The organism is Pseudomonas sp. F(2018) (assembly GCF_005508865.1).
Taxonomy (GTDB): Bacteria; Pseudomonadota; Gammaproteobacteria; order Pseudomonadales; family Pseudomonadaceae; genus Aquipseudomonas.
Window position 1 is genome coordinate 337486 of record NZ_SCOM01000003.1, and the last position, 114464, is coordinate 451949.

At 65.7% G+C, this 114464-nt stretch carries 94 protein-coding genes, 1 tRNA gene and 1 pseudogene (2 of these 96 only partly in view); 48 read left to right on the forward strand and 48 right to left on the reverse strand.

What is annotated here, in order from left to right; translation table 11 throughout:
• From ptsP to FFS62_RS15515, 5 genes are all read left to right on the forward strand, one after another.
• Nucleotides 1-595, forward strand: the 3' end of a protein-coding gene (ptsP, locus tag FFS62_RS15495) for a phosphoenolpyruvate--protein phosphotransferase (RefSeq protein ID WP_137973731.1). Its footprint begins 1685 nt before the window's first position; 595 of the gene's 2280 nt are visible here — the last part of the coding sequence; its start codon lies off the left edge, out of view; it ends in the stop codon at nucleotides 593-595.
• 28 nt (nucleotides 596-623) lie between these two features.
• Entirely contained in the window at nucleotides 624-2015 is a 1392-nt protein-coding gene (locus tag FFS62_RS15500) for an FAD-binding oxidoreductase (RefSeq protein ID WP_137973732.1), read from the forward strand.
• Nucleotides 2016-2235: 220 nt separating this feature from the next.
• Nucleotides 2236-2904 (forward strand): CsgG/HfaB family protein, encoded by a 669-nt coding sequence (locus tag FFS62_RS15505; RefSeq protein ID WP_171016352.1) that lies wholly within the window; start codon nucleotides 2236-2238, stop codon nucleotides 2902-2904.
• A 12-nt stretch (nucleotides 2905-2916) separates the two neighbouring features.
• Entirely contained in the window at nucleotides 2917-3267 is a 351-nt protein-coding gene (locus FFS62_RS15510) for a DUF4810 domain-containing protein (RefSeq protein WP_137973733.1), read from the forward strand.
• Between the two features lie 9 nt (nucleotides 3268-3276).
• Nucleotides 3277-3951, forward strand: coding sequence for a DUF799 domain-containing protein (locus FFS62_RS15515; protein ID WP_137974014.1), 675 nt, complete (start codon nucleotides 3277-3279; stop codon nucleotides 3949-3951).
• 43 nt (nucleotides 3952-3994) lie between these two features.
• Here FFS62_RS15515 and FFS62_RS15520 read toward each other — a convergent pair whose 3' ends face one another.
• Nucleotides 3995-5041: an AraC family transcriptional regulator gene (locus tag FFS62_RS15520; protein WP_137973734.1), complete on the reverse strand. Its 1047-nt coding sequence runs from the start codon at nucleotides 5039-5041 to the stop codon at nucleotides 3995-3997.
• A 104-nt stretch (nucleotides 5042-5145) separates the two neighbouring features.
• Between FFS62_RS15520 and FFS62_RS15525 the strand changes: the two genes are divergently transcribed.
• Complete coding sequence (locus FFS62_RS15525) at nucleotides 5146-7545, forward strand: penicillin acylase family protein (RefSeq protein ID WP_137973735.1); 2400 nt, start codon at nucleotides 5146-5148, stop codon at nucleotides 7543-7545.
• A gap of 223 nt (nucleotides 7546-7768) precedes the next feature.
• On the opposite strand, the gene FFS62_RS15530 is transcribed toward FFS62_RS15525, so the two are convergent.
• The 11 genes from FFS62_RS15530 to FFS62_RS15580 form a co-directional block, all read right to left on the reverse strand.
• Nucleotides 7769-8017, reverse strand: a complete 249-nt coding sequence (locus FFS62_RS15530) for a MafI family immunity protein (protein WP_137973736.1) — start codon at nucleotides 8015-8017, stop codon at nucleotides 7769-7771.
• An 8-nt stretch (nucleotides 8018-8025) separates the two neighbouring features.
• Nucleotides 8026-16263 (reverse strand): DUF637 domain-containing protein, encoded by an 8238-nt coding sequence (locus FFS62_RS15535; protein ID WP_171016353.1) that lies wholly within the window; start codon nucleotides 16261-16263, stop codon nucleotides 8026-8028.
• Between the two features lie 83 nt (nucleotides 16264-16346).
• Entirely contained in the window at nucleotides 16347-18038 is a 1692-nt protein-coding gene (locus tag FFS62_RS15540; RefSeq protein WP_137973738.1) for a ShlB/FhaC/HecB family hemolysin secretion/activation protein, read from the reverse strand.
• A gap of 180 nt (nucleotides 18039-18218) precedes the next feature.
• Complete coding sequence (locus FFS62_RS15545) at nucleotides 18219-19097, reverse strand: ABC transporter permease subunit (RefSeq protein WP_137973739.1); 879 nt, start codon at nucleotides 19095-19097, stop codon at nucleotides 18219-18221.
• Nucleotides 19094-19975 carry an ABC transporter permease subunit gene (locus tag FFS62_RS15550; RefSeq protein WP_171016363.1) on the reverse strand — a complete coding sequence of 294 codons (882 nt, stop codon included), beginning with the start codon at nucleotides 19973-19975 and terminating at the stop codon, nucleotides 19094-19096. The genes FFS62_RS15545 and FFS62_RS15550 overlap by 4 nt, the downstream gene beginning before the upstream one ends.
• Before the next feature lie 23 nt (nucleotides 19976-19998).
• Nucleotides 19999-21153, reverse strand: coding sequence for a polyamine ABC transporter ATP-binding protein (potA, locus tag FFS62_RS15555; RefSeq protein WP_137973741.1), 1155 nt, complete (start codon nucleotides 21151-21153; stop codon nucleotides 19999-20001).
• A gap of 115 nt (nucleotides 21154-21268) precedes the next feature.
• A complete protein-coding gene (locus FFS62_RS15560) occupies nucleotides 21269-22357 on the reverse strand; it encodes a polyamine ABC transporter substrate-binding protein (RefSeq protein WP_371920146.1) in 1089 nt (362 codons plus the stop codon).
• Nucleotides 22358-22579: 222 nt separating this feature from the next.
• Entirely contained in the window at nucleotides 22580-23680 is a 1101-nt protein-coding gene (locus tag FFS62_RS15565; protein ID WP_137973743.1) for a polyamine ABC transporter substrate-binding protein, read from the reverse strand.
• A 121-nt stretch (nucleotides 23681-23801) separates the two neighbouring features.
• Entirely contained in the window at nucleotides 23802-25175 is a 1374-nt protein-coding gene (locus FFS62_RS15570; RefSeq protein WP_137973744.1) for an aspartate aminotransferase family protein, read from the reverse strand.
• A gap of 62 nt (nucleotides 25176-25237) precedes the next feature.
• Complete coding sequence (locus FFS62_RS15575; protein WP_137973745.1) at nucleotides 25238-26596, reverse strand: glutamine synthetase family protein; 1359 nt, start codon at nucleotides 26594-26596, stop codon at nucleotides 25238-25240.
• Between the two features lie 87 nt (nucleotides 26597-26683).
• The gene (locus tag FFS62_RS15580; protein ID WP_137973746.1) at nucleotides 26684-27436 is read right to left on the reverse strand and encodes a gamma-glutamyl-gamma-aminobutyrate hydrolase family protein; all 753 of its coding nucleotides are present in this window, start codon (nucleotides 27434-27436) and stop codon (nucleotides 26684-26686) included.
• A gap of 278 nt (nucleotides 27437-27714) precedes the next feature.
• Here FFS62_RS15580 and FFS62_RS15585 point away from each other — a divergent pair, with 278 nt between their 5' ends.
• The 5 genes from FFS62_RS15585 (at nucleotide 27715) to aguA (ending at nucleotide 33376) form a co-directional block, all read left to right on the forward strand.
• Nucleotides 27715-29094: a glutamine synthetase family protein gene (locus tag FFS62_RS15585; protein WP_137973747.1), complete on the forward strand. Its 1380-nt coding sequence runs from the start codon at nucleotides 27715-27717 to the stop codon at nucleotides 29092-29094.
• 119 nt (nucleotides 29095-29213) lie between these two features.
• Complete coding sequence (locus tag FFS62_RS15590) at nucleotides 29214-30269, forward strand: extracellular solute-binding protein (RefSeq protein WP_137973748.1); 1056 nt, start codon at nucleotides 29214-29216, stop codon at nucleotides 30267-30269.
• 94 nt (nucleotides 30270-30363) lie between these two features.
• Nucleotides 30364-31005 (forward strand): TetR/AcrR family transcriptional regulator, encoded by a 642-nt coding sequence (locus tag FFS62_RS15595; RefSeq protein WP_137973749.1) that lies wholly within the window; start codon nucleotides 30364-30366, stop codon nucleotides 31003-31005.
• Nucleotides 31006-31276: 271 nt separating this feature from the next.
• Nucleotides 31277-32155, forward strand: coding sequence for an N-carbamoylputrescine amidase (gene aguB, locus FFS62_RS15600; RefSeq protein ID WP_137973750.1), 879 nt, complete (start codon nucleotides 31277-31279; stop codon nucleotides 32153-32155).
• A 114-nt stretch (nucleotides 32156-32269) separates the two neighbouring features.
• Nucleotides 32270-33376, forward strand: a complete 1107-nt coding sequence (gene aguA / locus FFS62_RS15605; RefSeq protein ID WP_137973751.1) for an agmatine deiminase — start codon at nucleotides 32270-32272, stop codon at nucleotides 33374-33376.
• 59 nt (nucleotides 33377-33435) lie between these two features.
• On the opposite strand, the gene FFS62_RS23710 is transcribed toward aguA, so the two are convergent.
• The 3 genes and pseudogenes from FFS62_RS23710 to desA all read right to left on the reverse strand — a co-directional run bounded on the left by FFS62_RS23710 (nucleotide 33436) and on the right by desA (nucleotide 35923).
• Nucleotides 33436-33876: a methyl-accepting chemotaxis protein gene (locus FFS62_RS23710; protein WP_371920147.1), complete on the reverse strand. Its 441-nt coding sequence runs from the start codon at nucleotides 33874-33876 to the stop codon at nucleotides 33436-33438.
• A 90-nt stretch (nucleotides 33877-33966) separates the two neighbouring features.
• A pseudogene (locus tag FFS62_RS23715) lies at nucleotides 33967-34557 on the reverse strand (PAS domain-containing protein); the annotation flags it as partial.
• A gap of 181 nt (nucleotides 34558-34738) precedes the next feature.
• Nucleotides 34739-35923 (reverse strand): delta-9 fatty acid desaturase DesA, encoded by a 1185-nt coding sequence (desA, locus tag FFS62_RS15615; RefSeq protein ID WP_137973753.1) that lies wholly within the window; start codon nucleotides 35921-35923, stop codon nucleotides 34739-34741.
• 168 nt (nucleotides 35924-36091) lie between these two features.
• On the opposite strand from desA, the gene FFS62_RS15620 reads away from it, so the two are divergent.
• Nucleotides 36092-38344: a bifunctional diguanylate cyclase/phosphodiesterase gene (locus FFS62_RS15620; protein ID WP_137973754.1), complete on the forward strand. Its 2253-nt coding sequence runs from the start codon at nucleotides 36092-36094 to the stop codon at nucleotides 38342-38344.
• A gap of 72 nt (nucleotides 38345-38416) precedes the next feature.
• Here FFS62_RS15620 and FFS62_RS15625 read toward each other — a convergent pair whose 3' ends face one another.
• The 7 genes from FFS62_RS15625 to FFS62_RS15655 all read right to left on the reverse strand — a co-directional run bounded on the left by FFS62_RS15625 (nucleotide 38417) and on the right by FFS62_RS15655 (nucleotide 43887).
• On the reverse strand, nucleotides 38417-38632 hold the full coding sequence (locus tag FFS62_RS15625) for a molybdopterin-binding protein (RefSeq protein ID WP_043312198.1): 216 nt from the start codon (nucleotides 38630-38632) through the stop codon (nucleotides 38417-38419).
• 21 nt (nucleotides 38633-38653) lie between these two features.
• Nucleotides 38654-39454 carry an aliphatic sulfonates ABC transporter ATP-binding protein gene (gene ssuB / locus FFS62_RS15630; protein WP_137973755.1) on the reverse strand — a complete coding sequence of 267 codons (801 nt, stop codon included), beginning with the start codon at nucleotides 39452-39454 and terminating at the stop codon, nucleotides 38654-38656.
• The gene (gene ssuC, locus FFS62_RS15635) at nucleotides 39451-40245 is read right to left on the reverse strand and encodes an aliphatic sulfonate ABC transporter permease SsuC (RefSeq protein WP_137973756.1); all 795 of its coding nucleotides are present in this window, start codon (nucleotides 40243-40245) and stop codon (nucleotides 39451-39453) included. The genes ssuB and ssuC overlap by 4 nt, the downstream gene beginning before the upstream one ends.
• Nucleotides 40246-40305: 60 nt before the next feature.
• Nucleotides 40306-41454: an FMNH2-dependent alkanesulfonate monooxygenase gene (gene ssuD, locus FFS62_RS15640; RefSeq protein ID WP_137973757.1), complete on the reverse strand. Its 1149-nt coding sequence runs from the start codon at nucleotides 41452-41454 to the stop codon at nucleotides 40306-40308.
• 139 nt (nucleotides 41455-41593) lie between these two features.
• Complete coding sequence (locus tag FFS62_RS15645; RefSeq protein WP_137973758.1) at nucleotides 41594-42562, reverse strand: sulfonate ABC transporter substrate-binding protein; 969 nt, start codon at nucleotides 42560-42562, stop codon at nucleotides 41594-41596.
• An 83-nt stretch (nucleotides 42563-42645) separates the two neighbouring features.
• Nucleotides 42646-43239, reverse strand: coding sequence for an NADPH-dependent FMN reductase (gene ssuE / locus FFS62_RS15650; RefSeq protein WP_137973759.1), 594 nt, complete (start codon nucleotides 43237-43239; stop codon nucleotides 42646-42648).
• Between the two features lie 9 nt (nucleotides 43240-43248).
• Nucleotides 43249-43887: a peroxiredoxin gene (locus FFS62_RS15655; RefSeq protein ID WP_137973760.1), complete on the reverse strand. Its 639-nt coding sequence runs from the start codon at nucleotides 43885-43887 to the stop codon at nucleotides 43249-43251.
• A gap of 206 nt (nucleotides 43888-44093) precedes the next feature.
• On the opposite strand from FFS62_RS15655, the gene FFS62_RS15660 reads away from it, so the two are divergent.
• Together FFS62_RS15660 and FFS62_RS15665 are read left to right on the forward strand one after the other, a co-directional pair.
• Entirely contained in the window at nucleotides 44094-45089 is a 996-nt protein-coding gene (locus FFS62_RS15660) for a sulfate ABC transporter substrate-binding protein (RefSeq protein ID WP_137973761.1), read from the forward strand.
• A gap of 95 nt (nucleotides 45090-45184) precedes the next feature.
• Entirely contained in the window at nucleotides 45185-46018 is an 834-nt protein-coding gene (locus tag FFS62_RS15665) for a hypothetical protein (RefSeq protein WP_137973762.1), read from the forward strand.
• Between the two features lie 4 nt (nucleotides 46019-46022).
• Here FFS62_RS15665 and FFS62_RS15670 read toward each other — a convergent pair whose 3' ends face one another.
• A complete protein-coding gene (locus FFS62_RS15670; protein ID WP_137973763.1) occupies nucleotides 46023-46424 on the reverse strand; it encodes a hypothetical protein in 402 nt (133 codons plus the stop codon).
• 125 nt (nucleotides 46425-46549) lie between these two features.
• Between FFS62_RS15670 and FFS62_RS15675 the strand changes: the two genes are divergently transcribed.
• Together FFS62_RS15675 and FFS62_RS15680 are read left to right on the forward strand one after the other, a co-directional pair.
• On the forward strand, nucleotides 46550-47335 hold the full coding sequence (locus tag FFS62_RS15675; RefSeq protein ID WP_137973764.1) for a helix-turn-helix domain-containing protein: 786 nt from the start codon (nucleotides 46550-46552) through the stop codon (nucleotides 47333-47335).
• A 61-nt stretch (nucleotides 47336-47396) separates the two neighbouring features.
• Complete coding sequence (locus FFS62_RS15680) at nucleotides 47397-48017, forward strand: LysE family transporter (protein ID WP_137973765.1); 621 nt, start codon at nucleotides 47397-47399, stop codon at nucleotides 48015-48017.
• A 49-nt stretch (nucleotides 48018-48066) separates the two neighbouring features.
• Here FFS62_RS15680 and FFS62_RS15685 read toward each other — a convergent pair whose 3' ends face one another.
• From FFS62_RS15685 to FFS62_RS15700, 4 genes are all read right to left on the reverse strand, one after another.
• Entirely contained in the window at nucleotides 48067-48789 is a 723-nt protein-coding gene (locus FFS62_RS15685) for an ABC transporter ATP-binding protein (RefSeq protein WP_137973766.1), read from the reverse strand.
• A 2-nt stretch (nucleotides 48790-48791) separates the two neighbouring features.
• A complete protein-coding gene (locus FFS62_RS15690; protein WP_371920148.1) occupies nucleotides 48792-49613 on the reverse strand; it encodes an ABC transporter permease in 822 nt (273 codons plus the stop codon).
• Between the two features lie 27 nt (nucleotides 49614-49640).
• On the reverse strand, nucleotides 49641-50633 hold the full coding sequence (locus FFS62_RS15695) for an aliphatic sulfonate ABC transporter substrate-binding protein (protein ID WP_137973767.1): 993 nt from the start codon (nucleotides 50631-50633) through the stop codon (nucleotides 49641-49643).
• Nucleotides 50634-50723: 90 nt separating this feature from the next.
• A complete protein-coding gene (locus FFS62_RS15700; protein WP_137973768.1) occupies nucleotides 50724-52058 on the reverse strand; it encodes an OprD family porin in 1335 nt (444 codons plus the stop codon).
• 344 nt (nucleotides 52059-52402) lie between these two features.
• On the opposite strand from FFS62_RS15700, the gene FFS62_RS15705 reads away from it, so the two are divergent.
• The 4 genes from FFS62_RS15705 (at nucleotide 52403) to FFS62_RS15720 (ending at nucleotide 56009) form a co-directional block, all read left to right on the forward strand.
• Complete coding sequence (locus FFS62_RS15705; protein WP_137973769.1) at nucleotides 52403-53383, forward strand: aliphatic sulfonate ABC transporter substrate-binding protein; 981 nt, start codon at nucleotides 52403-52405, stop codon at nucleotides 53381-53383.
• Nucleotides 53373-54599, forward strand: coding sequence for an acyl-CoA dehydrogenase family protein (locus tag FFS62_RS15710; protein ID WP_137973770.1), 1227 nt, complete (start codon nucleotides 53373-53375; stop codon nucleotides 54597-54599). The genes FFS62_RS15705 and FFS62_RS15710 overlap by 11 nt, the downstream gene beginning before the upstream one ends.
• Before the next feature lie 119 nt (nucleotides 54600-54718).
• A complete protein-coding gene (locus FFS62_RS15715; RefSeq protein ID WP_137973771.1) occupies nucleotides 54719-55219 on the forward strand; it encodes a hypothetical protein in 501 nt (166 codons plus the stop codon).
• Between the two features lie 160 nt (nucleotides 55220-55379).
• A complete protein-coding gene (locus FFS62_RS15720) occupies nucleotides 55380-56009 on the forward strand; it encodes a glutathione S-transferase family protein (protein ID WP_137973772.1) in 630 nt (209 codons plus the stop codon).
• Here the strand turns inward: FFS62_RS15720 and FFS62_RS15725 are convergent.
• Nucleotides 56006-56911 (reverse strand): sigma 54-interacting transcriptional regulator, encoded by a 906-nt coding sequence (locus FFS62_RS15725; RefSeq protein ID WP_137973773.1) that lies wholly within the window; start codon nucleotides 56909-56911, stop codon nucleotides 56006-56008. The two genes, FFS62_RS15720 and FFS62_RS15725, sit on opposite strands and share 4 nt — an antisense overlap.
• A gap of 107 nt (nucleotides 56912-57018) precedes the next feature.
• Complete coding sequence (locus tag FFS62_RS15730; protein ID WP_137973774.1) at nucleotides 57019-57600, reverse strand: alpha/beta hydrolase; 582 nt, start codon at nucleotides 57598-57600, stop codon at nucleotides 57019-57021.
• Between the two features lie 247 nt (nucleotides 57601-57847).
• Between FFS62_RS15730 and FFS62_RS15735 the strand changes: the two genes are divergently transcribed.
• The gene (locus tag FFS62_RS15735) at nucleotides 57848-59530 is read left to right on the forward strand and encodes a hypothetical protein (protein ID WP_137973775.1); all 1683 of its coding nucleotides are present in this window, start codon (nucleotides 57848-57850) and stop codon (nucleotides 59528-59530) included.
• Nucleotides 59531-59537: 7 nt separating this feature from the next.
• Here the strand turns inward: FFS62_RS15735 and FFS62_RS15740 are convergent, their stop codons facing one another.
• Complete coding sequence (locus FFS62_RS15740; RefSeq protein WP_137973776.1) at nucleotides 59538-60506, reverse strand: sensor domain-containing diguanylate cyclase; 969 nt, start codon at nucleotides 60504-60506, stop codon at nucleotides 59538-59540.
• Nucleotides 60507-60774: 268 nt separating this feature from the next.
• On the opposite strand from FFS62_RS15740, the gene oscA reads away from it, so the two are divergent.
• From oscA to FFS62_RS15770, 6 genes are all read left to right on the forward strand, one after another.
• A complete protein-coding gene (gene oscA / locus FFS62_RS15745) occupies nucleotides 60775-60957 on the forward strand; it encodes a sulfur starvation response protein OscA (RefSeq protein ID WP_137973777.1) in 183 nt (60 codons plus the stop codon).
• A gap of 182 nt (nucleotides 60958-61139) precedes the next feature.
• Nucleotides 61140-62138 carry a sulfate ABC transporter substrate-binding protein gene (locus FFS62_RS15750; protein WP_137973778.1) on the forward strand — a complete coding sequence of 333 codons (999 nt, stop codon included), beginning with the start codon at nucleotides 61140-61142 and terminating at the stop codon, nucleotides 62136-62138.
• A gap of 143 nt (nucleotides 62139-62281) precedes the next feature.
• Entirely contained in the window at nucleotides 62282-63100 is an 819-nt protein-coding gene (gene cysT / locus FFS62_RS15755) for a sulfate ABC transporter permease subunit CysT (protein WP_137973779.1), read from the forward strand.
• A 10-nt stretch (nucleotides 63101-63110) separates the two neighbouring features.
• A complete protein-coding gene (gene cysW / locus FFS62_RS15760; RefSeq protein WP_137973780.1) occupies nucleotides 63111-63983 on the forward strand; it encodes a sulfate ABC transporter permease subunit CysW in 873 nt (290 codons plus the stop codon).
• A gap of 3 nt (nucleotides 63984-63986) precedes the next feature.
• A complete protein-coding gene (locus FFS62_RS15765) occupies nucleotides 63987-64976 on the forward strand; it encodes a sulfate/molybdate ABC transporter ATP-binding protein (RefSeq protein WP_137973781.1) in 990 nt (329 codons plus the stop codon).
• Between the two features lie 175 nt (nucleotides 64977-65151).
• Nucleotides 65152-65916 (forward strand): hypothetical protein, encoded by a 765-nt coding sequence (locus FFS62_RS15770; RefSeq protein ID WP_137973782.1) that lies wholly within the window; start codon nucleotides 65152-65154, stop codon nucleotides 65914-65916.
• A 66-nt stretch (nucleotides 65917-65982) separates the two neighbouring features.
• Here FFS62_RS15770 and FFS62_RS15775 read toward each other — a convergent pair whose 3' ends face one another.
• Nucleotides 65983-66882, reverse strand: a complete 900-nt coding sequence (locus tag FFS62_RS15775) for a LysR family transcriptional regulator (RefSeq protein WP_137973783.1) — start codon at nucleotides 66880-66882, stop codon at nucleotides 65983-65985.
• Between the two features lie 177 nt (nucleotides 66883-67059).
• Between FFS62_RS15775 and FFS62_RS15780 the strand changes: the two genes are divergently transcribed.
• Nucleotides 67060-68241 (forward strand): acyl-CoA dehydrogenase, encoded by a 1182-nt coding sequence (locus FFS62_RS15780; RefSeq protein ID WP_137973784.1) that lies wholly within the window; start codon nucleotides 67060-67062, stop codon nucleotides 68239-68241.
• 130 nt (nucleotides 68242-68371) lie between these two features.
• The gene (locus FFS62_RS15785) at nucleotides 68372-69595 is read left to right on the forward strand and encodes a CaiB/BaiF CoA-transferase family protein (protein ID WP_137973785.1); all 1224 of its coding nucleotides are present in this window, start codon (nucleotides 68372-68374) and stop codon (nucleotides 69593-69595) included.
• Between the two features lie 31 nt (nucleotides 69596-69626).
• On the opposite strand, the gene FFS62_RS15790 is transcribed toward FFS62_RS15785, so the two are convergent.
• A complete protein-coding gene (locus FFS62_RS15790; protein WP_137973786.1) occupies nucleotides 69627-71099 on the reverse strand; it encodes a FadR/GntR family transcriptional regulator in 1473 nt (490 codons plus the stop codon).
• A gap of 219 nt (nucleotides 71100-71318) precedes the next feature.
• Between FFS62_RS15790 and FFS62_RS15795 the strand changes: the two genes are divergently transcribed.
• The 4 genes from FFS62_RS15795 (at nucleotide 71319) to FFS62_RS15810 (ending at nucleotide 78773) form a co-directional block, all read left to right on the forward strand.
• On the forward strand, nucleotides 71319-72650 hold the full coding sequence (locus FFS62_RS15795; protein ID WP_137973787.1) for an MFS transporter: 1332 nt from the start codon (nucleotides 71319-71321) through the stop codon (nucleotides 72648-72650).
• Between the two features lie 230 nt (nucleotides 72651-72880).
• Nucleotides 72881-74656: a DUF1302 domain-containing protein gene (locus tag FFS62_RS15800; RefSeq protein WP_137973788.1), complete on the forward strand. Its 1776-nt coding sequence runs from the start codon at nucleotides 72881-72883 to the stop codon at nucleotides 74654-74656.
• A gap of 14 nt (nucleotides 74657-74670) precedes the next feature.
• Entirely contained in the window at nucleotides 74671-76038 is a 1368-nt protein-coding gene (locus tag FFS62_RS15805; protein ID WP_137973789.1) for a DUF1329 domain-containing protein, read from the forward strand.
• A gap of 140 nt (nucleotides 76039-76178) precedes the next feature.
• Nucleotides 76179-78773, forward strand: coding sequence for a LuxR C-terminal-related transcriptional regulator (locus tag FFS62_RS15810; protein WP_137973790.1), 2595 nt, complete (start codon nucleotides 76179-76181; stop codon nucleotides 78771-78773).
• Between the two features lie 6 nt (nucleotides 78774-78779).
• Here FFS62_RS15810 and FFS62_RS15815 read toward each other — a convergent pair whose 3' ends face one another.
• The 6 genes from FFS62_RS15815 to FFS62_RS15840 form a co-directional block, all read right to left on the reverse strand.
• Complete coding sequence (locus tag FFS62_RS15815; RefSeq protein ID WP_137973791.1) at nucleotides 78780-79547, reverse strand: hypothetical protein; 768 nt, start codon at nucleotides 79545-79547, stop codon at nucleotides 78780-78782.
• Between the two features lie 204 nt (nucleotides 79548-79751).
• Complete coding sequence (locus tag FFS62_RS15820) at nucleotides 79752-79937, reverse strand: hypothetical protein (protein WP_171016354.1); 186 nt, start codon at nucleotides 79935-79937, stop codon at nucleotides 79752-79754.
• A gap of 233 nt (nucleotides 79938-80170) precedes the next feature.
• Nucleotides 80171-80247: transfer RNA gene (locus FFS62_RS15825), tRNA-Arg, on the reverse strand.
• A 55-nt stretch (nucleotides 80248-80302) separates the two neighbouring features.
• Complete coding sequence (locus tag FFS62_RS15830; protein WP_137973793.1) at nucleotides 80303-80467, reverse strand: rubredoxin; 165 nt, start codon at nucleotides 80465-80467, stop codon at nucleotides 80303-80305.
• On the reverse strand, nucleotides 80464-81183 hold the full coding sequence (locus tag FFS62_RS15835; RefSeq protein ID WP_137973794.1) for an NAD(P)H-dependent oxidoreductase: 720 nt from the start codon (nucleotides 81181-81183) through the stop codon (nucleotides 80464-80466). The genes FFS62_RS15830 and FFS62_RS15835 overlap by 4 nt, the downstream gene beginning before the upstream one ends.
• A gap of 72 nt (nucleotides 81184-81255) precedes the next feature.
• Nucleotides 81256-82311, reverse strand: a complete 1056-nt coding sequence (locus FFS62_RS15840; RefSeq protein WP_137973795.1) for a fatty acid desaturase — start codon at nucleotides 82309-82311, stop codon at nucleotides 81256-81258.
• Nucleotides 82312-82447: 136 nt separating this feature from the next.
• Between FFS62_RS15840 and FFS62_RS15845 the strand changes: the two genes are divergently transcribed.
• The gene (locus tag FFS62_RS15845; RefSeq protein WP_137973796.1) at nucleotides 82448-83455 is read left to right on the forward strand and encodes an AraC family transcriptional regulator; all 1008 of its coding nucleotides are present in this window, start codon (nucleotides 82448-82450) and stop codon (nucleotides 83453-83455) included.
• Here FFS62_RS15845 and FFS62_RS15850 read toward each other — a convergent pair.
• A complete protein-coding gene (locus FFS62_RS15850; RefSeq protein ID WP_137973797.1) occupies nucleotides 83444-83656 on the reverse strand; it encodes a hypothetical protein in 213 nt (70 codons plus the stop codon). The two genes, FFS62_RS15845 and FFS62_RS15850, sit on opposite strands and share 12 nt — an antisense overlap.
• 127 nt (nucleotides 83657-83783) lie before the next feature.
• Here FFS62_RS15850 and gabD point away from each other — a divergent pair, with 127 nt between their 5' ends.
• The 3 genes from gabD (at nucleotide 83784) to FFS62_RS15865 (ending at nucleotide 88136) form a co-directional block, all read left to right on the forward strand.
• Entirely contained in the window at nucleotides 83784-85235 is a 1452-nt protein-coding gene (gabD, locus tag FFS62_RS15855; RefSeq protein ID WP_137973798.1) for an NADP-dependent succinate-semialdehyde dehydrogenase, read from the forward strand.
• A 203-nt stretch (nucleotides 85236-85438) separates the two neighbouring features.
• Nucleotides 85439-86716, forward strand: coding sequence for a 4-aminobutyrate--2-oxoglutarate transaminase (gene gabT / locus FFS62_RS15860; protein WP_137973799.1), 1278 nt, complete (start codon nucleotides 85439-85441; stop codon nucleotides 86714-86716).
• A 202-nt stretch (nucleotides 86717-86918) separates the two neighbouring features.
• Nucleotides 86919-88136, forward strand: a complete 1218-nt coding sequence (locus tag FFS62_RS15865) for an HDOD domain-containing protein (RefSeq protein ID WP_137973800.1) — start codon at nucleotides 86919-86921, stop codon at nucleotides 88134-88136.
• Nucleotide 88137: 1 nt separating this feature from the next.
• Here FFS62_RS15865 and FFS62_RS15870 read toward each other — a convergent pair whose 3' ends face one another.
• A complete protein-coding gene (locus tag FFS62_RS15870; RefSeq protein ID WP_137973801.1) occupies nucleotides 88138-88731 on the reverse strand; it encodes a 2-hydroxychromene-2-carboxylate isomerase in 594 nt (197 codons plus the stop codon).
• A 160-nt stretch (nucleotides 88732-88891) separates the two neighbouring features.
• The gene (locus tag FFS62_RS15875) at nucleotides 88892-89632 is read right to left on the reverse strand and encodes an SDR family oxidoreductase (RefSeq protein ID WP_137973802.1); all 741 of its coding nucleotides are present in this window, start codon (nucleotides 89630-89632) and stop codon (nucleotides 88892-88894) included.
• An 83-nt stretch (nucleotides 89633-89715) separates the two neighbouring features.
• On the opposite strand from FFS62_RS15875, the gene FFS62_RS15880 reads away from it, so the two are divergent.
• Nucleotides 89716-90267, forward strand: a complete 552-nt coding sequence (locus FFS62_RS15880) for a TetR/AcrR family transcriptional regulator (protein ID WP_137973803.1) — start codon at nucleotides 89716-89718, stop codon at nucleotides 90265-90267.
• 138 nt (nucleotides 90268-90405) lie between these two features.
• On the opposite strand, the gene FFS62_RS15885 is transcribed toward FFS62_RS15880, so the two are convergent.
• A complete protein-coding gene (locus tag FFS62_RS15885) occupies nucleotides 90406-93276 on the reverse strand; it encodes an EAL domain-containing protein (protein WP_137973804.1) in 2871 nt (956 codons plus the stop codon).
• Between the two features lie 65 nt (nucleotides 93277-93341).
• Nucleotides 93342-94034: a Crp/Fnr family transcriptional regulator gene (locus FFS62_RS15890; protein WP_137973805.1), complete on the reverse strand. Its 693-nt coding sequence runs from the start codon at nucleotides 94032-94034 to the stop codon at nucleotides 93342-93344.
• 79 nt (nucleotides 94035-94113) lie between these two features.
• Here FFS62_RS15890 and FFS62_RS15895 point away from each other — a divergent pair, with 79 nt between their 5' ends.
• From FFS62_RS15895 to FFS62_RS15920, 6 genes are all read left to right on the forward strand, one after another.
• Entirely contained in the window at nucleotides 94114-94638 is a 525-nt protein-coding gene (locus FFS62_RS15895) for a DUF962 domain-containing protein (RefSeq protein WP_137973806.1), read from the forward strand.
• A 418-nt stretch (nucleotides 94639-95056) separates the two neighbouring features.
• Nucleotides 95057-96178, forward strand: coding sequence for a Re/Si-specific NAD(P)(+) transhydrogenase subunit alpha (locus FFS62_RS15900; RefSeq protein ID WP_137973807.1), 1122 nt, complete (start codon nucleotides 95057-95059; stop codon nucleotides 96176-96178).
• Nucleotides 96179-96189: 11 nt separating this feature from the next.
• Nucleotides 96190-96504: an NAD(P) transhydrogenase subunit alpha gene (locus FFS62_RS15905; RefSeq protein ID WP_137973808.1), complete on the forward strand. Its 315-nt coding sequence runs from the start codon at nucleotides 96190-96192 to the stop codon at nucleotides 96502-96504.
• A complete protein-coding gene (locus FFS62_RS15910; protein ID WP_137973809.1) occupies nucleotides 96504-97952 on the forward strand; it encodes an NAD(P)(+) transhydrogenase (Re/Si-specific) subunit beta in 1449 nt (482 codons plus the stop codon). Before FFS62_RS15905 ends, FFS62_RS15910 begins: the two co-directional genes overlap by 1 nt.
• A gap of 169 nt (nucleotides 97953-98121) precedes the next feature.
• Complete coding sequence (locus FFS62_RS15915) at nucleotides 98122-98442, forward strand: DUF2388 domain-containing protein (protein WP_137973810.1); 321 nt, start codon at nucleotides 98122-98124, stop codon at nucleotides 98440-98442.
• On the forward strand, nucleotides 98442-100403 hold the full coding sequence (locus tag FFS62_RS15920) for a DUF4105 domain-containing protein (protein WP_137974016.1): 1962 nt from the start codon (nucleotides 98442-98444) through the stop codon (nucleotides 100401-100403). Before FFS62_RS15915 ends, FFS62_RS15920 begins: the two co-directional genes overlap by 1 nt.
• Nucleotides 100404-100412: 9 nt before the next feature.
• On the opposite strand, the gene FFS62_RS15925 is transcribed toward FFS62_RS15920, so the two are convergent.
• On the reverse strand, nucleotides 100413-100814 hold the full coding sequence (locus tag FFS62_RS15925; protein ID WP_137973811.1) for a GFA family protein: 402 nt from the start codon (nucleotides 100812-100814) through the stop codon (nucleotides 100413-100415).
• Nucleotides 100815-101009: 195 nt separating this feature from the next.
• Between FFS62_RS15925 and FFS62_RS15930 the strand changes: the two genes are divergently transcribed.
• Both FFS62_RS15930 and FFS62_RS15935 read left to right on the forward strand, forming a co-directional pair.
• Nucleotides 101010-102314, forward strand: coding sequence for a CitMHS family transporter (locus FFS62_RS15930; protein ID WP_137973812.1), 1305 nt, complete (start codon nucleotides 101010-101012; stop codon nucleotides 102312-102314).
• Between the two features lie 89 nt (nucleotides 102315-102403).
• Nucleotides 102404-103162, forward strand: coding sequence for a TerC family protein (locus FFS62_RS15935; protein WP_137973813.1), 759 nt, complete (start codon nucleotides 102404-102406; stop codon nucleotides 103160-103162).
• A 54-nt stretch (nucleotides 103163-103216) separates the two neighbouring features.
• Here the strand turns inward: FFS62_RS15935 and FFS62_RS15940 are convergent, their stop codons facing one another.
• From FFS62_RS15940 to recC, 4 genes are all read right to left on the reverse strand, one after another.
• Nucleotides 103217-103666, reverse strand: coding sequence for a hypothetical protein (locus tag FFS62_RS15940; protein WP_137973814.1), 450 nt, complete (start codon nucleotides 103664-103666; stop codon nucleotides 103217-103219).
• 8 nt (nucleotides 103667-103674) lie between these two features.
• Nucleotides 103675-105516 (reverse strand): exodeoxyribonuclease V subunit alpha, encoded by a 1842-nt coding sequence (gene recD, locus FFS62_RS15945; RefSeq protein WP_137973815.1) that lies wholly within the window; start codon nucleotides 105514-105516, stop codon nucleotides 103675-103677.
• Between the two features lie 136 nt (nucleotides 105517-105652).
• Entirely contained in the window at nucleotides 105653-109321 is a 3669-nt protein-coding gene (locus FFS62_RS15950; RefSeq protein ID WP_137973816.1) for a UvrD-helicase domain-containing protein, read from the reverse strand.
• Complete coding sequence (gene recC, locus FFS62_RS15955) at nucleotides 109318-112656, reverse strand: exodeoxyribonuclease V subunit gamma (protein WP_137973817.1); 3339 nt, start codon at nucleotides 112654-112656, stop codon at nucleotides 109318-109320. The genes FFS62_RS15950 and recC overlap by 4 nt, the downstream gene beginning before the upstream one ends.
• Nucleotides 112657-112764: 108 nt before the next feature.
• Between recC and FFS62_RS15960 the strand changes: the two genes are divergently transcribed.
• Together FFS62_RS15960 and FFS62_RS15965 are read left to right on the forward strand one after the other, a co-directional pair.
• Entirely contained in the window at nucleotides 112765-113502 is a 738-nt protein-coding gene (locus tag FFS62_RS15960) for a Bax inhibitor-1/YccA family protein (protein ID WP_137973818.1), read from the forward strand.
• 177 nt (nucleotides 113503-113679) lie between these two features.
• Nucleotides 113680-114464, forward strand: partial view of a Na/Pi cotransporter family protein gene (locus FFS62_RS15965; protein WP_137973819.1) — the beginning only. 898 nt of this gene lie beyond the right edge of the window; only the first 785 of its 1683 coding nucleotides appear in the window; its start codon is at nucleotides 113680-113682; the stop codon falls past the right edge of the window.

Here is a 114464-nt window from a genome sequence, read left to right on the forward strand (position 1 = left end):
CCTACTGCCGATGATTTCCGGCATGCAGGAGATGGAAGAGGCGCTGCACCTGATCCACCGCGCCTGGGGCGAGGTGCGCGACGAGGGTGTGGACATCCCCATGCCGCCGGTGGGCGTGATGATCGAGATTCCCGCCGCCGTCTACCAGGTACGCGACCTGGCGCGCCAGGTCGACTTCCTCTCGGTCGGCTCGAATGACCTGACCCAGTACCTGCTGGCGGTGGACCGCAACAACCCGCGGGTCGCCGACCTCTATGACTTCCTCCACCCGGCCGTGCTGCACGCGCTGAAGCTGGTGGTCGACGGCGCCCACGCCGAAGGCAAGCCGGTAAGCATCTGCGGCGAGATGGCCGGCGACCCGGCGGCCGCCGTGCTGCTGCTGGCCATGGGCTTCGACAGCCTGTCGATGAACGCCACCAACCTGCCCAAGGTGAAGTGGCTGCTGCGCCAGATCAGCTCGACCCGCGCCAAGGAGCTACTCGGCCACCTGATGGCCATCGACAACCCGCAGGTGATCCACAGCACCCTGCACCTGGCCCTGCGCAACCTCGGCCTGGGCCGCGTGATCAACCCGGCGGCGACCATCCAGAGCTGATCCGCCGCGCCGCGAACAAGGAAAGTTCATGCGCGCCCTCTTTCTTCTGCTGATTTTTCTCGGCCTGCCAGCACTGGCTGGCGAAACGGTCAACGACGTCACCGGCCTCAATCCGATCCAGGTTGCGCAAGTCATCGCCCCTACCGAGCTGGAGCAGATAGTCGCGGCGGTGAAGCAGCATTCCGGCCCCATCAGCATCGGCGGCGGACGCTTCAGCATGGGCGGCCAGACCGCCACCGCCGGCGCCCTGCAGATCGACATGCGCGACTTCGACCGAGTGCTGGAGTTCTCCGCCGAGCGCCGCGAGATCCGCGTGCAAACCGGCATCACCTGGCGCGAGATACTCGAATACATCGACCCGCACGGCCTGTCGCCGCAGATCATGCAGTCCTACGCCAACTTCACGGTCGGCGGCTCGCTGTCGGTCAATGTGCATGGCCGCTACGTCGGCGAGGGCCCGCTGATCGGCTCGGTGCGCAGCATCCGCCTGGTGCTGGCCGACGGCAGCCTGGTGGACGCCAGCCCGAGCCAGAACAGCGAGCTGTTCCATGGCGCCATCGGCGGCTATGGCGGCCTGGGCGTGATAGTCGAGGCCACGCTCGGCCTGGCCGAGAACAGCCGCATCGCCCGCGAGTCCAAGGTCATGCCGCTCACCGAGTACCGCGCCTGGTTCGACCAGGAGGTACGCGGCCGGACCGATCTGGTCCTGCACAACGCCATTCTCTATCCGGGCTCCTTCGACAAGGTCCGCGCCGTGTCCTATCGCCGCACCGATGCGGCCCTGACCGAACTGCAGCGCCTGACCCCGGCCGACCGCAGCTATTACCTGCAGCATGCCGGCATTCGCCTGACCAGCTCGTCCCATACCGGCCGCGCCCTGCGCGAGGCGGCGGTGGACCCGCTGCTGTTTCGCGGCGAGCTGGTGCAATGGCGCAACCACGAGGCCAGCCTGGACGTGCGCGAGCTGGAACCCATCTCCGGGCCGGACTTCAGCTTCGTGCTGCAGGAATACTTCGTCCCGCCACACCAGCTGGAACGCTTCGTCGGCGAGCTGGCACGCCTGACCCGACAACACGACGCCAACCTGATCAACGTCTCGATCCGCCACGCCAAGGCCGATCCCGGCACCCTGCCGGCCTGGGCCCCGGAAGAAGTGTTCGCCCTGGTGCTCTACTATCGCCAGGGCAGCTCCGCGGCCGAACGCACGCGCGCCGCGGCCTGGACCCGCGACCTGATCGACGCCGCGCTGGCCTGCGGTGGACGCTATTACCTGCCCTACCAGATCCACGCCAGCCGCGAGCAGTTCCTCGCCGCCTACCCACGCGCCCCGGAATTCTTCGCCCTCAAGCAGCGCCTGGACCCTGGCTACAAGCTCCGCAATCGGCTGTGGGATACCTACTATCCACGCCGGTCGGACTGACGATCCTGGCCACTGGCCATGCCGCATCGATCTTTGTAGACTCGCGCCACCGAGCGCTGGCAATGACTGCCTCGCTTGCCCCAGCAGTATTCGCCGCAGATTGCGCGATTTGGAGACTCACCTGGTCATGGAAGCACCACCGGCCATCGCGCCCCTTTCCCCCACGCTCTTGCCCATGGGCAGCCGGCGCTTGTTCCGGTCGCCAACCTCGAGGAACATCATGAAGAACGTCCTAGCCGCGAGCGGTCTGCTCGTACTCGGCCTGCTGTCCGGCTGCGCCACCGAACAATCCCGCCCCCTCGAAGTCGCCAAAGTGCAGAGCTACCAGAGCAGCTACAGCGGGCCGCGCCAGCCAATCTCGGTCGGCAAGTTCGATAACCGCTCCAGCTACATGCGCGGGCTGTTCTCCGACGGCGTGGACCGCCTGGGCGGACAGGCCAAGACCATTCTCATCACCCATCTGCAGCAGTCCAACCGCTTCAACGTGCTGGACCGCGACAACATGCAGGAGATCCAGCAGGAAAGCGCCATCGCCCAGAAGGCGCAGCAGCTGCGCGGCGCCGACTTCGTGGTGACCGGCGACGTCACCGAGTTCGGCCGCAAGGAAGTTGGCGACCACCAGCTGTTCGGCATTCTCGGCCGCGGTAAGACCCAGGTCGCCTATGCCAAGGTCAACCTCAACATCGTCAATGTGCGCACTTCCGAGGTCGTGTACTCGTCGCAGGGCGCCGGCGAGTACAGCCTGTCCAATCGCGAGGTCATCGGCTTCGGTGGCACCGCCAGCTACGACTCCACGCTGAACGGCAAGGTCCTCGACCTGGCGATCCGCGAGGCGGTCAACAACCTGGTCGGCGGTATCGACAGCGGCGCCTGGCGCCCGCAGCAGTAAGGAAGGGAAACCATGCACAAGCTTGCACTCGCCGGCCTGTTGAGCGCCGGCGCGCTGCTGACCGGCTGCGTCAACCAGCCGCAACCGCTCTACTACTGGAACGGCTACCAGGACCAGGTCTATGCCCACTTCAAGGGCGACACCAGCAGCCCGCAGGAGCAGGTAGCGGCTCTAGAGGCCAGCCTGCAGCAGGCGCGAGCCCAGGATCGCGCGCTGCCGCCCGGCTTCCACGCGCACCTGGGCATGCTCTACGCCGAGCTGGGCAAGCCGGATCAAGTGCGCCAGCAGTTCGAGACCGAGAAGACCCTGTTCCCGGAATCGGCCCCCTACATGGACCTGTTGCTACGCAACGCCGAGAAGTAAGAGATGAAGATGCCAACCCTGTTCAAGACCCTGGGCCTCGGCATGCTGCTCGCCCTGCTCGGCGGCTGCGTCACCCAGAAGCCCTACGACTACACGGCGTTCAAGCAGAGCAAGCCGCGCTCCATTCTGGTTATGCCGCCGGTAAACACCTCGCCGGACATTCAGGCGGGCTACAGCATGCTGTCGCACGTCACCCTGCCGCTGTCCGAGGCAGGCTATTACGTGCTGCCGGTTGCCGTGGTGGACGAGACCTTCAAGCAGAACGGCGTCATGAGTGCGGAGGAGGCCCAGGCCATTCCCACCGCCAAGCTGCATGAGATCTTCGGCGCCGACGCCGCGCTGTATCTGGAGATCACCGAGTACGGCACGAGCTACCGGCTGATCGCCAGCGAAGTGGCCGTCACTGCCAAGGCCAAGCTGGTGGACCTGCGCGACGGTCGTCTGCTGTGGGACGGCTCCGCCCGTGCCAGCTCGGCGGAGAACCAGAACAACAATGGCGGTGGCGGCCTGATCGGCCTGCTGGTCACTGCGGCCGTCGAGCAAATCATGAACTCGCTGACCGACCGCAGTCATGAGATCGCCGGCATCACCAGCGCCCGCCTGCTCACCGCCGGAACGCATAACGGCATCCTGCGCGGCCCACGCTCCCCGCAGTACGCGGAGAACGACAAGCCCGTCCAGTAAGCGCCGGCGCAGTTTGAAGGGCCCTACGGGGCCCTTCTTCGTTTCAGGGGCTCGAGGCTGTATCCGCTAACAACAGCTTGGCCCGATAGGCATCCGGCGCGATGCCGTACCAGCGGCGGAACGCCCGATAGAACGGCGACAGCTCGGCAAAGCCGCAGGCGCGCGCCACCTCGCGGATTGCCAGGCCTTCCTGCAACAACGCATGGGCCCGCGCCTGCTGGATCGCCTCGCGCACCTGGCGCAGATGGCTGCCCTGAGCGGCCAGGCCGCGTTGCAGGGCGGCGGTGGGCATGCCCAGTTCGGCCGCGCAGGCCTGTAACGAACAGCCGGCGCGTCCTAGGCGCACGCCGATCAGGTAGCTCAGGCGATTGAGCAGGTCATTTTCCACCAGGGCGGCCAGCTCCACCTCGGCATGCTGCCAGAGCATGCGGTGCAGGCTCGGGTTGGCGGTGCGCGACGGGCGCTTGAGCAGCGCGGCGGGGAACCACAGGGCGTCATGTTCGCAGGCGAAGTTCGGCAGCAGGCCGAACAGCCGGCGATGCTCACTCACCCGTTTTGGCCGTGCATGACGGAAGTCGAGAGCGTCGAAACGAAACTCGTCGTCGGTGACCAGCCGCAGCAGCTTGATGAACAGCAGCGCCAGGCATTCCATCTGCTGACGCAGCGGGCCGAAGCCACGGTAGTTGAGGTCCAGCACCAGGCAGGCGCGGTCCCCCTCGATGCGCAGCTGGGCGACGAAGCCGCCGGCGAGGATGTGCTGGAAGCGCAGGAAACTGTCCACGGCCTGCTGCAGATCGCGGCTGGCCAGCTGCAGGTAGCCGACCACGTCGAGCAGGCGCGGCTTCATCACCTCGCCCAGGTGCAGGCCGATATCGGCGTCGCCGGTCAATGCGTCGGCGGCCAGCCAGAACAGCGGCGCCTCGTCGTGGCTCAGGCGCCCTTCGCTCGGTGGCGGCACCAGGCGGCGATGCTGGTTGGTGCGCCGGTAGATGGTCGCCGGATCGTGACCCAGCTCGGCCAGGGCCTCATAGAGCAGGCGCCGCAGGGTGGCGGAATGGGTCAGCGGCGCGGCGCGGGCGAGCGAATTCATGGCAGTTCCTTGTTTGACCAGAGAATTCCAGCCACAGGCTCCACGGTCAATGCCGCTGGCCGAAGCGCTGCGCAGAATGGCCGCACAACAACAAGGAGCGCGTCATGAAACGCAGTCTGACCTTCCTCGCCGTGGCCATTGCCGCGGCCGCCGCCGGTGCCACCTGGTATACGCAGAGCAAGCTTCCCGTGCGCGACGGCGCCCTGCCCCTTGCCGGCCTGCAGGCTCCGGTCGCGGTGCGCTACGACGAACGCGGCGTGCCGCATATCCAGGCGCAGAACGAAACCGACCTGTACCGCGCCCTGGGCTTCGTGCATGCCCAGGACCGCCTGTTCCAGATGGAGATGCTACGCCGCCTGGCACGCGGCGAGCTGGCCGAAGTGCTCGGACCCAAGCTGGTCGACACCGACCGCCTGTTCCGCACCCTGGGTATCCGCCAGCATGCCGATCGCTACGCCCAGACCCTCGACCGCAACAGCCCGGCGGTCATGGCGCTGCAGGCCTACCTGGAGGGCATCAACCAGTTCCAGGACAGCCGCCCGGCGCCGGTGGAATTCGACCTGCTGGGCATAGACCCGCGCCCGTTCACGCTGGAAGACACGGTGTCCGTGGCCGGCTACATGGCCTACAGTTTCGCCGCCGCCTTCCGCACGGAACCAGTGCTGACCTATGTACGCGACCAGCTGGGCGGCGACTACCTGAAGGTGTTCGACCTCGCCTGGCATCCCGGTGGCGCTGTCGCCCAGAGCCTCAGCAGTGACGACTGGCAGGGCCTCAACAGCCTCGCCCACCTCAGCCAGCAGGCGCTGGTGGAAGCCGGCCTGCCACAGTTCGAGGGCAGCAACGCCTGGGCCGTGGCCGGCAGCCGCACCGCCAGCGGCAAGCCGCTGCTGGCCGGCGACCCGCATATCCGCTTCGCCGCGCCGGCGGTGTGGTACGAGGCGCAGCTGAGCTACCCGGGCTTCGAGCTGTACGGCCACCACCAGGCGCTCAACCCCTATGCCTCGCTCGGCCACAACCGGCAGTTCGCCTGGAGCCTGACCATGTTCCAGAACGACGACCTCGACCTGATCGCCGAGAAGGTCAATCCGGACAACGCCAACCAGGTGCAGATCAATGGCCGGTGGGTCGATCTGCAGAGCCGCGAGGAGACCATCCAGGTCAAGGGGGGCGAACCGATCACGCTGACCCTGCGGCGCTCCCCCCACGGCCCGATCATCAACGACGCCCTCGGCGCCAACGCCGGCAAGACACCGATCGCCATGTGGTGGGCCTTCCTCGAGACCGAGAACCCGATCCTCGAGGCCTTCTACCAGCTCAACCGCGCCGACAGCCTGGACAAGGCCCGCGCCGCCACCGCGAAGATCCATTCGCCAGGCCTCAACGTGGTGTACGCCAACGCCGGCGGCGACATCGGCTGGTGGGCCGCAGCCAAGCTGCCGCAGCGCCCGGCCGGGGTGAACCCGAGCTTTATCCTCGATGGCGCCAGCAACGAGGCGGACAAGCCCGGCTACCTGCCGTTCAGCGCCAACCCGCAGGAGGAGAATCCGTCGCGCGGCTATATCGTCTCCGCCAACTACCAGCCGGCTTCGCCGACCGGGGTGAGCATCCCCGGTTACTACAACCTCGCCGACCGTGGCGAGCGCCTGAACCAGCGCCTGGCCCAGCCGGACGTGAAGTGGGATACCCAGAACAGCCAGGCCCTGCAGCTGGACGACGGCACCGGCTACGGCCCGCGCCTGTTGGCACCGATCCTCAATGACCTGCGCGCCGCTGCAGCGGACGCTGGCGAACTCGCCCTCGTCGAACAGCTAGCCACCTGGGACGGTAGCCATCCGCTGCAATCGGTCGCCGCCACCCTGTTCAACCAGCTGACCTTCGAACTGGCCAAGCAGGCCATGCGCGACGAGCTGGGCGATGCCTTCTTCGACAGCCTGCTGCAGACCCGCGTGCTCGACGTGGCCCTGCCGCGCCTGACCGCCGATGCCGCTTCCGCCTGGTGGGACAAACGTGGCACTGCCGCCGTGGAGAGCCGCGCCGACACGATCAAGGCAGCCTGGCAGGCCAGCCTCGCCCATCTGCGCCAAAGCTTCGGCGCGGATAGCAGTCAGTGGGCCTGGGGCAAGGGCCACACGCTGACCCACGAACACCCGCTGGGCGCGCAGAAGCCACTCAATCTGCTATTCAACGTCGGCCCCCTCGCCGCGCCAGGCGGCCACGAAGTGCCGAACAACCTGTCGCACCGCGTCGGCCCGGCGCCCTGGTCGGTGGTCTACGGCCCCTCAACCCGCCGCCTGATCGACATGGCCGACGCCAGCAAGGGCCTGGGCATCAACCCGGTGGGCCAGAGTGGCGTACCGTTCGACCAGAACTACGCCGACCAGGCCGAGGCCTATATCGGTGGGCAGTATGTGCCGATGCACTTCACCGAGCAGGACGTGCAGGGTAATAATCGCGGAACTTTGCAGCTGCAGGTCAGCAAACTGAAGACGCCACAAGAATAGGAACATCGGGGATGGGGGACAAACAACGGTTTAACCCAGGAAAAATGCGGTCTGCCCACTGTTTACTTGCCTTGTTTCTTGCTCGCAGTCTCACTACCGCAGTCGAGTTGATACAGAGAACAATAAGAAACAAGTGCAATGAGAGCCTGAACAGAAAGCAAAAGATAACTTAATCGCGATCTATTGCTAATCATTCTAACGACATATTTTGCGCCAAGGAAAATTACAGAACTCTTATTTCCCGCAACTCCTCAATATCCATCCCCATGTTCCTTGCACTTTCCGCGAGCAAATCCTTCACACCTTGGGAAACAGAAATATCAAATTCCACCAACTGAGAGCATAAGATCTCCAGTGCCACTCCCGGCTCCCCGGACGAAAGAAGCTCTCTAACATTTTCTGCCGTATCATCATCGAAGCACCCTGAAACTTCATCCAAAGCCGCCCGCATTAATTTTTCTGCCCCACACATAAACCACCTTACTTAGGATAAGCAGTAATAATCCCTTCCCCTTGGGGCTCAACTATTACGCGAATATTTATACCATCTCGCACCCCTTCCACCGCCCAGCGAACAGGTTTTCCTTTTAAAGTAAACTGAGCTCCAGGCTTACCCGATATCTGCGTCCACGAAGCTTTTGGATCAGTGGCCAGATCAGAAACATGATGCATTACCTTATCACCATCCCATGAAGCGGGAAAAGCCGTTTTTCCTGGGGCCCCAGGCCACAAGTGCCCTCCACCGGTAGCATCTCCCAGCAGAATATGCTGCGTTCGCTGAGCACTTGCCAAGTTGATAAAGTCATCGGGACTTGGAGTTCCCCTTGCCCCCACTCTTCCTAACAGCCACTTAGCGATATTCTCGGTGGCCTCAGCACTAAGCCGTCCTCCCTGAACCAGAGATAAAGCGATATCAACATCCCATGTCACCCGCAGGACATCACCACCTGCGATAGTTGCCAATCGTTCTAGCGCCCCATCGAAAGCCTCCGGACTGGTGGCAGCGGCTTGAGATATTTCTCGCAAATAACGATTAGCATCAGCAACACCAAACTGGTCTTTCCATGCCTCAGGAACTAATCCTGTAAAAGAGGAGTGATAGCTAGTCGACTGCTGACCGCTCAAGTTAGTATTGAACAAGCTAGAATCAAAGAATTGATCTTGGGTTGACTGAAACGCATATACCGGTTTTCCATAGGCGGTGATTACCGCACCGTCACTCCATGTCAGAGGTGTATTTCGACTTGCCAACATTTCAATAACGCTATTGGCGCGCTTTAAGTCGTCGATTAAGGTGTCATACTCCGGATTTCCCTCGCCGTAGAAATCCATGACAGCCTGAAGCCTAGCCTCTTCTGTTGCATCCAACTCCGCACCGGATGCCAAAAGTAGCAAGTCCTCCCACGGCAGTCCTGTTTCGGAGACACCAAGCTCCTCTTGCAGCCTCTTTGCCTCTTTCTCCAGCTGCTTCAGCTCGTAGCTGTGCAATTGCCGGTTATATGCTGTTGCATTCCTTGTCAGCTCAGCTGCTTTCGCCGGATCGCCACCGGTTGCGGTTGCCACAGCGATGCCCACCAACTGCGACACAAGAAGCTCCAACCCTTGGTCGCCGTTGATCAGCCCCGACATCCGCTCAATCAGCGCCTCGTTCGCCCCAGCCGCCAAAGCACCTGTCCGGAAATCTCCGCCTGTAGCTTCGCTTAGCATCCCCCCAATTACGGCATGGAGGGCAATCTTTTCTGGGCTCCCATCCTCCCATTTGACTCCCGCCAACCATTCACCGTTGGCGAAATCTCCCACTGCGTTAAAGACACTTGCTTGCAGTAAATGCTGAACTTGGCCTGTTAGTATCGTTTCCAAGTTATCACCAAGACCGCCTCCCTGAATGGCCGTCTGAGCTACTGCCTGTACCGCTCCTTGGGCCCCTAGATAGGCGCCGAACTGAGCAATGCCACCGGGCTTACTTAGGTCAAAACCCTTGGTGATTTTGTTGACATTATCTCCAGTGACCCCAAACGCGCTATCCAGAATGCCGGAAGTGAAGCCAGCAGTAAGAGCAGAGGTTAAATAGCCTTGAAGATTGTCTCCACTAAAGGTGTCTTCTAATGCCGCCCCTATATTGCCTCTGTTATTGATAGTGCTAATCGCGGCCGTACTAGCCGCCGAAGTAGCAACGGCGGTAAGAGCTGCGTTGGCCCAGCCAGCGGCTACAGTGGAGCCCGCAGTTGCGCCACCAGCCACAGCAGAGGCAGAGGCCGTACCTCCCGCCGCCATAGCACTACCTGAGCCAGCAGTTGCACCTGCAGTACTACCAATAAACGAGCTAGCCGCCCCTGCCGTGAAGTACGTAACGATAATGGCGATAACCATTGTCGCCACACCACCCAATCCCGAGTGGCTGTCTTTGTAAGCATCGTGAACTTCTTTCACTTGCCGCCAATCCACATCGCCGCGCTGCTCAGCCTCCTTCAACCAAGCTAATTCGGGGTCGGCTGCGACCATAGCATCGATAGCCTGGCTGATTGTTTGTTGGTTGACGTGCTTAATATCGATTTGCAGGCCATCCACGGCCTTGATCGCGATGTCTCCCTTAGCCTTCAGCACGCTTTGCATCAGCGCCTCATCGGTCTTACCTTCACTTACCGACGAGTTCCAAAGCGCACCAGTATCACTGTCCTGATGGCTCTCCTGATGTAGATCCTTAACCCCCTCAAAGGTAATACGCCCGCCACTATCGAGCAGCAAATCCCCACCACTCTCCACCCGGGCCGCCTGGTAGTGCTGATCATCACCGCTAATCAGCGTGATATCGCTACCGGCCTTAATAGAACTTCCAACATGACGCACATCCGTCACCTCGTCGCGCTGGATGTCCTTACCTCCCCAGGCACCGTCATCTTCGTCCTCAAACAAGCTGTAATCGCTGTTCTGAGCGGCAAGCATTGAGAGCTTCCCTTCCGCTACTAGATAAGCTTCGCCCCCTGCCTCGGCATTGCTGGCTACAAAGGTAATATCGCGATCTGCCGCAACATAAAGATCACCGCCAGCCTTCAGATTACTGCTCTGCTGACTAACATGATCCTCCTGTTGAATCGTGTCTTTGTGTTTTGAATAGAAGTGATCTTCATTAGTCGCAGAAGATACGATGACATCACGACCACCGACGATGGCGACATCTCGCTTGGCCTCTACATCGCTAGCGATGATGGCGACATCTCTCCCCGCATCGATCATCACATCTCTACCAGCGCTAACTTCTGCCTCTAGTTGGGTCAACTGACCTGCCGTATAACTGCGGCTACCCTTGGAATCCAGGCGCGTCTCAGCGGCAGCGATAATCACATCGCGACCAGCGCTCAACTCAATATCGCCACCACTCGTCAGCGCACCACCGATGTTGGCGATATCGCCTCCTGCTGAAATGGTGAGATTGTCGCTAGCCTCTATGCGCGCAGCACTATCGGCAAAGTCTCTCGACCATGAGCTGTAACCAAACTTGTTGCTGGAGTCATTGTAGGTGGTCAGGGTGCGCTCGTTACTCACATCACCGAGCAGTGCGATAGCACTCACATCGCGCCCAGTAATAATGCCGCCTTGGGCATTGCGAATACTGTCGGTAGCCAGCAGATCGAGACGCTTACCGGCTTCCATGAGACCGCCGGCATTGACGATGTTGAGCCCCGTAATATTGAGATTTTCTGTGGCTCGCAGAGTGCCCTGATTAGCCAAGCCAACACCGCCGATCAGGCTAACGTCTTGCCCCTGAATCAAAGCGCCATTTGATGCTAGTCGGCCTTCGGCCTGGGCCAGATAGAGCACCGGCACCAAGACTTTCTCGCCATTCACCATGTGCTCTTCCATCCAGACGATGTCATGGGTCAGCGCGGCAACTTGCTCAGCCGTTAGGCTGACGCCCAAGGACAAGTTGAGTGATTGCTTACTGGCAACAGCATTGTCCATCAGGTACTTGAAGATGGCCTCGTCGCTGGTCAGCCCCGCGAGGAAGCGCTCTCCCGTGCGAGCCACAATGGCTTCTCGCATCAAGCGCTGCTCAAACAAGCCATCACCAAGTCGCTTATTGACCTGGTCCAGGTCATAGCCAAGCTTGCCCAACAGATAGTCGGAGCTCATGAAAGACTTGAGGTTGGTCAGCTCCGGATTGGTCTCAATTAAATAGCGGTGAGAACCTGGCTGACGACCACTAGATGACGCTACAGAAGCCCCAGTTACCGTCTGGCTTTGCGCACCGCTGGTAGCACTCAGACGGAACAGGCCATTCTCACCCTGGGGAATACTGAAACCCGGAAGGGTAATAGGGTTAATGTGCTGTTGCTGCAGATCTGGGGACAGTTGTTTATTGAGCACGAAAATCATTTGGGACTCTTGACTTACCCCCGTGCCGGCAACTTTTGAGTTAGAAGTCGGAATAGTGACACCCGCTCTTTCTACTCCATTTGAGATGCGATCAGTCGCCGAGATGCTGATGTTTCTGCCAGCCTGAACAACAGCTGGTGCGTTTACTCCACCAGCCTCAGTTAAAATTAGCTCAGAGAAAGGCGTGGCATTCTTTATTGCAGCAGGGGCATCAACCCTACTTCCCGAGACATATCGAGACGGAGGCATATCAATTGCTCGATCGTGGGAATACTCTATAGAGTCAAGTCCTAAATTTATGCGCAACGTGCCAAAATACTGGAATAACTCTCTATCGTAGGGTTTCCCTCCACTAACCCAGAGAAAGGGTTCGGCGCGAGTCTTTTGCCCGCCTGCATTCCAAAAACTTATGTCTTGACTGTATGCAGGATCATTATAAGAGTTGTAATTCACAATCTCCCAGAAGAAGTCCAGATCTATATCCAGATCATCAGAAGTATCTGCCAAGTACCTCTGCACCGTATAGGAATTCAAAGACAAGGCTGTATTCTGGAAATTGTTCGCCTCTATTTTAACATCCCGTCCCGCCGCGACAGCAGACAGACTATTTATGAAATCGCCACCATTAAATTTGAAATCTCTGCCGGCCGTAATACTTGCACTGCCAGAATCAGCCAGAACCTGCACATCAAAATTTTGCACCCAAACAAAATGGGATCTATCTGTGTGACCTAAACCTGGAGCGGCGCACTCAAAACATCTAACTCCGATTTCAGCGGAAGTCAGACCCGACTTAGTCTCGAATACTTCTCTCGTATTAATAAAAGACTCAGACTTAACAACGAAGTCATTCAGCGACTCTATACTGCCGGATAGATTCTGAACTTTATGTGCAAAAGCCCCCGCATCGCTTTTTGCTATATCGATGTCCTGAAGGCTATAAATATCGGCGCGGCGATTTGTTAGGGTATTAACCCGCATCACCATGTTGCCGCCGCTAAAGATAAGCCCCTGTGAATTGATTATGTCAGGAACCACTATCCGCAAATCTTTAGCGCTTCCCAGCGTGCCAAGGTTGCTCAAAGTAGCGGCCGTCACAGTCAAATCGCCGGCTGAAGTAAATTTCCCGCTGTTTATCAAACCGCCGGTCGAAGTCAGCGTTGTGGTACCCCCACCTGCAATGCGCCCCGCCCCCCCCAAGTTTAGGGAGCCCAAATTGATGCCCATGTCACCGACACTACTGAGCGTGCCGCTACCCGTATACGCGCCAGTTAACGAAAGGTTTAGCGTGCCATCGCTTGCGATTAAGCCGTTATTGCTCCAGCTGCCACCAGTGGCCGTCAACGACTCCTTGGCCAACAACTGACCGCTGCCGGTCTGACTAAACTGGTTGACGTTGAGCACCAAGCGCGCGGCCTGCAGGATGCCGCTGTTAACCCAGCTCTGCGTGCTGATATTCAGTTCGCCGTTGGTAGAAAGAGTGCCGCCAGCTGCAATGGCTTGCGATGAACCAAGGATGAGGTCGCCGCTGCCAGCGTGATTGATCTGGCCACCACTGTTCTTCAGATCATCGACCTGTAGGCGCAGCGTGTTGTTGCCTACTTCTATCAGCCCGGAGCGGTTGTCCAGAAGATCGACATCGATCCGCGACTCATCGGAGGCGCCAAGGGAGCGCAGCTTGCCCTGGCTGTTGACTAGGCTCGCGGCATTGACAGCCAGAGTGGTGCTGCTTTCGATCAGGCCATAGTGGTTGTTCAGTGCACCACTCAGGCTGAAGTCGATTCGATTCGCCGCCACCTTGCCGAGCTGATTATCTGCAGCACCGCTGCCCTGATTACTGAAGCTACTGGCGATCAGCTTGAGCAGCCCCTTGGCATAAAGCTCGCCCTTGCCGTTCTCGACAGCGGCTGCGGTGATCGTGGCATCGCCAGTAGTAGCGGATATGAACCCACCATCGTTGCGTAGGTCGCCGCTGGCGATCTGCAGGTCTTCGCCCTGCGTAATACCGCCGCGGTTGTCGAACAGGCCATCGAGCTGCAGACGCACCCAACCGGTCAGGCTGCTGAGTAGCCCTTCTTCACGGTTATCCAGGCTAGCGGCTTCTACCTGCAGATCGCCTTCCTTGCTCTGCAGCTTGCCTTGCTGATTGCTTAGCGCCCCATCGACTGTCAGCGTGAGCAGGCCTTTGCTGGTGATGGCACCGCCATTGTTGCTGAGGCTAACGGCGGTGATATCGACATCGCCCAGCTCGCTAGCGATCAGGCCACCCTGGCCGTTATTCAGTAGACCGCTGGCGGAGATCTGCAGCTTGCCATTGGCGGCCAGCTTGCCACCCGCCGAATTATCCAGAGCGCCAGTTAGCAGCTCCACCAGACCCTGGCTGACCAGCTTGCCGCCACGGTTGTCCAGGGAGCCGCTGTTCAGCAGCAGAGGACCAGTGCTGGCCAGTTGGCCGCCATTGGTATTCTTCAGCAGGCCAACCAGCTCCAGGGTGAAGCTGCCGCTGCTGATCAGCTTGCCGGCTGAGTTGTCCAGGCTGTCGCCGCGCAGCAAGAGGTTGCCACCACTACCAATCTCGCCGCCGCGGTTATCGACCGCGCCTGCGTCGACCTGCAGATCACCCTGGCTGTTGATCAGCCCCTCCAGCTGATTGTCCAGCTTGCCAGTAACAGCCAGGTCGACCTTTGCCTCGCCGGAGACAATGCCGCCGCGGTTGTCGAGACTGGCTGCCTCGACTTGCAGATCGCCTTTGCTCACCAGAGCACCCTGGTCACTGTTATTCAGCTCGCCTTGCAGGGTGACATCCAGCTTGCCGCTCTTGCTCGACAAGGTACCGGTACCGGAGTTGTCTAGAGTGCCGCCCTTGATCTCCAGACCCTGCCAGCCGGATACCAGGCCGCCACGGTTATCCAGCGTTCCGGCCTCCACGCTCAGCTCGGTCTCGCTTATCAGGCTGCCCTGGCGGTTATCAACAACATCCGCCTTGATCTCTGCCTTGCCCTGGCTGGCAACCTGGCCGGTACGGTTGTCGAGTGTGTCAGCCCGTACCAGCACGCTCTGCTTGCCATACACCACGCCATTGGCGCTGTTATCCAGCGTGCCGGCATCTACCTCTAGCTCACCCTGCGAAAGCACCCGGCCGCCACGGTTGTCGATGCTGCCGCTTTGCACCTTGGCCGTAGTGCTGGCATGCAGAGTGCCTCCCTGATTGTCCAGCGCCTGAGTGGTAGTTACCTGCAGCTCATCGCTGGCGCTGAGAGTCCCGTTGGCGTTGTCCAGTTCGCGGGCAGCGACGCTGAGTTGGCCAGCGGTATTACGGCTACCATCAGCATTGATGCCGGCCTCGATCACGCCACGGTTGACCAGTTTGTCCGCCTTCAGCGCGACGGCAGCGCCCGCAGCCATGCTCTGCCCGTTGTGCAATTCTCCTGCGACCTGCGCCTCGATATTGCTGCCGGCATAGACCGGACCATTCAGTTCAAGGCTATCGGCAGCGACCTGCACGCTGCCCGAGGCTGAGGTCTGCGCCATGCTCAGCTGGCCATTGGCATCGATCTGGATATCACCCGCACTGGCAGCCATATTGCCGGCCAGCTTCACACCCACGCCGCTTTCGGTGCCGACCAGGCGGATTGCCCCTGCGTACATCCCACCCAGCGCCGAGCTGTCTACCGCCAGCTGAGGTTGCGTTGCCGGATTCGCGGCGCGCTGACTGACAGCCAGATCCTCGACCTTGACGTCGTTGGCACCGGCAACGACGTTGAGCTTGTTGGCATGCAGCTCGGCGTTGAGCTTCACGCTGCGCGTGATCAGATCGAACTGATCGATATTGCTGGCGTTGAGCCCCTGGCCCTCGATGTTGATAGCACCGCCATCCACCTGCAGGCGATCCAGGCGACCGCCCTCGACGATAGGCTTGCCAGTAGTGAGCGTGGCGCGCGGGGTGTTGATGAAGCCGCAGCCGTTGCAGGTGATGCCGTTGGGGTTGGCCACCACCACATGGGCTTGCTGGCCAGCTACCTCGGTGTAACCGCGCAGCTGACTCGGGCTGCCACCCGTGACTTCGTTGAGAATGAGGCTGGCAGCCCGGCCGTTGAGGTTGGCGTTACCCAGGATGATGCCGCCGAGCTGGGTACTCTGCGTCTTGCCGGTGGCGTTGTTGAGGATCAGCCCCTGCTGTCCGACGTTGTAGTCGGTGAACTTGTTGTGCGACAGCCCGTTGCTATTCGGCGTGGCGATATTCACCACCGGCACGCCGTTACCCGCCTGAGTCACGCCGGTATTGCCATCAGCGGCGGCCAGCGTGGCCTCGGCCGCTGCGACCATGATCGGGTTGAGGAACATGATGCCGGCCAGCGCGGCAGCAATGTTCTGGAAAAACGGGCTACGGACGTCCATGTTTTGGGGCTCCTGCCAACAGCAAAGAATCAGAAGAAAAGATCGGCTCGGAAGTACAGCGGATGCTCGCGGTTCTCGATGGCATCCGGCCGCTCAAGCGAACGGGAGAAGGTCACGCTGGCGGCGAGATGCCGTCCACGCGCACTGAGCTCGATGGCATTGCCAGATAGGCGCCCTTTCAGCTCTGGGTTGTAACGGTCGCCGTGGATGACACCCACGTCGTAGGCGAAGGCAACGCCGTACTCCTGCAAATAGGGCTGCAGCGGTGCCCAGGAGATCGGCCGACTCCAACGCAGTTGATTGCGCCAGTAGCCACCGCTGTCGCCGGACAGGGATTGCTCCTTAAAGCCACGTACCGAGGCCAGGCCACCGACGCTGATGCGTTGCGGGCTATACAGCACATCCTCGCTCCACTGGCCGTTGGCCAGGCTGTCGAAGCTGAAGGACTCGCCCCACATCTGGAACGGCTGCAAGTAGCTAAGCGTCAGGCTGTACTTGTTGTAGCGAGCCACTGGCTCTCCGGGTCGGGGATCGCCTTCGCTCTGCGCATCCAGGGCGCCAATGCCGTGCTGCCAGCCGAGATCGGCGTTGATGAAAGCGTTGCCGATACGCCGGCCGTGGTTGAAGCCCAGCTGACTTTCCGACAGGCGCTGGCTCGATACATCGATCAGCGCGTTATCGATGTAGTTGCGTGTACGCAGGTGACTGATGCCGGCATTGATGCTGGTCTTGCTCAGAGAGTCTCGATGCAACAGGCGTTCGGCACGCAGGCTGTGCGTACGACTTTCGCCGTCCATCTCGAAGACGAAGCCGGCACCTTCAGTCTGGTTGCGATAGTAGCTCTGACTGTAGCTGTAGCTGAAGGTCCACCAACCGTAAGGCAGGCTGTAATACAAGCTCTGATTATCGGAATGACGAAACTCGTCGCTAACAGCATCCAGGCCGCCGCGCAGGCTCAACTGATCAGCCAGTCCGAGTGGGCTGTCCCAATCCAGCCCCAAGCCCCACTGCTGCTCGCCAGTGCTGACGTCGCCATCGTTATGTCGACTCAGCGTCGCGCGCCAAGGTTTGCTCGGCTCACCCTTGAGCTGTACGCGGCTGCCGCCAACTTTCTGTCCCGGCAACAGTTCCAGTTGCGCAGGGCGCGAGGGCAGTCGATTCAGTTGATCAACTAGCTGTTCCAGCTCGCGCAGGTTGAGCGACTCACCGAGATCACCAGGGAAACTCATGGCCAGCTCGCGGTCACTGGCTATGGCCGAGCTATCGAGCCCTTCGAGCTGCCCCTCGACAACCAGCACGTCCAGCTCGCCGTCGCTCAGGTCCTGCTGTGGCAGGTAGGCGCGCGACGTCACGTAACCGCGATCGATGTAACTCTGAGTGATGGCCTTGAGTAGCTCGTTGAGCTGGCCAGTGCCAAGACAGCGATTGGTGAAGGGGGTCAGCAGTTCGCGCTGATCCTTCTCTGACAGCAGGCTAACGCCTTGCAAGCGAATGGTCTTGATTTCGAAGCAGCGCTCGTCCTGAGCAGGAGCTTGCTGCTGTTCTGCCTCGCGCCCCGGAAGCTGCTGCAATTCATCGATACGCTTGCGCTGCTCTTCCAACAAGCGCTGCTGGCGATCTCGAATGAGATCTCGGTCGCCCGGCAGTAGCTGCTGCGCAACGGCAAACGAGCAAAATAGGGAAAAGCAGGCAATAACGGGGGCAAACAGCTGCCGATGCATAAGACCGATCCTTGGCCAATTACTGGCATTCCGACATCAAAACGGACGCGCATTTTTTATACAACACCGTGCTCGGGCAAGAAAATTTCCCATCTGGCCCGATGAACGGTGATTTCTATCACATTTGTCCGGACACAAAAAAGGCCACCAAAAGGTGGCCTTTTTCTTGAGCGGGAACGGTCAGGCAGCCTGAGCCGGTTTCCAGTTGGAGCTGGTGACCTCCTCGGCCATCGACTCCATCGCCTGCTGGATCGCACGCTTGCGGCGCTCTTCGGCGCGGCGGGCGAAGAACCAGGCGAAGAAGGTGAAGATCGACACGGTCAGCAGGATCAGGCTGGCGATCGCATTGATCTCCGGCTTCACGCCCAGACGCACGGCGGAGAACACCTCCATCGGCAGGGTGGTCGAGCCCGGACCGGACACGAAGCTGGCCAGCACCAGGTCGTCCAGCGACAGGGCGAAGGACATCATGCCGCCGGCCGCCAGGGACGGCGCGATCATCGGGATGGTGATCAGGAAGAACACCTTCCACGGCTTGGCGCCCAGGTCCATGGCCGCCTCCTCGATGGACAGGTCCAGCTCGCGCAGGCGCGCCGACACCACTACCGCCACGTAGGCCGAGCAGAAGGTGGTGTGGGCGATCCAGATGGTCATGATGCCGCGCTCGGCAGGCCAGCCGATCAGCTGAGCCATGGCCACGAACAGCAGCAGCAGCGAGAGACCGGTGATCACTTCCGGCATCACCAGCGGCGCGGTGACCAGACCACCGAACAGGGTGCGGCCCTTGAAGCGGGTCACCCGGGTCAGCACGAAGGCGGCCAGGGTACCCAGCGCCACGGCGGCGACCGCGGTGTACAGGGCGATCTCCAGGGAGCGCAGCACCGAACCCATCAGCTGGCTGTTGTCGAGCAGGCCGGCATACCACTTCACCGACCAGCCACCCCAGACGGTGACCAGCTTGGAGGCGTTGAACGAGTAGATGACCATGATGACCATGGGCAGGTAGATGAAGGTCAGTCCCAGCCACAGCATGACGGTGGAGAAATTCAGCTTTTTCATGCGCGGCCCTCCATTTCCTTCGCTTGGTTACGGTTGAACCAGATGATCGGGCCCATGAGGATCAGCAGCATGATCACCGCCAGGGCGGACGCCACCGGCCAGTCGCGGTTGTTGAAGAACTCCTGCCACAGCACCTTGCCGATCATCAGGGTCTCCGGGCCGCCGAGCAGTTCCGGAATCACGAACTCGCCCACCACCGGGATGAACACCAGCATGCTACCGGCGATGATGCCGTTCTTGGACAGCGGCACGGTGATCTTCCAGAAGTTGTTGAAGTTGCTCGAACCCAGGTCCGATGCCGCCTCCAGCAGGCTCATGTCGTGCTTCACCAGGTTGGCGTAGAGCGGCAGGATCATGAACGGCAGGTACGAATAGACGATGCCGATGTACACCGCCAGGTTGGTGTTGAGGATCTGCAGCGGCTCGCTGATCACCCCGATCGACAGCAGGAAGCCATTGAGCAGGCCGTTGTTGCTGAGGATGCCCATCCAGGCGTAGACGCGGATCAGGATCGCGGTCCAGGTCGGCATCATGATCAGCAGCAGCAGAGTGGTCTGCATTTCCTTGCTGGCGCGGGCGATGGCGTAGGCCATCGGGTAGCCGATGAGGATGCACAGCAGGGTGCTGACGAAGGCCATCTTCAGCGAGCCGAGATAGGCCGCCAGGTACAGCTCATCCTCGCTGAGGAAGATGTAGTTGCCCAGGTTGAGCACGATCGACAGCTGATTGTCGGCCCAGCTGTAGATCTCGGTGTAGGGCGGAATCGCCACGTCGGCTTCGGCGAAGCTGATCTTCAGCACGATGAAGAACGGCAGCAGGAAGAATAGGAACAGCCAGAAGAAGGGCACACCGATCACGGCATGCCGCCCGCTGGGCAGATAGCGTTTCAGTTTGCCGATTTTCATGATTGCAGTACCACGCCGCTATCGTCTTCCCAGTACACCACCACGGCGTCGTCCCAGGTCGGACGCTTGCCGCGACGTTCGGCGTTGGCGATGAAGCACTGCACGATCTGCCCGGAGGTGAGCTTGACGTGGTACACCGAGTGGCCGCCGAGGTAGGCGATGTCGTGCACGGTGCCGTTGCACCAGTTGTACTCGGGGTGCTCATGATCGGCCGGCAGGGCGGTGGCCATCAGCAGCTTTTCCGGGCGCAGGGCGTAGCTGACCGCCTTGCTCTCGGCACGGGTGGAAACGCCGTGGCCGATGTAGATCGGCTTGTCCAGCTGCGGGCAGCTGATGATGGCGTGGTCGGTCTCGTCGGTGGTGATCTGGCCGTCGAACAGGTTGACGCTACCGATGAACTCGCAGACCAGGCGGCTGGCCGGGGTCTCGTAGATGTCCACCGGGCTGCCGGTCTGGGCGATCCAGCCCAGGTGCATGATGGCGATGCGCTGGGCCATGGTCATGGCCTCTTCCTGGTCGTGGGTCACCATCACGCAGGTCACGCCGACGCGCTCGATGATCTCCACCAGCTCCAGCTGCATCTGCGAGCGCAGCTTCTTGTCCAGGGCGCCCATGGGTTCGTCGAGCAGCAGCAGCTTGGGACGCTTGGCCAGCGAGCGGGCCAGGGCCACGCGCTGACGCTGGCCACCGGACAGCTGGTGCGGCTTGCGGCGTGCGTACTGGGTCATGTGCACCAGCTTGAGCATCTCGGCCACGCGCTCGTCGATCTCGGCCTGGGGCAGCTTGTCCTGCTTGAGGCCGAAGGCGATGTTCTGCGCCACGGTCATGTGCGGGAACAGCGCGTAGGACTGGAACATCATGTTGATCGGCCGCTCGTAGGGCGGCATGTCGGTGATGTCGACACCATCGAGCAGGATGCGCCCTTCGGTGGGACGCTCGAACCCGGCCAGCATGCGCAGCAGGGTCGATTTGCCGGATCCGGAACCACCGAGCAGGGCGAAGATCTCGCCCTTGTTGATGGTCAGCGAGACGTCATCGACGGCGATGGTCTCGTCGAATTTCTTGGTCACGCGATCGATCTTGACCAGCACCTCTTTGGGTTGCTGGTTGCCCTCTAGGGCTTTCTTGTAGGCGCTGGAGGCAACAGCCATTTCCAAAACTCCCGGGAAAATAAGGTCAGAGACCCGAACGATAATCTGCCGCGCTATGCGCAGCGGTCCCGTACGGTCAGGCCCGGCCCGCCGTACGGTGTATTGCTGATGCTGCTTACTTGCCCGACTTGACCTTGGCCCAGCTGCGGGTGACCAGCCGCTGAATCTTCGGCGGCAGTTCGGTGGAAATGTAAAGTTTGTCCAATACGGCCTGCGATGGATAGACCGAAGGATCGTTGCGCACTTCCTGGTCCATCAATTCGCCGGCCTTGGGGTTGGGGTTGGCGTAGCCGACGTAGTCGCTGACCTTGGCGATGACCGCCGGGTCGAGCAGGTAGTTGATGAAGGCGTGGGCTTCCTTGACGTTCTTCGCGTCGGCCGGGATGGCCAGCATGTCGAACCACAGGTTGGCGCCTTCCTTGGGAATGCTGTAGGCGATCTCGATGCCCTTGCCGGCCTCTTCGGCACGGGAAGCGGCCTGGAACACGTCGCCGGAGTAGCCGAAGGCCACGCAGATGTCGCCGTTGGCCAGGTCGCCGATGTACTTGGAGCTGTGGAAGTAGGTGACGTACGGACGCAGCGCCAGCAGCTTCTCTTCAGCCTTCTTGTAGTCGTCCGGGTTGGTGCTGCGCGGGTCGAGGCCCAGGTAGTTGAGCACCGAGGGGAACATCTCGTCCGGCGAATCCATGAAGGCCACGCCACAGGCGCTGAGCTTCTTCAGGTTCTCCGGCTCGAACAGCACGGCCCACGAGTCGACCTTGTCGATGCCCAGCACCGCCTTGACCTTCTCGACGTTGTAGCCGATGCCGTTGGTGCCCCACAGGTAGGGCACGGAATACTGGTTGCCCGGGTCATTGGCCTCGAGCTGCTTGAGCAGCGCCGGGTCGAGGTTCTGCCAGTTGGGCAGCAGGGCGCGGTCGAGTTTCTGGAACGCGCCGGCCTTGATCTGCTTGCCGAGGAAATGGTTGGACGGCACCACGATGTCGTAGCCGGAACGGCCCGCCAGCAGTTTGCCTTCCAGGGTTTCGTTGGAGTCGAACACGTCGTAGACCGGCTTGATGCCGCTGGCCTTCTCGAAATCGGCCAGGGTGGTCTCGCCGATGTAGTCGCTCCAGTTGTAGATGTGCAGGGTCGACTCGGCCTGGGCAACGCCACTCAGGCCCAGCGCCACGGCGGCGGCGGTCAGGGTTCTGCGGAAGGAAATTCGCACACGTCAGTCCTCTTTCTTGTTGATCTTGCAGGCCGCGATGCGTCCTGGGGGTGGTGGAAAATCTGGCTGTCCTATCCCTGACGCCCATGCCGTTCGCCCAGCCGCCCGCGCACGGAGCTGTGTGGGGCTCGTGTGTGACGGTAGTCGAGGTGGGTCATGGGACCTCCTGGCGGTGGCTCCGGCGGGAGCACCCGCCGGAGGGTGTCGCTGTTTGGCTTACTTGCCGGACTTGATGGTGGTCCAGCTGCGAGTCATGGTGCGCTGCACTTTCGCCGGCAGATCCGGGAAGGTGTAGATCTTGGCCATGGTCGCGGCGTCCGGGTAGATGCCCGGGTCGTTGCGGATCGCCTCGTCAACCAGCGGGGTGGCCGCCGCGTTGCCGTTGGGGAACTGCACGAAGTTGGTGATCTCGGCCATGACTTCCGGCTTCATCAGGAAGTTCAGGAAGGCATGGGCACCCTCGACGTTCTTCGCGTCGGCCGGTACGGCCAGCATGTCGAAGAAGCTGCCGGCACCTTCTTTCGGGATGCTGTACAGGATGTTCACGCCGTTCTTGGCTTCTTCGGCGCGGGACTTGGACTGGTACAGGTCGCCCGAGTAGCCGATGGCCACGCAGATGTTGCCGTTGGCCAGGTCGCCGATGTACTTCGAGCTGTGGAAGTAGGCGGTGTCCTTGCGGATGGAGAGGAACAGTTCCTCGGCCTTCTTCAGCTCATCCGGCTTCTCGCTGGTGGGGCTGAAGCCCAGGTAGTTGAGGGCGGCCGGCAGGATCTCGGTCGGCGAGTCGAGGAAGGACACGCCGCACTCCTTCAGCTTGGCCATGTTCTCCGGCTTGAACACCAGGTCCCAGGAATCGACCGGGGCGTTTTCGCCCAGCACGGCCTTGACCTTGTCGACGTTGTAGCCGATGCCGATAGTGCCCCACATGTAGGGGATGGAGTACTGGTTGCCCGGGTCGCTCGGATCGAGGGCCTTGAGCAGGTTGGTGTCGAGGTTCTTCCAGTTCGGCAGCTTGGACTTGTCCAGCTTCTGGAACACGCCGGCCTTGATCTGCTTGGCCAGGAAGGGGTTGGACGGTACGACGATGTCGTAACCGGAGCTGCCCGCAAGCAGTTTGGCTTCCAGCACTTCGTTGCTGTCGAAGACGTCGTAGACGACCTTGATGCCGGTTTCCTTGGTGAACTTCTCCAGGGTTTCCGGGGCGATGTAGTCGGACCAGTTGTAGACGTGCAGTACCTTGTCATCAGCCTGGGCCACGCCGGCTACGGCGCCTGCCAGAGTCATGGCAAGCAGAGTCTTGCCGAAGGTCTTGATCATGCGGGTTAGCTCCATTGTCGTTTGAAGTATCCGAAGGCTGCGTCGCCTGAGCGACGCACCCTCCGGTGAGCCTGGCCAACGCACCCTGCAGTCTGGCAAGGTCTGGCCTGTCACTCAAGCCTTACACCAGCACTGCCCGGGCGGTCAGATCGAGACACTTGCGTGCCTTTTCGACCAGTTCGTCGATCTCGTTTTTGCTGATCACCAGCGGTGGCGCGATGATCATGGTGTCGCCCACGGCGCGCATGATCAGCCCGTTCTCGAAGCAATGGCCGCGGCAGATCATGCCGACGCCCATCTCGCTCGGGAAACGCTCGCGGGTCTGCTTGTTCTTCGCCAGTTCGATGGCGCCGAGCATGCCCACGCCGCGGACTTCGCCCACCAGCGGATGATCCGCCAGCTCACGCAAACGCTTTTGCAAATAGGGTGCCGTTTCTGCCTGGACCCGCTCGATAATCTTCTCTTCCTTGAGGATGCGCAGGTTGGCCAGGCCGACGGCGGCCGCCACCGGGTGACCGGAGTAAGTGAAGCCGTGGTTGAAGTCACCGGCGGCGTTGATCACCTGGTACACCTTGTCGCTGACGATCAGGCCACCCATGGGCACGTAGCCGCTGGTCATGCCCTTGGCGATGGTGATCAGGTCCGGCTTGTTGCCGAAGAACTCGCTGGCGAACCACTCGCCGGTACGGCCGAAGCCGCAGATCACTTCGTCGGCGACGAACAGGATGTCGTACTTGGCGAGGATCTCGCGGATACGCGGCCAGTAGCTGTCCGGCGGGATGATCACGCCGCCCGCGCCCTGGATCGGCTCGGCGATAAAGGCCGCCACGTTGTCTTCGCCGACCTCGAGGATCTTCTTCTCCAACTGGTCGGCGGCCCAGATGCCGAACTCTTCCGGGCTCATGTCGCCACCCTCGCCGAACCAGTACGGCTGCGGGATGTGCACGATGCCGGGGATCGGCAGGTCGCCCTGCTCGTGCATGTACTTCATGCCGCCCAGGCTGGCGCCGGCCACGGTGGAGCCGTGGTAGCCGTTGTGACGGCTGATGATCACCTTCTTGCTCGGCTGCCCCTTGCTCGCCCAGTAGTGGCGGACCATGCGCAGCATGGTGTCGTTGCCTTCCGAGCCGGAGCCGGTGAAGAACACGTGATTCATGCCGGCCGGCGCCACATCGGCGATGGCCTTGGCAAACTCCAGCGCCGGCGGGTGGGCGGTCTGGAAGAAGGTGTTATAGAACGGCAGCTCGCGCATCTGCGCGGCAGCCGCCTCGACCAGCTCTTCGCGGCCGTAACCGACGGCGACGCACCAGAGACCGGCCATGCCGTCGAGAATCTTGTTGCCTTCGCTGTCCCACAGGTAGACACCGTCGGCCTTGGTGATGATGCGCGGGCCCTTCTCGTGCAGCTGCTGATAGTCGCTGAACGGCGCAAGGTGGTGCTCACGGCTCATGGCCTGCCACTCGCGGGTTTTCGGGTTGTTCGCTTGGTTAGTCATTCTTCACCTCAGATTACGCATCCGGTCGGGGCGCCGGGCGGATACCCGGCGCCCGTCCCCCATCAGACGGAGAGCAGCAGGAACTCGCGTTCCCAGGAGCTGATCACCCGCTTAAAGTTTTCATGCTCGGCGCGTTTCACCGCGACATAGCCGCGGACGAACTTCTCGCCCAGGTATTTCTCGGCGGCCTTGCAGGCCTCCATGCGCTCCAGGGCGCTTTCGATGGTCACCGGCAGACGCAGGTTGCGCCGCTCGTAGCCGCGGCCCTTGACCGGCGCGCTGGGTTTGAGACCCTCGACCATGCCGATGTAGCCGCACAGCAGCGAGGCGGCCAGCACCAGATAAGGGTTGGCGTCGGCACCGGCCAGGCGGTTTTCCACGCGGCGGTTCTGCGGGCCGGCTTCCGGCACGCGCAGGCCCACGGTGCGGTTCTCCTCGCCCCACTCCACGTTCACCGGCGCCGAGGTATCGGGCAGGAAGCGGCGGAACGAGTTGACGTTGGGGGCGAACAGCGGCAACACCTCGGGGATGTACTTCTGCAGGCCACCGATGTGGTGCATGAACAGCTCGCTCATGCTGCCGTCGTCGTTGGAGAACAGGTTCTTGCCGGTCTTGATGTCCACCACGCTCTGGTGGATATGCATGGCGCTGCCCGGCTGATCGGTGATCGGCTTGGCCATGAAGGTGGCCGCCACGTCATGCTTCAGCGCGGCTTCGCGCATGGTGCGCTTGAACACGGTGATCTGGTCGGCCAGGTGCAGTGCGTCGCCGTGACGGAAGTTGATTTCCATCTGCGCCGGGCCGTCCTCGTGGATCAGCGTGTCGAGGTCCAGCTCCTGCAGCTCGCACCAGTCGTAGACGTCCTCGAACAGCGGGTCGAATTCGTTGGCCGCGTCGATGGAGAACGACTGGCGACCGACTTCCGGACGCCCCGAACGGCCCATCGGCGCCACCAGCGGGAAGTCCGGGTCGCTGTTGCGCTTGGTCAGGTAGAACTCCATCTCCGGCGCGACGATCGGCTTCCAGCCCTTGTCGGCGTAGAGCTTGAGGATGTTCTTGAGGATGTTGCGCGGCGACAGCTCGATCGGGTTGCCCTGCTTGTCGAAGGTGTCGTGGATCACCATCGCGGTGGGCTCGATGGCCCAGGGCACCAGGAACACGGCGTTCTCGTCCGGGCGGCAGAACATGTCGATGTCCGCCTCGTCGAGCAGCTCGTAATAGATGTCGTCCTCGACGTAGTCGCCGGTCACGGTCTGCAGCAGCACACTCTCGGGGAGGCGCATGCCCTTCTCGTCGAGAAACTTGTTGGTCGGCGAGATCTTGCCGCGCGCAATGCCGGTAAGATCGCTGATCAAGCATTCAACTTCGGTGATTTTGCGTTCTTTCAGCCAGCTGGTGAGCTGGTCTAGCTTGGTACTCATAGAGACCTCAGGGTTGTAGAGCGGCTACTGCGGACCGGTTAAAGCCTAGCGAAACCTCCGAGTTTCACCGACCGGTTGCTCACCTACTCAGCGTTGTCCCGCCCTCTTCCTGCAAGCCTCACCAAAGGCCTGGAAGATGGCGAGATAATTCGGGTTGGATCGTACCTGCCACTCCGGGTGCCACTGCACACCGAGAGCGAAGCTTGGCGCACCTTCGACGGAGAAGGCTTCGATCAACCCGTCAGGCGCCAGTGCTTCTACGCGAAGGCCCGGCGCCAGACGCTGAACGCCCTGGCCATGAATGGAATTGACTTGAATCTCGTCCGGCAAGCCGAGGCCGGCGAGCACCCCGCCCGCTTGCACACGCACGGTGTGACGGGGGGCATATTGCACCTCGACCGGCTCGTCGGCCGGCTCGCGGTGGTCCATCAGCCCGGCCACTTCCTGCACGCGCTGGTGCAGACTGCCGCCAAAGGCCACGTTCATTTCCTGGAAGCCGCGACAGATGCCCAGCACCGGAATCCCGGCAGCGACGGCCTGGCGGATCAGCGGCAGCGTGGTGGCGTCGCGAGCGATATCGTGGGCTGTGCCTGGCGCGCTGGCCGGGCCACTATAATGATGAGGTTCGACGTTGGACGGCGAACCGGTGAACAGCAGGCCGTCGATGCTGGCCAGCAGGGTGGGTTGATCGATCAGTTCGCCCAGGGCGGGGATCACCAGAGGCAGACCCTCCGCTCCGACCGCCACCGCGCGGACATATTTGTCGCCGACGATGTGGTTGGGGTGAAGTCCGACCTGCTTGGTGCAGGCGGTGACGCCGATCAACGGCAGGCGCAACATGGGACACCTTGTTTTATTGCTGTTGTTAGGTTGAGGCCGAGATTAGCCTTGTTCAATTTTTTACACAATAGGGCTGTAAAAAATTGAACACAGGCAACTGAGCAGCAGGCCGCACAAGGCTGGCCAGCGGGTCGAAAAACCCTGGAGCGCCCCAAAACTGGCCATCGAGCCCCGTTTCAGGGCAAAATGGCCCGCTATTGACAGCCCTGGGTGTTTGAGATTGACTCACAGCTGCTCAATAGCATGATTGAAATTTTTAACAAAAAAGGTGTTGCATCATGTCGGTACCCCCGCGTGCCGTTCAGCTCAACGAGGCGAACGCGTTCCTTAAGGAACATCCTGAGGTCCAGTTCGTTGACCTTCTAATTGCAGATATGAATGGGGTGGTGCGCGGCAAGCGCATCGAAAGGAACAGCCTGCACAAGGTGTATGAAAAGGGCATCAACCTGCCCGCTTCGCTGTTCGCCCTCGATATCAACGGCTCCACCGTCGAAAGCACCGGCCTCGGCCTGGACATCGGCGACGCCGACCGCATCTGCTTCCCCATCGCCAATACCCTGTGCAACGAGCCCTGGCAGAAGCGCCCCACCGCGCAGCTGCTGATGACCATGCACGAGATGGACGGCAAGCCGTTCTTCGCCGACCCGCGCGAAGTGCTGCGCCAGGTCGTGGCCAAGTTCGACGAGATGAACCTGCGCATCTGCGCGGCCTTCGAACTGGAGTTCTACCTGATCGACCAGGAGAACGTGAACGGCCGTCCGCAGCCGCCGCGCTCGCCGATGTCGGGCAAGCGTCCGATCTCCACCCAGGTGTACCTGATCGACGACCTCGACGAGTACGTCGACTGCCTGCAGGACATGCTCGAAGCCGCCAAGGAACAGGGCATCCCGGCCGACGCCATCGTCAAGGAAAGCGCCCCGGCACAGTTCGAGGTCAACCTGCACCACGTGGAAGACGCCATCAAGGCCTGCGACCACGCGCTGCTGCTCAAGCGCCTGATCAAGAACATCGCCTACGACCATGAGATGGACACCACCTTCATGGCCAAGCCCTACCCGGGCCAGGCGGGCAACGGCCTGCACGTACACATCTCGCTGCTCGACAAGACCACCGGCAAGAACATCTTCACCAGCGATGATCCCCAGGAGAACGCCGCACTGCGCCACGCGATCGGCGGTGTCCTGGAGACCATGCCGGCGTCCATGGCCTTCCTCTGCCCCAACGTCAACTCGTACCGCCGCTTCGGCGCGCAGTTCTACGTGCCCAATGCGCCGAGCTGGGGCCTGGACAACCGCACCGTGGCCGTCCGCGTGCCGACCGGCAGCGCCGATGCCGTGCGCATCGAGCACCGCGTGGCCGGCGCCGACGCCAACCCGTACCTGATGATGTCGGCGATCCTCGCCGGTATTCACCACGGCCTGACCAACCAGGTCGAGCCGGGCGAGCCGATCGAGGGCAACTCCTACGAGCAGCTGGAGCAGAGCCTGCCGAACAACCTGCGCGATGCCCTGCGCGAGCTGGACGACAGCGAAGTGCTGAACAAGTACATCAGCCCGGACTACATCGACATCTTCGTCGCGTGCAAGGAAGCCGAGCTGCAGGAGTTCGAGACCACCATCTCCGACCTCGAATACAACTGGTACCTGCATACCGTTTGACGCAACAACCGACGCCGGCCCTAGTGCCGGCGTTGTTTTTTCCACTGCCCAGGTTCTGCCATCTCGCCCCGGCGCGCGGACTGGCGAAGCCTTGCCCATCATTCGCCAAGGAGGTCGTCATGTTTCGCGTTCTTGCTCCGCTGTTGCTGGCCCTCGCTCCCGGACTGGCGGCCGCCGCCGACAGCATCCGGGTCTACAACTGGAACGACTACATCGCCCCGCAGGTGCTGGAGGACTTCACCCAGGCCACCGGCATCGCCGTCGAGTATCACACCTACGCCTCGGCCGAGGAGCTCGACAAGATCCTCGCCAGCGGCGAGAGCATCGACATCGCCGTACCCTCGCAGAATGACCTGCCAGCGCTGATCAAGGCCGGCCTGCTGCAGCCGCTGGACCTCGCTCGCCTGCCCAACCGCAAGCATCTGGACAAGCAGCTGCTGAGCAAACTGGCCGCGGTCGACCCGCAGAATCGCCATGCGGTGCCCTACCTGTGGGGCGCCGTGGGCCTGGCGATCAACACCCCTCAGGCCGAGGCGGCTTATGGCGGCCCGCTGCCGCACAGCTGGAGCCTGCTGTTCGACCCGGCGCAGAGCGCCAAGCTGACCGGTTGCGGCATCAGCGTGCTGGATGCCCCGGACGAGCTGCTCTACAACCTGCTCAGCTACCAGGGCCGCAGCTTCACCAACAGTTCGCCGGGACGCATCCGCAAGGCCGGCGAGACCCTCCAGGGCCTGCGCCCGAACCTGCGCTACGTGGACAGCGAGCGCTATATCGAGGATCTCAACCAGGGCAAGCTGTGCGTGGCCGTGGCCTGGGTCGGCGACGCCCTGGGCGCCAGCGATGCCGGCCAGCCGGTGCAGTTCGTGGTGCCGGACGAGGGCTCCACCCTGTTCATCGACAACCTGGTGATTCCGGCCAGCGCGCGCCGCGCCGACCTGGCGCACAAGTTCATCGACTACCTGATGCAGCCGCAGGTGGCCGCGCAGATCAGCAGCGAGACGCTGTACCCCAGCGCCAACACCGAGGCCCAGCGGTTCCTCGAGCCCAAGCTGCGCGAGCAGCTGGGGCGCAACCTGGACGACGCCAAGAACCGCCTGTTCGCCCTCATGCCCCTGTCGGACAAGCTGAAGGGCGCCCGTGACGAGGTGTGGAACCGCTTCCGCGACGGCAGCTGAGCCTCTGTCTACGATCTCAGCCCCTCCCAAGGGGCGGCTTGCCTCCCCTGTCCGTCTGGCGTCCAATAGCGCCTGCCACGGACAGGAGACCGGCATGACCCGCACAGCAAGCCCCCGCAAGCCCCGCGCCAGCAGCCAGGCGCGCATCGACCTGATTCTCGGGGCGGCGCGCGATCTGCTCAGCAGCCAGGGCTTCGCCGGCCTGACCATCTATGCGGTGGCCGAGCGCGCGGACATCCCGCCCTCCTCCGTGTACCACTTCTTCGCCAGCGTGCCGGCGCTGCTCGAGGCGCTGACCGCCGACATCCACGCCGCCTTCCGCGACTGCCTGCTGCAACCGGTGGAGCACGCCTCGCTGCGCGACTGGCGCGACCTGTCGCGCGTCATCGAGGAGCGCATGCTGGCGATCTATGCCGGCGACAGCGCCGCACGCCAGCTGATCCTGGCCCAGCACGGCCTGGCCGAGGTGATCCAGGCCGACCGCCAGCACGACCTGGAGCTGGGACGCCTGATGCAGGCGGTGTTCGAGCGCCACTTCCCGCTACCGCAACTGCCGCGCGATATCGACGTGTTCGCCCTGGCCATGGAGCTGGGCGACCGGGTCTATGCCCGCGCCGTACAGCTGCACGGCGAGATCACCCCGCGCATGGCCGAAGAAGGCATGCGCGTGTTCGATGCCTACCTGGCCCTGTACCTACCGCCCGCCCTGCCCAAGCGCGAAAAGCCCCTGTCGTAAGCCGATATCCATCGGTTTACTCCCGCCTCCTCAGCTTTCCCTTCCGGCAGGCAATCGTCCTGCCTTCAGGCTTATTCACCCTAAACAGCCAATATTTATCTGCAATATATGGATATGTTTCGGCAGGAATCGATAAAACGCCTTTTAAAGCCGATTTTTATCGGATATAAATTGGGTTATCCACCGCCCCGCCCGACCCAACAGCGGGGCGCAGCCATGGGTCTCTGCTAGTGTCAGAAGACCTCCTCTGCATGCTCCACCGAGGTGCTCCATGTCGCGTATCGTCACCGTCGCCGCCACCCAGATGGCCTGCTCCTGGGATAGCGCCGGCAATATCGCCACGGCCGAGAAACTGGTGCGCCAGGCGGCCGCCAACGGTGCGCAGATCATCCTGATCCAGGAGCTGTTCGAGACGCCCTACTTCTGTCAGAAGCCCAACCCCGACTACCTGCAGCTGGCCACGCCGACCGCGGAGAGCCCGGCCATCCAGCATTTCCAGAAAGTCGCCCGCGAGCTGCAGGTAGTGCTGCCGATCAGCTTCTACGAACGTGCCGGCCGCGCCCGCTTCAACAGCATCGCGATCATCGACGCCGACGGCAGCAACCTCGGCCTGTACCGCAAGAGCCATATCCCCGACGGCCCCGGCTACCAAGAGAAGTACTACTTCAACCCGGGCGACACCGGCTTCAAGGTGTGGAACACCCGCTACGCCAGGATCGGCGTGGGCATCTGCTGGGACCAGTGGTTTTCCGAGGCGGCGCGCAGCATGGCCCTGCTCGGCGCCGAGCTGCTGTTCTACCCGACCGCCATCGGCAGCGAGCCGCACGACCCGAGCATCAGCTCGCGCGATCACTGGCAGCGCGTGCAGCAGGGCCACGCCGGCGCCAACCTGATGCCGCTGATCGCCGCCAACCGCATCGGTCGCGAGGAGCAGGACGGCTACCACATCACCTTCTACGGCTCGTCCTTCATCGCCGACCAGTTCGGCAAGAAGGTCGCGGAACTGGGCGAGACCGAGGAAGGCGTGCTGGTGCACAGCTTCGACCTCGACCAGCTGGAACACATTCGCAGCGCCTGGGGCGTGTTCCGCGACCGCCGGCCAAGCCTGTACGCTCCGCTCAAGCCCCTGGACGGCTCGCTGGAGTCCTGATGCCTCGCGACTGTCGCAAACGACAGCGGTAACGCCAGACCCGTAGCCCGGATGCAATCCGGGAGCCCACGAACAACGACCCCCCGGACGACATCCGGGTTACAGGAGCAGGACATGACCACCCTCAACAGCACCCCACGCGCCGACGGCTTCCGCATGCCCGCCGAGTGGGAACCCCACAGCCAGACCTGGATGGTCTGGCCCGAGCGCCCGGACAACTGGCGCCTCGGCGGCAAGCCGGCGCAGGCCGCCTTCACTGCTGTGGCCCGCGCCATCGCCGAGTTCGAGCCGGTGACCATCTGCGTGTCCGCCGGCCAGTACGAGAACGCCCGTGCGCGCCTGGAAGGCAGCGGCATCCGCCTGGTGGAAATCACCACCGACGACGCCTGGGTGCGCGACACCGGGCCGACCTTCGTCACCAACGCCAACGGCGAAGTGCGTGGCGTGGACTGGACCTTCAACGCCTGGGGCGGCTTCGACGGCGGCCTGTACTGGCCCTGGCAGCGTGACGACCAGGTGGCCAGCAAGATCCTCGGGATCGAGCGCCGCGACCGCTACCGCACCGAGGGCTTCGTGCTGGAAGGCGGCTCGATCCACGTCGACGGCGAAGGCACCCTGATCACCACCGAGGAATGCCTGCTCAACAAGAACCGCAACCCGCACCTGACTCGCGAAGAGATCGAAGCGGTGCTGCGCGACCACCTGGCCATCGACACGGTGATCTGGCTGCCGGACGGCCTGTTCAACGACGAGACCGACGGCCACGTCGACAACTTCTGCTGCTACGTGCGCCCGGGCGAAGTGCTGCTGGCCTGGACCGACGACGTCAACGACCCCAACTACCCGCGCTGCCAGGCGGCGATGCAGGTGCTGGAAAGCGCCCGCGACGCCAAGGGCCGCCAGCTGGTGGTGCACAAGATGCCGATCCCCGGGCCGATCCACGCCACCGAGGAAGAGTGCGCCGGCGTCGACGCCGCCGACGGCAGCCAGGAGCGCAGCCCCGCCGTGCGCCTGGCCGGCTCCTACGTCAACTTCCTGATCGTCAACGGCGGCATCGTCGCGCCGAGCTTCGACGACGCCAAGGACGAGGAGGCCCGCGCCATCCTCCAGCGCGTGTTCCCCGAGCACCGCGTGGTGATGGTGCCGGGCCGCGAGATCCTTCTCGGCGGCGGCAACATCCACTGCATCACCCAGCAGCAGCCGGCGCCGCAACGGCGCTGATCGCCGCGCAATAGAAAGCCCGCCAATCGGCGGGCTTTTTCATGGCGGCGGGGCCGCACTCAGTCCTGCATGGCCTCGGTGAACTGGCCGATGGCATCCACCACGCGCTGGGCCTCGTTGCGGATCGACAGCATCACCTCGCCGGCGCGGTTGACCAGCTGCACGCCCTGCTCCGCCTTGACCTTGCTGCCGTCCATGCCGCCCACCGCCTGCTGCGCCAGCTCGTGGTTGAGGCGCACCACATCGTTGATCTCCACCGTGGCCTGGCTGGTGCGCGCCGCCAGGTTGCGCACCTCGTCGGCCACCACGGCGAAGCCACGACCCTGCTCGCCGGCGCGTGCGGCCTCGATGGCCGCGTTGAGCGCCAGCAGGTTGGTCTGCTCGGCGATGCCGCGGATCACCTGGACGATGCTGCTGATGCGCTCCGACTGCTCGCTGAGCGCGCCAACCTTGTCCGCCACCTGACCCAGCTCGTCGGCAATGCCGCGCACCACGTGCACCGCCTCGTCGACCGTGCCGGCGCCCTTGACCGCACTGGAGTCGGTCTCGCGCGCACTGTCGAAGGCCAGCTGCGCCGCAGCCGCCTCGGCCTCGCAGAACAGGCGATGGTGCTGGCCGTGGATCTCCTCCAGGCGATAGCCCATGGTCCGCAGGAAGTTGTCGTTGGCCTCGCGCACGGTGCCGTCCGGGTTGAACTCGATGACTGCCATGGAGCGGCTGATGGCATTGAGCAGGCTGCTGTGCTGATGTTCGGCCTCGACCTGGGCGGTGATGTCGGTGGCGATCTTCACCACCCTGCACACCTGTCCGCTCATGTCGCGCACCGGCAGGTAGCTGGCCTCCAGCCAGATCTCCCGCCCGCCCTTGGCCACGCGCATGAAGCGGTCGCTGAAGCTCTCACCCTGGGCCAGGCGCTGCCAGAAGCGCGCGTAGTCCGGGCTGCCGAGCAACTCCTGGGAGCAGAACATGCGGTGGTGTTGGCCGCGAATCTCCTCCAGGCGATAACCAACGGTGGAGAGGAAGGCGGCATTGGCATCGAGTATCTCGCCCTGCGGGCTGAACTCGATCAGCGCCATGCCGCCGCGGATGGCGGCGAGCATCTGCTCGGAAGCGAACAACTGCGACTGGCACTGCGACAACTCGTTACGCACTGAAGAACCGAACATGTTCCACCTCGTCATCCGTTGAGAGAAGTTTGGCTAGCAATAGACCAAGCAACGCCGTTCCCTGGCCATCGGTAGTTCGCGCAACATCTTGATACATTCAGCGTAGCCGGCCTTACCGGCCGCGTATCCCGCGCCGGCAAATATTCCGCGCATAAAAAAGCCCGCCAATTGGCGGGCTCTTCGGAGGGGACTCGACTCAGGCCGCGGTCGGGCGCAGCGAGTAGGTCTTCAGTTGCTCGGCGAAGTCGCGCAGCGACTGGATGCCGCTGGCCTCGGCCTCGTGCACCCACTGCTTGATGGCTTCGAGCATGTCGTGGCCGTTGCTGCTGGTCTTGACCCAGATCTGCTGCAGGGCGATGCGCTTCTCGTAGATCACCTTGAGCGCCTGGCTCTGCTCCAGCATCGCGGCGATGCGTGCCTGGTGGCTCTCGTCGAGCAGGCTGGTCTCGCGCGACAGCAGACGCTTGGCGCGACGGAACAGGTGGCGCACCGACTCGTCGGCCTTGGCCAGTTCCTGCTTGACCAGCGGCTTGATCACCAGCTTGCGGTACTGGGCCATGATCTGGAAACGGTTGTTGAGGATGGCCATGGCGGTGTCCATGTCCAGGCTGCGCTTGCCCTCGACGCGGTGGGCGATGGGCGCCACGCGCTGCACCTTGGCCAGGCGCAGGAAGCTGAACAGCTTGATCCAGGCCCAGCCCATATCGAACTCCCACTTCTTCACCGACAGCTTGGCGCTGTTGGGGTAGGTGTGGTGGTTGTTGTGCAGCTCTTCGCCGCCGATCAGGATGCCCCAGGGCACCAGGTTGGTGGCGGCGTCGCGGCACTCGAAGTTGCGGTAGCCGACGGCATGGCCGAGGCCGTTGATCACACCCGCCGCCCACACCGGAATCCACATCATCTGCACCGCCCACACGGTCATGCCGAGTACGCCGAACAGGGCCAGGTCGACGACCGCCATGAGGATGATGCCGCCCATCGGGAAGCGGCTGTAGACGTTGCGCTCGAGCCAGTCATCCGGGCAGTTCTTGCCGTAGATGCGCAGGGTCTCCTCGTTTTTCGCCTCTTCCTGGTACAGCTCGGCGCCTTTGCGCAGCACGGTGCCCAGGCCCTTGATCACCGGGCTGTGCGGGTCATCGACGGTCTCGCACTTGGCGTGGTGCTTGCGGTGGATGGCGGTCCACTCGCGGGTGTTCTGGCCGGTGCTGATCCACAGCCAGAAACGGAAGAAGTGCTTGAGGGCAGGGTGCAGTTCCAGCGCGCGGTGCGCGGAGTAGCGGTGCAGGTAGACGGTGACGCTGACGATGGTGATGTGGGTCATCACCAGGGTGACCGCCACCAGTTGCCAGGGTGACAGGTCGAGAAAGCCGTTGTACCACATGAAGGGTGTAGCCTCGCGGGGAGAAATAGAGCGGCCGGGGCCCTGGCCTTGCGGGCATTATCACCAAGACGGGAGATAAAGCCAGTGCACCATTAGACGAGAATGCACTGGATGACGACTTATCTATAATGTGCCGCAGCTCACACCGACAGGGCCGACCCCATCTCAATGAAATTCCAGCGTAGCCCGCTGCAGCTCTCTCTGTTCTACCTGATCGTCGCCGCACTGTGGATTTTCTGCAGCGACGCCCTGCTACTGTGGCTGGGTCTGGACCGCGATACGCTGAACCGCTATCAGACCCTCAAGGGCGTGTGTTTCGTGCTGGTCACCGGCTTCGCCCTGTACTGCGCACTGAACCAGTACCGTCTCGAACAGCGGCGCGCGCGCAGCGCCCTGAAACACAGTGAGGAACGCCTGGCACTGGCCCTGGAATCGGCCCAGGAGGGGCTGTGGGACTGGGACATGCAGAGCGGCCAGGTGTACTACTCACGGCAGTACTGCGACATGCTCGGTTACACACTCGAGGAATTCGGCGCGACCAACGACTCCTGGCTGTCGCGCCTGCACCCCGATGACCGCGAACGTGCCGGACAACGCCTGAAGACCCTGCTCGCCGGCCGCAGCACGCACGACGAGAGCAGCTTTCGCATGCGCCACCGCGACGGCGGATACCGCTGGCTGCATTACCGTGGCCAGATGCTGCTGGATGCCCAGGGTCAGCCCAGCCGCTTCATCGGCACCGCCAGCGACGTCACCCGGCGCCGCGCCGACGAAGACAGCCTGCGCCAGGCCGCCGCCGTGTTCGACAGCACCCTGGAAGGCGTGCTGGTCACCGACCGCGAGCAGCGCATCGTCCACGTCAACCCGGCCTTCAGCCGTATCACCGGCTACGCCGCCGACGAGGTGCTGGGCAAGCTGCCGAGCCTACTCAAGTCCGGGCGCCACGACGACGCCTTTTATCAGAGCCTGTGGCACGCCCTGGACAGCCGCGGCACCTGGAGCGGCGAAGTGTGGAACCGGCGCAAGGGCGGCGAGGTGTTCCCCATGTGGCAGTGCATCCGCAGCATCCGCGACGAGAGCGGCACCTTGACCCACTACGTAGGGGTGTTCTCCGACGTCAGCGCGATCAAGCATTCGCAACACGAGCTGGACTACCTGGCCCACCACGACGCACTGACCACCCTGCCCAACCGCCTGCTATTCGGCGAGCGCATCGAGCAGGCCATCCAGCGGGGCGGGGCCCTGCTGCTGCTCGACCTGGACCATTTCAAGATCGTCAACGAGAGTCTCGGCCACAACATCGGGGACCAGTTGCTCAAGCTGATCGGCGAACGCCTGAGCGAGGCCATCGGCGCCAACGTCACCCTGGCGCGCCTGGGTGGCGACGAGTTCGGCCTGCTGAGCTGCGACTGCAGCGAAGCAGACCAGGCCTCACAACTGGCCCTGGAGCTGCTGGACAGCCTCGCCCAGCCCTTCGCCATCAACGGCGAGACCCTGTTCATCGGCGCCAGCATCGGCATCAGCCTGTTCCCCGACGACGGCGACAGCGTCGAGCAACTGATGCGCAACGCCGACTCCGCGCTGGCCCGCGCCAAGAGCAGCGGCCGGCAGACCTTCAGCTTCTACAGCCAGGACATGACCGCCCTGGCCCAGCAGCGCGTGCGCCTGGAGGCCGAGCTGCGCCAGGCCCTGGAGCAGGACGAGCTGCGCGTGCACTACCAGCCGATCCACCGCCTGGATGACCGGCGGATGATCGGCGCCGAGGCCCTGGTGCGCTGGCAGCATCCCGAGCGCGGCCTGGTGCCACCGGGCGAATTCATTCCGGTGGCCGAGGACAGCGGGCTGATCGGCGCCATCGACGCCTGGGTGCTGGAGCAGGCCTGCAACCAGATGCGCCGCTGGCAGGCCCTGGGCCTGGAGCTGGAGTTCATCGCGGTGAACGTCTCCAGCCGCCTGTTCAGCCGTGGCGAGCTGGACCTGCGCGTGGAGCGGGTGCTGCGCGAGACCGGACTGGATCCGGCGCAGCTGGAGCTGGAAGTGACCGAGAGCGCGGTGATGGACGACCCGCAGCGGGCCGAGGAGCTGCTCACCCAGCTGCATCGCCTGGGCGTGCGCCTGGCCATCGACGACTTCGGTACCGGCTACTCGTCCCTGGCGCGCCTGAAGAGCCTGCCGGTGCACAAGCTCAAGCTCGACCAGAGTTTCGTCCGCGGCCTGCCCCAGGACGGCAAGGACGCAGCCATCGCCCACGCGGTGATCACCCTCGGCCAGAGCCTGGGGCTGCGCGTGCTGGCGGAAGGCATCGAGACCGAAGAGCAGGCCACCTATCTACGCGAGATTGGCTGCCCGTTCGGCCAGGGCTACTGGTTCGGCCGCCCACAACCAGCCGAGCGGCTGCTGGAGCAGGCCGGCACTCCGTAGGGCGGGTGAAACCCGCGTTTGCAACCCACGCGGGTTTCACCCGCCCTACCGTCGACGCCCGGCAAGCCCATCTCAGAGCTTGGCGATCGACACTTCGGTGGATTTCACGAAGGCGATCACTTCGCTGCCCACCTGCAGGTCCAGCTCGCGCACGGAGCGGGTGGTGATCACCGAGGTGACGATGCCGGCGGCGGTCTGCACGTCGATTTCCGAGAGCACGTCGCCGATCACGATCTCCTTGATGTTGCCCTTGAACTGGTTGCGCACGTTGATGGCTTTGATGGTCATGGTGTTGCTCCTTGGGTCGTTTTACAGGGCCCAGCGCAGTTGCGTGGGCAGAGGGGATAGGGGTTCCGGTTGCGGCGGCAGCGGTGGCAGCGCCAGCACCCGGTTGAGCACTTCGGCCTCCAGCGCGGCCAGGCGCGCCGAGCCGCGCTGACGCGGGCGTGGCAGGTCGACGGTGAGGTCGAGACCGATCTCGCCGTCCTCGATCAGGATCACCCGGTCTGCGATGGCCACGGCCTCGGCCACGTCGTGGGTCACCAGCAGCACGGTGAAGCCATGCTGCTGCCACAGACGCTCGATCAGCTGCTGCATCTCGATGCGGGTCAGCGCATCCAGGGCGCCCAGCGGTTCGTCCAGCAGCAGAAGACGCGGCTGGTGGATCAGCGCACGGGCCAGGGCCACGCGCTGCTTCTGCCCGCCGGACAGGGCCGCTGGCCACTCCTGGGCACGCTCGGCCAGGCCGACGGCGGCCAGCGCCTCGCGGGCCTTGGGCTTCCAGTCACCGGACAGGCCGAGGCCGACGTTGTCGATCACCCGCTTCCACGGCAGCAGGCGCGAGTCCTGGAACATCAGCCGGGTGTCGTCGCGCACCGCCGCCAGCGAACCCTTGCCCGCCAGCAGCGCGCCGCCGCTGGGTGCATCGAGGCCGGCCAGCAGGCGCAGCAGGGTGCTCTTGCCGCAACCACTGCGGCCGACCACGGCGACGAACTGCCCGGCCGGAATATGCAGGTCGATGCCCTTGAGCACCTCGCGATCGCCGAAGGCCTTGCGGATGCCCTCGATGCTCAGCGGGATGCCGCGGTGAATGCTGTGCAGGGCGGTCATTGCGCACCTGCCTTGGCCTGGTAGGCCGGGTGCCAACGCAGCCACAGGCGCTCGAGCAGGCGCGCGGCAACGTCGGCCAGCTTGCCCAGCACCGCGTACAGCAGGATGGCCAGTACCACCACGTCGGTCTGCAGGAACTCGCGAGCGTTCATCGCCAGGTAGCCGATGCCGCTGCTGGCAGAAATGGTCTCCGCCACGATCAACGTGAGCCACATGAAGCCGAGGGCGAAGCGCACGCCGACCAGGATCGACGGCAGCGCGCCGGGCAGGATCACCTGCCAGAACAGGCTGAAGCCCTTGAGGCCGTAGCTGCGCGCCATCTCCACCAGGGCCGGGTCGACGTTGCGGATGCCGTGGTAGGTATTCAGGTAGATCGGGAACAGGGTGCCGAGGGCGACCAGGAAGATCTTCGCCGCCTCGTCGATGCCGAACCACAGGATCACCAGCGGGATCAGCGCCAGGTGCGGCACGTTGCGGATCATCTGCACCGAGCTGTCGAGGAAGCGCTCGCCCCAGTTGGACAGGCCGGTGATAAAGCCGAGCAGCAGGCCCAGGCCGCCGCCGATGGCGAAGCCGATGGCCGCGCGCTGGCCGCTGATGGCCAGGTGGGTCCAGATCTCGCCGCTGGCCAGCAGGCTCCAGCCGGCTTCGATCACCGCGCTGGGCGCCGGCAGGATGCGGGTGGACAGCCAACCGGCCACCACCGCGCCCTGCCAGATGGCCAGCAGGGCCACGGGCAGTGCCCAGGGCGCCAGACGGTGACCGATGTTGTGTAGCGTCTGCGTCGACATGGCAACGCTCCTTCTCTCGTGTTGCAGGGAACCGGGGCGGTGGGCCGCCCCGTTGTCGGGTCAGCTGGCCGCAGCGGCCTTGGGCAGGATGTCGCTGGAGATCATTTCGCCGAACGGGCTGACGTAGCCACGCGACTCCGGGCGCTCCGGCTGGGCCACGTCGATGTGCGGGAACAGCAGCTCGGCGACCCGGTACGACTCTTCCAGGTGCGGGTAGCCGGAGAAGATGAAGGTGTCGATGCCCAGCGCGGCGTATTCCTTGACCCGCGCGGCCACGGTCGGGCCATCGCCGACCAGGGCGGTGCCGGCGCCACCACGCACCAGGCCGACGCCGGCCCAGAGGTTGGGGCTGACTTCCAGCTTGTCCTTCTTGCCGCCGTGCAGGGCGGCCATGCGCTGCTGGCCGACCGAGTCGAAGCGCGCCAGGGACGCCTGGGCGCGGTCGATGGTGTCCTGGTCCAGATGGCTGATCAGGCGATCGGCAGCGGCCCAGGCCTCCTCGTTGGTCTCGCGCACGATCACGTGCAGACGGATGCCGAAGCGCACTTCGCGGCCCTGGGCAGCGGCTTTCTCGCGCACGGCGGCGATCTTCTCGGCCACCGCGGCCGGCGGCTCGCCCCAGGTCAGGTACAGCTCGACCTGCTCGGCGGCCAGGTCCTGGGCGGCCTCGGAGGAACCACCGAAGTACAGCGGCGGACGCGGTTGCTGGATCGGCGGGTAGAGCAGCTTGGCGCCCTTCACCTGCAGGTGCTTGCCGTCGTAGTCGACGGTCTCGCCCTCCAGGACCCGGCGCCAGATGCGGGTGAATTCGACGGAGGCCTCGTAGCGCTCCTCGTGGGACAGGTGCAGGCCGTCGCCGGCCAGCTCGTCCGGGTCACCACCGGTGACCAGGTTGAACAGTGCGCGGCCGTTGGACAGGCGGTCCAGGGTCGCCGCCTGGCGCGCGGCCACGGTGGGCGAGATGATCCCGGGGCGCAGCGCGACCAGGAACTTCAGGTTCTGCGTCACCGGAATCAGCGAGGCGGCCACCAGCCAGGAGTCCTCGCAGGAACGCCCGGTGGGAATCAGCACGCCGCCGAAGCCGAGGCGGTCGGCGGCCTGGGCGATCTGCTGCAGGTAGCCGTGATCGACGGCGCGCGCGCCTTCGCTGGTGCCGAGGTACTTGCCGTCACCGTGGGTGGGCAGGAACCAGAAGATATTGAGGCTCATGGAGTGGTCTCCTTGGTCAGGCGTAGCCCGGATGCAATCCGGGACTGGATTTCCCGGATTGCACCCGGGCTACTCGAATCGTTCGGCGCTCCCGCCCCCCTCCAGCAAGCAGGCGGGAGAAGGGCTGGAAGGCTTCTGGTTATTGCTGGGCCACCTTGGCCGAGGCCGGCGGGGTCCAGATCACGTCCTTGATGGTCAGGCGCTTGGGAATCAGCTTGAGGTCGCTGAAGGTGTCGGCGATCTTCTGCTGCGCCGCGATCACATCCGCACCGATGAACTGGGCGCCGTAGGCCTGGCGCTCGACCGCCGTGCGGGTGATTTCCGGCGACAGGCCGAGCAGCGGTGCGACCTGCTTGGTCGCCTCGTCGCCGTTCTCGCGGATCCAGCCACCGACCGAGCGAATCTCCTCGACCAGTACGCTGACCACTTCCGGGTGCTTCTCGGCGTATGGCTTGGCGGCCAGGTAGAACTGGTGGTTGGCCACCAGGTCCTTGCCGTCACGCAGGGTGCGGGCCTGCAGCTGATGTTCGGCGGCGGCCTGGAAGGGATCCCAGATTACCCAGGCGTCGACGCTGCCGCGCTCGAAGGCGGCGCGGGCATCGGCCGGCGGCAGGTACACGGGCTGGATGTCGCTGTACTTCAGGCCGGCGTCTTCCAGGGCACGCACCAGCAGGTAGTGCACGTTGGAGCCCTTGTTCAGAGCAATTTTCTTGCCCTTCAGCTCGCTCACCGACTTCAGCGACGAGTCCTTGGGCACCAGGATCGCCTCGCTGGTCGGCGCTGGCGGCTCATGCGCCACATACAGCAGGTCGGCACCGGCGGCCTGGGCGAAGATCGGCGGCGCTTCGCCCGTGGTGCCGAAGTCGATCGAGCCGACGTTCAGCCCTTCCAGCAGCTGCGGGCCGCCGGGGAATTCGGTCCACTGCACCTCGATGCCCTGCTCGGCCAGGCGCTTCTCCAGCGACCCCTTGGCCTTGAGCAGCACCAGGGTGCCGTATTTCTGATAGCCGATACGCAGGGTCTCGGCCTGAGCTTGGGTGATGGCGCCGAACGAGATGGCCGCGGCAAACAGGGCGACCAGGCTCCGACGCAAAGTAATGGTGCGCATGGCGCTCTCCTTTGCTGTGGTTTCTTGGTTGGCTACCTGCTGGCCCGTTGGCGGGCGAGTAAGGCGGGGTCTAGCGAGTTGGCTCAGATACTCCAGCGGGCGTTCACCAGCCGGTCGTTCAACAGTTGCGGGTCGATCGGTTTGGGCCGGCGCGCCAAGGCGGCGAGCAGCTGGTCCACCGATTCGTCGAGACGTTCGCGCAGCTCATCGTCGAACTGCGCGGGACGCTCGCCCTCGGGATAGGCGATCTGCTTGTCCACGGCGAACACGCCGGGCAGCATCTCCTGGGCCTTCAGCGCGGCCAGTACCGGCTTCAGCGCATAGTCCACGGCCAACAGGTGAGCCGGGCTACCGCCGCTGGCGATGGGCAGCACCACCTTGTGCGCCAGGGCGCGCTCCGGCAGCAGGTCGAGCAACACCTTCAGCGCACCGGTGAAGGACGCCTTGTACACCGGCGTCGCCACCACCAGGCCATCGGCGCTGGCCACCGCAGCCTGCAGCTGCTGCACGGCGGGGCTGGCGAAGTCGGCGTGCAGCAGGGCGTCGGCCGGGAAGTCGCGCACCCGTAGCAGGCTTACCTCCAGGCCATTGGCCTGCAGGCGCTGGCTGACATACTCCAGCAGCAGTTCGGTGCGTGAGCGCGCCGATGGGCTGCCGGACAACAGGACAACGTGCATGCTCTGTCCTTAGCGGTTCGGCTGCGGTGTCAGACGCAGGTAAGGCTTCACCGCGCGATAGCCTTTCGGGAAGCGGCGGGCGATTTCCTCCTCGTCCTTCAGCGATGGCACGATCACCACTTCATCGCCGTCCTGCCAGTTGGCTGGGGTGGCGACCTTGTGATTGTCGGTGAGCTGCAGCGAGTCGATCACCCGCAGGATCTCGTGGAAGTTGCGCCCGGTGCTGGCCGGGTAGGTGATGATCAGGCGCACCTTCTTGTTCGGGTCGATGATGAACAGCGAACGCACGGTGAGGGTGTCGTTGGCGTTCGGGTGGATCAGGTCGTACAGGCCGGAGACCTTGCGGTCGGCGTCGGCCAGGATCGGGAAGTTGACCCGGGTGCTCTGGGTCTCGTTGATGTCGTCGATCCACTTGATGTGCGAATCCACCGGGTCCACCGACAGGGCGATGGCCTTCACGCCGCGCTGGGCGAACTCGTCCTTCAGCTTGGCGGTGAAGCCCAGCTCGGTGGTGCACACCGGGGTGAAGTCGGCGGGGTGGGAAAACAGCACGCCCCAGCCGTCGCCCAGCCAGTCGTGGAAACGGATGCGACCCTCGCTGGAGTCCTGCTCGAAGTCGGGGGCGATATCGCCCAGGCGAATGCTCATGGTGCTGCTCCTTGGCTGTTCGTTGCGTGGGCTCACTATGCTCAGGAACGAAATGGAATAAAAAGAATAAATAACGATTTATTTATTCCATAAAGAGCTATAAAGAGTCTCGACAGAAAAGCATAAGCATCTAATCAATTATTCTTTCAAAGAATAAAAGTCGCCTTCTATAGTCGGCGGCGCTCTCTATCTTCCAAGGACGTCAGATGAAACGCCTATTGCCCCTCTCGCTGTTGGCCGCCGGCTTCGCTCTCGCCACCTCCGCCCAGGCGGCGAGCCTGCTCAACGTCTCCTACGACGTGATGCGCGACTTCTACAAGGACTACAACGCCGCCTTCCAGAAGCACTGGCAGGCCGAGGGCGGCAAGCCGCTGCAGATCCAGATGTCCCACGGCGGCTCGAGCAAGCAGGCCCGCGCCGTGATCGACGGCCTGCAGGCCGACGTGATCACCATGAACATGGCCACCGACATCAACGCCCTGGCCGACAACGGCGGCCTGGTGCCCAAGGACTGGGCCGAGCGCCTGCCGAACCACAGCGCGCCGTTCACCTCGGCCACCGTGTTCATCGTGCGCAAGGGCAACCCCAAGTCCCTCAAGGACTGGCCGGACCTGCTCAAGGATGGCGTGCAGGTGGTGGTGCCGAACCCCAAGACCTCGGGCAACGGCCGCTACACCTACCTCTCCGCCTGGGGCTACGTGCTGCAGAACGGCGGTGACGAGACCAAGGCCAAGGCCTTCGTCGGCAAGCTGTTCAAGCAGGCCCCGGTGCTGGACACCGGCGGCCGTGCCGCCACCACCACCTTCATCCAGAACCAGATCGGCGACGTGCTGGTGACCTTCGAGAACGAGGCCGAGATGATCGCCCGCGAATTCGGCCGCGGCAGCTTCGAGGTGGTCTACCCCAGCGTCTCCGCCGAGGCCGAGCCGCCGGTCACGGTGGTCGACAAGGTGGTCGACAAGAAAGGCACCCGCGCCGAGGCCGAGGCCTACCTCAAGTACCTGTGGTCGCCGGAAGCCCAGCGTATCGCCGCCAACAACTACCTGCGTCCGCGTGATCCGCAGATCCTCGCCGAATTCGCCGACCGTTTCCCCAAGGTCAGCTTCTTCAGCGTGACCAAGACCTTCGGCGACTGGCCGCAGCTGCAGGCCACCCACTTCAAGGACGGCGGCGTGTTCGACCAGATCTACACCGTTCAGTGACACCGCGAAGCCCGGCATATGCCGGGCTTCTTGCTATTGCTCCTGAAATACCGAGCCGGTAGCGTCCGAACCTGGATTAATTCGGAGCAAGGGATATGCACAAGGTGCTAGGACTGGCGTTCACGCTGGCAATGGCCAGTGCAGGAGCGATGGCACAGGAATGCGACGGCGTCTTTCTGCACTTCACCACTCGCGGGGAGGTGAGCAACGACGACGGAGTAGCATCTGTCGATGAGCAGCTCCTGCTCAGCCAAAATGGACTATTCCAGTACAGCAAGTCAGTAGCGGTGTTGGGCAGTAATACAGACAACGCCACCAACTCGAGCCTGGACTACAACCGCTTCTATCCGAACCAGCCAGGCCCCAGCACCGAGGAAATGCTGGCTCTCTCACAGCGACTGAAGAGCCTTGGTATCTTCGAGCTGCATAGCGATTCCTCAGCAGCAGATACTTCACCACAGCAGACCGAGCTCATCTTCCAGGCTGACTGCCAGGAAACCCGACTGTCCTTCGCCACCTCCGATGCTCTCGACGCACGTCGCCACGTGATTGCCGAGATACGCAACTTCTTCGATGAGCAGGCTTCACGACACTCGCTGAAAAAGCGAGAGCGTGTCTCACAAGGCGACAAGGGCCAGCCGCTCATCGTTAGCATTGAGGAGTTGCTCAGACATCCCCAGCGCTACGATGGCAAGCGAGTCACCACGCATGGGACCTACCACCTAGGTCATGAGTCTTCGGCCCTAGGAGATGGTGGCCATTCGATCTGGGTGGGCGGTTGGTCCGCCGTCGCCAAAGCGACCACTTCTCTCGAGTACTTAGATGGCCACCAGCTGACAGTCGACGGCATCTTCTTCGCCGGCCCCAGCGGGCACCTAGGAGGCTACCCGGGTGAGATAGTGCGTCTGACCCGGGTTACCACTCGATAGGCCATCAGGCCAGCACCGGCTCCGAGCGCTTCAGGCCGATCAGCTCCAGCTCCAGGAACAGCAGCACCAGCGCAGCCTGGCCGATGACGAAGACCTGGCCGAGCAGGTTGGGCGAGATCCAGCCGGAGAACAGCAGCACCAGGCTGTCGATGGCCCACATCGCGTTGATCGCCAGCACCACCCACACCAGGCGGCGACTGACCGTCTCCTGGCTGCCCAGCCACATGAGGAACAGGCCGAGTGGCAGCAGGGTCAGCCCCGCGGCCAGCAACAGATCGCCGGGCAGGGCCAGCAGATTGGCGTACCAGCCGTTGAGCAGGATCAGCAGCGAACCGCTGGCGATCCCCATCAGGCCATCGGCGAGCAGGGCGCGACGCAGCAGCGGAGAAGCGTTCAGGGTAGTCATGGCAAAACCTCCAGATGACAGCGCCGGATTGGCGCCTGGCCATAGAGTTCTCCCTGCGTGGGATGCCAGTCGATTACCTGCCAGGTAATGGTCGCGATGACGCTCCTGGGCTATCGTCCGCAACCATGAACACAGCCAATCACCCCGTCGGCGCCCTGTTGCGCCAGTGGCGCCAGCGCCGCCGCCTGAGCCAGCTCGACCTCGCCTGCGAGGCGGATATCTCCACCCGCCACCTGAGCTTCGTCGAGACCGGCCGCGCCCTGCCCAGCCGCGAGATGCTGCTGCACCTGGCCGAGCAGCTGGAGATCCCCCTGCGCGAACGCAACCGCCTGCTCAGCGCCGCCGGCTACGCACCGCTGTACAGCCAGCATGGCCTGAACGACCCGGCCCTGGCCGCCGCCCGCGCCGCCATCGAGCAACTGCTCAAGGCCCACGAGCCCTATCCGGCGCTGACCATCGACCGCCAGTGGAACCTGGTGGCGGCCAATGGCTCGGTGGCGCCCTTCCTCGCCGGCGTGCCGGCCGAGCTGCTCGGCCCGCCGCTCAACGTGCTGCGCCTGTCGCTGCACCCGGACGGCCTGGCGCCGCGCATCCTCAATCTGGCCCACTGGCGTGCCTACCTGCTGATGCGCCTGCAGCACGACATCGATATCAGCGGCGACCCGCAGCTGATGGCCCTGCAGGAAGAACTGCTGAGCTACCCGGCCCCGACCGAGAAGGCCGAACCGATGCCGGAGAGCGTGCTGATGCCGCTGCAGTTCCAGACCGAGCAGGGCGTGCTCAGCCTGATCAGCACCACCACGGTATTCGGCACGCCCAACGACGTGACCCTGGCCGAGCTGGCCCTGGAGACCTTCTTCCCCGCCGATGCCGAGAGCGCCGAGTACCTGCGCCAGCTGGCCCAAGGCTAACGGCTTGCAGGATGGCGAATCTGCCCTCATCTTGAGCAGCCCACCCGGAGCGGACTGCGCCATGCTCGAACTCGTCTCGGTCGTCACCATCACCCTGCTCGCCGTGATCAGCCCCGGCGCCGACTTCGCCATGGTGAGCCGCAACAGCATGTTCCTCTCGCGTCGCGCCGGCCTGCTCACGGCGCTGGGCATCAGCCTCGGCGTGCTGGTCCACGTGACCTACTCGATGCTCGGCATAGGCATGCTGATCTCCCAGTCGATCCTGCTGTTCAACCTGGTCAAGTTCGCCGGCGCCGCCTACCTGATCTGGCTCGGCATCGGCATGCTGCGCAGCCGCAAGGTCGACCCGCAGCAGGTGGTGGCCGCACCGCAGCTGAGCGACTGGCAGGCGCTGCGCATCGGCTTCCTGACCAACGCGCTGAACCCCAAGACCACGCTGTTCGTGGTCGCCCTGTTCACCCAGGTGATCAGCCCGGACACCGCCACCCTGACCCAGCTCGGCTACGGCCTGTTCATGTCCGTCGCGCATCTGTTCTGGTTCGCCCTGGTGGCCTATGGCTTGTCTTCGGAGGCGGCGCGCGGCTTCGTCGCCCGCAGCCGGCACCTGATCGAACGGGCCATCGGCGGCGTGCTGGTGGCGCTGGGTCTGGGTCTGGCAGCCTCCTCGCTGCAGCGCAGCTAAAAAAACCGGGCCATGGGGCCCGGAAATAGCTTCCACCTTGAGGAATCGTTTACAGCGTCAGCTCGGTCAGTGCCTCGCCACGCAGGTAGGCCAGCTCCACCGCGCGGCGGTCGCGCGGGTGGGGTAGCGGCACGGCGAGTTCGCGCTGGATGCGACTGGGGCTGCCGCCGAGGATCAGCACCCGGTCGCTGAGGTAGAACGCCTCGTCCAGGTCATGGGTGACCAAGAGCAAGGCGATGCCATAGCGCTCGGCCAGGCTCACCACCAGGTCCTGCAGTTTCATGCGGGTGAAGGCGTCCACCGCGCTGAAAGGCTCGTCCAGCAGCAGCACCTGCGGACGCTGGTACAGGCCGCGGGCGATGGCCACGCGCTGGGCCATGCCGCCGGAGAGCTGTTTGGGCAGTTTGTCGCCCTGGCCGGCCAGGCCGACGTCACCCAGTAGCTGCTCGATCCAGGCCGCATCGGCGCGGCGACCGTCGGCGAAGCCGATGTTCTGCGCCACGTTCAGCCAGGGCAGCAGGCGCGGTTCCTGGAACACCACGCCGATGCCACTGCCGCCACCGAAGTCCAGCAACGGGTTATGTGCCAGGCCACCGGTGAAGTCGTCATCCAGGCCGGCGGCGATGCGCAGCAGGGTGCTCTTGCCGCAGCCGCTGGGGCCGAGCAGGCTGACGATCTCGCCCGGGGCCAGGCTGAGGTCGATATCGTCGAGCACCCGTTGGCCGGCGAAGGCCTTGCGGATGCCGCGAAGTTCCAGCAGTGCGCTGCTCATCTTCAGCCCTCCCCGCCGGCGAAGCTGTCGCGCCAGTGCAGGGCGCGCGCCTCGATGCTCTTGAGCAGGCCGTCGCTGAGCTTGCCGAGCACGGCCAGCAGCAGGATGGCGGCGATCACCAGGTCCGGGCGCGAGGTCTCGCGGCCATCGCTGAGCAGGTAGCCGAGGCCACGGGTGGCGGCGATCAGCTCGGCCGCCACGAGGAACATCCAGCTCAGGCTGAGCGCCCCGCGCAGGCCGGTAAACAGGCTCGGCAGGGCCGCCGGCAGGAGGATGCGCCGGGTCAGCTCGACAGCGGACAGGCGATGCAGGCGACCCACCTCGACCAGCTTGCGGTCGACATTGCGGATGCCGGCAAGCAGCGCCAGGTAGACCGGGAAGAAGGCGCCGAGGGCGATCAGCACCACCTTGGGCGTCTCGTCGATGCCCAGCCACAGCAACAGCAACGGCACCCAGGCCAGGCTGGGGATTGCGCGCAGGGCCTGGAAAGTCGGCTCCAGATAGCTCTCGGCGCGCCGGCTGAGACCGACCCAGGCACCGATCAGCACGGCCAGAGCCGCGCCGATGACGAAACCGGCGGTGACCCGCGCCAGACTGACGCCGATATGCCCCCACAGCTCGCCACCGGCGGCCAGCCACCAGAGGGTCTGGCCGATCTGGCTGGGCGCCGGCAGCTGGTGGGCGGGAATCCAGCCCAAACGCACCAGCACTTCCAGCAGCACCAGCAGGGCCAGCGGCAGCACCAGCCCGCGCCAGTTGCCCGGCAACAGCCGAGCCAGGCCACCGGCGACGGCCGGACGGCTCGCGGCGCGGGCGGCCAGCAGGGCAAGCAGGCTGGTGCCGATCACCACTCAGCGCTCCGTCTTGGCCAGCGGCTGGCCGATGACGGCGGCCGCCACCTGCGGGCTGATCAGCTGGTCGACCACCGCGGCCACGTCGGTACCGGGGCGTACCAGCTGCTCGTCGAGCAGGATCGGCGCGGCGGCCTTCAGCGCAGTCACGTGTTCGGCGCCGGGCTGCGAGTTGCTGAAGTCGGTGCGCGACAATTGCAGCTTGGCCACTTCCAGCGGCAGCTTGGCTTCCTTGGCCAGCAGCGCGGCGGTTTCCTGCGGGTGGGCGATGGTCCACTGGCGCGCTTCCTCATAGGCGGCGATGACCTTGCCGATCAGCTGCGGCTGCTGCTTGAGGAAGCTGTCGCTGACGTTGAGCACGCCATAGCTGTTGAACTCGAGGTTGCGATAGAGCAGGCGCGAGCCGGCCTGCAACCGGCTGGCGGCCAGGTGCGGATCGAGACCGGACCAGGCGTCCACGTCGCCGCGCTCCAGAGCCACGCGGCCGTCCGGATGCTGCAGGTGGACGATCTCCACGTCGCCCTTGCCCAGGCCGACGCTGTGCAGGCTGCGCAGCAGGAACAGATACGGATCGGTGCCCTTGGTGGCGGCGACCTTCTTGCCCTTGAGGTCGGCCAGGGTCTTGATCGGCGAGTCTTTGGGCACGGCCAGGGCGGTCCATTCCGGACGGCTGGCAATGTAGACGGTCTTCACCGGGCTGCCGTTGGCGCGGCTGAGCACGGCGGCCAAGCCGGCGGTGGAGGCGAAGTCGATGCTGCCGCCGTTGAGATATTCGAGGGAGCGGTTGCTGCCCTGGCTGAACACCCATTTGACCGCGATGCCGTCGGCGGCCAGGCGTTTCTCCAGGATGCCCTGGTCTTTCAGCACCAGGCTGGTGGGGGCGTAATAGGCGTAGTCCAGGCGGACTTCCTTGGGCTCGGCGGCGTGCGTGGTAACAGGCAGGGCGGCGGCCAGCAGGGCGGCGAGCAGATGACGGGGCTTGAAGCTTTGCATGGGAATCTCCTTGGACTCTGGATGAGACCTTCCCGACCGATGGCGGACGGGTCAGGAGAAGGCGGGGCCGCAAGACCCCGCCTGGGTCGATCAGAGGAGCGACAGGGTGTAGCTGACGATCAGGCGGTTTTCATCGGCATCGGTCGCGGTGGTGTTGCCACGCAGCGAGGCGTTGCGCCAGGAGAAGCCGAGGCCCTTGAGGGCGCCTTCCTGCAGCACGTAGTCGAGGCGGAAGTCGCGTTCCCATTCCTTGCGGTCAGCGCCAACGGCATCGATGTTGTCACCGGACAGGTAGGTGGCAGTGGCCTTCAGGCCCGGCACGCCGACCTTGGCGAAGTCATAGGCGTATTCGGCCAGCCAGGTGCGCTCGCCGGCGGAGAGGAACTTGCCGATCTGGCGGTCGGTGATCAGGTAGGCGGTGGAGCCGTCGCCCTGGTTGAGGAACGGGAAGGCGCTGTCGCCCGAGACCTGTTGGTAGCCGGCGCTCAGAGCATGGCTGCCGAGGGTGTAGGTGAACAGGGCGCTCCAGGTGTCGTTGTCCACCTCGACGCCGGTCACCCGGTTGGCGCCGTTGATCTCGCCCTGGGCCAGGTAGCCGTCGGCGCGGCCGGCAACGCTGCCGTTCTTGCCATCGGAATCGCTGTGGAAGTAGCGCAGGTCGGTCTTCAGCGCGCCCGGGCCGATCGCCAAGTTATGGGTCAGGCCGAGGAAGTGCTGCTTGTAGAAGTCGTCCAGGTTGCCGTAGTAGTACTGCGCCAGCAGGTCCTTGCTGATCTTGTAGTCGGCACCGCCGTAGTAGAACTTGTTGCTGTCGGCCTGCACGCCTCTGACCGCGGTGGCACCGGCGATGCGCAGGGAGATGTCGTCGGTGGAGGAGCGGGTCTTGGTGTGCTCCAGCTGGCCGGCGGTGAGGGTCAGGTTGTCGATCTCGTTAGAGGTGACCTGGCCACCCTCGAACAGTTGCGGCAGCAGGCGACCGTCGTTGAAGGTCACCACCGGCAGCTTCGGCTGCAGGGTGCCGAGGCGGGCTTCGGTCTTGGACAGGCGCGCCTTGGCGGTCACGCCGGCCTTGCTGTAGTCGTCCACGGCCTTGCCATCGCTGTCCAGCGGGAACAGCTGGCCAGGCTTGCGGCTGTCACTGAGGTCGCCATCGCCACCGCCATCCAGCTTGAGGCCGAGCAGGCCGACCGCGTCCAGGCCGAAGCCGACGGTGCCTTCGGTGAAGCCGGAGGTGTAGTTGAACAGGAAGCCCTGGCCCCACTCGTTGGCTGCGCCGCGGTCGTCGGCGGTGTTCTTGGTGTTCAGGTCGTAATAGAAATTGCGCAGACCGATGGTGGCCTTGCTGTCCTCGATGAAACCGGCGGCGGAAGCCTGCTGGGCGATCACGCCGAGGGCGATGGCCAGGGCCAGGGACGACTTGTTCATGCTCGATGCTCCAGATGCTGTTCTAGTTGTCTGGGGCTCGGGTTGGCAATGGAGCCCCTTATAGAGTTCGGGCTCGGTGCGGTGGTCCGCTGGCGGCTTGGCGGCAAATCTAGGGGATTTTCATAATCTCCAAAAAGAATTGTTTTTCACTTTTATGTAACCAAAAAGAATATAAGTCGTCATCGAACCGACTCATAAGCTAATTCCCGAAAAGTATTTGCAGCCTGTTTTTTAGATCGACTAGCTTGTGCCTACCGGATCACCGGACTTCACGCTGTTTCTTCTGAAGTTTCCGTGTTCCGCCGCCTCGCACCGCCGGGACGCGCCCTAACAAGAGGCCTGTCATGTCCCGCGCTCTGCTTTCCCGCCGCACCCTGCTCGGTCTCGGCCTGAGCCTCGGCCTGTTCGCCAGCCTGCCCACCTCCGCCGAGGCGGATACCGCCCTGCGCATCGGCTACCAGAAGTCCTCCACCCTGATCAGCCTGCTGAAGAGCCAGGGCACCCTGGAAAAGGCCCTGGCCGGTCAGGACATCCAGGTCAGCTGGCACGAGTTCGCCAGCGGCCAGCCGCTGCTCGAGGCGCTCAACGTCGGCAATATCGACCTGTCCGCGGATGTCGCCGACACCGTGCCGGTATTCGCCCAGGCTGCCGGCGCCAAGCTCACCTACTTCGCCCAGGAAGCGCCCTCGCCGGCCGCCCAGGCGATCCTGGTGCGCGACGGCTCGCCGCTGCAGGCGCTGGCCGACCTCAAGGGCAAGAAGGTGGCGGTGACCAAGGCCGCCGGCGCCCACTACCTGCTGATCGCCGCGCTGGCCAAGGCCAACCTGAAGTTCAGCGATATCCAGCCGGCCTACCTGACCCCGGCCGACGGCCGCGCCGCCTTCGAGAACGGCAAGGTCGACGCCTGGGTGATCTGGGAACCCTTCCTCAGCGCCGCCCAGCGCCAGCTGCCGACCCGCACCCTGGCCGACAGCAAGGGCCTGGCCAGCTACCAGCGTTACTACCTGACCAGCACCAGCTTCGCCGCCCAGCATCCCCAGGTGCTGCAGACCGTGTACGCCGAGCTGGTCAAGGCCGGCGACTGGCTGCGCGCCAACCCGGCCGAGGGCGCGCAGATCCTCGGCCCGCTGTGGGGCAACCTCGACCCGGCCATCGTCCAGCAGGCCAACGGCCGCCGCAGCTACCAGGTGCGCGCCGTGCAACCGGGCAGCCTGGCCGAGCAGCAGAAGATCGCCGACGCCTTCTTCGCCGAGGGCCTGCTGCCCAAGCGCGTGGACGCCAGCCAGGTGGCCATCTGGCAGCCGGAGCCCCGCGATGGCCAGTGAAGCCCGTCATCTGCATCCGCAGGCCGAACCGCTGCTGGATGCACGGCTGTTCCCAGTCGACTTCGGCAACCTCACCGCGCGGGTCGAACGACTGGCCCGCAAGCTGGCCGAGAGCGCCGTGGAGCGCGACCGCCGCGGCGGCCATGCGCGCGCTGAACGCGAGCTGATCCGCGATAGCGGCCTGCTCGGCCTGGCGATCCCGCAGCGCTTCGACGGCCAGGAACGCGCCTGGCCGGAGATCTACCGCATCGTCCGCCACCTGGCCGCGGCCGACAGCTCGCTGGCCCACCTGTTCGCCTTCAACCACCTGCAGGTGGCGACCATCCTCCTGCACGGCAGCGCCGAGCAGCAGCGTCACTGGCTGACCCGCGCGGTGCGCGAGCGCTGGTTCTGGGGTAACGCCAGCAATGGCCGCGACCTCGGCCTGAGCCTGGCGCCACGCGAGGAACACTTCGAGCTGAACGGGCGCAAGTCATTCTGCTCCGGCGCCCTCGGCTCGGACGCCCTGGTGGTCAGCGCGCCGCGTGGCAACAGCGCCACGGAGCGGGTGTTCCTGGTGCTGCCGGCGCAGCGCGAGGGCCTGGCGATCAACGACGACTGGGATGCCTTCGGCCAGCGCCAGACCGACAGCGGCACGGTGCAGTTCGAGAATGTCTTCGTCGACCGCGACGAGCTGCTGGTGTCCGGCGGCCAGAGCCCGCGCAGCAGCCTGCGGGTCTGCGTGTCGCAGCTGACCCTCACCCAGCTCTACCTGGGCAACGCCCAGGGCGCACTGGATGGCGCCCTGCGCTACACCCGCGAGCAGGCCCGCCCCTGGCCCGGCGCCGGGGTCGACGAAGCGCGCGAAGACCCGTTTATCCAGAAACGCTACGGCGAACTGTGGCTGCTCTATCGCGGCGCCCTGCTGCTGGCCGAACAGGCCGCCGAGCGCCTGCAGCAGGCCTGGGACAAACCGGCCCTGGGCGCCGCCGAGCGTGGCGAGGTGGCGCTGCTGATCGCCGAGGCGCGAGTGGCCTCGGCCCGCGCGGCGCTGGAGATCACCAGCCAGGTGTTCGAGGCCATGGGCGCCCGCGCCACTGCCGCGCGCTACGGCTTCGACCGCTTCTGGCGCAACGTGCGGGTACACAGCCTGCATGACCCGCTGGACTACAAGGTGCGCGACATCGGCCAGTGGCTGACCAGCGGCGTGGCGCCGACGCCGTCGCTGTACTCCTGATTCCTGCTTTATCTCGGGAGCCGTTACCAAGCAGGGCGGCTCCCGTTTTTGCCCGGCATCTTTGCAGTCGCCCGAACATGCACTAGCCTCGCCACTCGTTGCGGAACAGGGACCAGGCAATGTTCAAGGAAATTATCTCGGCAGCCGTTCTCGGCGCATTGCTGCTCATGGGCAGCAATGCATCGGCGGACAGCAAGGACGAAGTGCTGGAGGCCATTGCCAATGCACAGGAAGTTGCCTTCTTCTCTCTTTCTCCAGCCGATCCCAAGCGCTATTTGGAAGGAATCTGTGCCGGTGATTGCTACCTAGGCTGGCCATCGCTAGGTCATTCCGAGCTTTCCGGCCAACCCCGCCAGACAGTACTGGACGGCCTGGTGGCTTGGGTCGAAGCACCAGAGCCTCAGTTCATGGCAATGTGCTTTTCTCCGAGGCATGGAGTCAGTATTAAGGCTCGTGGGCACGTCTATGACTTCGTCGTCTGCTACGAATGTGGCAGCGCTAGGGTGAGCAAGGACTCGGTCCACCTAGCGACGCTGTACAGCCCTGCATCAAACAATCAACTTGAGAAAGAGTGGGATGGGATTCTCTCCTCTCACAATCTGCCCTTGGCCGAAGATTGAACCTGGCTGCCATTCAGCAGAGCTCTAGTGCCTGAAGCAATCGCTGCCCTCCTCTGCTGCCAGATAAGCGAGCCGCTCGACCCGTGCCTTTCATCCGCCATCCCGACAGCGGCCCCTGGCCTGGACTAGGGTTCACTACCCGACCAGACCGGAGGCCGTCATGCAACAGGATCGCCGCATCACCTTCTTTCACTCGCCGCGCAGCCGCTCCACCGGCACCGCCATCCTGCTCCAGGAGCTGCACGCCGATTACCGCCCGCGCCTGCTCAGCATCAAGCAGGGTCAGACGCGCCAGGCGGAGTACCTGGCGATCAACCCGATGGGCAAGGTGCCGGCCATTCTCCACGGCAACACCCTGATCACCGAGCAGGGCGCGGTATTCATCTACCTCAGCGATCTGTATCCGGAAGCCGGCCTCACCCCGCCGCTGGGCGACCCGCAGCGCGGCGCCTGGCTGCGCTGGCTGGTGTTCTACGGTTCGAGTTTCGAGCCGGCCATCGCCGACCGCGCCCAGCAGCATGTGCCGCCACAGTCGATGAGCCCCTACGGCGATTTCGATACCATGCTCGGCACCCTGGTGCAGCAGCTGGAACAGGGGCCCTACCTGCTCGGCGAGCGCCTGAGCAGCGCCGACATCCTCTGGGGCACAGCGCTGAAATGGACGGTCGGTTTCGGCGTGGTGCCGGCGCTGCCGGTGATCCAGGCCTACGTCGAGCGCATCGCCGCGCGCCCCTCGGTGGCCAAGGTCGCCGAGCTGGAAGCGCAGTGGCTGGAGCAGCTCGGCGACTAGATCGCCAGGCGCTGGCGCAGCAGCTCCAGCTCCGCGCCACTGAGCAGCGCCAGCTGGCGCTCGATGGCCTGCAGCGGTGAGCCCGCCGGCAGGTTGAGGTGCTGCGGCAGGATCTCCTCGCCGCTGCTCACCAGCAGGGCGAAGTGGATGACGTTCTCCAGCTCGCGAGTATTGCCGTGCCAGGGGTGGCCCTCCAGCGCCGCCTGGGCATCCAGGCCGATCTGCGGGATATCCAGACCCAGGCGCTGGGCATAGATGCCGAGGAAGTACTCGGCCAGCGGCAGGATGTCGCCGGGCCGCTCGCGCAGCGCGGGCAGCTCCAGACGCCCCTCGTTGAGGTAGAGGAACAGCCGCTCGTTGAACTTGCCGGCGGCCACCGCCTGGGCCAGGTCGATGCTGGTGGCGGCCACCAGGCGCGCGTCCACCGGCGTCGCCTGCTGTCCGCCGACACGCTGCACCTCGCGGGTCTCCAGGGCGCTGAGCAGCTTGCCCTGCAGGGCCAGCGGCAGGTCGCCGATCTCGTCCAGGTAGAGGGTGCCGCCGTTGGCCGAACCGAACCAGCCGGCGCGGCTGCTGGCGGCGCCGGAATAGGCCCCGGCGGCATGGCCGAACAGCTCGGCCTCGCCCCACTGCGGGCTGATCGCACCGCAGTTGACGGCGACGAACAGGCCGCCACGCTCGCTCTCGCGGTGCACGTGACGGGCCAGCAGCTCCTTGCCGGTGCCGGTCTCGCCGAGGATAAGCACCGGCAGTTCGGCGACGGCCAGGGCATTGGCCTGCTCGCGCAGCTGGCGCGAACGCGGGTCGACGAACACCAGCGCCTTGGCGCGGATGCTCAGCGGGCTCTTCTCGGTGTCGGCAAAGGTCAGCAGGGCTTGCTGGGGGAAATCTGGGCGGCTCATTGCGGAATCTCTTGTCACGGCGAGCCGCCGGCTGGCGGCGGCTCAGATGGGAATGGGCGGGACGCGGCGCCGCGGCGGGCACATTCGTGGCGCACGGCACCCGGCGTTCATGCGCGCAGGCGTTCCTGCTGCTCGATCTGGCGCTGCAGGCGGTACAGGTAGGCGAAGCCCTGCTCCCAGCGCTGGTGGCCGGACTTCACGTTGATATGTCCGGCGCCCGGCAGGATGGCCGCCTGGGCGCCCCAGGCGCGGGCCAGTTCGAGGGCACGCGGTGCGCTGGCGGCGTGGTCGTTGTCCGAGCCGACCAGCAGGCTGGGGAACGGCAGCAGCTCGCGGGAGATCGGGGCAAAGCCGCGCAGCGCCTCGGGGCAGCCGGCCCGTTCGACATCGGCCGGCGCCACCAGCAGGGCGCCGCGCACCTTGCGCAGGGACGCCAGCGGTGCCTGGACGGCCCAGCGGGCCACGGTGACGCAGCCGAGGCTGTGCGCCACCAGGATCAGCGGGCCGCGGGCGGCGGCCACCTGCTGTTCCAGCGCGGCGACCCAGCTCTGCGGGTCGGGATTGTCCCAGTCCGCCTGTTCGACCCGGCTGGCGTGTGGCAGATTGCGCTGCCAATGACTCTGCCAATGGTCGTCCGGCGAACCCTGCCATCCTGGCAGGATCAGGTAACTGGTGGTCTGGCTGGCCATGACGGGCCTCCTCGATACGTTCCGGAGGCCAGTCTAGGCAGGGATGGATTACAAGTTAAGGAATAAGAATTCATTTACTTATTCCATTTATACCAACACTCGTCTGCCGAACGGCCTGGCAGCCGCCAGCATGCTCGTCTTTGCTTGAGCCTGTTCGCATCGTCCCGATGTCGTTCCAGTGGCGCCCTCCGGTCTTGCTCGCTCACTCCAACGTAGGACCGTTTCCACTCACGGAGGAGGCGCCGCCATGCCCGATGCCGCGGCCATCGCCTGGTTCAAGCAAGAGTTCCGCCCGCGCATCGAGCCTGCGCTGCGCGGCACGCCCCTCACCCTCGACCTGCTCACCGCCATCGCCTGTCAGGAGACCGGCTACCTGTGGAACCGCCTGCGCAAGCAGATGCCGGTGGCGCGGGTGCTTGAGCTGTGCGTCGGCGACACGCTGGACGCCAGCGCCGGGCGCCGCGCCTTCCCGCAGACCAAGGCCGAGCTGCTCAGCAAGCCCAACGGCCAGGCCATGTTCGACCTGGCGCGCCAGGCCCTGGTGGAGATGGCCGAGCACATTCCCGACTACCGCAAGGCGGCCGCCAATCCGAACAAGTTCTGCCACGGCTTCGGCATCTTCCAGTACGACCTGCAGTTCTTCCTGCAGGAGCCGGACTACTTCCTGCAGCGCCGCTACGCGGACTTCGACGCGGCCCTGGACAAGGCGGTCGGCGAGCTGCGCGCCAAGCTGCACCGCCTCGGCTGGGCGGACAAAAGCAGCCTCAGCGACTTCGAAATGGCGGCCCTGGGCATCGCCTACAACCGCGGCAGCTTCACCCCATCCAAGGGCCTCCGGCAGGGCTACTTCGATGGCACCCGCTACTACGGCGAGGCGCTGTTCGACTTCATCCGCCTGTGCCACAGGGTCGACCCCGACGGCCCGAGCGCGCCAACGGCCCCCGGCCAGGCGCCGCTACCGCCGATGGCCGAGCCAAGTGCGGCGGGCAAGCTGTTCGAGGTACAGGTCAGCAGCGGCATGCTCAACCTGCGCGCCAGCCCAGAGATACCCGCCAGACCGGCGAGCAACCTACGCGGCTCGCTGCCGGACGGCCAGCTGGTACAGGCCGTGGGCGGGCGCCAGGAAAACGGCTTCCTGGAGATCCAGACCCGGCTCAACGGCGCCCTGCTGCAGGGCTTCGTCGCCGCGCGCTACCTCAAGCCGGCGCCCGCCGGCAGCGTGCTGGCGCCACCGGCGAGTGCTGCGCAGGGCCTGCCCGAGGCGCATATGCCGCGCAAGAGCGACTCGCTGAGCAGACGCAGCGAGGCGGCCAACGCCCATTCGCTGAACGAGAAGAACCAGCCGGGCCGCCAGGGCGGCGACGCCACCCAGCGCCGTGCAGAGCTGGCGGCGATCATCGCCTGGCTGGCGGTGGACGACCCCGCCCACCTGCGTTACCAGCCGGGTAACGGCCGCACCTACTGCAACCTGTACGCCCACGACTACTGCCACCTGGCCGGTGCCTACCTGCCGCGGGTCTGGTGGAGCGCCGGCGCGCTGCTGCGCATGGGCCGTGGCGAGACGGTGGCGGCGCATTACGGGCAGACGATCGAGGAGCAGCGGGCCAACGATCTGTTCCGCTGGCTGCGCGATTTCGGCGAGGGCTTCGCCTGGCGTCGCGCCGCCGACCTGGAGGAACTGCAGCTGGAAGCCAACCAGGGCGCCATCGGCCTGATCGTGGCGCGGCGCAAGGTCGACGGCAAATCCGGGCATATCGTGGTGGTGGTGCCGGAGTCAGGCGAGCTGCATGCCCGTCGCGACAGTGCTGGGCGCATCACCGCCCCGCTGCAGAGTCAGGCCGGGGCGAGCAACTTCCGCTATGGCACCGGCAGGAGCGACTGGTGGCGCGACGAGCAGTTCGCCGAGTTCGCCTTCTGGCTACACCCCTAGGCGCGGCTCAGCCGAGGACGATGCAGTCCTTGCCCTGGCGCTTGGCCTGGTACATGGCGGCGTCGGCGCGGGCGTAGAGGTCCTCCAGCTCGTCGCCCTCGCGCAGGCTGGTGATGCCCTGGCTGATGGTCACGCCGAAGCTTTCGCCGTCGTTGTGGAACTGCAGGCGCTGCACCTCACGCTGCAGACGCTCGGCCACCTGGCGCGCCTGCTCGCTGTCGCAGCCGGGGAAGACGATGGCGAACTCCTCGCCGCCGATGCGCCCGAACAGGTCGTCGCGGCGCACCACATAGGCGCCGCAGTGGGCCACGCGCTGCAGCACGCGGTCACCCATCTGGTGGCCGTGGCCGTCGTTGATCTTCTTGAAGTCGTCGATATCCAGCAGCAGGAACGACAGCGGCCGGCCGTTGGCGACCGCCTCGTCGAACAGGGTGCCGGCCTGGTCGAAGAAATGCCGGCGGTTGCTCGCGCCGGTTAGCACGTCGCTGGTGGCCAGGCGATGCAGCTCGCTCTGCAGCACCTTCTTCTCGGTGATGTCCTCGGCGATGCCGACGATCAGGGTCTGCCCGTCGAACAGGTTGGGCGGGCTGATGAAGCACTTGTCGCTGAGCCAGCGCACCTCGCCGTCGCCCCGGATGATGCGGTACTCGCGCTGCTCAACCGAGCCCACCTCGAGAACCGACGCCAGGCTCTGGGCGGCGTACTCCATGTCGTCCGGGTAGATGCTGTTGAGCCACTCGTTGTAGTCGGCCAGCAGCAGCGCGGCGCTGCGGCCGAAGATCTGCTCGTACGCCGGGCTGACGTAGACCACCTTCTGCTGCTCCCAGTCGAAGGCCCACAGCACCGCGTTGAGACCGGCCAGCAGGCTGCTCACCAGCAGCTCGCGTTCACGCAGGCGCTCAACCTCGCCGCGGCTGTGCAGCAGCGCCAGGGTCAGGGTTTCCAGCTCGCTGGGAGCCTGCTCGTTGTCGTCCATCGGACGTCGCCTTGTCACATTCATGAACTGAAGACTATGCGCCCAGCCGACTCGCTGGCGATGGTGGCAACCGGGTGTTGTGACGAGTGGCAGAAATTTCGACTCCGCAGTCAGGAAGCGGGAACCCGAAGCAGATTCTGCGGTATACCGAGGCCTTATAGATCTCAAGAGAATAAATAAAGAAATAAACATTCTTTTTAAGAATATGCATCTCCCCCTACTATCCGCTCCACGCCCAACCCCGGGCCACCATCCAAGGAGCAGAGTCATGAGCGCCACTCTCAGAAGCGTCGAAGGCCAGGACGAAGCCGGCATCCTGCGCGAAATCCAAGTAGCCCTGCAGAACCTGCGTTTCGGTTCGGTGGAAATCACCGTGCACAACGGCCAGGTGGTGCAGATCGAGCGCAAGGAAAAATTCCGCCTGCAGGCCCAGAACGCCAAGCAGGCCTGATCACCGCGAAACCCGACTGGACGACCGGAGGGCGCCACCATGAAAGTCAGCACACCCGCCACGAGCATGCCCATGCAGCGGCCCAGTCTTTGCCCAGCGCGAATGCGTCAGTGAGCGCCACGGCACCTCCGCAACGCCCATAAGCCAACACAGAACAACACCCGAGATTCAGGAGCTGCACCATGTCCATTCGTCGTTTCGCCCTGGCCGCACTGGCCTCCGCCCTGTTCGCCGGCCAAGCCGCCGCTGCCGCGGAAATCCTCAACGTGTCCTACGACCCGACCCGCGAGCTGTACCAGGAGTACAACGCCGCCTTCAACAAGCACTGGACCGCCCAGGGCAAAGAAGCCGTGACCATCCAGCAATCCCACGGTGGCTCGGGCAAACAGGCCCGCGCCGTGATCGACGGCCTCAAGGCCGACGTGGTGACCCTGGCCCTGGCCGGCGACATCGACGAGCTGAACAAGATCGGCAAGCTGATCCCCGCCGACTGGCAGAGCCGCCTGCCGCAATCCAGCACCCCGTACACCTCGACCATCGTGTTCCTGGTGCGCAAGGGCAACCCGAAAGGCATCAAGGACTGGGGCGACCTGACCAAGAAGGGCGTGGAAGTCATCACCCCGAACCCGAAGACCTCCGGCGGTGCGCGCTGGAACTTCCTGGCCGCCTGGGCCTGGGCCAAGCAGCAATACGGTAGCGACGCCAAGGCGCAGGAATACGTGCAGGAGCTGTACAAGCACGTGCCGGTACTGGACACCGGCGCCCGTGGCTCGACCATCACCTTCGTCAACAACCAGATCGGCGACGTGCTGCTGGCCTGGGAAAACGAGGCCTTCCTGGCCCTGAAGGAACAAGGTGGCGACCAGTTCGAAATCGTCGCGCCGAGCCTGTCCATCCTGGCCGAGCCGCCGGTGGCCGTGGTCGACAAGAACGTCGACAAGAAAGGCACCCGCGAAGTGGCCACCGCCTACCTGCAGTACCTGTACAGCGAGGAAGGCCAGCGCATCGCCGCGAAGAACTTCTACCGTCCGCGTGACGAGAAGGTCGCCGCCGAATACGCCAAGCAGTTCCCGCAGCTGAAGCTGGTCACCATCGACAAGGACTTCAACGGCTGGAAAGAAGCACAGCCGAAGTTCTTCAACGACGGCGGCATCTTCGACCAGATCTACCAGGCGCAGTAAGCGACTGAAAGCAGCCACAGGCCGATGACCTCGACCTGTGGCTTTTTGGTGTGTAGGTCGGAACAATCGCGTGCTCACCGCAACACCGGCTCACGCGGGTGTGTTCCGCCCTCGGCGCTTCACAACGGAATAAGGGACAGACAATGTCACGCCGCATTTCCCCCGTCATACCCGGCTTCGGGCTGACGCTGGGCTACACCCTGGTGTACCTCAGCCTGTTGGTGCTGATTCCCCTGGGTGCCATGTTCGTCCACGCCGCCCAGCTCAGCTGGGAGCAGATCTGGACCATCGTCACCGCCCCGCGCGTGCTCGCCGCGCTGAAACTGAGCTTCTCCACCGCCCTCGCCGCCGCCGTTCTCAACGGCATCATCGGCACGCTGCTGGCCTGGGTGCTGGTGCGCTACGACTTCCCCGGACGCAAGCTGATCGACGCCATGATCGACCTGCCGTTCGCCCTGCCCACCGCCGTCGCCGGTATCGCCCTGACCGCGCTGTACGCTCCGGCCGGCCTGGTCGGCCAGATCGCCACCTGGCTCGGCTTCAAGATCGCCTACACCCCGCTGGGCATCACCCTGGCGCTGACCTTCGTCACCCTGCCCTTCGTGGTGCGCACCATCCAGCCGGTGCTGGCGGACATCCCGCGCGAAGTCGAAGAGGCCGCCGCCTGCCTGGGCGCCAAGCCGTTCCAGGTGTTCCGCCACATCCTGGTGCCGGCCCTGCTGCCCGCCTGGCTGACCGGCTTCGCCCTGGCCTTCGCCCGCGGCGTCGGCGAGTACGGCTCCGTCATCTTCATCGCCGGCAACATGCCAATGAAGACCGAGATCCTGCCGCTGCTGATCATGGTCAAGCTCGACCAGTACGACTACCACGGCGCCACTACCATCGGCGTGCTGATGCTGGTGGTCTCCTTCATCCTGCTGCTGCTGATCAACCTGCTGCAGCGCCGCATCGAACGCCCGTAAGGAGGCCGCCATGACGACTACAACCCTGTCGGCCAGTGCCGCCGCCAACGCCGCCCGACGTGGCAGCGCGGCCGGGCGCATCGCCCTGATCGTCGGCGCCTGGCTGGCCTTCGCGATCTTCCTGCTGCTGCCGCTGCTGGTGGTGCTGCACGAGGCGCTCAAGCTCGGCCTCGGCACCTTCTTCACCGCACTGATCGAGCCGGACGCCATCAGCGCCCTCAAGCTGACCCTGCTCGCCGTGGGCATCTCGGTGCCGCTCAACCTGGTGTTCGGCGTGGCCGCCGCCTGGTGCGTGAGCAAGTACGAGTTCACCGGCAAGAGCATCCTGGTGACGCTGATCGACCTGCCGTTCTCCGTCTCCCCGGTGATCGCCGGCCTGATCTACGTGCTGCTGTTCGGCGCCCAGGGCTTCTTCGGCGAATGGCTGCAGGAGCGGGATATCCAGATCATCTTCGCCCTGCCCGGCATCGTCCTCGCCACCGTGTTCGTCACCGTGCCCTTCGTCGCCCGTGAACTGATCCCGCTGATGCAGGAACAGGGCACCCAGGAAGAAGAAGCCGCGCGCCTGCTCGGCGCCAACGGCTGGCAGATGTTCTGGCACGTGACCCTGCCCAACATCAAATGGGGCCTGATCTACGGCGTGGTGCTGTGCGCCGCGCGGGCCATGGGCGAGTTCGGCGCGGTGTCGGTGGTGTCCGGCCACATCCGTGGCTATACCAACACCCTGCCGCTGCATGTCGAGATTCTCTACAACGAATACAACCACGTCGCCGCGTTCAGCGTGGCCAGCCTGCTGCTGGCCCTGGCCCTGATCATCCTGCTGCTCAAGCAGTGGAGCGAAGCGCGTCTGTCCCGCCTCAAATCGAATGCCGACGAGGAATAAGCCATGAGTATCGAAATCCGTAACGTCAGCAAGCATTTCGGCGCCTTCCGCGCGCTCAACGACATCAACCTGGACATCAACAGCGGCGAGCTGGTGGCCCTGCTCGGCCCGTCCGGCTGCGGCAAGACCAGCCTGCTGCGGATCATCGCCGGCCTGGAAACCCCGGACAGCGGCAACATCGTGTTCCACGGCGAAGACGTGTCGCGCCACGACGTGCGTGATCGCAACGTCGGCTTCGTGTTCCAGCACTACGCGCTGTTCCGCCACATGACGGTGTTCGACAACGTCGCCTTCGGCCTGCGCATGAAGCCCAAGGGCGAGAAGCCCAGCGAACCGGAGATCGCCGAGCGCGTGCACGAGCTGCTCAACATGGTCCAGCTCGACTGGCTCTCCGACCGCTACCCGGAGCAGCTGTCCGGCGGCCAGCGCCAGCGCATCGCCCTGGCCCGCGCCCTGGCGGTGAAGCCCAAGGTGCTGCTGCTCGACGAACCCTTCGGCGCCCTCGACGCCAAGGTGCGCAAGGAGCTGCGCCGCTGGCTGGCGCGCCTGCACGAGGAAGTGCATCTGACCAGCGTGTTCGTCACCCACGACCAGGAAGAAGCCATGGAAGTGGCCGACCGCATCGTGGTGATGAACAAGGGCGTGATCGAGCAGATCGGCTCGCCGGGCGAGGTCTACGAGAAGCCGGCCAGCGACTTCGTCTACCACTTCCTCGGCGACTCCAACCGCCTGCATATCGGCGAGGACCAGCATCTGCTGTTCCGCCCGCACGAGGTCTCGCTGTCGCGCCAGGCAGTGGAAGAACACCGCAGCGCCGAAGTACGCGATATCCGCCCGCTGGGCGCGATCACCCGGGTGACCCTGAAGGTCGAGGGCCAGGACGAGCTGATCGAGGCCGAGGTGGTCAAGGATCACGACAGCCTGACCGGACTGGCCCGCGGTGAGACGCTCTACTTCAAGCCCAAGGTCTGGCAACAGCAGCCGTCCCTCTGAGCCCGTTAGCACAGGCGGAGCCGCGCCGGCTCCGCGACGCCAAAAATGCGATGCAAATCACTCTTTTGGCTCATCCTTTGCTATGGCAAGCGCAGTAGGCTGTTGCGACTGCGCTGACGGCCATCTGGCCAACCCATACATACGCGCCGACAAGAATAATAAGGAGCGACCGGGGATGAATCGTAATCCTTTGATTCGATTGATTTTTTCCATAACGCTAGGGATTCTGACGACGGTTTCAGCCGTGGCTCAGGCTGCCGCCATGACCGCGGCCGAACAGGTACAGGTGTACGCCAGCCGCGCCACCAGCAGCCTGCTTCTGATCCGTGGCGAGGGCTTCCAGGAGGAGTATCTGACTCGTCTGGAGAAGGATATTGCCGATCTGGAGACTGCCTCCCAGGCGGCCATGAGCGCCAGCTCGGAAATTCCCGGATTGACCACCAAACTTGTTACCCAGTTACGCCTAGGTGTTTCCTTTGGCCCCAAAGAAGACGACATGCCCTGGAGCTATCCGCAGGATCTGGCGCAATCCCTGCGTGATCTGCTGACCGTGGCGCGTGCCGTTCCGGATGCCGACCCGGTCGGCGAACTGCCGGCCCAGGTCGAATATCTGGCCGTGCAGTACCTCAGCCGCTCCTACATCGGCAGCTTCGAGATCGCCCGTGAACAGCCGGACAACTACGTTGGCCAGGACGAGCGCATCCTGGTGCCGCAGATCGACAAGGAGCTGGGCGCCCTTGACGGCAAGGCCAATCCGGTGGTGGCCAAGCTGCAGACCCGCTGGAAGTTCCTGCGCGCCGCGCTGATGGACATGAACAGCGGCAGCAACGCCCTGGCCAGCACCTCCGGCCGCGCCTTCGCGCCGACCACGGTGGACCGCCACACCCGTTCCATGACCGGCCAGTGGATGTCGCTGGGCCAGGTCGCCGGTTCGCCGTAAGCGAGACGGCAATGCACTGAGCCGGGCCAATGCCCGGCTTTTTTATGCCTGCTCGATCGACCTCGGCTATGCGCCGCGGTATTCGCCGGCCGCCTGCAGCAACCAGTCGCGAAACGCGCGCAGGGCGGCGGACTCGGCCTTGCGCTCGGGAATCATCAGGTAATAGGCCTTGTCGCTGCTGTGCAGCGCCGCCGGATGCGCCGGCACCAGCCGTCCCTCGGCCAGCTCGCGCTGGATCAGGAAGGGCGGGATCAGCGCCACCCCCATGCCGTGGCTGGCCGCCTGGGCCAGCATGGAGAACAGCTCGTAGCGCGGCCCGCCGAGGTCGTGTGGCACGCTCAGGCCCTGAGCCGCGAACCACTGGCGCCAGGCGTAGGGCCGGGTGCTCTGCTGCAGCAGCGGCAGGCTGGCCAGTTCGGCGGCCTCGAACTGCCCACGCCCGGCCAGCAGTTCCGGGCTGCACACCGGTTGCGGCTCCTCGGGCATCAGGAAGTGCGCCTCGGTACCCGACCACTCGGCATCGCCGAAATAGATGGCGGCATCGAAGGCGGTATCGGCGAACAGGAACGGCCGGGTGCGGTTGGTCAGGTGCACCGTCACCTCGGGGTGCAGGCGCTGGAAGTCCTTGAGGCGCGGCACCAGCCACTGGGTGGCGAAGGTCGGCACCACGGCCAGCTCGATGGCCACCGCGCCCTGCTGGCCCATGGCGGCCAGAGTATCGCGCTCCACCGCATCGAGCTGCGCCGCCACCTTGCGGCTGTACGCCAGGCCCGCCTCGGTCAGCTTGACCCCGCGCCGCGAGCGGCGGAACAGCTCGATGCCGAGGAATTGCTCCAGCCCGGCGATCTGCCGGCAGATCGCGCTCTGGGTCAGCACCAGCTCGTCGGCGGCCTTGGTGAAGCTCTGGTGGCGGGCGGCCGACTCGAAAGCCACCAGGGCGGCGGTACTGGGAATCCTGCGGCGCATCTATGCCATGACCTCACTCGAAAACCAATAAATTGCCTGCTCAGGCTATCTCGGAGTGAGTTATTCGCACAACAGCGTGCGAAATCCTCGTTTGCCCGCAGCCGTCACCGGGCCTAGTCTCTCTCCATCGCCCGGCCAAGCGCCGGTTTTCACTGCCACCGTTTCGAGGATTCGCTCATGGCCGCCAAGGCAAGCTTCAACTGGATCGACCCGCTCCTGCTGGACCAGCAGCTGACCGAGGAAGAGCGCATGGTGCGCGACAGCGCCCAGCAGTTCGCCGCCGACAAGCTGGCCCCGCGCGTGCTGGAAGCCTTCCGCCATGAAAAGACCGACCCGGCGATCTTCCGCGAGATGGGCGAGACCGGCCTGCTCGGCGCCACCATCCCCGAGGCCTACGGTGGCAGCGGTCTGAACTACGTGTGCTACGGCCTGATCGCCCGCGAAGTGGAGCGCATTGATTCCGGCTACCGCTCGATGATGAGCGTGCAGTCTTCCCTGGTGATGGTGCCGATCTTCGAGTTCGGCAACGAGGCCACCAAGCAGAAGTACCTGCCCAAGCTGGCCAGCGGCGAGTACATCGGCTGCTTCGGCCTGACCGAGCCGAACCATGGCTCCGACCCGGGCTCGATGATCACCCGCGCCAAGAAGGTCGACGGCGGCTACCGCATCAGCGGCAGCAAGATGTGGATCACCAACAGCCCGATCGCCGACGTGTTCGTGGTCTGGGCCAAGGACGACACCGGCGAGATCCGCGGCTTCGTCCTGGAGAAAGGCTGGGAAGGCCTGAGCGCCCCGGCGATCCACGGCAAGGTCGGCCTGCGCGCCTCGATCACCGGCGAGATCGTCATGGACAACGTGTTCTGCCCGGAAGAGAACGCCTTCCCCGACGTGCGCGGCCTGAAAGGCCCGTTCACCTGCCTCAACTCCGCGCGCTACGGCATCAGCTGGGGCGCCCTGGGCGCCGCCGAGTTCTGCTGGCACACCGCGCGCCAGTACACCCTGGATCGCACCCAGTTCGGCCGCCCGCTGGCGCAGACCCAGCTGATCCAGAAGAAGCTGGCCGATATGCAGACCGAAATCACCCTGGCCCTGCAAGGTTGCCTGCGCCTGGGTCGGATGAAGGACGAGGGCACCGCCGCGGTGGAAATCACCTCGATCATGAAGCGCAACAGCTGCGGCAAGGCGCTGGATATCGCGCGCATGGCCCGCGACATGATGGGCGGCAACGGCATCAGCGACGAGTTCGGCGTGGCCCGCCATCTGGTCAACCTCGAGGTGGTCAACACCTACGAGGGCACCCACGACGTGCACGCGCTGATCCTCGGCCGCGCGCAGACCGGCCTGCAGGCGTTCTTCTAAGCCCAGCCTCCCTCTCCCTCCGGGAGAGGGGCGGGGGTGAGGGCCCCTGCAGGCCACGCCGAGCTCCTCTCACCCCAACCCTCTCACGACGGGAGAGGGAGCTATCCGTGCTTATTCAAGGAGTCTCGCCATGCCCGGCGCCCTGTCCCATATCCGTGTCCTCGACCTGTCCCGCGTACTGGCCGGCCCCTGGGCCGGGCAGATACTCGCCGACCTCGGCGCCGAGGTGATCAAGGTCGAGCGTCCCGGCAGCGGCGACGACACCCGCCACTGGGGCCCGCCCTATATCAAGGACGCCGACGGCAACGACAGCCGCGAGGCGGCGTACTTCCAGTGCGCCAACCGCAACAAGCAGTCGCTGACCCTGGACTTCACCCAGGCCGAGGGCCAGCGCCTGGTGCGCGAACTGGCGGCGCAGTGCGACGTGGTGCTGGAGAATTTCAAGGTCGGCGGCCTGGCCGCTTACGGCCTCGACTATGAATCGCTGAAGGCGGTCAATCCACGGCTGATCTACTGCTCGATCACCGGCTTCGGCCAGGACGGCCCCTACGCCAAGCGCGCCGGCTACGACTTCATGATCCAGGGCCTCGGCGGGCTGATGAGCCTGACCGGCAAGCCCGATGGCGAGGACGGGGCCGGACCGATGAAGGTCGGCGTGGCGCTGACCGACATCCTCACCGGCCTGTACGCCACCGTCGGCGTGCTGGCCGCGCTCAGCGCCCGCGAGCACAGCGGCCAGGGCCAGTACATCGACGTTGCCCTGCTCGACGTGCAGGTGGCCTGCCTGGCCAATCAGGCGATGAACTACCTGGCCACCGGCAGCGCGCCCAAGCGCCTGGGCAACGCCCATCCGAACATCGTGCCGTACCAGGACTTCCCCACCGCCGACGGCGACTTCATCCTCGCCGTGGGCAACGACGGACAGTTCCGCAAGTTTTGCGAGGTCGCCGGACTCCCGGCTTTGCCCGACGACCCGCGTTTTTCCACCAACAAGGCACGCGTCGCCCACCGTACCGAGCTGATCCCGCTGCTGCGCCAGGCCACGGTGTTCAAGACCACCGCCGAGTGGGTCGCGCTGCTGGAGGCGGCCGGCGTGCCCTGCGGGCCGATCAATGATCTGGCCCAGGTGTTCGCCGACCCGCAGGTGCAGGCCCGCGGCCTGCGCGTGGACATGGCCAACGGCATGGGCAGCAGCACCCCGCAGGTGGCCAGCCCGCTGCGCCTGTCCACCACCCCAGTGGACTACCGCCTGGCCCCGCCGCTGCTGGGCGAGCACACCGATGCCCTGCTGCAGCGCCTGCTCGGCCTCGACGCCGAACAGATCGCCAGCCTGCGTGCCGCTGCAGTGATCTAGGCGAATGGCCTAAGCCTTCTCGGTGCCCAGCCTAGTCCTCGACCAGGCCGAAGCCGGTCTCGATCAGGCGGATATGGTCGAGCATGCGCCGCCGCGCCAGGCTGGCATCGCCGGCCAGCACCGCGGCGCCCAGGCGCGCCTGGTGCTCGCCGAGGCGCTGCAGTATCCATTGCGCCACATCGCCGCTCGGGTAGCTCTCCGCCACCGCACTGAGCACCCTGGCGAACAATGCCAGGGCACGGTTGCCGCTGAGCTCGGCGATACAGCGATCCAGCTCGCCGCTGCGGCGCAGACGCTCCATATCGCTGGCCGCGTGCAGGCGCTCCAGCTGCGCCTGCAGGCGCTGGCGCCCGTCGTCACTCAGGCGTGACGCGGCGAGCGCCACCACCGCCGGCTGCAGGTTCTTCCATACCGCATGGAAATGCGGCCCCAGCGACGGCGCCTGGCCCAGGTACTCCACGGCCAGGCGCACCGTGTAACTGGGGTCCGGCGTGTCCACCAGCAGGCCCCCACCGGGGCCGCGCCGGCTGCGCAGGATGGCATGCAGTTCGAGGGTGCGCACCGCCTCGCGCAACACCGCGCGGCTGACGCCGTGCAGCGCCTGCAGGTCCGGCTCGGCGCCGATGCGCGAGCCAGGGCCGAGGCCGGAGGCGGCGATGTTGCGCGCGATGACCACGGCCAGGCGGTGGCCGCTCTTGTCGTAGACCTTGCCGAAGGCGAAGTCCGGCGCCGCCGCCAGATGACTCATGGCCGAAGTGGGGCCGCGCTGCAGGCTGCCGCGCTGCTCGATGATCAGCTCACGGGTCAGCCGTAGCTTGTCGTGCACTCGCTCGCGCGCCTCCAGACCGTTACCGGCGATCAGCGCCTCCAGCAACTGGATCTTCAGCCGCCGTACCTGGCCGAACACCTCCTGCACCCTCAGCCAGGCATGCGGATCACGCGGTGTACGGCCACTGACGGTGACGTATTGCAGGGCCTCGAACAGCAGACTGATGGCCGGGTTGCCGGCCACCTGACAGATGAATTCGCGCACCTTGGTCAACAGCTGCAGCTCGGTGTTGAAGCAACCCGGCTGCTCCTCGCCCAGCTCGGCGATCAGCAGGCGCGCATGGGGAATGTCCGGCTCGTCCAGGCGCTCGGCCGCCAGCATCACCGCCTGCGATTCGACCAGCTCACGCGCCTCGTACAGCTCGTCGAAACTGACGTCGGTCAGCTCCAGGTAGGTGGCCAGCGCCAGCGCCGCCGAGTCCCGCGCCGGGCGGCTGATCACCAGGCCGCCGCCGCTGCCACGGCGCATGCTGGCCACCCCGTGGCGCTCCAGCTGGCGCACTGCCTCGCGCAGGGTGGAGCGACAGACGCCGTAGCGCTCCATCAACTGCGCCTCGGAGCCGAATACCCGACCCACCGGCCAGCCAATGGCGGCGATGTCGCGCTGCAGCGACTCGGCCACCCGCTCGGCCAGCTTGGCTGGCCGTACGGCATCGATACCTGACGTACCCGACATGTTTGCCGCCCAATCCGTGGAGAAGGCGACACATTAGTCCAGTTTTTTCCGATTTAATACGGCACCGGTGCACAGATATTCGCCATAGGGCATCAGCCCAATTCAGCTCGCTGATAACACCTTCGTGCGATATTAAGCCGCGCTTATACGGACCTAAGCTGGGTTCACACCCGTCACCCCCAACGCGTGCCAGGATGGCGCCGCGGAGAGCCTTGACCCATGTCCAATAACAACAACGGTTATCCCTCCAGCCTTTCTGCCTGGATCACCGTGACCATTCTGATGGTCGCCTACGTGCTGTCGTTCATCGACCGACAGATCCTCAACCTGCTGGTGGGCCCGATCCGCCGCGACTTGGTGATCAGCGACACGCAGATGAGCCTGCTGATGGGCTTGTCCTTCGCCCTGTTCTATACCGTCTGCGGCATTCCCCTCGGGCGCCTGGCCGACACCAAGAGCCGCCGCGGCCTGATCGCCATCGGCGTGCTGTTCTGGAGCGCCGCCACCGCCGCCTGTGGCATGGCCAAGCTGTACTGGCAATTCCTCATCTGCCGGGTCGGTGTCGGCGTCGGCGAAGCGGCGCTGTCGCCGGCCGCCTATTCGCTGATCGCCGACAGCTTCCCGCCCAATCGCCGCGCCACCGCCATGGCGGTATACGGCATGGGCGTGTACCTGGGTTCGGGCATCGCCTTCCTGCTCGGCGGCCTGGTGATCCAGTTCGCCTCCGCCCAGGGTGACGTGCATCTGCCCGTGCTCGGCGAAGTGCGGCCCTGGCAGCTGATCTTCCTGATTCTCGGCGCCGCCGGCGTGCTGTTCACCCTGCTGATGCTGGCCGTGCGCGAACCGGCCCGCCGCGGTGTGGGCGCCGGCGTGGCGGTACCGCTGGCCGACGTCGGCCGCTACATCCGCAGCAACCGCCGCACCGTGCTGTGCCACAACCTCGGCTTCGCCGGACTGGCCTTCGCCGGCTATGGCAGCGCCGCCTGGATTCCCACCTTCTACATCCGCACCTACGGCTGGGATGCCGGCCAGGTCGGCATCATCTACGGCTCCATCGTCGCCGTATTCGGCTGCCTCGGCATCGTCTTCGGCGGGCGCCTGGCGGACTGGCTGGCCAAGCACGGGCGCAGCGACGCCAACATGCGTGTCGGCCTGTATGCCGCCATCGGCGCCCTGCCCTTCGTCCTGGCCTTCCCGTTGATGGGCAGCGCGTTCTGGTCGTGCGTACTGATGGCGCCAACGGTGTTCTTCCTCAGCATGCCGTTCGGCGTGGCGCCGGCGGCGATCCAGGAGATCATGCCCAACTCCATGCGCGGCCAGGCCTCGGCGCTGTACCTGTTCGTCATCACCCTGATCGGCCTGGGCCTGGGCCCGACCGCCGTGGCCCTGGTGACCGACTTCGTGTTCGCCGACGACAACGCCCTGCGCTATTCGCTGCTGATCGTCACCGGCATCGCCGTGTGCGCCTCCGTGCTGCTGCTGTGGCGCGGCCTACACCCCTACCGCGAGAGCCTGCAGCGCCTGCAGCAGTGGTCGCTGAACCCGGCCTGAAGCGCAACTTGCGATGCTTCCAAAGCCCCGCCTCGGCGGGGCTTTTTCATTGTCCACGGCGTTTCGCTGATGACCCTGCATTCAGACAATTTCTGGACAGCGCCAGAGGCCGCCGCAGAGGCCGCTTAATCCTTTCGGGCGACAGCACGAATACGTCCTTGGTGCGCTTATGCGCCTGTCATCCGCTGGGTAGTGTGCGGCCAGTTGCACCCCCATTCACGGAGAGCCTCATGACAAAAACAACAAGGCCCGGAATCTTCCAGCCGCACACCCTCGCCCTGGCCGTCGCCCTCGGAACCATTGCTCCGGCGCATGCCGTCAACTTCAACATCGGGGAGATCGAAGGCCAACTCGACTCGTCCATCTCGGTCGGCGCAAGCTGGTCCACTGCTAGCCCGGACAAGGATCTGATCGGCAATGCCAACGGTGGAACCGGCTTCACCCAGACCGGTGACGATGGCCGCATGAACTTCAAGAAGGGCGAGACCTTCTCGAAGATCTTCAAGGGTATTCATGACCTCGAACTGAAATACGGCGATACCGGCGTATTCGTTCGCGGCAAGTACTGGTACGACTTCGAGCTGAAAGACGAGCATCGCCTGTTCAAGGATATCGACGACTCCAACCGTAAGCAGGCGGCTCAGGCTTCTGGCGCCGAGATTCTCGACGCCTTCGTCTATCACAACTACGCCATTGGCGAGATGCCCGGCTCGGTTCGCCTGGGCAAGCAGGTGGTCAGCTGGGGTGAAAGCACCTTTATCGGCAACGGCATCAATGCGATCAACCCCGTCGATGCTGCCGCGTTCCGCCGCCCAGGTGCGGAGATCAAGGAAGGCCTGATTCCGGTCAACATGTTCTACGTGTCGCAGACCATCACCGATCAACTGTCGGCCGAAGCCTTTTATCAGTTGGAATGGGAACAGACCGTCGCCGACAACTGCGGAACGTTCTTCTCCTCCAGCGACGTAGCCGCGGACGGCTGTGACACCAACTACAACATCCTCGATGCAGCTACCGTTAGAACTCTGCAAGCAGCCAAGGCCGGTCCGGCTGGTGCTTTGCTGACTGGCGTGACCATCGACAATGAAGGTCTGGTTGTGCCGCGCGGAGGCGACCACGATGCACGTGACTCCGGCCAGTGGGGCACTGCGCTGCGCTGGTTAGGCGACGATACCGAGTACGCTGCCTACTTCATGAACTACCACAGCCGTACACCCAACGCGATGTTCCAAAATGCCAACGCCGCTGCTATCGGCAGAGCAGGGGTAGTCCCCTCTCTCCGCTCCCCGATTCTGCTAGGTAACGGCGAGTACTATCTCGAGTACCCGGAAGATATTCGTCTGTATGGCCTGAGCTTCTCCACAACACTGCCTACCGGCACAGCATGGGCTGGCGAAATTAGCTATCGCCCGAACATGCCTATCGGTATTAACGGTACCGACATGACTGCCAAGCTGACCACCGCCACCGCGGCAACAGCAGGGCACATCCATAAAGGCTACAACCGTAAGGAAGTCACCCAGGCACAAACCACTCTGACCCACTTCTTCGATCAGGTGCTCGGTGCCTCGCGCCTGACATTGGTAGGTGAGGTTGGCATGACCAGTGTCGGCGGTCTGGAAAGCCGCGACGAAGTGGCCTACGGAAGAGACTCCATTTACGGTTCGCCTCATGGCACCCAGGCATCCAACATTGCCGCCCGCAACGAATACGGCACTCACGGTTTCTATACCAATACATCCTGGGGCTACCGCGCTCGCGGCATCCTCGAATACAGCAACGTGTTCGCCGGCATTAATTTGAAGCCCAACGTGGCTTGGTCGCATGACGTCGACGGCTACGGCCCGGTGTTCAACGAAGGCTCCAAAGCCATCAGCATCGGTGTCGATGCCGATTACCTGAACACCTACAACGCCAGCCTGAGCTACACGAACTTCTTCGACGGCGACTACAACACCCAAACCGACCGAGACTTCCTCGCCCTCAGCGTCGGCGTGAACTTCTAAGGGATCCGATCACCATGAGAAAAACAAAACAACTGATCACTGCCCTCACTCTCTCCCTGCTGGCCGGCAGCGTGCTCGCTGCCGTGTCGCCGGAAGAGGCCGCCAAGCTCGGTGACAGTCTCACTCCGGTGGGTGCGGAGAAATCCGGCAACGCCGACGGCAGCATCCCGGCCTGGACCGGCGGCCTGGCCAAGGATGCCGCGGCCGTGCTGCCCGGCGGCTTCCTCGGCGACCCGTTCGCCAACGAACAGCCGCTGTTCACCATCACCGCGCAGAACCTGGACCAGTACAAGGACAAGCTGGCCGAAGGCCAGATCGCCATGTTCAAGCGCTACCCCGAGACCTACAAGATGGTGGTCTACCCCAGCCATCGCAGCTCGGCGATGCCCGCGCAGATCTACGAAGCCGCCAAGAAGAGCGCGACCAACACCAGCCTGATCGAGGGTGGCAACGGCCTGGCAGGCTTCGCCGACAGCCGCTACTACGCCTTCCCGATTCCGCAGAACGGCCTGGAAGTGGTGTGGAACCACATCACCCGCTACCGCGGCGGCAACCTGCGTCGCAGCACCGTACAGGCCGCCCCGCAGACCAATGGCGCCTATACTCTGGTGCACTTCGAAGACGAAGTGGCGTTCCCCAGCCAGACCAAGGGCCTGGACCCGAAGAAGGCCGAGAACGCCCTGCTGTTCTTCAAGCAGCGCGTGACCGCGCCGTCGCGCCTGGCCGGCAACGTGCTGCTGGTGCACGACTCGCTGGACCAGATCGCCGAACCGCGCATGGCCTGGCTGTACAACGCCGGTCAGCGTCGCGTGCGCCGTGCACCGCAGGTGGCCTATGACGGCCCGGGTACCGCCGCCGACGGCATGCGTACCTCGGACAACTTCGACATGTACAACGGCGCCCCCAACCGCTACGACTGGAAGCTGGTGGGCAAGCGCGAGCTGTACATCCCTTACAACAGCTACAAGCTGCAGTCGCCGGACGTGAAGTACGACGACATCATCCAGGCTGGCCACACCAACCAGGATCTGGCGCGCTATGAGCTGCACCGCGTGTGGGAAGTCGAGGCGACCCTGAAATCGGGCGAGCGCAACATCTACGCCAAGCGCCGCTTCTTCGTCGACGAGGACTCCTGGCAGATCGCCGTGTCCGAGCACTACGACGGTCGCGGCCAGCTGTGGCGCGTAGGCCAGGCCATGCTGGTGCAGCAGTTCGAACAACAGGTCCCGGTGTATGCCTTCGAGGCCCTGTACGACATCATCGCTGGCCGCTACATCGCCGTTGGCATGGCCAACGAAGAGAAAGTCGCCGTGCAGTACGGCATCCAGGCCTCGGCGGTGGACTTCACCCCGGCGGCTCTGCGCAACGCCGGCGTCCGCTGAGTTCCATCGCAACGCTGCTCCAACTTGAGGCGACCCCAGTGGTCGCCTTTTTTGTCTGCACGGCCAACTAAGCGGCGCGATTGGGTAACATCGACCCCATCCCGACGCCCACAATCACAACAAAAGCCGAGGCCACGACCATGCAAGACAAGGTTCGCGCCCTGCATCCGGCCGCCATTTCGCGTCAACCGGAGCATCCCTTACCGCGCCTGCCGGCGGCCCATATCGCCCGCCCGCGCCTGACCCAGGCATTGCTCGCCGGCGACTGCCGGCTGACCCTGGTCTGCGCCCCCGCCGGTTTCGGCAAGAGCGTGCTGCTCAACGAATGCGCGCGCCAGGCGCCCCACGGCACCCAAGTGGTCTGGCTCGACCTGCTCGGCCATCCGCACAGCCCCGCCGAACTGCTCGCGCGCCTGGCCGCCGCCCTGCACTTGTCCCACGGCGACGGCGAGCCCTGCGCCGAGCTGGGCCTGCTGCTCGGCCGCGTCGAACAACCGCTGTGGATCATTCTCGACGACTATCCACGACAACCCTGCGCCGAACTCGACGCCTGCCTCGATCGCCTGCTGGAACGTGCGCCGCACACCTTGCGCTGGTGGATCGGCGGACGCCGCCGGCCGGCCTGGAACCTGCCACGCCTGCTGCTGCAGGGCGACCTGCAGGAGGTCGACGCACACGCCCTGGCCCTCGACCAGGACGAGCTTGGCCGCCTGCTGCAACAGCGCCAGCAGACCCTGCCCGACGAACTCACCGCCCAGTTGCTGCACCACAGCGAAGGCTGGCCGGCCGGTGTCTGCCTGCTGCTGATCGGCGGTCACGCCGACAACCTCGGCCAGCGCCTGGCCGCCGGGACGCCGCTGCTGCTGGAATACCTCGAGCGCGAGGTGCTGGCCACGTTGCCACCACCGCTGCAGCACGCGCTGTTCGTGCTGGCGCACATGCCGCGCTTCTCCGCCGCCCTGTGCGAACACCTGCTGGAAGAACATGGCGGCGCCCAGGTGCTGGAGCAGCTGCGCCAGCGCCAGCTGTTTCTCCACGGCCTGGATAGCTGCGGCGAATGGTTCCGCCTGTGGCGCCCGCTGGCCGCCATGCTCAAGCGCATGCCGGGCGGACAGACGCCGCTGCAGGCCCACGTGCGCGCCTGCCAGTGGTTCGCCGCCCGCGATGCGGTGCGCGAGGCGGTGGAGCATGCCCTCTGGGCCGCGCAGCCGGACGTAGCGGCCAACTACCTGCAACGCTATGGCCAGGACCAGCTGCTGATCGGCCAGAGCGTCGCCCAGTTCCTGCACTGGCGCGACGGCCTGCCGCCGACGCTGTTCAACAGCACGCCGCGCCTGATCATGCTGCAGGCCTGGGCCCTGATCATCTGCGCCCGCCTGGACGAAGTGGACGCCTGCGTCGCCGAGCTGACCCGCTTCCTGCCGCAGCCCGATGCCCGCCGCCAGCAGCAGCTGATCGCCCAGTACCAGGCGGTGCTCGGCGTGCTGCAGCGTCAGCGCGGCCAGGCCAGCGCCCGCCAGCACTGCCTGGAGGCCCTGGAAGTCCTGCACGAGTCGGCCTGGTCGCAGCACATTCTGTGCAACCAGGCCCTGGCCCAGCAGGCCATGGCCGAGCTCGACCTGACCAGCGCCCAGCACTACAGCCACGAAGGCCTGCGCCTGGCGCGCCTGCGCGGCAGCGTGCTGTTCGAGTCGCTGCTCAGCGTCGACCATATTCACCTGCTGGCCATGCTCGGCGAGCGCGAACGCGCGCTGGAGCAGACCGGACAATGCCTGCAGCTGCTGCAGGGCGCCGACCAGCGCGGCCCGGTGCTGGCCAGGCTGTTGCTGCTGCGCGGCACCCTGCTGGCCGGACGCGGCGACACCGACGCCGCCCAGGCGGTGCTGCAACAGGGCATCCAGGAGGCCGAGAGCTGCGAGGACGCCTACCTGCTGTTCGGCTATCTGGGGCTGGCCGAGCTGGCCGGGGCCCAGGGCGATACCGAGAGCGCCCAGCACCTGCTGCGCCGCGCCGAACGACAGATGCAGCTGTCCCACGTGCCGGAGGTGCGCTATCGGGAGATGCTGCAGCTGGCCCATGGCTGCCTGTGGTTACGCCAGGGTGAGGCCGAAAAGGCCCGCGACGCCTTCGTGCGCGTGCGCCAGCGCCTGCAGAGCGAGCGCCTGCTGGCCCCTTCCGGCTTCTACGACCTGCTGCCACGGGCGCGCCTGTACCTGGCCCAGGCCGAACTGGCCCTGGGCGAGACGGCGACGGCACTGAGCGACCTGCAGGAGCTGCACGACGACTGCCGGCGCAGCGGTCATCACAGCCTGGCTACCCATGCCCGCCTGAGCCAGGCCGAGGCCCTGCACCTCAGCGACCGCGCCGCCGAGGCCGAGGCACTCCTGCGCATCGCAGTCGGCGAGGCCGAACGCCAGCAGCAACTGCTGCCGCTGCTGAGCCTGCAGCAACGCCAGGCGGAGTGGCTGGCGGGCAACCCGGCCTGGCCGCAACAGCTGCTGCAGGGCGCCGACGGCGGTAGCGCAGAGCTGCCCAGCGAGTCGCTGCTGAGCAAACGCGAGCTGGCGGTACTCGGGCTGATCGCCCAGGGCCACTCCAATCAGCAGATCGCCGAGCAGCTGTACATCTCCCTGCACACGGTGAAAACCCATGCGCGGCGGATCAACGTCAAGCTCGGCGTGCAGCGCCGCACCCAGGCCGTGGCGCGGGCCAAGGCGGAGGGCTGGCTGGGCTGAGCGCCGCTAGCGCGCCTCGGTGACGGCGGCCAGCTGCACCAGGCGCTCGCTCATGCCGCGCGCATGCCGGCCGACCATCAGTGGCGCCAGCGGACGCCCCGAGCGGCCCAGGCGCGCACGGCCGGCGCGGTCGAAGTCGCCGAGGGCCATGCGCAGATAGCGCCAGTCCGCGCTCGCCCGCCGGGCCTGGTCCGGCGCGCTGCCCGCCATTAGCGGCAGCAGCTGCGCCATGGCCACATCCAGTTCTGCCAACAGCTGTTGCTCACCCTGGCTGACATAGGAGCCGTCCGCCCCCGGTGTGGCCTCGAAGTAGCCCAGGTAGGCCTGGGCGGCGTACTGAGTGGCGAGCAGCTCCAGCTTGATCGCGCTCAGCAGCGGAGCATCGTGCCGATCATCGTCCAGGCCATCGGCCGCCCGCAGCAGATCGACCAGCGCGCGACTGAGCTGCTCCGGGTAGCGCCAGGGCAGATCGTTCTCGGACGGCCCATAGCTCAGGCCCTCCTCCAGGCTGGCCAGTAAGCGCGCATAAGATTGCTGCAACGACTGGCTCTGCGCGGGATTGATAGCGGCGAAGCTGGCCCGCAGCTGCTCGGTGTCGCGCCGCAGCACCTGCAGATGCTCGGGCTGCAGCCCCTCGCCACGCAAACCGAGAAAGCTGCCGACACTGCGGCAGGCATGAAGCTGCAACAGCTCCAGCTGGACATTGCCCTGCGCTTGCAGCGGCAAGCTCAGGAGCAGGGCGCAACCGATCAACAACAGGCGAAGTGCAGGCATGCCGGTTCTCTTCACTGAGGGGGAGCGACGCCACCGCAACACGCGGCGACCAGTCGATTCTATGGCCAAGCCCTCGGCCGGCTGGCTTCCGATCTCTCATGGCCATGCACGACGGTAATCGCCAGGCAAAAGAAAAGGCCCCAGGTCTTCACCTTGGGGCCTTCTTTCTATATCTGGAGTGGCAGTGTGGAGCGTGCGATGTGCCTACTTCTTTCCGGGAATCGGGAAATGCTTGAACGCCTCGCGCAGGATCTTCTTGGCCACATCTTCCGGCAGCGACGGCGCGATATCCTTCAGTGCATCCGGCCCGGCATCGTCGGCCTGGGCAGGCTCCTTCGATTCGTCCTGCAGCCGCTCTTCGGCCTCGCGTAGTTCTTCGTCCGAACCCATCATTTTCTGCGCCGCCCATTTCCTGTCTGCTGTGACGGAATCCTATAGCGAAGCGCCAGACTTGACGAGCCATGCCGCTGCCATCGGTATGGGTCGCTCGCTGGCCGTCGAAGCCCTTGGATCAGAGGGCACGCAGGCCGTTGCGCCGGCGCGGTGGCAAAACGCAGAAACAACAAAGCCCGCATCAGGGCGGGCTTTTCGCGGTGTTTCCGGCAGTGACGGAAACCTGTGTTTGGCGCATCCGGCGGGATTCGAACCCACGACCCCTGCCTTCGGAGGGCAGTACTCTATCCAGCTGAGCTACGGATGCGTTGCGGGGCGCAATCATACGCATCCGCCTCGCGGGCGTCCATGCGACCTGTCGCTCAGAGCTCCTGCATGGTGAAGTCGGCCTTGCTCACGCCGCAGTCGGGGCACAGCCAGTCGTCCGGCACCTCGGCCCAGGGCGTGCCGGCGGCGATGCCGTCGTCCGGCCAGCCCTTAGCTTCGTTGTAGATCAGGCCGCAGACGATGCAGATCCAGGTCTTCATGCCGGCACCTCCTGCTGCAGCGGATGCAGGCCACGGTCGAAGTCGGCCAGCGAGGGGAAGCTCAGCGGCTCGGCGAACTCCAGCTGCAGCAGGTAGTCGCCGTAGCGGCGCAGGATCTCCTCGCGCGCTTCCTGGCTGATGTAGGGCACGTGGCAGGCGGGGAAGGGCGGCAGCACGCTCATGCCGACATAGGCCAGGGTGCCGCGCTGCAACGGGCGCAGCATCGGCTCCCAATCGCCGTGCACGGCAGCCTCGTCGGCGAACATGTGCGCCTGCCCGCCAAGGGTGAAGCTGAGCAGCGCGCGCTTGCCGGCCAGGCCGCCGCGATCATAGAAACGCAGGCCGCCGTAGCACACGCCGGAGACCAGCACGCGGTCGATCCAGCCCTTGAGAATGGCCGGTACCGAGCACCAGAACAGCGGGAAGTTGAGGATCAGCAGATCGGCCCACAGCAGCTTGTCCAGCTCCGCGGCGATGTCGTCGGCGATGCTGTCGGCCTTGACCGCCTCACGCTGCTCCAGGGCATAGACCAGGTAATCGGGGTTGCTGCGTTGCGGGAAGTCGGCGGCCGAGGCCACCGGGTTCCAGTTCATCGCGTAGAGGTCGGAGACCTGCACGCTGTGGCCGGCGCCGCCGAGGGTGGCGACGGCCAGGTCTTTCATCGCCGTGCAGAAGGACTGCGGCTCGGGGTGGGCGTGGACGATCAGGATGTTCATGCGGTATTCCGAAAAAGCGCGGGGCCCGCAGGCCCCGGAAGCGCCCCGGAAAACCGGGGCTCACAAGGACGATCAGGCGGTCTGCTGGACCGGCGCAACAGCCTCTTTGCTCGGCGCATCCCAGCGGTTGGCGCGGGTGAAGGTGCCGAAGTCGTTGAAGCGCACGCCGGCCTCGCGCATCACCCGGTGCGCCAGCGGCGCGGTCATCTGGCGGATGTAGAACGGCTCCTTGACCACGAAATGGTGGATCGCGTGGGTGCTGCCGAAGTTGAAGCAGAACGCCTGCAGCGGCCACAGCCACCAGGGGTTGAGCACCTGGGTCTGCTGGATCACGTTGCCCAGCTCGACGTCACCGTAGTAGTGCATGTTGGAGCTGACGAAGTGCAGGCAGAAGGTGCGCAGCACGTTGGGGCCGACCAGCACCACCACGGCGAAGGTCACGCCATCCATCACCGCCAGGGTGGTGGCCGACCAGGCGATCGGCGCGCCGGCTGCGGAGGCGACGAAGTCGATCAGGTGGAAGCCGAGGAACACGTACCAGGTGCCCCAGTTGAGCAGGCCCAGCGGCGCGTAGCCCTTGAGCGTGCGGCTGACGATCATCTTGCGGCGCTCCCAGGTCGGCGCGCGCAGGAAGCGGATGAGCGAGGACATCACATTGTCGCCGACCATCAGCAGGCGGGCGAAGCCCCAGGGCTCGCCATTGGTGATGGCGCGCTCTTCCAGATCGGTCTCGGTGCCGGAGACCTTGTGGTGATTCAGGTGCAGGTGACGGCGGATCCATGGGTTGATCGTGCTCGGCCGCGCCATCCACACCAGCGCCATCATCAGGTTGTGCGGCACGCGCTGCTTGCGGAAGTACATCGAGTGGATCAGGTCGTGTTCCAGCTCATGGGTCAGCGAGGCGAAGAAGGCATTGGCCAGCAGGCACGCCCCCCAGGCGATGGCGCCCTCGGCATACAGCCAGGCACTGCCGATCATGCCGGCCAGGGCGAAAGCCAGGATGCCGGCACCAAGGGCATCCTGGTGCTGCAGGATCGGGTAGCGCTGGCGCAGTTCGTCACCACGCGCCATCACCACGGCGCGGATATGCGCCGAGCGTTGCTGGTGGGTTGCAGGAGTCGGGGTCATGCACGCATCCTCTTGTGGCGGCGCCATGCGGGGCGCTACGGATCGTTGTTGGAATCAGGCCAGGCTAGAGTGCGCGCCCCCGCGCCGCGTTGCCTGACCGACAACGCCAACCTGTTGACCGAGAATGCCAACCTGCATGACTGAACCCTCCACCCTGGCCAGCTGGACTCGAGCCCTGCGCCGCCAGCTCGACGCGCTCGGCCTGGACAGCGCCGCCCTGTGCCGCGAGGCCGGCCTCGACCCGGCACTGCTGGACGACGCCAACGCGCGCTACCCGCTGCACGCCACCACGCGCCTGTGGCAACTGGCGGTGGCCGCCAGCGGTGACCCGACCCTGGGCCTGCACACCTCGCGTCACGTCGCGCCGACCACCTTCCACGCCCTGGGCATGGCGGTGATGGCCAGCGGCACCCTGCGCGAAGTATTCGAACGCATCGTGCGCTACCACCAGGTGGTCAGCGACGCCCTGGAACTGGAGCTGCGCGAGACGGCAGAAGTGTGCGAGCTGCACCTGCGCCTGCCACCCGGTTCGCCGGCGCCGGCCCCCGAGGCCATCGACGCCTTCGCCGCCATTTACGTGCGCACCTGTCGCAATCGCCTGGGCCGCGACTATGCACCGCTGGCCGTGCACCTGCGCCGGCCGCTGCCGAGCGATCCGAGCCCCTGGCAGGAGGTGTTCCGCGCGCCGGTGCACTTCGCCGCCAGCGAGGACGTGCTGTGCTTCGCCCGCGCCGATCTCGACCGCCCGCTGGGCGACGGCAACCCGGAGCTGGCCGCGCACAACGAGGCGGTGCTGCGCAAGCGCCTGGAAGCGCTGCAGCCGGACACCGTGGCGCGCCGCCTGCGCCGCGCCCTGGAGCAGTGCCTGCCGAATGGCGAACCCTCGGCCGAGGCCCTGGCCCACGGCCTGCACCTGAGCCTGCGCAGCCTGCAGCGCCACCTGAGCGACGAGGGCAGCAGCTACGAGCAGGTGCTGGCCGATACCCGTCGCGATCTGGCGCTGGATCACCTGCGCGAGGCCGACTGCTCGATCAGCGAAGTCGCCTACCTGCTCGGCTTCGCCGACAGCAGCAGCTTCAGCCGCGCCTTCAAGCGCTGGACCGGGCAGAGCCCCAGCCAGTACCGCGATTCGCTACAGGGCTGACCTGTAGCGCGTGGCGAACGGGGCTACAGGCCATCCGACATAAACGTTCTTTATATCGAACAGAAGAATTACCAACCCGCAACGCCCGCCCAGCATCTGGAACGCGCGCTCCATCTCGCCTCCCGCGAGGTTGCCGGCGAAATAACCGCGACTCGCCCGGCATTCATTCTTTTTGGTTATTTTGTTGGTTTTATCGAACATAGCTCTTGCCCTTTGTCGACGCCGGCCCTAGGATTCGTTTGACATTTCAAACGCTGGACAGCGAAATCGGCTGCCCGCTATTTGCTTGATCGCCTGCCCCGTCGGCGCTTCGCACCTGGAGACCACCATGCAACTGAAAGACGCCCAGCTGTTCCGTCAGCAAGCCTTCATCGACGGCCAGTGGCTGAACGCCGACAGCGGCCAGACCCTCGCCGTGAACAACCCGGCGACCGGCGAGATCCTCGGCAGCGTGCCGAAGATGGGCCGCGCCGAGACCCGCCGCGCCATCGAAGCCGCAGAGCGCGCCCTGCCGGCCTGGCGTGCGCTGACCGCCAAGGATCGCGCCAACAAGCTGCGCAAATGGTTCGACCTGATCATGGCCAACCAGGACGACCTGGGCCGCCTGATGACCCTGGAGCAGGGCAAGCCGCTGGCCGAGGCCAAGGGCGAGATCGCCTACGCCGCCTCCTTCATCGAGTGGTTCGCCGAAGAAGCCAAGCGCATCTACGGCGACACCATCCCCGGCCACCAGCCGGACAAGCGCATCATCGTGATCAAGCAGCCGATCGGCGTGACCGCGGCCATCACCCCGTGGAACTTCCCGGCGGCGATGATCACCCGCAAGGCCGGCCCGGCCTTGGCCGCCGGCTGCACCATGGTGCTCAAGCCGGCCTCGCAGACTCCGTATTCCGCCCTGGCCCTGGCCGAACTGGCGCAGCGCGCCGGCATCCCCGCCGGTGTGTTCAGCGTGGTCACCGGTAGCGCCGGCGAAGTCGGCGGCGAGCTGACCAGCAACCCGATCGTGCGCAAGCTGACCTTCACCGGCTCCACCGAGATCGGTCGCCAGCTGATGGCCGAATGCGCCCACGACATCAAGAAAGTGTCCCTGGAGCTGGGCGGCAACGCGCCGTTCATCGTATTCGACGACGCCGACCTGGACGCCGCCGTGGAAGGCGCGCTGATCTCCAAGTACCGCAACAACGGCCAGACCTGCGTGTGCGCCAACCGCCTGTACATCCAGGACGGCGTGTACGACGCCTTCGTCGACAAGCTGAAGGCCGCGGTGGCCAAGCTGAAGATCGGCAACGGTCTGGAAGACGGCACCACCACCGGCCCGCTGATCGACAACAAGGCCGTGGCCAAGGTCCAGGAACACATCGAGGACGCCCTCAGCAAGGGCGCCAAGCTGGTCGCCGGCGGCAAGCCGCACGCCCTGGGCGGCAGCTTCTTCGAACCGACTATTCTGATCGACGTGCCGAGCAACGCCGCCGTGGCCAAGGAAGAGACCTTCGGCCCGCTGGCGCCACTGTTCCGCTTCAAGGACGAGGCCGAAGTGATCGCCAAGGCCAACGACACCGAGTTCGGCCTGGCCTCCTACTTCTACGCCCGCGACCTGGGTCGTGTGTTCCGCGTGGCGGAAGCGCTGGAGTACGGCATGGTCGGCATCAACACCGGCCTGATCTCCACCGAGGTGGCGCCGTTCGGCGGCGTGAAGGCTTCCGGCCTCGGCCGCGAAGGCTCCAAGTACGGCATCGAGGATTACCTCGAGATCAAATACATGTGCCTCGGCGGCGTATAAGCCGCCCGGGTAGTGAATCCGTGGGTGTCGGGTGACAGGCAGGAGTCGTGGTCACCCGGCGTCGGCGTTTCCGGTGGTGGCACCGGCTAACCCAGCCGACGGCCAGCGGGTAGGCGACAGTTCGATCATCGTTAGCTGTCACGCCCACCCAGCCCCGTCATCATCCTTGGACCGGGCCGCCATAAGCGGCTTATGAGGACAACATGAGCAAGAACGAATCCCTCCTGCAACGTCGCCAGGCCGCCGTGGCCCGTGGCGTCAGCCAGATCCACCCGATCGTCGCCGAGCGCGCCGAGAACGCCACCGTGTGGGACGTCGACGGCCGCGAGTACATCGACTTCGCCGGCGGCATCGCCGTGCTGAACACCGGCCACCTGCACCCGAAGGTGATCGCCGCCGTGCAGGAACAGCTGACCAAGCTGACCCACACCTGCTTCCAGGTGCTGGCCTACGAGCCCTACATCGCCCTGTGCGAGCAGATCGCCAAGCGCGTGCCGGGCAACTTCGCCAAGAAGACCCTGCTGGTCACCTCAGGCTCCGAAGCGGTGGAGAACGCGGTGAAGATCGCCCGTGCCGCCACCGGCCGCGCCGGCGTGATCGCCTTCACCGGCGCCTACCACGGCCGCACCATGATGACCCTGAGCCTGACCGGCAAAGTGGTTCCCTACTCCGCCGGCATGGGCCTGATGCCGGGTGGCGTGTTCCGCGCCCTGGCGCCGTGCCCGCTGCACGGCATCAGCGAAGACGAGTCGATCGCCAGCATCGAGCGCATCTTCAAGAACGACGCCCAGCCCCAGGACATCGCCGCGATCATCATCGAGCCGGTGCAGGGCGAGGGTGGCTTCTACGTCAACTCCAAGCCGTTCATGCAGCGCCTGCGCGCCCTGTGCGATGCCCACGGCATCCTGCTGATCGCCGACGAAGTGCAGACCGGCGCCGGCCGTACCGGCACCTTCTTCGCCACCGAGCAGCTGGGCATCGTCCCGGACCTGACCACCTTCGCCAAGTCGGTCGGCGGCGGCTTCCCGATCTCCGGCGTCTGCGGCAAGGCCGAGATCATGGACAGCATCGCCCCGGGCGGCCTGGGCGGCACCTACGCCGGCAGCCCGATCGCCTGCGCTGCGGCCCTGGCCGTGATGGAAGTGTTCGAGGAAGAGAAACTGCTGGAGCGTTCGCAAGCCGTGGGCGAGAAGCTCAAGGCCGGCCTCAACGCCATCGCCGCCAAGCACAAGGTCATCGGCGACGTGCGCGGCCTGGGTTCGATGATCGCCATCGAGCTGTTCGAGAACGGCGACCACAGCAAGCCGGCCGCCGAGCTGGTCGGTAAGATCGTCGCCAAGGCGCGCGACAAGGGCCTGATCCTGCTGTCCTGCGGCACCTACTACAACGTGCTGCGCTTCCTGATGCCGGTCACCATCCCCGACGCCCAGCTGGAAAAGGGCATCGCCATCGTCGCCGAGTGCTTCGACGAGCTGGCCTAAGCGTCACGGCCCTGCCTTTGCGGGCGGGGCCACATCCTGCGTGCCGCCCCTAGTGCATGGGGGCGGTCCAGATTCGCCCGCGGCTCTCACCAGGCCGGGCGACTCCCTCATGACCCGCTCCGGCGGGTCTTTTTTTGCCCGCACGATGGGCTAGGCTGCTTGGGTAACGGTCGCCATGCGGCCATCCCAGGGAAGACTTGCCATGCCCCAGTCGCAGCGGGTGCCCCGTGTGATCATCGGCGAAGCGGACCGCTGGACCGCCGACCTTATCTGCCAGTTGGTACGCAGCGCCCGCTGCGACGCCGACATAGTCGCCCTGGGCGATGGCGCCAGCGTGCTGCAGCAATGCCGCCAGGCCTCGCCGCAACTGCTGATCGTCGACTTCGGCCTGCCCGGCATCGGTGGCCTCGACCTGCTGCGCGAGGTGCGCCGACAGAAGGCGCAGCCGCCGCTGCCGTTCTTCCTGATCACCGAGAAGATCGACGCCAGCAGCGTGCGCGCCGCGGCCCCACTGGCACCCACCGCCTACCTGGCCAAGCCGTTCGACGCCGAGGACCTGCTGCGCCGCCTGCGCCAGGTGCTGCTGCAGCCGGGTGAGGAAGTCAGCTGCCCGCTGCCCGAGCTGGCCCCGCAGGAATCCCTCGACCAGTACCTGGACAAGGCCCGCGAAACGGCCGCCGGCGCCCCGCTGCTGAACCAGGTGCACGAGACCCTGGAGCTGCTGCATGGGCCGGCGACGCCCGACCTGGACGAACTGGAGCGGCGTTTCCACAACGATCCGCAGCTCACCGCCCAGCTGATCGCCGCCGCCAACAGCGCTGCCGAACACCGCGGCAGCGGCTGCCAGAGCCTGGCCCAGGCGCTGCATCGCCTGGGCACCAAACACAGCCTCAACCTGGCGCTGGGCCTGGCCCTGCAGCGCGGTGCCAGCCTGGACGATCCGCTGCTGATGGCCGCCGGCCTGAAGATCTGGGCGCAATCCCAGCGCCTGGCCGAGCTGGCCCACTGGCTGGCCTCCCGCCTGGGCGCCGACGCCGAGCGCTGCTTCACCGCGGGCCTGCTGCACCGCCTGGGCGACCTGGCCCTGCTGCGTACCCTGCAGGACTGGCATGGCCGCGGCGGCGCGCTCGACGAAGCGCAGCTCGAGGCGGCGCTGCACAAGCATGCGGCGCCGTTCGGCTCGGCCCTGCGCACCCGCTGGCGCCTGCCGCTGGAACTGCGCCAGCTGATCGCCGCGGTCTACCAGTTGGGCAGTGGCGTGTATTCGCGCGAGGCGCTGGTGCTCAACCTGGCCGCCCAGGCCGCGCCGCTCGACGCCGGGCAATCCTTCGCGCCACTGGCCGAGCACAAGAGCGCGCGCATGCTGCACCTGGACGCCGCCACTCTGGAACAGTTGCCGCGGCTGACCGACGTGCGCTGAGTCAGGCCTCCAGGGCCTCGCGCACGAAGTCCAGACGATCCTGGCCGAAGAACAGCTCGTTACCGACGAACATCGCCGGCGCGCCGAATACGCCGCGCTTGATCGCCTCGTCGGTGGTGGCCTTGAGCGCGTTCTTCACGTCCTGCTCGGCGATCAGCGCCAGCAGCTGCTGCGGCTCGAAGCCACCGCCAGCCAGCACCTCGCCCAGCACGACCGGGTCGCCCAAGTTGCGCGCCTGCACCCACATGGCCTCGAAGATCAGCTTGAGGAAGGCCTCGAAGCGCTCCGGCATGCGCAGCTGCACCGCCACGGCGGCGCGCATCAGCGGCAGGGTATTGATCGGGAAATGCGGGTTGAACTGCATCGGCACCTGGTAGCGGCGGGCATAGCGCGCCAGGTCCTGGATCATGAAACGGCCCTTGGCCGGGATGGTCACCGGCGAGGCGTTGCCGGTGGCCTGGAACACGCCACCGAGCAGCATGGGCTTGTACACCAGGGCCGCGCCCGTCTCGGCGCACAGCGCCGGCAGCTGGGTCCAGGCCAGGTAGGTGGTGGGGCTGCCGAAATCGAAGTAGAACTCGACGGTCTTGCTCATGTTCTTTTGCTCTTCTGCTTTGTTATTGGGGCACGCAACCACGACTGAGCGAGCGGCGGTCAGGCTAGGCGGCGGGCTGGGAAAAGAGCGGAGTTGGCTGTAGCCAATGAGCATCTTTTACCGGCCCGCCAACAACGCCTCACCGTCGCGCAGCCAGTCGTTACCATTTTTCCATCCAGGGGCGCAGATCGAGTTCGAAGGTCCAGGCATCGCGCGGCTGGCTGTGCAGGAACCAGTAGTTGTCGGCGATATGCTCGGGGTCGAGGATGCCGTCCTGGTCCTTGCGTGCGTACATGTCCGGGAAGGTGTCGCGGATAAAGGCGGTGTCGATGGCGCCGTCCACCACCACGTGGGCCACATGGATGTTCCGCGGCCCCAGTTCACGCGCCATGCTCTGCGCCAGGGCGCGCACGCCGTGCTTGGCGCCGGCGAAGGCGGCGAAGTGCGAGGCACCGCGCAGGCCGGCGGTGGCGCCGGTGAACAGGATGGTGCCGCGCTCGCGCTTGACCATGCGCCGGGCCACCGCCTGAGCGGAGAGGAAGGCGGCGAAGCAGGCCATTTCCCAGATCTTGAAGTACTTGCGTGCGGTCTCGTCGAGGATGCTGCACGGCACGTTGGCGCCGATATTGAAGACGAACGCCTCGATCGGCCCGATCGTGCTCTCGATCTGCTCGACCAGCGCCGTCACTTCCTCCTCCTTGCGTGCATCGGAGGCGAAGCCATGGGCCTCGCCGCCCTCGGCGCGGATGCTGTCCACCAGCGGCTGCAGCTTGTCGGCACTGCGCCGGGTGACGCAGGCGATGTAGCCCTCGCGGGCGAAGCGCTTGGCGATGGCGCCACCGGTGGCGTCGCCGGCACCAATCACCAGCACCACTTTCTTGTCGTTGTTGTTGTCGCTCATATCGTTCACCTCTTTGATAAACGCTCGTTTAGTAAACGGACGTTATGCTAAGCTCCGGGCATCCGTCAAGCAGGAGTTCTGCCATGCGCTATTCCGCCGAACACAAGGCCCAGACCCGCGAGAAGCTGTTGCTCAGCAGCGGCGCGCTGGCCAAGCGCGGCGGCTTCGCCGGCACCGGCGTGGATGGCCTGATGAAGGCCATCGGCCTGACCGGCGGCGCCTTCTACGGCCACTTCTCGTCCAAGGACGAGCTGTTCGCCGCCATCGTCGAACGCGAGCTCAGCCACAGCCTGGAGCTGCTCGGCAGCGGCGTGGCCAGTCGCGACAAGCTGCAGCGCTGCCTGGCCATCTACCTGAGCATGAAGCACGTAGAGCAGCCGGACAGCGGCTGCGCCATTCCCACCCTGGGCGCCGAGATCGCCCGTGCCGACATCGCCGTGCGCGAACTGGCCGAGCACTGGCTGGTGCGCCTGCAACAGGCCTGGGCCGAGGAGCTGCAAGACCCGCAGCTGGCCTGGGCGATCCTCGCCCAGTGCGTCGGCGCGCTGGTGGTCGCGCGCATGCTGGCCAGCCCGCAGCGCCAGGAAGAAGTGCTCGAATCGAGCAAGGCGTTGATCAACACCAGCCTGGCTTAAGAACCTGCTTACGAACTCCTGACTGTCGGCCATACGGCGTTAAAAACCGCCTCGGAATGCTCATTTACAATTCGTAAACTGCGCTTCCTCGGCGCTTTTGCCTTGTCTGGCTCTAATTCAGAAGCTCGTAAACAGGTTCTAACGCACCAGCGGCTGCTCGGCGACCAGGGCATCGGCCAGCTCGCCCAGCGGGCGCGGCCGGTCGATGAAGTAGCCCTGGGCGTAGTCGATGCCCAGCTCGCGCAGGCAGTTCTGCGCCGCCTCGCTCTCGACGAACTCGGCCACCGTGCGCAGGCCCAGCTGGCGGGCGATCTGCACCATGGAGCCGACCATCGCGCGGTTGATCGGGTCGCGCTCGATGCCGAGGACGAAGGTGCCGTCGATCTTCAGCAGGTCCAGCGGCAGGTGACGCAGGTAGGCGTAGGAGGCGAAGCCGCTGCCGAAGTCGTCCAGCGCCACCTTGAGGCCGCGTCGGCGCAGGCGCTCGATCCAGCCGGCCGAGCTGCCCAGTTCGGCCAGGGCGACCATCTCGGTGATCTCGATGCACAGGCGGTCGGCCGGCAGGCAGTGGGTGTCGAGCAACTCGTCGAGCAGCGCGTGGAATTCCGGATCGAGCAGAGACGGCGCGCTGAGGTTGATGTTGACCTGGGCCAGCACCGCCTGGTGGCGCGGGTTGGCCGCCAGCCACTCGCAGTAGCGGCGCAGCACCCAGCGGTCGATCTGGGCGAGGAAGCCGTAGCGCTCGGCGGCGGAAAAGAATTGCCCCGGCGCCACCCACTCGCCGGAAGCCGGGTCACGGTAGCGCAGCAGCACCTCGTAGTGCGCGCCCACTTCCTCGCCCTGCAGCGGCCGCACCGGCTGGTAGAACAGCTCGAAGTGCTGCTGCTCGATGGCCTCGCGCAGGCGGGTGATCCATTGCAGCTGGCGCTGGTGCTCGACCAGCGCGCCGTCGGCCGGGTTGAACAGGTGCACGCGGTTGCGCCCCTGGGCCTTGGCCATGCTGCTGGCGTTGTCCGCCCAGTTCAGCGCTTCTTCCCAGTCGCGCACGCCGGACTCCAGCTCCAGCACACCGATGCTGACGCACAGGCGGAACGGCCGGCCGCCGTAGCTGAACACGAACTGCTCCACCGCCAGGCGCAGGCGCTCGGCCTGTTCCAGTGCCTGCGGCCGGTCGTAGCCGGCCAGCAGCACGGCGAACTCGTCGCCGCCGATACGCGCCAGCTCGGCCTGGCTCGGCAGGCAGCCGAGCAGATGACCGGCCAACTGGCGCAGCAGCTGGTCGCCGGCCGAGTGACCGCAGAGGTCATTGACCTGCTTGAACTGGTCGAGGTCGAGGAACAGCAGGTGGCTGAAGTGTCGTCCGCCACCTTCCAGGCTGCCCTGCAGCAGGCGCTCCAGCTCGCGGCGGTTGACCAGGCCGGTCAGCGAGTCGTGGGCGGCCAGGCGCGCCAGGCGCTGCTCCAGGGCGCGGCGCTCGCTGAGGTCGACGACTATGCCTTCGATGCAATGGAGGTTGGCCTGCTCGTGTAGCGACAGATGCACCCAGCGGTGGCGCCCGTCGGCCGTCTGCAGCTGCACCTCGCCGCTGGCGGTGGGCTGCTCCGCACTCAGCTGGCCACACAGGCGCTGCCAGTCGCCGGGCGCCAACAGGCCCTGGATCGGCTGGGCCTGCAGCAGCTCGGCGTCGGCCTCCTCACGTTTCAGCAGGCGCAGGAAACTGGGATTGGTCTCCAGCAACAGGCCCTGGCGGTTGCAGCGGAAGATGCCCTCGGCGGCATTGCGGAACAGGCCGCGGTACTGCTCCAGGTTGACGATGGCCTGCTCGCGCGAGGCCAGCAGGGCCTGGCGCACGTCGTCCAGCTGGCGACCATTGAGCACGCCGAAGAGGAACACGCAGACCACCGGCAGCCAGGCATGCAGCACGTCGACCCAGGCGTTGCGCGGCACCAGGCCGGCGCGGCTCAGGGCGAGCATCAGCATGAGCAGGATGGCGGCGCTCCAGAACAGCGCGAACCAGCCGGCGTAGGGCCGCCGCAGATGCAGGGCGAGCAGGGTCAGGCCGAGCTGGAACAGGCCAGTGCTCAGCATCATCAGGTTCATCACCTGCGCCGCCTGGCTGTGCGTCGGGCTCAGCAGCACCCACGCCAGCACGCCGGCCAGCGTCGCGATCAGCAGGTCGCGCAGGCGCCGCGGCAGTCCCTCATCCAGGCGCAGCGAGGAACTGATGAACAGGGTGCTGAAGATCAGCGTGAGCGCGCCGAACAGGTTGGTCTCAAACTGCATGGCCGGCGGCCAGTTGCGCCACAGCAGCAGGTTGGTCAGGTCGTTGATCGCGGCGTTGTACCAGGCCACGCTGAGGATGGTCGCGCAGTAGTAGCCCAGGCGCCGGTCCGGGGCGACGACGAACTTGAGCAGGTGGAACAGCGCCATCACCAGCAGCGCGCCGACGATCAGGCCGTTGTTCAGCCAGGTGGTGGCCAGCAGGCGATCCTTGTCGGCAGCCGGCAGCAGCTTGATCGGCAGGCTGATCGAGGAGGTACTGCGCACCCGCAGGATGACTTCCTGGGCGCCCACGCCCAGGGTCGGCAGCGGCACCAGAAAGGCCCGCAGCGGCTCGTCGCGGCGGGCGAACGGCAGGTGGTCGCCGAGCTGGCGATAGAGTTGCAGGCGCTCGTCGGCGAACACCCAGACCTGCACGTCGTCGAGGTAGGTGTGGTCCAGCCACAGGTAGTAGCGCTCGCCGGAGCGGCCCTGCAGGCGCAGGCCGAACCACCAGGCGCTGTCGCTCCAGCCCAGCGAGGGAATGCTCTGCAGGTCGTGACCATCGCTGAGCAGGCGGGCGCGGGCCTGGTGCAGCGCCAGCTGCTCGGGGGCATCCTCCAGCAGGCGCACGCCGGGCACCGTATCGATATCGGCGTGGCGCAGGTCGAGCAGTGGCAGCTCGGCTCGCGCGGCACCGCAGAACAGCAGCAGGCACAGCAGGGGCAGGAGCCGGCGGAGGACAGACATCGACACGACCTGGGAGCGGGAGGGAAAGTGCTGGCGAAACGCCTCCTGCCAGCTTAGCCCAAGGCTCAGGTCACGCCTGCGGCCTGGCGCAAAGTCCCGAGATCGCTGATCTCGATTTCGCCGTAGGTGAGACGCAGGGCACCACGTGCCTCCAGGTCCTTGAGGATCTGGTTGGTGGTCTGTCGCGACAGGCCGAGCATCAGCGCCAGCTGCTCCTGGGCCAGGTGCAGCACCCGTCGCGGGCCGGTCTCGCCGTAGCCCTCGGCCATCATCAGCAGGCGTCTGGCCAGGCGCGGGGCGGCCGGCAGCAGGCTCATCTCCTCCAGCGCGATAAAGGCCAGGCGCAGCTTCTGGCTCATCAGCAGGGCGAAGTCGCGCCAGTGTCCGGGCTCGCGGGCGAGCAGGGCCAGTAGCGCCGCCTGCGGTATCTGCAGCAGGCGTGCCGGCCCTTCGGCATAGGCGTCATGAGTGCGCGGCTGGCCATCGAACAAGGAGATCTCGCCGAACCAGTAGGGCGGCTCGACCAGGGTCAGCAGTGCCTCCTTGCCGTCACGACTGACCGCGCCGACCCTCATCATCCCCTCCAGCACGGCATACAGGCCGCAGGGCGGATCGCCGCGGCGGAACAGACGCTGCCCCGGCTCCAGGTGCAGCAGGCGCGCCTCGCCCAGCAGCTCGTCGCGCAGGGTAGCGGGCAGGTGGCTAAACCACTGGCCGCTTTCCAGCAGGGGGCGATAGAGGGTGGGGGATTCGGACATGGCTTTGTCGCCTAACTGACAGTCGTGCACCGGGGGCTGGCGTGATCATGCCATCAACCTGCCTTGCTGAGACCCCACAATGAAAACCCTCGTCGATCATCTCGGCCAGTACGCGGAATACCACCGCGACCGGCGCAACATCCTCAGCCACTTCATCGGCATTCCGATGATCGTGGTCGCCGTCGCCGTGCTGCTGTCGCGCCCGGGCTGGGACATCGCCGGCCTGTGGCTGTCGCCGGCCCTGCTCACGGCGTTGGCCGCCGGCATCTTCTATCTGCGCCTGGACCTGCGCTTCGGCCTGCTGATGAGCGCCTTGCTCGGCCTGTGCCTGTGGGCCGGCGCCGCGCTGGCGCAACAGAGCACCCTGGTGTGGCTGAGCGGCGGCCTCGGCCTGTTCGTGGTGGGCTGGATCATCCAGTTCGTCGGCCACTATTACGAAGGCCGCAAACCCGCCTTCGTCGACGACCTGATGGGACTGGTGGTCGGTCCGCTGTTCGTGGTCGCCGAGCTGGGCTTCCTGCTCGGCCTGCGTCCCGAGGTGCAGGAGGCGGTCGAGCGGCGCGCCGGCCCCACCTGCATTCGCCAACCCAAGGCCATCGCCTGACCGGCCACGCTCTGTCGGTCGCCATACTCGGCGCACAGGCGTAGTCCTGCTGCGCCGGCTACTACATGGCGTCGCCTCCTCGACCGTTTCTGCCGCCCCTCTCCCGCACTCCGCCATACACGGGCAAATCGACGAACGGCCATTCACGCCCCGAATGCCGCTCTGCGCCGTGATCTGCCGCAAATTCGCCCTCATCCCAGCAACAACGGCGCTTTGCGAACCCCAGCAGGAACTACAAGTCACGCCATGACTTGTAGTTATCACGGAGTATCGCTTCAGAATTTCTTGATGGCCTCGGCATTCGCCTGCAAAATGCCGCGCCCGCCCTCTTCCGGTGCGGCTTTGTGCTGATCCCACACACCCGCGTGCCATACGTAGTGCGCCGGTTCATCAGAACGATCACGCAGGAGATTTTGAAGTGCACATTGGTGTTCCTCTCGAGACCCACGCCGGGGAGACGCGGGTTGCCGCGACGCCCGAAACCGTCAAGAAACTGGTTGGCCAAGGCCATCAGGTGACTGTCCAGACCGGTGCCGGCATCAGCGCCAGCATTCCGGACAGCGCCTATGAAGCCGCCGGCGCGACCATCGGCAACGACGCCTCCGCCTTCGGTGCCGACCTGGTGCTGAAAGTGGTCGCCCCGACCGAGGCCGAACTGGCCCACATGAAGTCCGGCGCCGTGCTGGTCGGCATGCTCAACCCGTTCTGCAACGACACCATTGCGCGCATGAATGCCCGCGGCGTCACCGCCTTCGCCCTGGAGGCCGCCCCGCGTACCTCCCGCGCGCAGAGCCTGGACGTGCTGTCGTCGCAGGCCAACATCGCCGGCTACAAGGCCGTGCTGCTGGCCGCTCACCACTATCCGCGCTTCATGCCGATGCTGATGACCGCCGCCGGTACCGTTAAGGCCGCCCGCGTGCTGATCCTCGGCGCCGGCGTGGCTGGCCTGCAGGCCATCGCCACCGCCAAGCGTCTGGGTGCGGTGATCGAGGCCTCCGACGTACGCCCGGCGGTTAAAGAGCAGATCGAATCGCTCGGCGCCAAGTTCGTCGACGTGCCGTTCGAGACCGACGAAGAGCGCGAGTGCGCCCAGGGTGTCGGCGGTTACGCCCGCCCGATGCCGGCTTCGTGGATGGAGCGCCAGGCCAAGGCCGTGCACGAGCGCGCCAAGCAGGCCGACATCGTCATCACCACCGCGCTGATTCCGGGCCGCAAGGCGCCGACTCTGCTGCATGAGGCGACCGTCGCCGAGATGAAACCGGGCTCCGTGGTCATCGACCTGGCTGCCGCTCAGGGTGGCAACTGCCCGCTGACCGAGGCCGATCAGGTCGTGGTCAAGCACGGCGTGACCATCGTCGGCCACACCAACCTGGCCGCGCTGGTGCCGGCGGATGCCTCCGCCCTGTACGCCCGCAACCTGCTGGACTTCCTCAAGCTGGTAATCGACAAGGAAGCCCAGTTCCAGCTCAACCTCGAAGACGACATCGTCGCAGCCTGCCTGATGTGCAAAGGCGGCGAAGTCGTGCGCAAGAACGGCTAAGGAGTAGAGACATGGAACTGATTTCCCCCAGCATCTACAACCTGATCATCTTCGTGCTGGCCATCTACGTGGGCTACCACGTGGTGTGGAACGTCACCCCGGCCCTGCACACCCCGCTGATGGCCGTGACCAACGCCATTTCCGCCATCGTCATCGTCGGCGCCATGCTGGCCGCCGCGCTGACCGAGACCGTGCTCGGCAAGTCCATGGGCACCCTGGCCGTGGCCCTGGCCGCGGTCAACGTGTTCGGTGGCTTCCTGGTCACCCGCCGCATGCTGGAAATGTTCAAGAAGAAGGCGCCCAAGGCGGCGGCGGAGAAGCACTGATGAGCATGAACCTGATCACCCTGCTGTACCTGGTGGCGTCCGTCTGCTTCATCCAGGCGCTGAAAGGCCTGTCCCACCCGACCTCGTCCCGCCAGGGTAACGCCTTCGGCATGGTCGGCATGGCCATCGCCGTGGTCACCACCGTGTTCCTGGTGTTCAAGCTGGGCGCGGAAATGGCCGAGGGCGGCGCCGCCAAGGGCCTGGGCTTCGTGCTGGTCGGCCTGCTGGTCGGCGGCACCGCCGGCTCCATCATGGCCAAGCGCGTCGAGATGACCAAGATGCCGGAACTGGTCGCCTTCATGCACAGCATGATCGGCCTGGCCGCGGTCTTTATCGCCATCGCCGCCGTCGTGGAGCCGCAGTCCCTGGGCATCGTGCACGCCCTGGGCGACGCCATCCCGGCCGGTAACCGCCTGGAGCTGTTCCTCGGCGCAGCCATCGGTGCCATCACCTTCTCCGGTTCGGTGATCGCCTTCGGCAAGCTGTCCGGCAAGTACAAGTTCCGCCTGTTCCAGGGCGCCCCGGTGGTGTTCAAGGGCCAGCACCTGGTCAACCTGGTGTTCGGCCTGGCCATCCTCGGCCTGGGCCTGTACTTCACCTTCACCGGTGACATCCGCGCCTTCGCCGTGCTGGTGGCCCTGTCGTTCATCATCGGCGTGCTGATCATCATCCCGATCGGCGGCGCCGACATGCCGGTCGTGGTGTCGATGCTCAACAGCTACTCGGGCTGGGCGGCGGCCGGTATCGGCTTCTCGCTGAACAACTCGATGCTGATCATCGCAGGCTCGCTGGTCGGTTCGTCCGGTGCCATCCTCTCGTACATCATGTGCAAGGCGATGAACCGCTCGTTCTTCAACGTGATCCTCGGCGGCTTCGGCGGCGCGGCAGATGCCGGCGGCCCGGCTGGCGCCCAGGAAGCCCGTCCGGTGAAGTCCGGCTCGTCCGACGACGCCGCCTTCCTGCTGACCAACGCCGACACCGTGATCATCGTTCCGGGCTACGGCCTGGCGGTAGCCCGTGCCCAGCACGCGCTGATGGAACTGGCCGAGAAGCTGACCCACCGCGGCGTCACCGTGAAGTACGCGATCCACCCGGTTGCCGGCCGTATGCCTGGCCACATGAACGTCCTGCTGGCCGAGGCCGAAGTGCCTTACGAGCAGGTGTTCGAGATGGAAGACATCAACTCCGAGTTCGGCCAGGCCGACGTGGTGCTGGTGCTGGGCGCCAACGACGTGGTCAACCCGGCCGCGAAGAACGATCCGAAGTCGCCGATCGCCGGCATGCCGATCCTCGAGGCCTACAAAGCCAAGACCGTGATCGTCAACAAGCGCTCGATGGCCAGCGGCTACGCCGGCCTGGACAACGAACTGTTCTACCTGGACAAGACCATGATGGTCTTCGGCGACGCCAAGAAAGTCATCGAAGATATGGTCAAGGCGGTCGAGTAAGTCGCCTTCCAAACTACAAAAAACCCGGCCTAGTGCCGGGTTTTTTGTGGCGGCCACTATGCTGCGAAGGCGTGAAGAACCTCGCGCGGCGGGCCATTAACCCTTGAACTGCCGGTACGGTTTTTCGTCCAATAGGCAATCCCATCCGTTTCGCTTGCCTGGAGCCACCATGCGTCGCCTATTCCCTGTCTTTCTCGCCACCACCCTCTGCCTTGGTGCCAGCGCCCAGGCGCAGACTCTGGTAGCCACCAGCAACATTATCGTCCGCGCGCTGGACCGCAGCTTCGACTTCACCTCCGACACCACCACCTCGGTACGTGACATGAAGGTCGTTCGCGCCGCCCGTGATGACGCCGCCAGCTTCGTCGCCAGCCAGGGCGAGATCCGTGGCGCGCAGCTGGAGGCGGCCTTCACCACCCTGCGCGAGCGTCTGCCGGAAGCTCGCCAGGCCGATGACCAGGTGCTCGCCGAAGCCATTCTCGCCCTGTGATTCCCCGCGCCGCGTGCTGGCTGGTCGCGCTGCTGCTCGCCGGCGCCAGCGCCGGCCTTCAGGCCGAGCTGCGCCTGGACCTGGACCGGGAGGACCTGTCCACCACCGAGATCCAGGCCAGCGAGGCCCTGCTGGACCAGGCCGTGGCGGCGCTACCGCCGAGCTTTGTCCAGCGACTGGACCGCAACGTGCGAGTGCAGTGGTCCACTGATCTGCCGTTCGACGTCTACGGCCGTATCACCCGCCTCGACGCCCTCAGCCTCAACGCCCGACTGTTGCCACGCCTGCTCGACCCTACGCTGGCCGACGCCAGCAGCGGACGTGCCCACGGCAGCCTGCGGCGCGAGCTGCTGGCCACCGTGCTGCACGAACTGACCCACCTGTACGACCGCGCCCGGCTCTGGCCGGAGGGCGAACGCAGGTTGCAGGCACGCTGCCGCCTGGACTCGCAGGTCAACGGCCTGGTCGGCCAGCGCGCGGAATGCCGTGGGCAGGATGCGCGACGCTTCAGCCTCAGCGACGACCCGCAACTGCTCGACCTGGCGGGCTGGCAGCAGCAGGTCGGCAAGCGCGGCACCCGCGAGCAGGACAACGGCCAGGTGGCGCGCAGCCCCGATCCCTACGAGCTGAGCAATCCGCGCGAGTTCGTCGCGGTAAACATGGAGTACTTCCTGCTCGACCCCACCTACGCCTGCCGCCGCCCCACCCTGCAGCGCTATCTGCGCCAGCACTTCGCCTGGCAGCCGGCACAACAGGCCGAATGCGCCGCCGACTATGCCTACCTCAATGCCGGCCGCGACTTCGCCCGCCAGCCCCTGGGCCGGCTCGATCCGCAGCGGGTCTACGAGGTCGACTACCTGCTCGCCGAACCCAACCAGCAGTGGGCCAGCCGCTGGGGCCACAGCATGCTGCGCTTGGTAGTGTGCGCCCCTGGCCGTCCGCGCGGCCCGGCCTGCCGGCTGGACCTCGACCAGCACCTGGTGCTGTCCTACCGCGCCTTCGTCGGCGACGTGCAGCTGTCCAGCTGGGACGGCCTGACCGGCGCCTACCCCTCGCGCCTGTTCATCCTGCCGCTGGCCCAGGTGATCGAGGAATACACCAAGGTCGAACTGCGCGGGCTGTCCTCGATCCCCCTGCGCCTGTCGCGCGAGGAGACCGAGCAGCTGGTGGCGCGCGCCGCCGAACAGCACTGGAGCTACGACGGCGACTACTGGTTCCTCTCCAACAACTGCGCGGTGGAGACCCTCAAGCTGCTGCGCGGCGGCACCGGGCGCAACGAACTGCAGGGGCTGGACAGCATCATGCCCAACGGCCTGCTGGACATCCTCGAGGCGCGCGGCCTGGCCGACCGCAGCGTGCTGGCCGACCCGCGCGAGGCGCTGCGCCTGGGCTATCGCTTCGACTCGTTCCGCGACCGCTACCAGGCCATGTTCGTGATCCTGCGCGAGCGCCTGGCGGTGCCGCAGCAGGAGGTGGAGGACTGGCTGGCGCTGCCGCCCGTGCGGCGCCGTGACTGGATCGCCAGGGCCGACCTGCGTGCCAGCGCCGCACTATTGCTGCTGGAGCAGGCCGCCCTGCGTCGCCAGTTGCTGCTGGCCCAGGAACAGCTCAAGCAGCGCTACCTGGGCGCCCGCGACAACCCCGGCGAGCGCCGCTTCGCCGACGCCGATGCCACCCTGCGACAGATCCTCGACAACAGCGGCTTCCTCAGCCGCCCGGCCGAGCTGCTGGATGCCGGCTACGGCCTGCCGCAGCCCGGTGAATGGCAGCAGCTGGAAGCCGCCAGCAGCGCGCGCCAGCTCAAGCTGCGCCAGCTCAGTGACGACCTCGACCGCGAAGTCCGCCTCCTGCTGGAGCCCGAGCTGCTGGCCGAGATCGAGGCCGGCGAGGCCAACCTGGAGCAGCTCGGCCAGCACCTGCGCACGCTGCACAAGGCCAGCGGCGGCCTGGTCCTGCCTTAGGCCAACCGGCTACAGGCGTTCTTCATCTTCCTCGGGCAACTGCTCGTCCAGGTGCAGCCAGGGCAGGCGGCTGGTCACCCAGATATGCCGATCGGCCGGCGCCAGCTCGGGCTGGTCGAGGCTGGCGACCGTCAGATCTAGGCTGTTCGGACTGCGATCGGTGAACAGGCTCAGCTGGCAGCCGCAGCGCCCGCAGAAGTAGCGCGTGCAGCTGGCCGACGAGGCGTAGGCCGCCGGGCTGCCGCGGGTCCACTGGAAGCTGTCGCGCGGCACCGTCAGCCAGGTCACCACTATGCCGCCGCTGGTGCGCCGGCACACCGAGCAGTGGCAGTGGGCGATGTCGCGCAGCGGCGCGCGGATGCTGTAGCGCAGCTGCCCGCAATGGCAGCCACCGTGGTGCAGTTCGTTCATGACACCCTCCGCAAGGTCCCTTCATCGCCACGCTAGCACGCCGAAAGCTGCCTGAAAGCTTCGCCGCCTAGCATCCGCCCACCATCGTCCCCGGACCGATGGCCCGACAACAACAAGATGGGTGCCCGCCATGCCTCGCCACCGCCTGCCTGTGGCCTCGCCGCGACGCCACCGTGCGCCCGCCCGGAGATAGCCATGCTGACTTTCCTCGGCTTCGCCATGGTCATGACCTTCATGTACCTGATCATGAGCAAACGCCTGTCCGCGCTGATCGCCCTGATCATCGTGCCCATCACCTTCGCCCTGATCGGCGGTTTCGCCGCCGGCATCGGCCCGATGATGCTCGAAGGCATCGGCAAGCTCGCCCCGACCGGGGTGATGCTGATGTTCGCCATTCTCTACTTCGCCCTGATGATCGACTCCGGCCTGTTCGACCCGGCCGTGCGCGCCATCCTGCGCCTGGTCAAGGGCGACCCGCTGAAGGTGTCGATGGGCACCGCCGCGCTGGCCCTGATCGTCTCCCTCGACGGCGACGGCGCCACCACCTACATGATCTGCGTCGCCGCCATGCTGCCGCTGTACAGCAGGCTGGGCATGAGCCCGCTGATCATGGCCGGACTGATCATCCTCGCCGGCGGCATCATGAACATGACGCCCTGGGGCGGCCCCACCGCCCGAGCCGCCAGCGCCCTGCACGTCGACCCGTCGGACATCTTCGTGCCGATGATCCCGGCCATGATCGCCGGCTGCATCGCCCTGTTCGGCGTCGCCTGGATCTACGGCAAGCGCGAGCGTGCGCGTCTCGGCGTGCTGAACCTGCCGGACGACCAGGACAACCACGCCGAGATCAGCGTCTCGCAGTACCCGGAGGCGCGCCGACCCAAGCTGCTGTGGATCAACGGCGCGCTGACCGCCGCGCTGATGGCGACCCTGATCGCCGGGCTGCTGCCACTGCCGGTGCTGTTCATGATCGCCTTCAGCATCGCCATGATCATCAACTACCCCTGCCTGCAGCAGCAGAAGGAGCGCATCGCCGCGCACGCCGGCAACGTGCTGGCGGTGGTCGGGCTGATCTTCGCCGCCGGCATCTTCACCGGCATTCTCAGCGGCACCGGCATGGTCGAGGCCATGTCGAAGAGCCTGCTGGCGATCATTCCCGAGGCCCTCGGCCCTTACCTGGCAGTGATCACCGCCCTGGTGAGCATGCCGTTCACCTTCTTCATGTCCAACGACGCCTTCTACTACGGCGTGCTGCCGGTGCTTGCCGAGGCCGCCAGCCACTACGGCATCAGCCCGGTGGAGATGGCCCGCGCCTCGATCGTCGGCCAGCCGGTGCACCTGCTCAGCCCGCTGGTACCCTCCACCTACCTGCTGGTGGGCCTGGCCAAGATCGAGTTCGGCGATCACCAGCGCTTCACCCTCAAGTGGGCAGTGCTGATCTGTCTGGCCATAATGTTGGCAGCGCTGCTGCTCGGCGTGTTCCCGCTGTTCGGTGGCTAGCACGGCGGTGGACGCAATTTTCACCCAAAGCCGGATAGAATCACGCCGCCCGCGCGGCCTTCGCTTACCCCCGTACAAAGGAACTCATAATGGAATGGCTCACCAACCCGGAGATCTGGGTTGCCTTTCTCACCCTGACGGCCCTGGAAATCGTCCTCGGCATCGACAACATCATCATGATCGCCATCCTGGTCGGTCGCATGCCGCCGCACATGCAGGCGCGCACGCGCTTCTTCGGCCTGGCCCTGGCGATGGTCACCCGCATCGCCCTGCTGCTGTCGATCACCTGGATCATGCGCCTGACCAACGACCTGTTCGAACTCTTCGGCCAGGGCATCTCCGGGCGTGACCTGATCCTGTTCTTCGGCGGCCTGTTCCTGCTGTGGAAGAGCAGCACCGAGATGTACCACAGCCTGGAAGGCGAGGACGAAACCGGCGAGCAGCCCAGCGGCGCCGCGCGCAACTTCATCGGCACCATCATTCAGATCGCCATCATCGACATCGTGTTCAGCCTGGACTCGGTGATCACCGCCGTCGGCATGGTCTCCCACGTACCGGTCATGGTCGCCGCGATCATCGTCGCCGTGCTGGTGATGATGCTGGCCGCCGGCACCATCAGCGACTTCATCGAAAGGCACCCGTCGCTGAAGATGCTGGCCCTGTCCTTCCTGGTGGTGGTCGGTACCGTGCTGATCGCCGAGAGCTTCGAAGTCCATGTGCCGAAGGGCTACGTCTACTTCGCCATGGCCTTCTCCCTGGCCGTGGAGGCGCTCAACATCCGCATGCGCATCGCCCGCGGCCGCAAGGAAGACCCGGTCAAGCTGCGCAAGGACATGCCGGGCGAATAAGCCAAAGGCGTGAACAAGAAAACGGGGCCGAATGGCCCCGTTTTCGTTTCCGCCTCAACGTCGATAGCTGCCCATCACGGACAGCAGAATCGAGCTCATACAAAGCGTCGTCAGCACCATGGCGACGATCGGGCCCCAGTAACCGAACAGCTTCTGCAGGAGCTCCAACCCCCACGTCAGCAACACGTTAAACAGGCGATGGCTGTGTGACTCATCCGCGATGTAGATACCCTGTTGCCACACTTCATAGGCGCTGAGCAGCGGAAGCAGTGTCAGCGGCAACAGCAGCAGGGATAGCCAGAATCCTGTCCTGCTCTCTCCCAGAAGGCCCCATGGGCGATAACCCTCCTGGATCAGCTTGAAGGTACAGAGCGCGAAGAAGGCCGTGCCGGCCAACACCAGGTACGGAGCCAAGCTGAACGGCTTCCGATAAAGCATGTACGCAGCGAACGAGCCCATGATCAGGACGAACCACCACCAGAGGGCCAGAAAGAACTTCTTCATGCTCGTACCTAGAACAAATCCATCTGACCAAGGGTTACGACCGGCGTAGTCTCGTCAGGTAACCCCTGGGAGTTGTCGCAGCCCAACCGCTGCGCCAACCCCGCCGCCCGCTCCGCCTTGCCGTTCACCGCCTCGGACAGGCGCGCCGGCAGGCCCCAGATTTCCACCTTGTGCTTGGCGCGGGTGATGCCGGTGTAGAACAGCGCGCGGGTCAGCAGAGGACTGGGGCTTTCCGGCAGGGCCAGCAGCACTTCGCTGAATTCCGAGCCCTGGCTCTTGTGCACGGTCATGGCGAAGGCGCTGTCGTGGCTGGGCAGGCGCGCCGGGGCGAAGGCGCGGAAGCCGTCTTCGCCCGAGCCCTCGCCTTCAAAAAAGACGCGCAGGCCGTGCTCGCTGGCCAGGCAGATGCCGATATCGCCATTGAACAGGCCCAGCGCGTAGTCGTTCTGCCGCACCATCACCGCACGGCCGGGGTACCAGCGTTCGCGCTCGGCCAGCGAGTAGCGGCGCTTGATACGTGCCTCCAGTGCCTCGTTGATGCCACTGACGCCCCAGGGGCCTTCGCGCTGGGCGGTGAGGGCACGGAAGGCGTTGAAGGCGGCGAAGGCCTCGGCCGGGTCGCCCTTGCGCGCGGCCTGCAGGTAGGGGCGATAGCCCTGTTCCAGGCGCTCCAGCAATGCGGGCTGGCTCGGCTCGGCCTGCCAGGCCAGGTCGGCGCGGCCTTCGCGCAACAGGTTGAGGGTGCCGGCGGCATCGCCGCCATTGATGCGCCGCGCCAGTTCGCCGATGCCGCTGTCGCCGGCGAAGCGGTGGCTGTGGGTGAGCAGCACCACGGCGTCTCCCAGCGCCGAGCGCGGCGCCTCGACCGGCACGCTCTGGCCGGTAATGCGCTGCAGTTCGGCGGCGGCCGCGGCATCGAAGCCACGACCCTCGCACAGTTCGGCGAACACGGCGCCGGCTTCCACCGCCGCCAGCTGGTCCTTGTCACCGAGCAGGATCAGACGTGCCTGCGGCGGCAGGGCGGCGACCAGCTTGGCCATCAGCGCCAGGTCGACCATCGACGCCTCGTCCACCACCAGCACATCCAACGCCAGGGGCCGCGCCGCGTCGTGGCGCACGGCCGGGCTGTCGCCGCGGCTGCCGAGCAGGCGGTGCAGGGTGCGCGCCTCTTCCGGCAGCAGCGCCTTGAGCTCGTCGGCCAGCGGCAAGTCGGCCTTGGCGTTGCGGATCGCCTCGGCCATGCGCGCCGCCGCCTTGCCGGTCGGCGCGGCCAGGCCGATGGCCAGCCTGTCACCGCCGGGCTGCTCAAGCAGAGCCGCCAGCAGACGCACCACGGTGGTGGTCTTGCCGGTGCCGGGGCCGCCGGAAATCACCGCCAGGCGCCGACGCACCGCCTGGGCCGCGGCCAGGCGCTGCCAGTCCGGTTGTTGCTGGTTGAAGGCGAACAGCCGCGCCAGGCTCTCGGCCAGCACCTTCTCATCCACCTCGGGCCGGTCGGCGGCGCGGGCCAGTAGCTGTGCGGCGAGCTGCTGCTCGTAGGCCTGGTAGCGCGCCAGGTACAGGCGCTCGCCCTCCAGGATCAGCGGGGCGAATGCACCCGGCCCGGCAACCAGTGCAGAGCCATCCAGGCGGGTGCACAGCTCGGCCAGCGGCGGCAGGACGAAATCGAATTCCGGCCAGGGACGCTGACCGGCGACCCGCGCCAGCGGCAGGCACACGTCGCCGCCGGCCAGGGCCTCGCTGCACAGGGCGGCGCAGGCCAGCACGGCGTCATCCTGCGGCTCCAGGCGTTGCAGGCTGGCCAGCAGTGCGCGCTCCAGCGGGCCGAGGGGCAGGTCGGCGAGGCTCATCGGGGCAGCTCCCTCAGCCCAACCCTCTCCCGGCGGGAGAGGGAGCGGTTACCCGACGCTGCTATGGCGGACGTAGCCCGGATGCAATCCGGGAGGGCCGGTACCCGGATAGCATCCGAGCTGCTGCCTGAGCGCATCACTGCACCTCCGCGAACAGTTTATCCAGCGCATCCAGCAGAGCATCGTCCGGCCGGGCGAAGTACACCCCGGCCTCCGGCATGCCACGCAGGAACAGGTAGAAGGCGCCACCCAGCTGCGCATGGGTGAAACCGGCCAGGCGCGCGCGCAGGAAGCGCCGCAGCGCCACCAGGTAGATCAGATACTGCAGGTGGTAGTGCTCGCCGGCGATGGCCTGCTCCAGGCGCTCGGTGCGGTAATGGTCGGCGGTCGGGCCGAGCCAGTTGGACTTGTAGTCGAGGATGTACCAGCGCCCGTCATGCTCGAAGGTGAGGTCGATAAAGCCTTTCAGGAAGCCCCGCAGCTCGTCGAACTGCAGGCGCTCGGCGGCCTGGCGCATGGCCGCCGGCAGGCCGTACGCCGGGTCGGCGAGCAGCGCGCGCAGACGCTCCACGTCCAGGCGTTCGACCGGGAAGGTGAAGCCCAGCTCGGGCAGGCGGCGGGTCGGGTCGAGGGCGGCCAGGCTCAGGCCCTGGCCGTCCAGGTCGCAGTCCAGCACGCGCTGCAGCTGAGTCGTGGCGGTCTCGGCCCAGGTCGCGGCATCGATGCCGTGATCCTGCAGGGCCGCGGGCACCAGTTGCTCCAGGCTGCCCTTGCCGCGCATCCAGTCTTCGAGGATGGCGTGCAGGCAGGTACCGGCGCGGGCGCCGCGAGGGAAGGCGAAGAAGCCGGCACCGGGCTCGCTGGCGGCGGGCATGGCCAGGTGGTCGCGATCCGGTGCCTCCATGTGCATGCCCGCCGCCAATCCCGAAAAGCTGCCGATGCGCCAGGCGCTGTGCAGGCTGCGGGCGAAGCCCTGCAGGGCCTGCGGTGGCTCGGCGCGGCTCTCGCCGGCGGCGCTGGTCTCTTCCAGCAGCAGCGGCAGGCGGGCGATCAGGCCGTCGCTGCCCCGCGCCAGCGCATCCAGCTCGGCGGCCAGCGCCAGCCCATCACGGCCGGCAAGGTGCGCCGCCAGTTCGCCCAGCGCATCGGCGCCGGGCAGCTCGCGGCCGTGCAGCAGCCAGGCCAGGGCGCTGCTGTGCAGGCCCTCGTCGGGCAGCGAGCCGTCCTTCTTCGGCTTGGGCAGGGCGGCCGGGCCCCAGTGCAGCCACAGGCGATCACGGGCGCGGGTCAGGGCCACGTAGGTCAGGCGCAGCTTCTCGGCAAAGCTCTCGCGCCGCGCCGCCTGCAGGCGTTCGTCCAGGCGCGGGCTGCCCAGGTCAAGCAGCGGCTGGCCGTGTTCGTCGTGGCAACGCGCGCTGTCGGTGTGCTGGCCGAGCAGGCGGCCGTCCCACAGGAAGGGGCAGAACACCAACGGATATTCCAGGCCCTTGGAGGTGTGGATGGTGACGATCTGCACCCGTTCGGCATCGCTCTCCAGGCGCAGCAGGGCGTCCTCGCCGGCGCCCTCGCTGCTGCGCTGGCCGTCGAACCAGGCGAGCAACGCCTCCAGCCCGGGACGCTGCAGGCTCTCGGCCTGCAGCAGCTCGGCCAGGTGCAGCAGATTGGTCAGCCGGCGCTCGCCATCGATGCCGGCCAACAGGCGCTCGGCCACCCGCTCCTGATCCAACCACGCTCTAAAGACGCGCATAAAGCCGTGCTGCTGCCACAGCTGGTGATACTGCTCGGCGGCGGCGCGCTCCTCGTCCCAGGCGCGTTCGTCGTCCTGGCAGCGGGCGATCTGCGCGGCATCGCGCCCCAGCAGGCGAGTGGCCAGGGCGTAGCGCAGCACGCCCTCGCGACCCGGTTCGGCGTAGGCGGCCAGCACCGCCGCCAGCTCGCCGGCCTCCTCGCTGTGCCAGACGCTGTCGCGGCCACGGCGCACGCTGGACACGCCACGGGCCGCCAGCTCGGCGGCGACGCTGGCGGCCTCGCGGTGGTTGCTGACCAGCACGGCGATATGACCACCCTGCAGCGGCTGCCTGTCACCGTCTTCGGCGAAATAGGCATCACCTTGCGTACTGGCGGCGAGCAGCGCGGCAATCCTGCGCGCCGTATCCGTGGCGGCCAGTTCACCGGCGCGCGCCTTGTTCAGCCCCTCATCACCGAGCCAGACCAGCCCCAGCGGCGCGCTGCCGTCCTGCTCGGGCAACACCAATTGCGCCCGCGCCTTCTTGCCGGCGCTGACCGGCGGGTAGTTCAGCCCCTCTTCGGCGAACGGCTGCGGGCGGGCGAACAGACGGTTGAGCGCGGCGATCAGCTCCGGCGTGGAGCGGTAGTTGAACGGCAGGTCGTACTGGCGCTCGGCCGCATCCCGCGCCTTGAGGTAGGTGGCCAAGTCGGCGCCACGAAACGCATAGATGGCCTGCTTGGGGTCGCCGACGAAACACAGATCGCCACGCGGGCTACTGCGCGACTCGCCAGCGTTGTCGGTTTCTCGCTCAGACCTCGCCGTACTCGCTGTACTGTCTCGGCCTTCGCTCGAAGCCCTCCTAGCTGGCGAGCCGCTCGCTACGCCCGCCGCTTTTGGGTAGATGCGATCGAAGATGGCGTACTGGATCGGGTCGGTGTCCTGGAATTCGTCGATCAGCGCCAGCGGATACTGCTCGCGCAGGCGCGCGCCCAGGTCCTCGCCGGCCGGCCCGTGCAGCGCCTCGTGCAGGCGGTTGAGCAGGTCGTCGAAGGCCAGCAGGCGCTGGGCAGCCTTGCGTTGCGGCAGCTCGACATTGAGCCGGTCGAGCAGTTCGACCTGCAGGGCGATCAGCTTCTGCCGGCCCGCCGGTTCGGCGGCGGCCAGGGCATCGGACAGCGTATCCAGCGCCTCGGCCAGCTCGCACTGCGGCGCGTCGAAGCCCTTCTTGCACGCTTTGCCCAGGGCGATGGCGCCCAGCTTGAGCAGCCCGTCCGGCGCCTCGAACAGCGCCGCCGGGTCGGCGAAGTAGGCATCCAGCTCGGCCGACCACAGCGGCAGCTTGGCGACCTTGTGGGTGGTCTGGCTGAGGCCGCCATGCCCGCGCAGGGTCTCGATCCAGCCGTAGCCGGCGTCATGCCACAGTGCGGCGGCGCGCTGCCAGGCGGCGCTGGCGGCGCTCAGCTCGGCGCCGCTGGCCGCCTCGCGCGGCTCCACCCGCAGATAGGGTTTACCCAGGTGGCTGCGCAGGGCCTGACGCAAGGTGGCGGGGGTGATCCTGGCCCTGGCCAGGAAGCGCGCCCAGGCCGGATCGGCCTCGGCCAGCACATGGCGCCAGGCATCGCCGAGCAGGCCGTCGAGCACCTCGCGGTCGTCCTGGGTCAGCTCGGCGTCGAAGTCGCCGCCTGCCTCGAAGGCCGAGTCCTGCAGGGCGCGCTGGCAGAAGCCGTGGATGGTGAAGATCGCCGCCTCGTCGAAACCATGCACGGCCAGCAGCAGACGGCGGCGCGCCGCCTCGCCGGGATGGCGGCGGTGCAGCTCGACAAGGAAGTCATCGCCACTCGTGCCGCCCTCGTACAGCGCCAGCAACTCGGCCAGGCGCGCGCGGATGCGCTCGCGCAGCTCGGCGGTGGCCGCAGTGGTGTAGGTGACCACCAGGATCTGCCCGACGCTCAGCTGCTGCTCCAGCAGCAGGCGGGCATACAGCGCGGTCAGGGTCCAGGTCTTGCCGGTACCGGCGCTGGCCTCGATCAGCGAGCGGCCGGCGAAGGACGAATCCTGCAGGTTCAGGTCGTTCATTCGGCCTCCTCCTCGCCACTGGCCAGGGCCTTGAGCGCCGGGCCCAGCAGCTGCTCGGCGAGCTGCTCGAAGCACTCGCCGAGCGGGTCGCGCTCGCGGAAGGCCAGGGCGTACCAGGGGTCGAGGGCCTCGCCGGGCACGGGGCTGAATTCGGCGCCGAGCCAGGCCGCCTCGGCCTTGTCGCGGGCGGCATCGCGCGGCTCCTTGCGGCTCTTCGCGCTGGGTGTACACAGGGCCTTGGCGAACTCGTAGCTGCTGCGGGTGATGAAGGGCAGCGGCGCGCTCAGCGCCTCGCGGTATGCAACCAGCCATGGCTCAAGCAGCGCCTGGGCATCGCTCAGAGGACCCAGCTGCCAGTCGCCGGCCGGCGAGACCAGCAGGCTCTCGCGGGCAATCTCCGCGCTGGCGCCGCCCTCTGTCCAGGCACAGTTGAGCAGCAGGTGGCGCAGCCAGAAGCCGGGCAGGTCCCAGGCGCCGGGCGCGGCCAGGCGCCAGTCGAACAGGCCGTGGCTGGTCACGCCGTCCAGCCAGCCATGCACGCGCACACCGGCCAGTTGGATATCCACCAGCAGCGGCTGCGGCGTCTCCTCGGGGCGTGCCTCGAACAGGCGTGGGGCGAAAGCGCGCACCGGGCCGCGCTGCTTGCCCCACAGGGCATGACCCAGCTCGCCGGGCGGCAACCAGCCGGCGGCGCGGGCGATGCGCCGCTCCTGCTCCTCGGACCAGCCGCGCTCCACCGCCTGCAGGGCCAGCTGGCGCAGGCCACGACGGGCCGGACCTTCGAGGGCGAAGGGCTCGTCGCTGGCGATGGCCTCATCGGCATCGGCCAGGCGCAGGCCCAGGCGCTGCTCGAGGAGGAAGCGCGCCGGATGGCGGAAGCACTGCAGCAACTGGCTGGGCTCGATCACCAGCCAGTCTTCCCCAGGTTCGGGCAGCCGCTCGATAAAGGCTGGCGGGGTCAGCAGCGGCGCCTCGGCCAGACGCCGGGCGGCGCGGAACCAGGCGGGGGCGAAGCCCTGGCGCGCGCCGCCGGCCGCGAAGTTGCCGGGGGCGAAGGGCTGCAGCGGATGCTCGATGGTGATGCGCCGGCTGGCTTTCTGCTCTTGTAGGAGCGAGCTCTGCTCGCGAATCTCTCCGGACAACAGGGTTCGCGAGCAGAGCTCGCTCCTACAGACGGCGGTGAGATCCACCGTCTCCAGCAGTTCGCTGACCAGCACCGAAGGCGGCAGCTCGGCGTTGTCGCGCGGGTCGCGGCCGACGTAGCTCAGGTACAGACCATCGCGGGCACTGAGCAGGGTCTCGAGGAACAGGTAACGGTCGTCCAGGCGCCGGGCACGATCGCCGCGGCGCGGGCGCCTGGCGATCAGGTCGAAGCCGGCGACCGGCGTGCGCCGGGGCAGGGCGCCGTCGTCCAGGCCGAGCAGGCAGACCAGGCGGAACGGCAGGCTGCGCATCGGCACCATGGTGCAGAAGGTCACCGCGCCGGTGAGGAAGCCCGAAGCGCCGCTACCGCTCTCCAGCGCCGCACCGAGCTGCTGGCGCACCAGCGCCAGTTCCACCGGCCGGGTGATGGCGGAGTCCTCGGCCTGGCGCGCCAGCGCCGCACAGGCCTGGCTGAGCAGGAGCAGGGTGTCGCCGGATTCGCGCTCGTCGAACAGCACATCGATCAGGCCCTGCAGGTCCAGCGCCCAATCGGCCAGCGGACGATCGCGCTGCAGGCGCTCGGCCAGGCCGGCGAGCAGTTCGACGAAGGCACACAGGCGACCGAGCAGCTGGCCACGGGCGCCTTCCAGGGCATCCAGCGGCAGGCTGTCACCGAGCAGCGGTACGCCATCGCCGGCCAGTTGCGGCGGTGCGGCGAAGCCCAGCAGCAGGCGGTCCAGGCCCTGGCGCCAGGTGAAGGCATCATCGGCGGGCAAATCGAGGGCGGCACGATGACCGGCGTCGCGGCCCCAGCGCACGCCGGCCTGGTGCAGCCAGTCGCGCAGCAGCGGCAGGTCTTCGGGTTCGATGCCGGCGCGGCGGGCGATGGCCGGCTGCTCCAGCCAGGCGAGGATTTCCTCGGCGGCGAAGCGGCTCTCGGGCAGACTGAGCAGGCCGAGGAAGGCCTCGATCAGCGGCGTCTCGGCGCGCAGGCTGCGGTCGGCCAGGCTGTAGGGAATATGCGGCGCGCCTTCGCGGCGGGCGAAGACGGCTTCGATATAGGGCGCATAGCGCTCGATATCCGGGGTCAGCACCACCACCTGATCCGGGCTCAGCCGCGGGTCGGCGGCGAAGCGCGCCAGCAGCTGGTCATGCAGGATTTCCACCTCGCGCAGCGGCGAGTGAGCGATGTGCAGCTCCAGCGAGCGGTCGTCGTCGCGCAGGGCCAGGCGCTCGTCCGGGGTGCGGGTGCGCAGGCGCAGGATGTCCTGCTGCAGGGCGTGCAGCAGGCTGTCGTCGGCCAGCTCGGCGTCCTGCGGGTAGATGCCGTTCTCCTCGGCGATCTGCCCGAGCAGGCTATCGAAGAAGTCGCGGCCCTGCTTGCCCAGGCTGGCCAGCAGCGGGTGGCCCACATCGAGGTACCAGTCGTCCGGGCTGACCTCGGACTGGGCCAGCTCGCGCACGTCGCGAATCTCGCCCCAGGCCTCGCGGCAGGGGTTGAGGGCGAAGATCACCACGTCGGTGTGCCGCGCCAGCCCCTCCAGCACGCGCAGGTGATGCGGCGGCAGCGAGCTGATGCCGAACACCAGCAGGCGCTCGGGCATCCCGGCGATGGGCGTATCGGCATGCAGGCGCGCCAGCAGCTCGCCGAGGAGGCGCGCGCGGTGCGGGTGGCCATCGCGGGTCAGCTCCTGCCACAGCAGCGCCTGCCAGGTTTCGTCGGCGCCCAGGTCGCACAGCTCGCCGCGCTCCCAGGCGGCCAGCCAGTCGTCGCGATACAGAAGGTACTGGTCAAACACGTCGGCGATCTTCGCCGCCAGGGCCAGGCGGCGGCGCTCGTCGCCGCCTTCCAGGTAACGCTGCAGGCGTTCGGCGCGGGCCAGGTTGGCCGGATCGCACAGCCAGTCGTACAGGCGCCAGGTCATCGCCTGCGGGTTGAACGCCGACTGCTCCGGCAGGGCGCCGAGCACCTGGCGCGCCAGGCCCCAGACGAAGCTGGACGGCAGCTGCACCTCCAGATGCATGGCGATGCCCTGTTCGCGCGCCAGCTGCAGGGTCAGCCAGCGGCCGATACCCTGGCTCGGCACCACCACCCGCGCCGGCGCCAGCACGTCCGCCTGCGGCTGGGCGAGCAGCCGACAGGCCAACAGGCCGAGGGTTTCCAGGTCGGGGGCGTGGTACAGGCTGAGCATGGGCGGTGCTGGCGATTGGACTGCCGCAAGGTTAACAAGAAGCGCCGCCGGCGCGGATTTTTTGCTACCGTGCCGGCGCCGACATAACAACGACGCAAGGAGCGCAACATGGCATCTGGCAACCCCTCGCTTTCCGAAAAAGCCTTCAGCAACCTGGATGTATCCGCAGACCCCATGACCCTCGGCGGCACCGTCAACAAGACGGCCATGCTGCTGGCCCTGACGCTGATCTCGGCGGTCTGGGTGTGGAACAGCTACTTCAGCAACCCCGAGGCGGCCGCCGGCCTGATGCCCTGGGTGCTGGGCAGCGCCATCGGCGGCTTCCTGCTGTCGCTGATCATCATCTTCGCCAAGCGCACCGCACCCTACCTGGCTCCGCTGCATGCGCTGGTCGAGGGCGTGTTCGTCGGCGCCATCTCGGCGTTCTACGAGGCCAAGTACCCGGGCATCGTCGTGCAGGCCGTGGCACTGACCTTCGGCACCCTGTTCTGCCTGCTGGCCGCGTACCGCAGCGGGCTGATCCGCGCCACCGAGAACTTCAAGCTGGGCGTGGTCGCCGCCACCGGCGCCATCTGCCTGCTGTACCTGGTCAACCTGGGCCTGCGCCTGTTCACCGACCTGTCGATCCCGTTCATCCACGAGAGCGGCGTGCTCGGCATCTGCTTCAGCCTGTTCGTGGTGGTGATCGCCGCGCTCAACCTGGTGCTGGATTTCGACTTCATCGAACAGGGCGTCGAGCAGCAGTGCCCGAAATACATGGAGTGGTACGCCGCCTTCGGCCTGATGCTGACCCTGGTCTGGCTGTACCTGGAAATCCTCCGCCTGCTGGCCAAGCTGCGCCGCTGAGACACCCGCGCACGGAGCGCCGCTCGGCGACTCCGTGCCGCCGCCATCCGCAGGGCGAGGTCGATGTAGCGCAGCGAGGCTGAACGGCTGGCGCTGTCACCGATCTACAACTAAAGCTAAACAGGAGGGCGCCGGAAACCGCACCCATCGAAGAAGAGCGAGCCCCGAGGCTGCGCCATGCTGACCCTGCTCAATCTGTTGTCCGCCATCGCCCTGCTGGTGTGGGGCACCCATATCGTGCGCACCGGCATCCTGCGGGTGTATGGCTCGCAGCTGCGGCGCATCCTCAGCCACAGCGTGGCGCGGCGGCCGCAGGCGTTTGCCGCGGGCATCGGCGTCACCGCCCTGGTGCAGAGCAGCAACGCCACCGCCCTGCTGGTCACCTCCTTCGTCGCCCAGGACCTGATGGCGCTGGCCCCGGCCCTGGCGATCATGCTCGGTGCCGACGTCGGTACCGCGCTGATGGCGCGGGTGCTCACCCTCGACCTGTCCTGGCTGTCGCCGCTGCTGATCTTCGTCGGCGTAGTGCTGTTCCTCTCGCGCAAGCAGAGCCGCCTGGGCCAGATCGGCCGGGTGGCGATCGGCCTCGGCCTGCTGATCCTGGCCCTGCAGCTGATCGTCCAGGCCGCCCGGCCGATCGCCGAATCCCACAGCATCGAGGCGCTGTTCGCCTCGCTGACCGGCGACCTGCTGCTGGACGCCCTGGTCGGCGCGCTGTTCGCCCTCATCACCTATTCCAGCCTGGCCGCCGTGCTGCTCACCGCGACCCTGGCCGGCAGCGGCATGATCAGCCTGCCGGTGGCCATCGGCCTGGTCATCGGCGCCAATATCGGCAGCGGCGTGCTGGCGCTGATCAACAGCAGCATGCAGTCGGCGGCCGGGCGCCGGGTGGCCGTGGGCAGCCTGCTGTACAAGCTGCTCGGCCTGCTCCTGGTACTGCCGCTGGTGGAACCGCTGGTGCA

What these genes read in the sequence shown, in the direction of transcription:
- FFS62_RS15750 (WP_137973778.1), top strand. Translation starts at nt 61,140, where the DNA reads ATGTCCATTCGTCGTTTCGCCCTGGCCGCACTGGCCTCCGCCCTGTTC.
- FFS62_RS15835 (WP_137973794.1), bottom strand. Translation starts at nt 81,183, where the DNA reads ATGAACATCCTGATCGTCCACGCCCACCCCGAGCCGCAGTCCTTCTGC.
- FFS62_RS15960 (WP_137973818.1), top strand. Translation starts at nt 112,765, where the DNA reads ATGGCATCTGGCAACCCCTCGCTTTCCGAAAAAGCCTTCAGCAACCTG.
- FFS62_RS15565 (WP_137973743.1), bottom strand. Translation starts at nt 23,680, where the DNA reads ATGATCAAGACCTTCGGCAAGACTCTGCTTGCCATGACTCTGGCAGGC.
- FFS62_RS15715 (WP_137973771.1), top strand. Translation starts at nt 54,719, where the DNA reads ATGTTCAAGGAAATTATCTCGGCAGCCGTTCTCGGCGCATTGCTGCTC.
- FFS62_RS15895 (WP_137973806.1), top strand. Translation starts at nt 94,114, where the DNA reads ATGAAAACCCTCGTCGATCATCTCGGCCAGTACGCGGAATACCACCGC.
- FFS62_RS15870 (WP_137973801.1), bottom strand. Translation starts at nt 88,731, where the DNA reads ATGAGCAAGACCGTCGAGTTCTACTTCGATTTCGGCAGCCCCACCACC.
- FFS62_RS15705 (WP_137973769.1), top strand. Translation starts at nt 52,403, where the DNA reads ATGTCCCGCGCTCTGCTTTCCCGCCGCACCCTGCTCGGTCTCGGCCTG.
- FFS62_RS15720 (WP_137973772.1), top strand. Translation starts at nt 55,380, where the DNA reads ATGCAACAGGATCGCCGCATCACCTTCTTTCACTCGCCGCGCAGCCGC.
- FFS62_RS15830 (WP_137973793.1), bottom strand. Translation starts at nt 80,467, where the DNA reads ATGAAGACCTGGATCTGCATCGTCTGCGGCCTGATCTACAACGAAGCT.
- FFS62_RS15665 (WP_137973762.1), top strand. Translation starts at nt 45,185, where the DNA reads ATGCACAAGGTGCTAGGACTGGCGTTCACGCTGGCAATGGCCAGTGCA.
- FFS62_RS15590 (WP_137973748.1), top strand. Translation starts at nt 29,214, where the DNA reads ATGTTTCGCGTTCTTGCTCCGCTGTTGCTGGCCCTCGCTCCCGGACTG.
- FFS62_RS15885 (WP_137973804.1), bottom strand. Translation starts at nt 93,276, where the DNA reads ATGTCTGTCCTCCGCCGGCTCCTGCCCCTGCTGTGCCTGCTGCTGTTC.
- FFS62_RS15880 (WP_137973803.1), top strand. Translation starts at nt 89,716, where the DNA reads ATGCGCTATTCCGCCGAACACAAGGCCCAGACCCGCGAGAAGCTGTTG.
- FFS62_RS15800 (WP_137973788.1), top strand. Translation starts at nt 72,881, where the DNA reads ATGACAAAAACAACAAGGCCCGGAATCTTCCAGCCGCACACCCTCGCC.
- FFS62_RS15910 (WP_137973809.1), top strand. Translation starts at nt 96,504, where the DNA reads ATGAGCATGAACCTGATCACCCTGCTGTACCTGGTGGCGTCCGTCTGC.
- FFS62_RS15680 (WP_137973765.1), top strand. Translation starts at nt 47,397, where the DNA reads ATGCTCGAACTCGTCTCGGTCGTCACCATCACCCTGCTCGCCGTGATC.
- FFS62_RS15875 (WP_137973802.1), bottom strand. Translation starts at nt 89,632, where the DNA reads ATGAGCGACAACAACAACGACAAGAAAGTGGTGCTGGTGATTGGTGCC.
- FFS62_RS15535 (WP_171016353.1), bottom strand. Translation starts at nt 16,263, where the DNA reads ATGTTCCTCAACCCGATCATGGTCGCAGCGGCCGAGGCCACGCTGGCC.
- FFS62_RS15940 (WP_137973814.1), bottom strand. Translation starts at nt 103,666, where the DNA reads ATGAAGAAGTTCTTTCTGGCCCTCTGGTGGTGGTTCGTCCTGATCATG.
- FFS62_RS15790 (WP_137973786.1), bottom strand. Translation starts at nt 71,099, where the DNA reads ATGTCGGGTACGTCAGGTATCGATGCCGTACGGCCAGCCAAGCTGGCC.
- FFS62_RS15930 (WP_137973812.1), top strand. Translation starts at nt 101,010, where the DNA reads ATGCTGACTTTCCTCGGCTTCGCCATGGTCATGACCTTCATGTACCTG.
- FFS62_RS15740 (WP_137973776.1), bottom strand. Translation starts at nt 60,506, where the DNA reads ATGGACGACAACGAGCAGGCTCCCAGCGAGCTGGAAACCCTGACCCTG.
- FFS62_RS15675 (WP_137973764.1), top strand. Translation starts at nt 46,550, where the DNA reads ATGAACACAGCCAATCACCCCGTCGGCGCCCTGTTGCGCCAGTGGCGC.
- FFS62_RS15805 (WP_137973789.1), top strand. Translation starts at nt 74,671, where the DNA reads ATGAGAAAAACAAAACAACTGATCACTGCCCTCACTCTCTCCCTGCTG.
- FFS62_RS15950 (WP_137973816.1), bottom strand. Translation starts at nt 109,321, where the DNA reads ATGAACGACCTGAACCTGCAGGATTCGTCCTTCGCCGGCCGCTCGCTG.
- FFS62_RS15810 (WP_137973790.1), top strand. Translation starts at nt 76,179, where the DNA reads ATGCAAGACAAGGTTCGCGCCCTGCATCCGGCCGCCATTTCGCGTCAA.
- FFS62_RS15785 (WP_137973785.1), top strand. Translation starts at nt 68,372, where the DNA reads ATGCCCGGCGCCCTGTCCCATATCCGTGTCCTCGACCTGTCCCGCGTA.
- FFS62_RS15625 (WP_043312198.1), bottom strand. Translation starts at nt 38,632, where the DNA reads ATGACCATCAAAGCCATCAACGTGCGCAACCAGTTCAAGGGCAACATC.
- FFS62_RS15780 (WP_137973784.1), top strand. Translation starts at nt 67,060, where the DNA reads ATGGCCGCCAAGGCAAGCTTCAACTGGATCGACCCGCTCCTGCTGGAC.
- FFS62_RS15775 (WP_137973783.1), bottom strand. Translation starts at nt 66,882, where the DNA reads ATGCGCCGCAGGATTCCCAGTACCGCCGCCCTGGTGGCTTTCGAGTCG.
- FFS62_RS15685 (WP_137973766.1), bottom strand. Translation starts at nt 48,789, where the DNA reads ATGAGCAGCGCACTGCTGGAACTTCGCGGCATCCGCAAGGCCTTCGCC.
- FFS62_RS15850 (WP_137973797.1), bottom strand. Translation starts at nt 83,656, where the DNA reads ATGTTCGATAAAACCAACAAAATAACCAAAAAGAATGAATGCCGGGCG.
- FFS62_RS15795 (WP_137973787.1), top strand. Translation starts at nt 71,319, where the DNA reads ATGTCCAATAACAACAACGGTTATCCCTCCAGCCTTTCTGCCTGGATC.
- potA (WP_137973741.1), bottom strand. Translation starts at nt 21,153, where the DNA reads ATGGCTGTTGCCTCCAGCGCCTACAAGAAAGCCCTAGAGGGCAACCAG.
- FFS62_RS15730 (WP_137973774.1), bottom strand. Translation starts at nt 57,600, where the DNA reads ATGGCCAGCCAGACCACCAGTTACCTGATCCTGCCAGGATGGCAGGGT.
- FFS62_RS15660 (WP_137973761.1), top strand. Translation starts at nt 44,094, where the DNA reads ATGAAACGCCTATTGCCCCTCTCGCTGTTGGCCGCCGGCTTCGCTCTC.
- FFS62_RS15670 (WP_137973763.1), bottom strand. Translation starts at nt 46,424, where the DNA reads ATGACTACCCTGAACGCTTCTCCGCTGCTGCGTCGCGCCCTGCTCGCC.
- FFS62_RS15845 (WP_137973796.1), top strand. Translation starts at nt 82,448, where the DNA reads ATGACTGAACCCTCCACCCTGGCCAGCTGGACTCGAGCCCTGCGCCGC.
- FFS62_RS15925 (WP_137973811.1), bottom strand. Translation starts at nt 100,814, where the DNA reads ATGAACGAACTGCACCACGGTGGCTGCCATTGCGGGCAGCTGCGCTAC.
- FFS62_RS15580 (WP_137973746.1), bottom strand. Translation starts at nt 27,436, where the DNA reads ATGTTGCGCCTGCCGTTGATCGGCGTCACCGCCTGCACCAAGCAGGTC.
- FFS62_RS15520 (WP_137973734.1), bottom strand. Translation starts at nt 5,041, where the DNA reads ATGAATTCGCTCGCCCGCGCCGCGCCGCTGACCCATTCCGCCACCCTG.
- FFS62_RS15545 (WP_137973739.1), bottom strand. Translation starts at nt 19,097, where the DNA reads ATGAAAAAGCTGAATTTCTCCACCGTCATGCTGTGGCTGGGACTGACC.
- ssuB (WP_137973755.1), bottom strand. Translation starts at nt 39,454, where the DNA reads ATGACCGCCCTGCACAGCATTCACCGCGGCATCCCGCTGAGCATCGAG.
- FFS62_RS15500 (WP_137973732.1), top strand. Translation starts at nt 624, where the DNA reads ATGCGCGCCCTCTTTCTTCTGCTGATTTTTCTCGGCCTGCCAGCACTG.
- cysT (WP_137973779.1), top strand. Translation starts at nt 62,282, where the DNA reads ATGTCACGCCGCATTTCCCCCGTCATACCCGGCTTCGGGCTGACGCTG.
- ssuD (WP_137973757.1), bottom strand. Translation starts at nt 41,454, where the DNA reads ATGAGCCTCAATATCTTCTGGTTCCTGCCCACCCACGGTGACGGCAAG.
- FFS62_RS15815 (WP_137973791.1), bottom strand. Translation starts at nt 79,547, where the DNA reads ATGCCTGCACTTCGCCTGTTGTTGATCGGTTGCGCCCTGCTCCTGAGC.
- FFS62_RS15935 (WP_137973813.1), top strand. Translation starts at nt 102,404, where the DNA reads ATGGAATGGCTCACCAACCCGGAGATCTGGGTTGCCTTTCTCACCCTG.
- FFS62_RS15510 (WP_137973733.1), top strand. Translation starts at nt 2,917, where the DNA reads ATGCACAAGCTTGCACTCGCCGGCCTGTTGAGCGCCGGCGCGCTGCTG.
- ssuC (WP_137973756.1), bottom strand. Translation starts at nt 40,245, where the DNA reads ATGTCGACGCAGACGCTACACAACATCGGTCACCGTCTGGCGCCCTGG.
- FFS62_RS15530 (WP_137973736.1), bottom strand. Translation starts at nt 8,017, where the DNA reads ATGTGTGGGGCAGAAAAATTAATGCGGGCGGCTTTGGATGAAGTTTCA.
- gabT (WP_137973799.1), top strand. Translation starts at nt 85,439, where the DNA reads ATGAGCAAGAACGAATCCCTCCTGCAACGTCGCCAGGCCGCCGTGGCC.
- FFS62_RS15765 (WP_137973781.1), top strand. Translation starts at nt 63,987, where the DNA reads ATGAGTATCGAAATCCGTAACGTCAGCAAGCATTTCGGCGCCTTCCGC.
- FFS62_RS15620 (WP_137973754.1), top strand. Translation starts at nt 36,092, where the DNA reads ATGAAATTCCAGCGTAGCCCGCTGCAGCTCTCTCTGTTCTACCTGATC.
- ssuE (WP_137973759.1), bottom strand. Translation starts at nt 43,239, where the DNA reads ATGCACGTTGTCCTGTTGTCCGGCAGCCCATCGGCGCGCTCACGCACC.
- FFS62_RS15770 (WP_137973782.1), top strand. Translation starts at nt 65,152, where the DNA reads ATGAATCGTAATCCTTTGATTCGATTGATTTTTTCCATAACGCTAGGG.
- FFS62_RS15525 (WP_137973735.1), top strand. Translation starts at nt 5,146, where the DNA reads ATGAAACGCAGTCTGACCTTCCTCGCCGTGGCCATTGCCGCGGCCGCC.
- FFS62_RS15890 (WP_137973805.1), bottom strand. Translation starts at nt 94,034, where the DNA reads ATGTCCGAATCCCCCACCCTCTATCGCCCCCTGCTGGAAAGCGGCCAG.
- gabD (WP_137973798.1), top strand. Translation starts at nt 83,784, where the DNA reads ATGCAACTGAAAGACGCCCAGCTGTTCCGTCAGCAAGCCTTCATCGAC.
- FFS62_RS15645 (WP_137973758.1), bottom strand. Translation starts at nt 42,562, where the DNA reads ATGCGCACCATTACTTTGCGTCGGAGCCTGGTCGCCCTGTTTGCCGCG.
- FFS62_RS15840 (WP_137973795.1), bottom strand. Translation starts at nt 82,311, where the DNA reads ATGACCCCGACTCCTGCAACCCACCAGCAACGCTCGGCGCATATCCGC.
- cysW (WP_137973780.1), top strand. Translation starts at nt 63,111, where the DNA reads ATGACGACTACAACCCTGTCGGCCAGTGCCGCCGCCAACGCCGCCCGA.
- recD (WP_137973815.1), bottom strand. Translation starts at nt 105,516, where the DNA reads ATGAGCCTCGCCGACCTGCCCCTCGGCCCGCTGGAGCGCGCACTGCTG.
- FFS62_RS15710 (WP_137973770.1), top strand. Translation starts at nt 53,373, where the DNA reads ATGGCCAGTGAAGCCCGTCATCTGCATCCGCAGGCCGAACCGCTGCTG.
- FFS62_RS15655 (WP_137973760.1), bottom strand. Translation starts at nt 43,887, where the DNA reads ATGAGCATTCGCCTGGGCGATATCGCCCCCGACTTCGAGCAGGACTCC.
- FFS62_RS15915 (WP_137973810.1), top strand. Translation starts at nt 98,122, where the DNA reads ATGCGTCGCCTATTCCCTGTCTTTCTCGCCACCACCCTCTGCCTTGGT.
- FFS62_RS15540 (WP_137973738.1), bottom strand. Translation starts at nt 18,038, where the DNA reads ATGCATCGGCAGCTGTTTGCCCCCGTTATTGCCTGCTTTTCCCTATTT.
- FFS62_RS15585 (WP_137973747.1), top strand. Translation starts at nt 27,715, where the DNA reads ATGTCGGTACCCCCGCGTGCCGTTCAGCTCAACGAGGCGAACGCGTTC.
- FFS62_RS15905 (WP_137973808.1), top strand. Translation starts at nt 96,190, where the DNA reads ATGGAACTGATTTCCCCCAGCATCTACAACCTGATCATCTTCGTGCTG.
- FFS62_RS15865 (WP_137973800.1), top strand. Translation starts at nt 86,919, where the DNA reads ATGCCCCAGTCGCAGCGGGTGCCCCGTGTGATCATCGGCGAAGCGGAC.
- FFS62_RS15575 (WP_137973745.1), bottom strand. Translation starts at nt 26,596, where the DNA reads ATGAGTACCAAGCTAGACCAGCTCACCAGCTGGCTGAAAGAACGCAAA.
- FFS62_RS15595 (WP_137973749.1), top strand. Translation starts at nt 30,364, where the DNA reads ATGACCCGCACAGCAAGCCCCCGCAAGCCCCGCGCCAGCAGCCAGGCG.
- FFS62_RS15570 (WP_137973744.1), bottom strand. Translation starts at nt 25,175, where the DNA reads ATGACTAACCAAGCGAACAACCCGAAAACCCGCGAGTGGCAGGCCATG.
- FFS62_RS15700 (WP_137973768.1), bottom strand. Translation starts at nt 52,058, where the DNA reads ATGAACAAGTCGTCCCTGGCCCTGGCCATCGCCCTCGGCGTGATCGCC.
- aguA (WP_137973751.1), top strand. Translation starts at nt 32,270, where the DNA reads ATGACCACCCTCAACAGCACCCCACGCGCCGACGGCTTCCGCATGCCC.
- FFS62_RS15515 (WP_137974014.1), top strand. Translation starts at nt 3,277, where the DNA reads ATGCCAACCCTGTTCAAGACCCTGGGCCTCGGCATGCTGCTCGCCCTG.
- FFS62_RS15695 (WP_137973767.1), bottom strand. Translation starts at nt 50,633, where the DNA reads ATGCAAAGCTTCAAGCCCCGTCATCTGCTCGCCGCCCTGCTGGCCGCC.
- FFS62_RS15820 (WP_171016354.1), bottom strand. Translation starts at nt 79,937, where the DNA reads ATGGGTTCGGACGAAGAACTACGCGAGGCCGAAGAGCGGCTGCAGGAC.
- FFS62_RS15725 (WP_137973773.1), bottom strand. Translation starts at nt 56,911, where the DNA reads ATGAGCCGCCCAGATTTCCCCCAGCAAGCCCTGCTGACCTTTGCCGAC.
- recC (WP_137973817.1), bottom strand. Translation starts at nt 112,656, where the DNA reads ATGCTCAGCCTGTACCACGCCCCCGACCTGGAAACCCTCGGCCTGTTG.
- desA (WP_137973753.1), bottom strand. Translation starts at nt 35,923, where the DNA reads ATGTGGTACAACGGCTTTCTCGACCTGTCACCCTGGCAACTGGTGGCG.
- aguB (WP_137973750.1), top strand. Translation starts at nt 31,277, where the DNA reads ATGTCGCGTATCGTCACCGTCGCCGCCACCCAGATGGCCTGCTCCTGG.
- oscA (WP_137973777.1), top strand. Translation starts at nt 60,775, where the DNA reads ATGAGCGCCACTCTCAGAAGCGTCGAAGGCCAGGACGAAGCCGGCATC.
- FFS62_RS15505 (WP_171016352.1), top strand. Translation starts at nt 2,236, where the DNA reads ATGAAGAACGTCCTAGCCGCGAGCGGTCTGCTCGTACTCGGCCTGCTG.
- FFS62_RS15735 (WP_137973775.1), top strand. Translation starts at nt 57,848, where the DNA reads ATGCCCGATGCCGCGGCCATCGCCTGGTTCAAGCAAGAGTTCCGCCCG.